Origin of the sequence: Streptomyces sp. NPDC093225 (assembly GCF_044753805.1) — a bacterium.
In the GTDB taxonomy this organism is placed as follows: domain Bacteria; phylum Actinomycetota; class Actinomycetes; order Streptomycetales; family Streptomycetaceae; genus Streptomyces.
Window position 1 is genome coordinate 1 of record NZ_JBIVNX010000034.1, and the last position, 85,397, is coordinate 85,397.

Annotated in this window: 77 protein-coding genes, 1 tRNA gene and 1 pseudogene; 26 read left to right on the plus strand and 53 right to left on the minus strand. The window is 71.7% G+C overall.

Annotated features, from left to right (window positions below; translation table 11 throughout):
• Window positions 1-190: 190 nt before the first annotated feature.
• Together ACIQCH_RS26625 and ACIQCH_RS26630 are read right to left on the minus strand one after the other, a co-directional pair.
• On the minus strand, window positions 191-1,762 hold the full coding sequence (locus tag ACIQCH_RS26625; RefSeq protein ID WP_402584853.1) for an ABC transporter permease: 1,572 nt from the start codon (window positions 1,760-1,762) through the stop codon (window positions 191-193).
• On the minus strand, window positions 1,759-2,700 hold the full coding sequence (locus ACIQCH_RS26630) for an ATP-binding cassette domain-containing protein (protein ID WP_402584855.1): 942 nt from the start codon (window positions 2,698-2,700) through the stop codon (window positions 1,759-1,761). Before ACIQCH_RS26630 ends, ACIQCH_RS26625 begins: the two co-directional genes overlap by 4 nt.
• Before the next feature lie 68 nt (window positions 2,701-2,768).
• Here ACIQCH_RS26630 and ACIQCH_RS26635 point away from each other — a divergent pair, with 68 nt between their 5' ends.
• A complete protein-coding gene (locus ACIQCH_RS26635; RefSeq protein ID WP_402584981.1) occupies window positions 2,769-3,251 on the plus strand; it encodes a GbsR/MarR family transcriptional regulator in 483 nt (160 codons plus the stop codon).
• 43 nt (window positions 3,252-3,294) lie between these two features.
• Here the strand turns inward: ACIQCH_RS26635 and ACIQCH_RS26640 are convergent, their stop codons facing one another.
• A complete protein-coding gene (locus ACIQCH_RS26640) occupies window positions 3,295-4,152 on the minus strand; it encodes a diacylglycerol kinase family protein (RefSeq protein ID WP_402584857.1) in 858 nt (285 codons plus the stop codon).
• A 163-nt stretch (window positions 4,153-4,315) separates the two neighbouring features.
• Between ACIQCH_RS26640 and ACIQCH_RS26645 the strand changes: the two genes are divergently transcribed.
• The gene (locus ACIQCH_RS26645) at window positions 4,316-5,599 is read left to right on the plus strand and encodes an adenylosuccinate synthase (RefSeq protein WP_030199372.1); all 1,284 of its coding nucleotides are present in this window, start codon (window positions 4,316-4,318) and stop codon (window positions 5,597-5,599) included.
• 87 nt (window positions 5,600-5,686) lie between these two features.
• On the opposite strand, the gene ddaH is transcribed toward ACIQCH_RS26645, so the two are convergent.
• From ddaH to ACIQCH_RS26710, 13 genes are all read right to left on the minus strand, one after another.
• Window positions 5,687-6,499, minus strand: coding sequence for a dimethylargininase (ddaH, locus tag ACIQCH_RS26650; protein ID WP_402584859.1), 813 nt, complete (start codon window positions 6,497-6,499; stop codon window positions 5,687-5,689).
• Window positions 6,500-6,660: 161 nt separating this feature from the next.
• Window positions 6,661-7,257: a Uma2 family endonuclease gene (locus ACIQCH_RS26655; protein ID WP_402584861.1), complete on the minus strand. Its 597-nt coding sequence runs from the start codon at window positions 7,255-7,257 to the stop codon at window positions 6,661-6,663.
• A gap of 160 nt (window positions 7,258-7,417) precedes the next feature.
• Window positions 7,418-8,299 carry an alpha/beta hydrolase gene (locus ACIQCH_RS26660; protein ID WP_402584863.1) on the minus strand — a complete coding sequence of 294 codons (882 nt, stop codon included), beginning with the start codon at window positions 8,297-8,299 and terminating at the stop codon, window positions 7,418-7,420.
• A gap of 244 nt (window positions 8,300-8,543) precedes the next feature.
• Window positions 8,544-9,770 (minus strand): kynureninase, encoded by a 1,227-nt coding sequence (gene kynU / locus ACIQCH_RS26665; protein ID WP_402584865.1) that lies wholly within the window; start codon window positions 9,768-9,770, stop codon window positions 8,544-8,546.
• The gene (locus ACIQCH_RS26670) at window positions 9,763-10,608 is read right to left on the minus strand and encodes a tryptophan 2,3-dioxygenase (RefSeq protein WP_402584867.1); all 846 of its coding nucleotides are present in this window, start codon (window positions 10,606-10,608) and stop codon (window positions 9,763-9,765) included. The genes kynU and ACIQCH_RS26670 overlap by 8 nt, the downstream gene beginning before the upstream one ends.
• Before the next feature lie 234 nt (window positions 10,609-10,842).
• Complete coding sequence (locus ACIQCH_RS26675) at window positions 10,843-11,256, minus strand: DUF3151 domain-containing protein (RefSeq protein ID WP_402584869.1); 414 nt, start codon at window positions 11,254-11,256, stop codon at window positions 10,843-10,845.
• Window positions 11,257-11,396: 140 nt separating this feature from the next.
• The gene (gene fbaA / locus ACIQCH_RS26680; RefSeq protein WP_402584871.1) at window positions 11,397-12,419 is read right to left on the minus strand and encodes a class II fructose-bisphosphate aldolase; all 1,023 of its coding nucleotides are present in this window, start codon (window positions 12,417-12,419) and stop codon (window positions 11,397-11,399) included.
• Between the two features lie 375 nt (window positions 12,420-12,794).
• Window positions 12,795-13,334, minus strand: a complete 540-nt coding sequence (pyrE, locus tag ACIQCH_RS26685; protein ID WP_030199337.1) for an orotate phosphoribosyltransferase — start codon at window positions 13,332-13,334, stop codon at window positions 12,795-12,797.
• A 62-nt stretch (window positions 13,335-13,396) separates the two neighbouring features.
• Entirely contained in the window at window positions 13,397-14,176 is a 780-nt protein-coding gene (locus ACIQCH_RS26690) for an aldose 1-epimerase (protein WP_402584873.1), read from the minus strand.
• Window positions 14,177-14,374: 198 nt separating this feature from the next.
• On the minus strand, window positions 14,375-15,196 hold the full coding sequence (locus ACIQCH_RS26695; protein ID WP_402584875.1) for a carbon monoxide dehydrogenase subunit G: 822 nt from the start codon (window positions 15,194-15,196) through the stop codon (window positions 14,375-14,377).
• A 31-nt stretch (window positions 15,197-15,227) separates the two neighbouring features.
• Entirely contained in the window at window positions 15,228-16,901 is a 1,674-nt protein-coding gene (locus tag ACIQCH_RS26700; RefSeq protein ID WP_402584876.1) for a polyamine aminopropyltransferase, read from the minus strand.
• Between the two features lie 94 nt (window positions 16,902-16,995).
• Window positions 16,996-17,523, minus strand: a complete 528-nt coding sequence (locus ACIQCH_RS26705) for a DUF2617 family protein (RefSeq protein WP_402584878.1) — start codon at window positions 17,521-17,523, stop codon at window positions 16,996-16,998.
• 447 nt (window positions 17,524-17,970) lie between these two features.
• A complete protein-coding gene (locus tag ACIQCH_RS26710; RefSeq protein ID WP_402584880.1) occupies window positions 17,971-18,216 on the minus strand; it encodes a hypothetical protein in 246 nt (81 codons plus the stop codon).
• Window positions 18,217-18,338: 122 nt separating this feature from the next.
• Here ACIQCH_RS26710 and ACIQCH_RS26715 point away from each other — a divergent pair, with 122 nt between their 5' ends.
• A complete protein-coding gene (locus tag ACIQCH_RS26715) occupies window positions 18,339-19,553 on the plus strand; it encodes a pyridoxal phosphate-dependent aminotransferase (protein ID WP_402584881.1) in 1,215 nt (404 codons plus the stop codon).
• A gap of 124 nt (window positions 19,554-19,677) precedes the next feature.
• Here the strand turns inward: ACIQCH_RS26715 and ACIQCH_RS26720 are convergent, their stop codons facing one another.
• Entirely contained in the window at window positions 19,678-20,163 is a 486-nt protein-coding gene (locus tag ACIQCH_RS26720) for a prevent-host-death family protein (protein WP_402584883.1), read from the minus strand.
• 314 nt (window positions 20,164-20,477) lie between these two features.
• On the opposite strand from ACIQCH_RS26720, the gene ACIQCH_RS26725 reads away from it, so the two are divergent.
• Complete coding sequence (locus ACIQCH_RS26725) at window positions 20,478-22,379, plus strand: NlpC/P60 family protein (protein ID WP_402584885.1); 1,902 nt, start codon at window positions 20,478-20,480, stop codon at window positions 22,377-22,379.
• 196 nt (window positions 22,380-22,575) lie between these two features.
• Here ACIQCH_RS26725 and ACIQCH_RS26730 read toward each other — a convergent pair whose 3' ends face one another.
• Together ACIQCH_RS26730 and clpB are read right to left on the minus strand one after the other, a co-directional pair.
• A complete protein-coding gene (locus ACIQCH_RS26730) occupies window positions 22,576-23,109 on the minus strand; it encodes a YbjN domain-containing protein (protein WP_030199320.1) in 534 nt (177 codons plus the stop codon).
• A 185-nt stretch (window positions 23,110-23,294) separates the two neighbouring features.
• Window positions 23,295-25,880 (minus strand): ATP-dependent chaperone ClpB, encoded by a 2,586-nt coding sequence (gene clpB / locus ACIQCH_RS26735; protein WP_402584887.1) that lies wholly within the window; start codon window positions 25,878-25,880, stop codon window positions 23,295-23,297.
• Window positions 25,881-26,099: 219 nt separating this feature from the next.
• On the opposite strand from clpB, the gene ACIQCH_RS26740 reads away from it, so the two are divergent.
• Window positions 26,100-26,504 (plus strand): pyridoxamine 5'-phosphate oxidase family protein, encoded by a 405-nt coding sequence (locus tag ACIQCH_RS26740; protein ID WP_402584889.1) that lies wholly within the window; start codon window positions 26,100-26,102, stop codon window positions 26,502-26,504.
• A gap of 152 nt (window positions 26,505-26,656) precedes the next feature.
• Here ACIQCH_RS26740 and ACIQCH_RS26745 read toward each other — a convergent pair whose 3' ends face one another.
• Window positions 26,657-26,971, minus strand: coding sequence for a hypothetical protein (locus ACIQCH_RS26745; protein ID WP_030199308.1), 315 nt, complete (start codon window positions 26,969-26,971; stop codon window positions 26,657-26,659).
• A gap of 323 nt (window positions 26,972-27,294) precedes the next feature.
• Between ACIQCH_RS26745 and ACIQCH_RS26750 the strand changes: the two genes are divergently transcribed.
• Window positions 27,295-28,332 carry a helix-turn-helix transcriptional regulator gene (locus tag ACIQCH_RS26750; RefSeq protein ID WP_402584982.1) on the plus strand — a complete coding sequence of 346 codons (1,038 nt, stop codon included), beginning with the start codon at window positions 27,295-27,297 and terminating at the stop codon, window positions 28,330-28,332.
• A gap of 57 nt (window positions 28,333-28,389) precedes the next feature.
• Here ACIQCH_RS26750 and ACIQCH_RS26755 read toward each other — a convergent pair whose 3' ends face one another.
• Genes ACIQCH_RS26755 through dnaK form a run of 4 tightly spaced genes read right to left on the minus strand, consistent with a single transcriptional unit; the run spans window position 28,390 to window position 32,548 of the window.
• The gene (locus tag ACIQCH_RS26755) at window positions 28,390-28,860 is read right to left on the minus strand and encodes a heat shock protein transcriptional repressor HspR (protein ID WP_402584891.1); all 471 of its coding nucleotides are present in this window, start codon (window positions 28,858-28,860) and stop codon (window positions 28,390-28,392) included.
• Window positions 28,861-28,864: 4 nt separating this feature from the next.
• Window positions 28,865-30,049 (minus strand): molecular chaperone DnaJ, encoded by a 1,185-nt coding sequence (gene dnaJ, locus ACIQCH_RS26760; RefSeq protein WP_402584893.1) that lies wholly within the window; start codon window positions 30,047-30,049, stop codon window positions 28,865-28,867.
• Between the two features lie 34 nt (window positions 30,050-30,083).
• Complete coding sequence (grpE, locus tag ACIQCH_RS26765; protein ID WP_402584895.1) at window positions 30,084-30,704, minus strand: nucleotide exchange factor GrpE; 621 nt, start codon at window positions 30,702-30,704, stop codon at window positions 30,084-30,086.
• Window positions 30,704-32,548 (minus strand): molecular chaperone DnaK, encoded by a 1,845-nt coding sequence (gene dnaK / locus ACIQCH_RS26770; protein ID WP_402584897.1) that lies wholly within the window; start codon window positions 32,546-32,548, stop codon window positions 30,704-30,706. The genes grpE and dnaK overlap by 1 nt, the downstream gene beginning before the upstream one ends.
• Before the next feature lie 233 nt (window positions 32,549-32,781).
• Between dnaK and ACIQCH_RS26775 the strand changes: the two genes are divergently transcribed.
• From ACIQCH_RS26775 to ACIQCH_RS26785, 3 genes are all read left to right on the plus strand, one after another.
• The gene (locus ACIQCH_RS26775) at window positions 32,782-33,486 is read left to right on the plus strand and encodes a sugar transferase (RefSeq protein WP_402584899.1); all 705 of its coding nucleotides are present in this window, start codon (window positions 32,782-32,784) and stop codon (window positions 33,484-33,486) included.
• A gap of 110 nt (window positions 33,487-33,596) precedes the next feature.
• The gene (locus ACIQCH_RS26780) at window positions 33,597-35,870 is read left to right on the plus strand and encodes a (Fe-S)-binding protein (RefSeq protein WP_402584900.1); all 2,274 of its coding nucleotides are present in this window, start codon (window positions 33,597-33,599) and stop codon (window positions 35,868-35,870) included.
• A 351-nt stretch (window positions 35,871-36,221) separates the two neighbouring features.
• Window positions 36,222-37,196: a Yip1 family protein gene (locus ACIQCH_RS26785; protein WP_402584901.1), complete on the plus strand. Its 975-nt coding sequence runs from the start codon at window positions 36,222-36,224 to the stop codon at window positions 37,194-37,196.
• Between the two features lie 99 nt (window positions 37,197-37,295).
• Here ACIQCH_RS26785 and ACIQCH_RS26790 read toward each other — a convergent pair whose 3' ends face one another.
• From ACIQCH_RS26790 to ACIQCH_RS26800, 3 genes are all read right to left on the minus strand, one after another.
• Window positions 37,296-37,793 (minus strand): phosphoribosyltransferase, encoded by a 498-nt coding sequence (locus ACIQCH_RS26790; protein ID WP_030207686.1) that lies wholly within the window; start codon window positions 37,791-37,793, stop codon window positions 37,296-37,298.
• Between the two features lie 8 nt (window positions 37,794-37,801).
• Complete coding sequence (gene dcd / locus ACIQCH_RS26795) at window positions 37,802-38,383, minus strand: dCTP deaminase (protein WP_030207690.1); 582 nt, start codon at window positions 38,381-38,383, stop codon at window positions 37,802-37,804.
• 76 nt (window positions 38,384-38,459) lie between these two features.
• Entirely contained in the window at window positions 38,460-38,624 is a 165-nt protein-coding gene (locus ACIQCH_RS26800; RefSeq protein WP_402584903.1) for a hypothetical protein, read from the minus strand.
• 222 nt (window positions 38,625-38,846) lie between these two features.
• On the opposite strand from ACIQCH_RS26800, the gene ACIQCH_RS26805 reads away from it, so the two are divergent.
• A tRNA-Gly gene (locus ACIQCH_RS26805) sits at window positions 38,847-38,920 on the plus strand.
• Window positions 38,921-39,012: 92 nt separating this feature from the next.
• Here ACIQCH_RS26805 and ACIQCH_RS26810 read toward each other — a convergent pair.
• The 4 genes from ACIQCH_RS26810 to ACIQCH_RS26825 form a co-directional block, all read right to left on the minus strand.
• Window positions 39,013-39,588, minus strand: a complete 576-nt coding sequence (locus tag ACIQCH_RS26810; protein WP_402584905.1) for a PIN domain-containing protein — start codon at window positions 39,586-39,588, stop codon at window positions 39,013-39,015.
• A 42-nt stretch (window positions 39,589-39,630) separates the two neighbouring features.
• Window positions 39,631-40,080: a helix-turn-helix domain-containing protein gene (locus tag ACIQCH_RS26815; protein ID WP_402584907.1), complete on the minus strand. Its 450-nt coding sequence runs from the start codon at window positions 40,078-40,080 to the stop codon at window positions 39,631-39,633.
• Window positions 40,081-41,150: 1,070 nt separating this feature from the next.
• Complete coding sequence (locus ACIQCH_RS26820; protein ID WP_402584909.1) at window positions 41,151-41,588, minus strand: NUDIX domain-containing protein; 438 nt, start codon at window positions 41,586-41,588, stop codon at window positions 41,151-41,153.
• A gap of 303 nt (window positions 41,589-41,891) precedes the next feature.
• Entirely contained in the window at window positions 41,892-43,445 is a 1,554-nt protein-coding gene (locus ACIQCH_RS26825) for an MFS transporter (RefSeq protein WP_402584911.1), read from the minus strand.
• Between the two features lie 134 nt (window positions 43,446-43,579).
• Here ACIQCH_RS26825 and ACIQCH_RS26830 point away from each other — a divergent pair, with 134 nt between their 5' ends.
• Entirely contained in the window at window positions 43,580-44,299 is a 720-nt protein-coding gene (locus ACIQCH_RS26830; protein WP_402584913.1) for a TetR/AcrR family transcriptional regulator, read from the plus strand.
• On the plus strand, window positions 44,292-44,627 hold the full coding sequence (locus ACIQCH_RS26835) for a DUF6204 family protein (RefSeq protein ID WP_402584915.1): 336 nt from the start codon (window positions 44,292-44,294) through the stop codon (window positions 44,625-44,627). The genes ACIQCH_RS26830 and ACIQCH_RS26835 overlap by 8 nt, the downstream gene beginning before the upstream one ends.
• Before the next feature lie 111 nt (window positions 44,628-44,738).
• On the opposite strand, the gene ACIQCH_RS26840 is transcribed toward ACIQCH_RS26835, so the two are convergent.
• Complete coding sequence (locus ACIQCH_RS26840) at window positions 44,739-45,380, minus strand: response regulator (protein ID WP_402584917.1); 642 nt, start codon at window positions 45,378-45,380, stop codon at window positions 44,739-44,741.
• Window positions 45,377-46,462: a sensor histidine kinase gene (locus tag ACIQCH_RS26845; RefSeq protein ID WP_402584919.1), complete on the minus strand. Its 1,086-nt coding sequence runs from the start codon at window positions 46,460-46,462 to the stop codon at window positions 45,377-45,379. The genes ACIQCH_RS26840 and ACIQCH_RS26845 overlap by 4 nt, the downstream gene beginning before the upstream one ends.
• 211 nt (window positions 46,463-46,673) lie before the next feature.
• Here ACIQCH_RS26845 and ACIQCH_RS26850 point away from each other — a divergent pair, with 211 nt between their 5' ends.
• On the plus strand, window positions 46,674-47,963 hold the full coding sequence (locus ACIQCH_RS26850; protein ID WP_402584921.1) for a tannase/feruloyl esterase family alpha/beta hydrolase: 1,290 nt from the start codon (window positions 46,674-46,676) through the stop codon (window positions 47,961-47,963).
• A gap of 27 nt (window positions 47,964-47,990) precedes the next feature.
• Here ACIQCH_RS26850 and ACIQCH_RS26855 read toward each other — a convergent pair whose 3' ends face one another.
• On the minus strand, window positions 47,991-48,758 hold the full coding sequence (locus ACIQCH_RS26855) for a 4'-phosphopantetheinyl transferase family protein (RefSeq protein WP_402584923.1): 768 nt from the start codon (window positions 48,756-48,758) through the stop codon (window positions 47,991-47,993).
• Between the two features lie 302 nt (window positions 48,759-49,060).
• Here ACIQCH_RS26855 and ACIQCH_RS26860 point away from each other — a divergent pair, with 302 nt between their 5' ends.
• The 3 genes from ACIQCH_RS26860 to ACIQCH_RS26870 are packed head-to-tail and all read left to right on the plus strand — an operon-like array spanning window position 49,061 to window position 51,921.
• A complete protein-coding gene (locus ACIQCH_RS26860; protein WP_402584925.1) occupies window positions 49,061-49,831 on the plus strand; it encodes a lysophospholipid acyltransferase family protein in 771 nt (256 codons plus the stop codon).
• 33 nt (window positions 49,832-49,864) lie between these two features.
• Window positions 49,865-50,515: a TetR/AcrR family transcriptional regulator gene (locus ACIQCH_RS26865; protein ID WP_402584927.1), complete on the plus strand. Its 651-nt coding sequence runs from the start codon at window positions 49,865-49,867 to the stop codon at window positions 50,513-50,515.
• The gene (locus ACIQCH_RS26870) at window positions 50,512-51,921 is read left to right on the plus strand and encodes an MFS transporter (protein ID WP_402584929.1); all 1,410 of its coding nucleotides are present in this window, start codon (window positions 50,512-50,514) and stop codon (window positions 51,919-51,921) included. The genes ACIQCH_RS26865 and ACIQCH_RS26870 overlap by 4 nt, the downstream gene beginning before the upstream one ends.
• Window positions 51,922-52,334: 413 nt before the next feature.
• Here ACIQCH_RS26870 and ACIQCH_RS26875 read toward each other — a convergent pair whose 3' ends face one another.
• The 11 genes from ACIQCH_RS26875 to ACIQCH_RS26925 form a co-directional block, all read right to left on the minus strand.
• Complete coding sequence (locus ACIQCH_RS26875) at window positions 52,335-52,982, minus strand: DedA family protein (protein WP_402584931.1); 648 nt, start codon at window positions 52,980-52,982, stop codon at window positions 52,335-52,337.
• A 376-nt stretch (window positions 52,983-53,358) separates the two neighbouring features.
• Window positions 53,359-54,192, minus strand: a complete 834-nt coding sequence (locus ACIQCH_RS26880) for an SDR family oxidoreductase (RefSeq protein WP_402584933.1) — start codon at window positions 54,190-54,192, stop codon at window positions 53,359-53,361.
• Window positions 54,189-55,373 (minus strand): acyl-CoA dehydrogenase family protein, encoded by a 1,185-nt coding sequence (locus ACIQCH_RS26885; RefSeq protein WP_402584935.1) that lies wholly within the window; start codon window positions 55,371-55,373, stop codon window positions 54,189-54,191. Before ACIQCH_RS26885 ends, ACIQCH_RS26880 begins: the two co-directional genes overlap by 4 nt.
• Window positions 55,370-58,318 (minus strand): 3-phosphoshikimate 1-carboxyvinyltransferase, encoded by a 2,949-nt coding sequence (aroA, locus tag ACIQCH_RS26890; RefSeq protein WP_402584936.1) that lies wholly within the window; start codon window positions 58,316-58,318, stop codon window positions 55,370-55,372. The genes ACIQCH_RS26885 and aroA overlap by 4 nt, the downstream gene beginning before the upstream one ends.
• Before the next feature lie 44 nt (window positions 58,319-58,362).
• Window positions 58,363-58,617, minus strand: coding sequence for an acyl carrier protein (locus ACIQCH_RS26895; protein ID WP_402584938.1), 255 nt, complete (start codon window positions 58,615-58,617; stop codon window positions 58,363-58,365).
• Window positions 58,614-59,696, minus strand: coding sequence for a beta-ketoacyl-ACP synthase III (locus ACIQCH_RS26900; RefSeq protein WP_402584940.1), 1,083 nt, complete (start codon window positions 59,694-59,696; stop codon window positions 58,614-58,616). The genes ACIQCH_RS26895 and ACIQCH_RS26900 overlap by 4 nt, the downstream gene beginning before the upstream one ends.
• Window positions 59,693-60,745: a 3-oxoacyl-ACP synthase III family protein gene (locus ACIQCH_RS26905; RefSeq protein ID WP_402584942.1), complete on the minus strand. Its 1,053-nt coding sequence runs from the start codon at window positions 60,743-60,745 to the stop codon at window positions 59,693-59,695. The genes ACIQCH_RS26900 and ACIQCH_RS26905 overlap by 4 nt, the downstream gene beginning before the upstream one ends.
• Window positions 60,746-60,807: 62 nt before the next feature.
• Window positions 60,808-61,995: a beta-ketoacyl synthase N-terminal-like domain-containing protein gene (locus tag ACIQCH_RS26910; RefSeq protein WP_402584944.1), complete on the minus strand. Its 1,188-nt coding sequence runs from the start codon at window positions 61,993-61,995 to the stop codon at window positions 60,808-60,810.
• Entirely contained in the window at window positions 61,992-63,182 is a 1,191-nt protein-coding gene (locus tag ACIQCH_RS26915; protein WP_402584946.1) for a beta-ketoacyl-[acyl-carrier-protein] synthase family protein, read from the minus strand. Before ACIQCH_RS26915 ends, ACIQCH_RS26910 begins: the two co-directional genes overlap by 4 nt.
• Before the next feature lie 66 nt (window positions 63,183-63,248).
• Complete coding sequence (locus ACIQCH_RS26920; RefSeq protein ID WP_402584948.1) at window positions 63,249-64,043, minus strand: SDR family oxidoreductase; 795 nt, start codon at window positions 64,041-64,043, stop codon at window positions 63,249-63,251.
• A gap of 71 nt (window positions 64,044-64,114) precedes the next feature.
• A complete protein-coding gene (locus ACIQCH_RS26925; RefSeq protein ID WP_402584950.1) occupies window positions 64,115-64,945 on the minus strand; it encodes an alpha/beta fold hydrolase in 831 nt (276 codons plus the stop codon).
• A gap of 817 nt (window positions 64,946-65,762) precedes the next feature.
• Here ACIQCH_RS26925 and ACIQCH_RS26930 point away from each other — a divergent pair.
• From ACIQCH_RS26930 to ACIQCH_RS26955, 6 genes are all read left to right on the plus strand, one after another.
• A complete protein-coding gene (locus ACIQCH_RS26930; RefSeq protein WP_402584951.1) occupies window positions 65,763-66,947 on the plus strand; it encodes an acyltransferase family protein in 1,185 nt (394 codons plus the stop codon).
• A complete protein-coding gene (locus ACIQCH_RS26935; protein WP_402584953.1) occupies window positions 66,944-68,185 on the plus strand; it encodes a flavin-containing monooxygenase in 1,242 nt (413 codons plus the stop codon). Before ACIQCH_RS26930 ends, ACIQCH_RS26935 begins: the two co-directional genes overlap by 4 nt.
• Complete coding sequence (locus tag ACIQCH_RS26940) at window positions 68,182-69,162, plus strand: 3-oxoacyl-ACP synthase III family protein (RefSeq protein ID WP_402584954.1); 981 nt, start codon at window positions 68,182-68,184, stop codon at window positions 69,160-69,162. The genes ACIQCH_RS26935 and ACIQCH_RS26940 overlap by 4 nt, the downstream gene beginning before the upstream one ends.
• 100 nt (window positions 69,163-69,262) lie before the next feature.
• The gene (locus ACIQCH_RS26945; RefSeq protein WP_402584956.1) at window positions 69,263-70,495 is read left to right on the plus strand and encodes a cytochrome P450; all 1,233 of its coding nucleotides are present in this window, start codon (window positions 69,263-69,265) and stop codon (window positions 70,493-70,495) included.
• A gap of 53 nt (window positions 70,496-70,548) precedes the next feature.
• Window positions 70,549-71,319, plus strand: coding sequence for an aldo/keto reductase (locus ACIQCH_RS26950; protein ID WP_402584984.1), 771 nt, complete (start codon window positions 70,549-70,551; stop codon window positions 71,317-71,319).
• A gap of 138 nt (window positions 71,320-71,457) precedes the next feature.
• Entirely contained in the window at window positions 71,458-72,129 is a 672-nt protein-coding gene (locus tag ACIQCH_RS26955) for a lysophospholipid acyltransferase family protein (RefSeq protein WP_402584958.1), read from the plus strand.
• A 51-nt stretch (window positions 72,130-72,180) separates the two neighbouring features.
• Here ACIQCH_RS26955 and fabG read toward each other — a convergent pair whose 3' ends face one another.
• From fabG to ACIQCH_RS26985, 6 genes are all read right to left on the minus strand, one after another.
• Entirely contained in the window at window positions 72,181-72,927 is a 747-nt protein-coding gene (fabG, locus tag ACIQCH_RS26960; protein WP_402584960.1) for a 3-oxoacyl-[acyl-carrier-protein] reductase, read from the minus strand.
• A gap of 3 nt (window positions 72,928-72,930) precedes the next feature.
• Complete coding sequence (locus ACIQCH_RS26965; RefSeq protein WP_402584962.1) at window positions 72,931-73,188, minus strand: acyl carrier protein; 258 nt, start codon at window positions 73,186-73,188, stop codon at window positions 72,931-72,933.
• Window positions 73,189-73,291: 103 nt separating this feature from the next.
• Window positions 73,292-74,275, minus strand: coding sequence for a beta-ketoacyl synthase N-terminal-like domain-containing protein (locus ACIQCH_RS26970; RefSeq protein ID WP_402584964.1), 984 nt, complete (start codon window positions 74,273-74,275; stop codon window positions 73,292-73,294).
• Window positions 74,272-75,444, minus strand: coding sequence for a beta-ketoacyl-[acyl-carrier-protein] synthase family protein (locus ACIQCH_RS26975; RefSeq protein ID WP_402584966.1), 1,173 nt, complete (start codon window positions 75,442-75,444; stop codon window positions 74,272-74,274). Before ACIQCH_RS26975 ends, ACIQCH_RS26970 begins: the two co-directional genes overlap by 4 nt.
• Window positions 75,445-75,449: 5 nt before the next feature.
• Window positions 75,450-76,127: a lysophospholipid acyltransferase family protein gene (locus tag ACIQCH_RS26980; RefSeq protein ID WP_402584967.1), complete on the minus strand. Its 678-nt coding sequence runs from the start codon at window positions 76,125-76,127 to the stop codon at window positions 75,450-75,452.
• A 73-nt stretch (window positions 76,128-76,200) separates the two neighbouring features.
• The gene (locus tag ACIQCH_RS26985) at window positions 76,201-77,052 is read right to left on the minus strand and encodes a sterol desaturase family protein (RefSeq protein WP_402584969.1); all 852 of its coding nucleotides are present in this window, start codon (window positions 77,050-77,052) and stop codon (window positions 76,201-76,203) included.
• A 447-nt stretch (window positions 77,053-77,499) separates the two neighbouring features.
• Here ACIQCH_RS26985 and ACIQCH_RS26990 point away from each other — a divergent pair, with 447 nt between their 5' ends.
• The 4 genes from ACIQCH_RS26990 to ACIQCH_RS27005 are packed head-to-tail and all read left to right on the plus strand — an operon-like array spanning window position 77,500 to window position 83,041.
• On the plus strand, window positions 77,500-78,486 hold the full coding sequence (locus ACIQCH_RS26990; protein WP_402584971.1) for an isocitrate lyase/phosphoenolpyruvate mutase family protein: 987 nt from the start codon (window positions 77,500-77,502) through the stop codon (window positions 78,484-78,486).
• The gene (gene aepY / locus ACIQCH_RS26995; RefSeq protein ID WP_402584973.1) at window positions 78,483-79,607 is read left to right on the plus strand and encodes a phosphonopyruvate decarboxylase; all 1,125 of its coding nucleotides are present in this window, start codon (window positions 78,483-78,485) and stop codon (window positions 79,605-79,607) included. The genes ACIQCH_RS26990 and aepY overlap by 4 nt, the downstream gene beginning before the upstream one ends.
• The gene (locus ACIQCH_RS27000) at window positions 79,604-80,764 is read left to right on the plus strand and encodes a pyridoxal-phosphate-dependent aminotransferase family protein (RefSeq protein ID WP_402584975.1); all 1,161 of its coding nucleotides are present in this window, start codon (window positions 79,604-79,606) and stop codon (window positions 80,762-80,764) included. Before aepY ends, ACIQCH_RS27000 begins: the two co-directional genes overlap by 4 nt.
• 51 nt (window positions 80,765-80,815) lie before the next feature.
• Window positions 80,816-83,041, plus strand: a complete 2,226-nt coding sequence (locus tag ACIQCH_RS27005) for an FAD/NAD(P)-binding protein (RefSeq protein ID WP_402584977.1) — start codon at window positions 80,816-80,818, stop codon at window positions 83,039-83,041.
• A 261-nt stretch (window positions 83,042-83,302) separates the two neighbouring features.
• Here ACIQCH_RS27005 and ACIQCH_RS27010 read toward each other — a convergent pair whose 3' ends face one another.
• Together ACIQCH_RS27010 and ACIQCH_RS27015 are read right to left on the minus strand one after the other, a co-directional pair.
• Window positions 83,303-85,051 carry a 3-hydroxyacyl-CoA dehydrogenase family protein gene (locus tag ACIQCH_RS27010; protein WP_402584979.1) on the minus strand — a complete coding sequence of 583 codons (1,749 nt, stop codon included), beginning with the start codon at window positions 85,049-85,051 and terminating at the stop codon, window positions 83,303-83,305.
• A gap of 41 nt (window positions 85,052-85,092) precedes the next feature.
• A pseudogene (locus ACIQCH_RS27015) lies at window positions 85,093-85,397 on the minus strand (crotonyl-CoA carboxylase/reductase); the annotation flags it as partial.

Consider the following 85,397-nt stretch of genomic DNA (forward strand, 5'->3'; position numbering starts at 1 on the left):
GGATGTCTTGGAGGACAAACCTCTTCTACAGCAGCTCCGCTGCCTCGTTCACGGGCCTTGACGAACAGCCCCCGCCCTTAACTGAACGGCGTTGGTTCTAGGGGGCGCGCGCCGGACCACGGCGCCGCGGTGCGGTGCGATGCGGTGCAGCGCCGTGCGGACCGGTGGCCGCGGGGCGGCGCCGCGCGGTTCAGGCGGCCAGGTCCCGGCGGCGGAAGGCGGCGAGGCCCGCCGCGACGAGGGCGGCCGCGAGGACGGTGAGGGCCAGCGGCGGGCCCCAGACGAGGTCCGCGCCCGGCAGCTTCGGCAGGTGCGCGAACGGCGACAGGTCCATGGCCGCCTGCGGGAGGTCCAGCGCCGGCCCCAGCCAGCCCAGCGCCAGCGAGATCCCGGCCACCGCCCAGGCCGCCGCGGCCGCCCGCGGGACCGCCCCGTACAGCAGCACGGCGAGCCCGCCCAGCACCCACACCGCCGGCAGCTGCGCCAGGCAGGCCCCGGCCACCGCCCCGAAGCGGTGCCCGTAGCCCAGGCCCAGCCCGACCCCGCCGAGCAGCAGGACCAGCGCGGCCCCGCCGAAGGCGATCACCAGGTGCCCGGCGGCCCACCGCAGCCGCCCCACCGCGAGGGAGAGCACGGGCTCGGCCCGCTGCCCGCTCTCCTCCGACGCCAGCCGCAGCACCGACGCCACCACGTACAGGGCGGCGACCATGCCGAGCAGGCCCGCCATCGCGGCGAGGAAGGCGTCGGTGAGCGCGGCCTGCCCGCCCATCCGCTCGAAGATCTCGCGGGTCCGCTGGTTGCCGCCGACCAGCTCGGTGATCCCGTCGGTCATGCTCCCGAAGACCGTCCCCACGGCCAGGAAACCCAGCCCCCAGCCCAGCACGCTGCCCCGCTGGAGGCGAAGGGCCAACGCCCCCGCCGAGCCCAGCCGCCCCTCCGCCGGTCCCGGCCGGGTCGGCAGGAAGCTCATCCCGAGGTCCCGCCGGCCGGCCAGCCCGTACGCCACCGCCGCCTGCAGCACCACGGCCGCGGCCAGGACGCCGAGCAGCCACCAGCGTTCGCCCGCGAAGGCCCGTACGTGCTCCAGCCAGCCCAGCGGCGAGGCCCAGGTCAGTGCCGACCCGCCGTCGAGGCTCCCCGCGTCGCCCGCCGCGCGCAGCACGAAGGCGGCGCCCAGCACGGCGGCGGTGATCCCCTTGGCGAGCCGCGCGCTCTCCGTCAGCTGCGCCGCGATGCCCGCGGTCGCCCCGAAGAGCAGCCCGGTCCCGGCGACGGCCAGCCCCAGCGCGAGCGCACCGGCCGCGCCGCGCCCGGCCAGCCCGGCGGCGATGAGCAGGCCGAGCAGCCCGTCGGCCACGGCCGCCGCCAGCAACGCGGCGGTCAGCGGGGCCCGGCGCCCCACCATGGCGGCGGACAGCAGCTCCTGGCGCCCCGTCTCCTCCTCCTCGCGGGTGTGCCGGACCACGATGACCAGGCTCATGACGGCGGCGAGGAGTCCCGCGTACACCCCGATGCGCCAGGCGGTCAGGGCGGCGACCGAGTCCCCGAACACGGGCCCGTACAGGGCGCGCAGGGAACCGTTGGCGTTCATCGTGCGGGAGATGGCGGCGCGCTCGGCCTCCGTCGGCCACACCCGCTCCAGCGCACCGGGCAGGCTGACGACCATCAGGGTGGTGGCCAGGATCCAGACCGGCATCATGACCCGGTCCCGACGCAGTGCCAGCCGCAGCAGCGCGCCGGTTCCGGCGAAGGCCCGGTTCACCGCGCCCCCGCTCCGTCGGCCCCTGCCCCGTCGGCCCCCGCCCCGTCGGCGTCCACCGCGTAGTGGCGCAGGAACAGCTCCTCCAGCGTCGGCGGGGTCGAGGTCAGCGACCGTACGCCCGACGCGGTCAGCGCGCGCAGTACGCCGTCCAGCCGGTCGGTGTCGACCTGGAGCCGGACCCGCGCGCCCCGCACCGTCAGGTCGTGCACCCCGGGCAGCCGGGCCAGGCCGTTCGGCGGTCCGGCCAGCTCGGCGCTCACGCTCGTCCGCGTCAGGTGCCGCAGCTCGGCGAGCGAACCGCTCTCCACGGTCCGCCCCGCCCGGATGATGCTCACGCGGTCACACAGCGCCTCGACCTCGCCGAGCACGTGCGAGCTGAGCAGCACCGTCCGGCCGGCCGCCCGCGCCTCGCCCACGCAGCCCCGGAAGACCTCGTCCATCAGCGGGTCCAGCCCGCTGGTGGGCTCGTCGAGGATCAGCAGCTCCGCGTCGGAGGCGAAGGCCGCGACCAGCGCCACCTTCTGGCGGTTGCCCTTGGAGTAGGTGCGGCCCTTCTTGGTCGGGTCGAGCTCGAAGCGCTCGACGAGCTCCGCCCGGCGGGCCCGGTCGAGGCCGGCTCCCCCGCGCAGGCGCCCGTACAGGTCGATGACCTCGCCGCCGGTGAGGTTGCGCCAGAGGGTGACGTCCCCGGGGACGTACGCGATCCGGCGGTGCAGCGCGACCGCGTCCTTCCACGGGTCGCCGCCGAGCAGGACCGCGGTGCCGGAGTCGGCGCGCAGCAGCCCGAGCAGGACCCGGATGGTGGTGGACTTCCCGGCGCCGTTGGGGCCGAGGAAGCCGTGCACCTCGCCGCTCTCGACGGCGAGGTCGAGGCCGTCCAGCGCGTGCGTGCGGCCGAAGGACTTGCGGAGACCGGCGACGCCGATTGCCTTCGTCATGATTTTGAACGTACGCTACTTTCACAAACTTGTGAAGTTAGGGAATCGCATAAAGTTCGGGGGTGGACATGACCAGGGACGAGGAAGCGGTCTCGCGCTTCGTGGAGCGGTTCGCCGCCCAGCTCACGGAGGCCGGCATGCAGCGCATGGCCGCCCGGGTCTTCGCGGCCCTGCTGGCCAGCGACGGCGGCGCGATGACCTCCGCCGAGCTGAGCGAGACGCTCAGGATCAGCCCGGCCGCGGTCTCCGGCGCCGTGACGTACCTGACCCAGGTCAACATGGTCAGCCGCGAGCGCGAGCCCGGCTCCCGCCGCGACCGGTACGTGCTCCACAACGAGCTCTGGTACGAGACCTTCACCCGCCGCGACCAGGTCCTGACCCTCTGGCTGCGCACCATGCACGACGGCGCCGCCGCCCTCGGCCCGGACACCCCGGCCGGCGGCCGCGTCGCCGAGACCGCCGCCTTCTTCGAGTTCCTGCACCAGGAGATGACCGGACTGATGGACCGCTGGCGCGTCCACCGCACGACGCTGGGCCTTCCGAAGACCTGACCCGGAGCCCTGCCCGCCCCCACCCCCCACGGGGGACCACCCGCTACCGCGGTACCGTCAGCCCCCACGCCTCCGGCTGCAGCGTCCACGTGCGGCGCCGCACCGGGCCCGCCACGCGGTGGTCCGCCCGGTAGCGGAAGTCCGCACCCGACACCGTGACCGTCCGGGCCCGGGCCGTCACCGGCTCGCGGCCGCCGCCGGAGGTCCGTACGACCACCTCGGCGAACCCGTCGCGCGAGGCCACCGAGACGTCCCGCACCAGCCGGTCCACGTCGCTGAGCAACTCCCCGTCCGCCTCCACCCGCAACCGGTGCTGCGCCGCGTACGCCGACCCCACCGGCGGCCGCACCAGCGTCCGCACCAGCGACCGGCACGCGCTCCACACCGACGGCGCGCCCGCCCAGGCCGCCGTCCCCGCCACCGGCACCCCCGCCGCGGCCGCCGGGATCCGCAGACCCCGCAGGACCACCCCGTCGCTGTCGTCCACCAGCAGGTCCAGCCGCCGCACCGCCCCGTCCAGCACCGCCCGCGCGGCCTGCACGGCCGACGCCGGCACCCCCAGCGAACGGGCCACCGCCAGCGTCCCGGGCGAACCCACCGGGATCAGCGACAGCTCCTCCTCGCGCAGCTCCCGCCCCCGGTGCAGCAGGGCCACCGCCCGCGCCAGCGCCCCGTCGTCCCCCACGATCACCGGCCGCCGATGGCCCCGGCGGGCCAGCGCCCGCGCGAACTCCTCCGGCCCCTCGGGGAGGCAGATCTTCGCCTCCGCACCCGCGCTCAGCACGTCCTTCGCGATCCGCACGGACTCGCCGTCGAGTCGGCGGGCGACCGGGTCGACGAGCACGAGCAGGCCGGCCTCCGCCGCGCCCGCGTGGCTCATGGTGGGCTCTGGAGCCGACACCTCGGTCCTTCCTCGGGTAGCATCTTTGTGCAAGAGCCCCTTGCGCTATTGCGCCAGGGGCTTCGTCTATTCCGGGGTACCGGTCCGACGGCCCAGCCCGCGGTGTACATCGTCGTACGCCCCCTGACCTTGGACATGCCCCATCCGGAAGAGGTGTACGCCTGTGCCCGCTCTTGTGCTGCTCGGAGCCCAGTGGGGTGACGAGGGCAAGGGAAAGGCCACCGACCTCCTCGGTGGCTCCGTCGACTACGTCGTCCGCTACCAGGGCGGCAACAACGCCGGCCACACGGTCGTCGTAGGCGACCAGAAGTACGCCCTTCACCTCCTCCCCTCCGGCATCCTCACCCCTGAGTGCACCCCGGTCATCGGCAACGGCGTCGTCGTCGACCCGGCCGTGCTGCTCTCGGAGCTCAAGGGCCTGAACGAGCGCGGCGTCGACACCTCCAAGCTCCTGATCAGCGGCAACGCCCACCTGATCACGCCGTACAACGTCACCCTCGACAAGGTCGGCGAGCGCTTCCTCGGCAAGCGCAAGATCGGCACCACCGGCCGCGGCATCGGCCCGACGTACGCGGACAAGATCAACCGCGTCGGCATCCGCGTCCAGGACCTCTACGACGAGTCGATCCTGACCCAGAAGGTCGAGGCGGCGCTGGAGGGCAAGAACCAGCTGCTCGCCAAGCTCTACAACCGCCGCGCGATCGAGCCCGGCGCGATCGTGGAGGAGATGCTCCAGTACGCGGAGCAGATCAAGCCCTTCGTCGCCGACACCACGCTGATCCTGAACAACGCGCTGGACGACGGCAAGGTCGTGCTCTTCGAGGGCGGCCAGGGCACCCTGCTCGACGTCGACCACGGCACCTACCCCTTCGTCACCTCCTCGAACCCGACCGCCGGCGGCGCCTGCACCGGCACCGGCGTGGGCCCGACGAAGATCAGCCGCGTCATCGGCATCCTCAAGGCCTACACGACCCGCGTCGGCGCCGGCCCGTTCCCGACCGAGCTGTTCGACGAGGACGGCGAGGCGCTGCGCCGCATCGGTGGCGAGCGCGGTGTCACCACCGGCCGTGACCGCCGCTGCGGCTGGTTCGACGCCCCGATCGCCCGCTACGCGACCCGCGTCAACGGCCTGACGGACTTCTTCCTCACCAAGCTCGACGTGCTGACCGGCTGGGAGGAGATCCCGGTCTGCGTCGCGTACGAGATCGACGGCAAGCGCGTCGAGGAGCTGCCCTACTCGCAGACGGACTTCCACCACGCGAAGCCCATCTACGAGACCCTGCCGGGCTGGTCCGAGGACATCACCAAGGCCAAGACCTTCGCGGACCTGCCGAAGAACGCGCAGAACTACGTGAAGGCGCTGGAGGAGATGTCGGGCGCCCCGATCTCCGCGATCGGCGTCGGCCCCGGCCGCACCGAGACGATCGAGATCAACTCCTTCATCTGATCCCACCGGATCCCCCGGGAAGGGCCCCCACCGCACGGTGGGGGCCCTTCCCCGTTCGCCCCCCCTTCCGGCCCGTACCGGGCGGGCTCAGCGGTCCCGCAGCTCCAGCGTGCAGCACTTCACGCTGCCGCCCGCCTTGAGCAGCTCCGACAGGTCCACCCCCACCGGGTGGAAGCCGCGCCCCGCCAGCTCCCTCGCGAGCCGGGTCGCGGCCTCGGGGAGCACCACGTTGTACCCGTCGGAGAAGGCGTTCAGACCGAACACCGCCGCGTCCTCGTCGGTCGCCAGCAGCGCCTCGGGGTAGAGGTCCGCCAGCAGCTCCCGGCTCTCGGGCGCGAAGGCGGCCGGGTAGTACATGACCTCCCCCTCGGCCAGCACGGCCAGTGCCGTGTCGAGGTGGTAGTACCGGGGGTCCACCAGCCGCAGCGGGGTCACCGGCACCCCGAGGTACTCGGCCGCCTCGGCGTGCGAGCGCGGGTCCGTGCGGAAGCCGGTGCCGGCCAGCAGCCGGTCCCCGGCGAGCAGGTAGTCGCCCTCGCCCTCGTTCACGTGGACCGGGTCGAGCACGTCGTCCCAGCCGTGCGCGCGGAACCAGTCCAGGTACGCCGGGCCCTCGGCGGCCCGCTCCGGGTGGCGGAAGCGGGCCCCGAGCACCCGCCCGCCGACGACGGTGGCGCCGTTGGCGGCGAACACCATGTCGGGCAGGCCCTCGACGGGCTCGATCTCCTCGACCTTGTGGCCGAGGTCGAGGTAGAGCTCGCGCAGCCGGACCCACTGGCGCACGGCGAGGTCGCCGTCCGCGCCGTCGGCCGGCTCCATCCACGGGTTGATGGAGTAGCGGACGTCGTAGTGGTGCGGTCGGCACATCAGCAGGTGGCGGACGGTCGCCTGGCGGGTCATGGCTCACTGCCCCTTGCGGTGGAGAGCGGAGATCCGGACGCGTACGGGGATCGGCCCGTACGCCGCCGATGCTGATCCGGTCCGGCGAACGGCCGGGACCACCGGTCTGAACGCCGCCCGAACCGGCGACGGCGCGGAACCCCGCGCCTCGGCCCGGCGGGCTACTCGGCGGGGGCGGCGAAGCCTGAGGTGTCGAGGGTGCAGTCGAAGGGCGCGGGGATGTGCACCTTCTCCCCGAACGGGCGCGCCTCGTGGGCCCCGTAACCCGCGGCGGAAGGCATCGAGAACACGATGACCTGCTCCTCCTGCATGTCGAGCAGCAGGTAGACGGGGACTCCCGCCCGACCGTACTGCTTGACCTTGTCGTGGAAGTCGTCGTCACGGGTCGACGGCGAGGTCAGCTCCACGACCAGGGACAGGGCCACACCGTCGAGGCGGTGGCTGGTGGTGCGCCGCGCGCGGGCGTCGGCGGCGTTGACGTCCGGGCCGTATCCGCGCTCCACACCGGGAAACACGTACAGGGCCGGCGACGACGAGAGCCGATGCCCGTCCGGCAGGTGGGGACGCAGCCTGTCGCAGACGAGATCCATCACGTCCAGGTAGTACGCCTTCGACCACGGCGACACGACGATGTTCCCCCTGATGATCTCGGCCCTGAAGCCGTCGGGCACGTGGAGCTCGTCGAGGACGTCCAGCATGTCCTCGAACCCGGGGGGTGCGGTGTCGCTCGTCGCGGTGCGCTCGTCCATCAACGTCATGATGGTGCTCCTTCTCCGCCCGGACCAGCCCGCACCCCGGAACAGGCGGCGGGCCCGCCTCATCCGTATTGCCATCGGCATATGCCGAAGCATGGTAGGAGCCCCACGAGGCAAGAGCCGGTTCGGGCGGCGTACACCCGATCGGATGACGGCGACCGCCCTACCAGGCCAGCTGTGCGATCTCCTCGCAGACCACCGCGGCCGCGTCGGCGGCCGGGTCGATGAGGGGGAAGTGGCCGACCCCGTCGAGCAGGGTCAGGCCCACGGTCTCGCCGGCCTTCGCGGCCGCCTCGACGTACGACTCGGCCACCCGGTGCGGTACGACGATGTCCTCGCGGCCGTGCACGACGGTGGTGGCGATCCCGGTGGGCAGCAGCGCGGCCGGGTCGGCGTAGCCGAGCCGCTCCGCGAACAGCTCGGGCCCGCCCAGCAGCTGGGCGGAGGCCCCGCCGCAGACGCCGAGCTCCTCCGCGACCGTGAAGTCGGCGATCGGGGCCAGGGCCACCACACCGCGCAGGGCGGGCGGCTCGGCCGTCCGCCAGGGGGCGTCCGGCGGCAGGACGTGCCGGGCCGCCGCCCACAGGGCCAGCTGACCGCCCGCGGAGTGGCCGGTCACCACCGTGCGCCGCAGGTCGGCCAGGGGCAGGGCGGCCGCGGCCAGTCGCGGCAGCGCGTCCATGGCGGCCGCCACGTCGTCGAAGGTCTCCGGCCAGCGCCCGGCCACCGGGCCGTCGGCGCCCTGATGGGGTACGGAACTGCCGCGCCGGTACTCGACGTTGGCCACCGCGAAGCCGCGCCGGGCGAGCAGGTCGGCGAGCGGGGTGATGTGCTGCCGGTCGTAGGGGGCGCGCCATGCGCCGCCGTGCAGGACGACGACCAGCGGCACCCGGTCCTGGCCGGCTGCGGACTCCCGCGGCGCGTAGAAGTCCACGACCTGGTCGGGGTGTGCGCCGTAGGCGGCGGTGGCGTCCGGGGCCACCGGCGGATGCGCGAAGGCCGACGCCGCCTCGGCGGCGTCCCGTTCGACTGCGGGGTCCGTCATGCGGTTCAACCTCTCGGGGGCGGGGGGCCGTTGCCGGCCCGGTGGCATCCGGGTGGCCCGTACGTCGGTTCCGTACGTCAGTCCGTACGTCCGACCGGGCAGCGGGACGCTATCAGGCCCGACCGGATCCGTTCGCTCCGTTCGAGGCCCGCGGCGGGGCCGCGGCGGCCGCCGAGTCGCCTCGGCCCGGGACGCAGCGCGCGCTGAAACGAAACTTCAGCCACCGCGACCCGGGCCGGAACGATCACCCGGAAACGTGACCCGAAATGCCACCGAGCGTGCGCGCGGCACGCTCCGCGTCGGCGAAGCCCACGTACAGCGGCGTGAACCCGAACCGCAGCACGTCGGGGTGGCGGAAGTCGCCGACCACACCCCGCGCGATGAGCTCCTTCATCAGCTCCGCCGCGCCCTCGGCGCGCAGCGCCACCTGGCTGCCGCGCTCCGCGTGCGCCGCCGGCGTCACGGACTCGACCCGCCCGGCCGGCACGTACGCCTCGACGCACTCCAGGAAGAAGTCCGTCAGGGCCAGCGACTTGGCGCGCACGGCCTCGACCGCGACCCCGTCCCACACGTCCAGCGCGGCCTCCAGGGCCAGCATGGACAGGATGTCCGGCGTCCCGACCCGGCCGCGCAGCGCACCGTCGGCGGGCACGTACCCGGGCGCCATCGCGAACGGCTCGGCGTGCGAGTTCCAGCCGGGCAGCGGGGAGTCGAAGGCCGCCTGGTGGCGTTCGGCGATGTACAGGTACGCGGGCGAACCGGGGCCGCCGTTGAGGTACTTGTACGTGCAGCCGACCGCGAGGTCGACCCGGTGGGCGTCCAGCCCGACCGGGAGGGCGCCCGCGCTGTGGCACAGGTCCCAGACGGTCAGGGCGCCGGCCGCGTGCGCGGCGGCGGTCAGGCCCGGCAGGTCGTGCAGCCGGCCCGAGCGGTAGTCGACGTGGTTCATCAGGACCACGGCGGTGCGCGGGCCCAGGGCCGCGGGGAGGGCGGCCGGCTCGACGGGGACCGCCTTCAGGCCCGTCATGCGGGCGGCGGAGGCGGCGATGTACCCGTCGGTGGGGAACGTGGTGGCGTCGACGAGGAGTTCGTCGCGCCCCGCGTCACCCCGGGCCGCCGCCAGGCGGGCCGCGCCGACCAGCGCCTTGAAGAGGTTCACGCTGGTGGAGTCGCCCACCACGATCCGGCCCGGGGCCGCCCCGACCAGCGGGGCGATCCTGTCGCCGATCCGCTGCGGGGCGGTCCACCAACCGCTCTCGTCCCAGGAGCGGATGAGCAGCTCGCCCCACTCGCGGCCGACGACGTCGGCGACCCGGCCGGGCACACCCGCGGAGAGCGCGCCGAGCGAGTTGCCGTCGAGGTAGACCACGCCCTCGGGGAGCAGGAAGCGCTCCCGCAGCTTGCCGAGGTCGTCGGCGGCGTCGAGTTCGGCCGCGCGTATCGAGAGGTCGTTCGGGGTGCGCTCAGACATGGCTGCGCGCCGTCCACAGCTCGGGGAAGACGTTCTTGGTGGCACGCTTCTCCAGCCACGCCACGCCCGCCGAACCGCCGGTGCCGGTCTTGGCGCCCATCGCGCGGCGGGTGGCCATCAGGTGGTCGTTGCGCCAGCGCCACACCAGCTCGCCCACGTCGGTCAGCGCCTCGCCCAGCCGGACGAGCTCGCCGTGCTGGTCGTCGCCGCCGTAGATGGCGGCCCAGACGGCCTCGATCTCGGGCGAGGACTCGTACCGCTGCGACAGGTCGCGGTCCAGGACGGCGGCCGGCACGGGCAGGCCGCGGCGGGCCAGCAGCCGCAGCACCTCGTCGTACAGGCTCGGCTCGTGCAGCGCCTTCTCCAGCTCGGCGTGCACGCGCGGCGCGCCGCGGTGCGGGACCAGCATGGACGCGGACTTCTCGCCGAGCAGGAACTCCAGCCGGCGGTACATCGCGGACTGGAAGCCGGAGCCCTCGCCGAGCGCGCTGCGGTAGGCGTTGAACTGCGCGGGGGTGAGGTTGATCAGGGGACGCCAGGAGGCGTTCAGGGCCTCCAGCTCGCGGCAGGACCGGGCGAGGGCGTCGAAGGCGACGGTCAGCTCGTCCTCGCGCAGGGCGCGGGCGGCGGTCTCCCACTCGTGGACGATGACCGTGAACCACAGCTCCATGACCTGGGTGGTGACCAGGAAGACCATCTCTCCCGGGTCGTCCGAGAGGGGGTGCTGGAGGTGGGTGAGGACGTCCGCCTGGACGTAGTCCTCGTAGGGGGTGGTGCCGGCGAAGTCGAGGTTCGGGGTGTCCGAACCGGCTCCGGAGGCATCAAGGGCGTGCGACATTTCTGTCTCCTCGACACAGGCTTCCGGGTAGCGGTCCGCTCCTTCCGTGTGAGGTCGTGGAGCCCCGGTCCCCTGCCGGCATCATAAGCCCGCTTCCGGCCGGAGTCCCGGGGTGATCTGGGCCACGATTTCCGTTACCCGGGCGTACGGCGGCCGGCCGCCCCGGGGTCCGGACGTGCGCCGACGGCCCGGTCCCCGCGCGGGGACCGGGCCGTCGGCACGCTGCGGGACGACCTAGCCGAGCGTCTCGGCGGCGGTCTCCGAGGAGTCGCGCAGGAAGGTCGAGCAGCGCTCGTACTCCTCCTGCTCGCCGATCGCCTGGGCGGCGCGGGCGAGGGCGTGCAGGGCGCGCAGGAAGCCGCGGTTGGGCTCGTGCTCCCACGGGATCGGGCCGTGGCCCTTCCAGCCGGCCCGGCGCAGGGAGTCGAGGCCGCGGTGGTAGCCGGTGCGGGCGTACGCGTACGACTCGACGGCCGAGCCGGCCTCGAAGGCGTCGTCGGCGAGGCGGGCCCACGCCAGGGAGGAGGCGGGGTACTTGGCGGCCACCTCGGTGGGGGCGGCGCCGGACGCGAGCAGCTCGCGGGGCTCCGGGTCGTCGGGCAGGTGCGTCGGGGCCGGGCCCCCGAGGAGGTTCTGGTGAGTAGCCATGCCCCCAGTGTGCCGCCCCGTGTGACGGAGGGCCCCTCCGGTGTCGCGCGGGGCGCGACGGAGGGGCCCTCCGGGACGCTCCGGCCCGCGAACGGGCCGGAGCGCGGTGCTCACTTCGGGAGCGCCCGCTCCCGCGGTGACTACTTCAGGCGGGTGCCGGTGGAGCGCAGGTTGGCGCAGGCCTCCAGGACGCGCTTGGCCATGCTCGCCTCGGCCAGCTTGCCCCAGGTCCGCGGGTCGTAGGTGGACTTGGTGCCGACCTCGCCGTCGACCTTCAGCACGCCGTCGTAGTTCCTCAGCATGTGGTCCGCGACGGGGCGGGTGAAGGCGTACTGGGTGTCGGTGTCGAGGTTCATCTTCACGACGCCGTTCTCCAGCGCGGTGGCGATCTCCTGCTCGGTGGAGCCGGAGCCGCCGTGGAAGACGAAGTCGAACGGGCTGGTCTTGCCGTACTTCTCGCCGACGCCCTGCTGCAGGTCCTTCAGCAGCTCCGGGCGCAGGACGACGTTGCCCGGCTTGTAGACGCCGTGCACGTTGCCGAAGGAGGCGGCGAGCAGGTAGCGGCCCTTCTCGCCCAGGCCCAGGGCCTCGGCGGTGCGGATCGCGTCCTCGACGGTGGTGTACAGCTCGTCGTTGATCTCGTGGGTGACGCCGTCCTCCTCGCCACCGGTCGGGGTGATCTCGACCTCGAGGATGATCTTGGCGGCGGCGGCGCGGGGCAGCAGCTCCTGCGCGATGGCCAGGTTGTCGGCCAGGGTCTCGGCCGAACCGTCCCACATGTGCGACTGGAAGAGCGGGTTGCGGCCGGCCTTCACGCGCTCCTCGGAGACGGCGATCAGCGGGCGGACGTAGCCGTCCAGCTTGTCCTTGGGGCAGTGGTCGGTGTGCAGCGCGATGTTGACGTCGTACTTCGCGGCGACGATGTGCGCGAACTCGGCCAGGGCGACCGCGCCGGTGACCATGTCCTTGCTGTGCTGACCGCCCAGGAACTCGGCACCGCCGGTGGAGATCTGGACGATGCCGTCGCTCTCGGCCTCCGCGAAGCCGCGCAGGGCCGCGTGCAGGGTCTGCGACGAGGTCACGTTGATGGCCGGGTAGGCGAACTTGCCTGCCTTCGCCCGGTCGAGCATCTCGTTGTAGACCTCAGGGGTTGCGATGGGCATCTGTCCGCTCCTTGGGATGTGCGGTGGTGAGCTTCTTGACCCTGACCTGGGGGAGTGACGTCGTCGTCGCGCCTTATCTTTCCAGACTCTCCGATGCCGTCCACCCGACCCTTCCGGCCCACACGCACACAAGGCGGAGCGTTTCACGTGAAACACTCCGCCTTGTTTGCAGAACCCCAGCTCAGAGCCGGTTTCGGCAGGTCCGGGGCAGCTGCCCGGGACCCGCCGGGGCCCAGGTCACGACTTCGGATCCGCCCCGGGGCGCGGTGTTGACCACCCTCGGAGCGGATGTCGCCCGACCCGATGCCCCCTGACCCGATGCATTCGGGCCGATCAGCTCGGGCCGATCACCTCGGGCCCATCAGCTCGGGCCGATCAGCTCAGGCCCAGCTCGTCGAGGTTGTAGCCGGTGAGGTACGGCAGGCCCGCCTCGGCGATGGCACCGGCGGCCCCGCGGTCGACGATGGTGGCCACGGCCACGACCTCGCCGCCCGCCTCGCGGACGGCCTCGACGGCGGTCAGCGGCGAACCGCCGGTGGTGGAGGTGTCCTCGACGACCAGGCAGCGGCGGCCCTTGACGTCGGTGCCCTCGATGCGGCGCTGCATGCCGTGCGCCTTCTGCGCCTTGCGGACCACGAAGGCGTCCAGCCGCTGCCCGCGCGCGGCGGAGGCGTGCAGCATCGAGGTGGCCACCGGGTCGGCGCCCAGGGTCAGGCCGCCGACGCAGTCGAAGTCCAGCTCGGCGGTCAGGTCGAGCATGACCTGACCGACCAGCGGGGCCGCCACGCCGTCGAGGGTGATGCGGCGCAGGTCGATGTACCAGTCCGCCTCGCGCCCGGAGGAGAGGATCACCTTGCCGTGCACGACGGCCTTGTCCTTGATCTGCTGCAGCAGCTCACCACGTACGTCACTCATGGCCCCCAGCTTAGAGGCGCCGCCGGGGCCGGGCGCCCGGCGGCGGCACCGTACGGCGCGGGTCAGAGCCGCCGCCAGCTCCACACCGTCGTGATCTCCAGCGGATCGACGGGCGTGACGAGCCGGGGCAGGGTGTTGAGGCCGTTGGGCGGGCCCGACTGGGGCTCGACGCACACGGCCTCGGGCTGCTCGTCGTAGACGACCACCCACTCGGCGGGGCTGGTGACCCTGAGCTCCAGCTGTCCCGGCCAGGTCAGGGTCACGTCCACGCCGTCGGGCATGCCGAAGCAGTCGTCCCAAGGGCCGGGCAGCGGGTCGATGCGGCGGCCGGTGGGCAGGTGGTCGGAGCCCCGCTCCTCCTGCCAGGCGGGCGCGAAGCCGAGCTCCGCGTCGCCGCCGCCGAGGTTGCGCCGGAACCACGGGTGCCAGCCGGCCTGCGCGGGGAAGGAGTCCTCGTACGTCTCCACGCCCATGGTCAGCGTCAGCGAGTCCTCGGTGAGCTCCACCACCTGGGTCACCCGGCCGGAGTACGGCCAGGGGTCGCGCAGGTCGTAGACGAACGCGGCCTCGCGCCCGGTGTGCCGCACCGGCTTCCAGGCGGCCTCGCGGCCGTAGCCGTGGATCGCGTGCGGGGGCGCGTTGAGCGGCAGCTGGTGCTCGACGGCGCCGTTGCGGAAGCGGCCGCCCCCGGTCCGCCCGCAGAAGGGGACCATCGGGAAGGCGCCGTACCGCTCGCCCTGGCGCAGCAGTTCGGTGCCGTCCACCCGCAGGCTGCCGATGCGGCAGCCGTTCTCCTGATCGACGGCCACATCCACGCCGCCCGCACTCAGTTGCGTAGTCATGGCACCGACCCTACGGGGCGCGCGGGCCGGTCAGCCGTACGTGCACACCGAACGGCCCGTGCCTACGGGCACCCTGCCGGTACGTCAGGTGCCAGTCCCTCAGGTGCACGCGGTGCGTCCGCGCGCGCACGCCCACGCCGCTGCCTCCGCGCCCGCACCGCGCGCGCCCGGTACGTCCGCCGTGCGACCCGGTCGGCGTCAGCGGCGCCGGCGCAGTGCGCGGGCCACCACGACCGCCGAGGCCACCGCGAGGGCGGCGGCCGGCGCCATCCAGCGCAGGGTGGCGGCCGGGGTGACGGTGGCCGGCGCCGGCACGGGCGCGTAGCGGCCGCGCGGCGGAGCGTGGTCCACCTCCTCGGCACTGCGGCCGATCATGGTGCGCCGGGCGTGCGCGGCCTCGGCCGGGACCCGGGGCGGGAGCCCTTCGTCCAGGAAGGGGTCGAGCGCCGGGTCGAGCGAGGACGGCGGCACGTCGATGTCGAAGAGCGGGGTGTGCACGGCGTCGGCCTCCTCGTCCGCCGCCCCGTCCGCGTCCACCGCGTCGTCCGGGCCGCGGTCCTGGTCGGCGAGCGCCGCGCCCACCCGGTCCAGCAGCCGGCGCGCCGCGGCCCGGGCCGCGTCCGCCGGGAACTCGGCGGCGCGCCCGGCCACCTCGGTCTCGCCCGAGAAGTCGAGCCACGTGCCGTCCTCGGCGCCGCGCACCCCGACCCGCAGGGTGAGCGTCACGGTGCCGGAGCCCCGCACCTCGGTGCCCTCCCCCGAGACGAGGAAGCCGGCCGGTCCGGCCTCCGTCACGGCGAGGGTGCCGCGGTAGGTGACGGTGCTGCCCGCGACCCGCACCCTGAGCCGGCCGGCCACCGCCCCGGAGCCGCCGCCCGCGCCGTCGGGGCCGTCGCCCTCGCCCGCCTCCAGGACGGCCTCCGGCTGGAGTCCCGGCACGCAGTGCGCCAGCCGCGCGGGGTCCCGCAGCAGCGCCCGGAGACTGTCCTCGGCCATCGGTACGAACACCTGGTGCTCCATGACAACCGAGCCTACCCACGCGGCCCTCCGGCTACGAGTACCGCGGATGCGGCAGCGTCGACGGCGGCAGCCCGCGGATCCGCACCCGCTCCGCGTCGCGCGAGGCCGCGTACAGCGCCGCCGTCGACAGCGAGCGCAGCCAGGTGGTGGTGCCGGCCTGCACGCCGAGGGCCGGCGGCCGCCCGCGGGCGGCGAGGACGAAGCCCCAGTCCCCCGGCGAGCCGCCGCGCCCGGTGGAGCGGTCCGGTCCGGCCGGGAAGCCGGACAGCCGGCCGCCGGCGGTGTACGGACGGGTGGCCAGCCCGGCCGCCCGCAGGGTGGCCTCCACCGTCCAGAAGGTCCGCGGCCGGGTCGACAGCGGCCCGGCGTGCACCCCGATCCGGCCGCCCGGCCGCAGCCTGCGCGCGACCAGCCCGTAGAACTCCTCCGAGTACAGCTTGGTGCTGGGCGTGATGCCCGGGTCCGGGAGGTCCGAGACGACCACGTCGTACCCGAAGCCCTCCGCGCCCGACCGCAGCCAGCCGAAGGCGTCCGCGGTGACCACCCGCACCCGCGGGTCGTCGAAGACGTGGTCGTTGAGCCGCGACAGCATGGGGTCGGTACGGGCCAGCCGCACCACCCCCTCGTCCAGCTCCACCACGGTCACCGAGCGCACGTCGGGGTAGCGCAGCACCTCGCGGGCGGCCAGGCCGTCGCCCCCGCCGAGCACCAGCACGCGGGCGTGCGGGCCGTTCATCGCGGGATGGACGAGGGCCTCGTGGTAGCGGTGCTCGTCGTAGCCGCTGACCCGCAGCCGCCCGTCGAGGTACAGGTCGAGGGTGCGCGGGGACCCCTTCGACGGCCCGGTGACGACGAGCTCCTGCACGCCGGTCTGCACGGCGACCCGCACCTCGCTGCCGTACACCGCCCGGCGCGCCACCCGTTCGAAGTCGTCGGCCAGGGCGGTGGCCCCGGCCAGCACCGCCAGCACGCCCAGGTTCGCGGCCAGCAGCAGCCAGCGGGCCCGGCGGCTCAGGTCCCCCCGGAACAGCCAGAGCACCAGCGCGCCGCCGGCGGCCGCGTTGACCGCGCCGGTGAGCATCGCGCCGGTGAGCTGTCCGAGCACGGGCAGCAGGAGGAACGGGAAGGCGAGCCCGCCGACCAGCGCCCCCACGTAGTCGGCGGCGAACAGGTCGGCCACGGCCCCGCCCGCGTCCTGCCGCCGGACCCGCTGGATCAGGGTCATGAGCAGCGGGATCTCGGCGCCGATGAGGACGCCGATGGCCAGCGAGAAGGCCACCAGGGCCGGTCTGGACTCGCCGAGCCAGGCGAAGCAGGCGTACAGCGCTATCGCGGACAGGCCGCCGACGAGGGCGAGGACGGCCTCGACGGCGCCGAACCCGGCGGCGGGCCGGGCCCGCAACCGCTTCGCGAGCAGCGAGCCGACCCCCATCGCGAAGACCATCACGGACAGCACGACGGAGGCCTGGGTGACGGAGTCGCCGATCAGGTAGGAGGCCAGCGCGAGGAGTTCGAGCTCGTACACGAGTCCGCACGCCGCACAGACGAACACGGTGGCGAGGACCAGCATGCGGCCGGTCCGGGGCCGTACGGGAAGGGCCACCGGCGGGGACGCTGCTTCCCGCGGCTCCGGCGCCGGGGGCCCGCCGGGGGCGGCGGGTGCGCTCGGTGCCTCCCCACCGCAGGGAGGGGAACGGTCGATCATGGACGGAACCGTACGTCACTCCTTGCCCGCGCCCGGTCACCCACATGGGTGCAACTGGCGCACTCCGTAAGCCACTTGGCGGAGCGCCGCGCGCTCAGCCGGGCAGGGCCGCCGCCGGCATGCGCACCCCGACCCGGGTCCGGGTGGCCACCAGCTGCCCCTCCTGCGGGTAGGCGTGCCAGGTGCGCCAGCGCACCTGGCCCTCGTACCGATGGGCGAGCAGCGCGGTGAAGGCGTGCGGGCTACCGGGAAAGGTGCCGGCGAGCCCGTTCGGGTGATCCGCGACCAGCGCGAGCAGCTCCTGCGCGCGCCCCGCGAACGAGCCCTGCGACAGCGTCTCGACCCGGGCGGCGAACTCGTACTCCCAGTCGCCCACCCGCTTGGCCACGCCCAGCGGCAGCGGCGTGCTGCTGCCGGGCATGCAGGCCACGGTCTCCGAGCAGGCGACGTCACCCTCCTCGAGCAGCACCTGATGGGAGGCGCCGAGCAGGCGCAACTCCACTTTGGCGCCGGCGAGTTCCAGATTCAGTACGGCGAGGGCGGGCAGCGGGGCGCGGCCCAGGGCCCAGGCGAGGTCGGCGGCACGCGTGTCGGTGTACGTGGTCTTGAGGGTCGTGAGCATGAGTCGGCTCCGCAAACGCGCGAGGGAGGTCGGCCGGCTGCGGCACCCAGCGGGCCACGGCTGGAAATCAGCGGTCGTGGGGTGTCGCCGGCTCGGGGCCACAGGAAGTCCCAGGAGGCCCGAGGACTGGTCTACTCAACCGAGGGAATCATGAAAGGCCCGGCGCACACAGCGTTTTTACCCAACTTGACGTGGTTTACATCCCCGCGGGGGCTATCCAGTTCACGTGTTCAACACGAGCGCACCCGGCGGCAGTTGCCCCGGCCGCGCGCGGCCGGAAGCCGACGCTCCCGTCGCGCGCGGGCGGGGCGCCGCCGGGCGCCGCCCGGACGGCGTACACCGCGACGGGCGGCGTACGCGGGGGGCGGCACAGTCGGGGCGGGCAGCGCACGCCGTCGGCGTGCGCGGGGCGGGCGGCGTACCCGGCGCCGAGCCGGTCGGCTCCGGTCAGCTGGAGCCGCCGCAGCCCCCACCACCGCCACCGCACGACGAGCCGCCGCCGCACGACGAGCTGGAGCACGAGGAGCTGGAGCAGGACGAGCCGCCCCCGCAGGAGCTCCCCGAGTCACCCCACCAGCCGCCGGAGGACCGGCGGCGCCCCTTGTGCTGGTACTGGCCCTTGGTGGCCATCTTCACGAACATCACGAGCACCAGCACACCGACGACGAACAGGACCACGAGCACAGCCCCCACCGCCTCTTCCTCTCCCACTCGGTCCCCCGAGAGCGGGAACGACGCGTCCCGCGTGCACGGGGAATGCCCCCGCCCTCCACGGCCCAAAGCACACTTGAGCAAGTCCAGAGGTTCCCCGCAGGATGGCGCTCATGACCGCATCCCACGACAGCTCCGGCGCCGCTCCCGGCCCCCGCCCCTTCCTGAACCGCGGCCTGGCCGGCTTCGGTACGACGATCTTCGCGGAGATGTCCGCGCTGGCCGCCCGGACCGGCTCCATCAACCTCGGCCAGGGCTTCCCCGACGCCGACGGACCCGCCGAGGTCGCCGAGGCTGCGGTCCGCGCCATCCGCGACGGCCGGGGCAACCAGTACCCGCCCGGCCCCGGCGTCCCCGAGCTGCGGACCGCGATCGCCGCCCACCAGCAGCGCTTCTACGGCCTCACGTACGATCCGGACACCGAGGTGCTCGTCACCGCGGGCGCCACCGAGGCCATCGCCGCCTCGCTGCTGGCGCTGCTCGAGCCCGGCGACGAGGTCATCGCGCTCGAGCCGTACTACGACTCGTACGCCGCCTGCATCGCCATGGCCGGCGCCACCCGGGTCCCGGTCACCCTGCGTCCGCACGAGGGCGCCTTCCACCTCGACCTGGACGAGCTGCGCGCCGCCGTCACCCCGCGCACCCGCCTGCTGCTCCTCAACACCCCGCACAACCCGACCGGCACCGTGCTGGCCCCCGCCGAGCTGGCCGCGATCGCGGAACTCGCCGTCGAGCGGGACCTGCTGGTGATCACCGACGAGGTGTACGAGCACCTGGTCTTCGAGGGCGCCCACACCCCGCTCGCCGGCCTGCCGGGCATGCGCGAGCGGACCGTCACCATCTCCTCCTCCGGCAAGACCTTCTCCTTCACCGGCTGGAAGGTCGGGTGGATCACCGCCCCGCCGTCCCTGGTCACCGCCGTGCGCACCGCGAAGCAGTTCCTGACCTACGTCTCCTCCGGCCCGTTCCAGTACGCGATCGCCGAGGCCCTCGCGCTCCCGGACGCGTACTACACGGGGTTCCGCGAGGAGCTGCGGGCCAAGCGGGACATCCTGTCCGACGGGCTGCGCGCGGCCGGCTTCGAGGTGTTCCGCCCGCGGGGCACGTACTTCATCACCACCGACATCACCCCGCTCGGCGAGAAGGACGGCCTGGACTTCTGCCGCTCCCTGCCGGAGCGCTGCGGCGTGGTCGCCATCCCGAACGCGGTCTTCTACGACGACCGCGCCGCCGGCCGCTCCCTGGTCCGCTTCGCCTTCTGCAAGCAGACGGCGGTACTGGAGGAGGCGGCGGACCGCCTCGGCCGACTGGCTCGCTGAGCAGCGAGCCATATGGACGTGCGGGCATGGGCCCGGCCTTTCGGCCGGGGCCCGTGCCGCACGGGAACTACGAGTTACTCGGTGTCCTTGGGGTGGACGCCGACACGATCGCCCTTCTTCGGACTCACCCGCTCACCTCGACCGGCCCCAGGTCATCCCCGTCGAGTGGACGCAGCGCTTCCTTGGGCTGATCCGGATCAGAGTTGATGCGAGCCGTCGCCCGCCAGGAAACAAGCGCGCGGTGCACAGCTTCCCTGGCACCCAGTTCTGCCGCGTCGGACAGCGCTTCCAGGAGCTCCACGGTGAACGCGTGCATCTCTTCGTCATCCAGATGCCGCACCCAGGGGAAGACCTCCGGCAGCGCCAGCAAGAGCGACCGGACTCCGGCATCGTGCTTCATCAGCGCGAGGAAGAGCCGGGAGGCCGTCGTGAGGTTCTCCTCGGTGCGCTCCGCATACCGGGCGGTCGTCAGCACCATGTCGGGCGCGTCCCGATGCGTGACGCGCAGAGCACCGAGGGCAGCGGCACTTGCGGCTACGGCCTTCGGGTTTCTCGACAGATCGGTGAACGAAACCGACTCGGGCTCGGCTCCCAGGTAAGCAGGGCTCATACTCAGACTGTACTCAGATTACGTTTTGAGTGCCCGCCCTGTCTGGCCTTCGGTGTTCGTGCCTCGCCCGTCTGCACGCGGCCGGACGTACGTGTGGGCACAGGGTCCGGCCTTCAGCCGGACCCCGTCCTCTGCGGCGTCGGAAAGCGCTTCCAGAAGCTCCACCGTGAACGCATGCATCGCGTCGCGGTCCAGCTGCCGCACCCACGGGAAACGTCCGGGAGCGCGAGCAGGAGCGACCGCGCTCCGGGCTGACGCGGGGGCGCGGATAGAGTCCCCGGAAATTGACGATCATGATCCGGGGGGCTCCTGCCGTGCCATCGCGTTCTTCCGACTCCGCGCCCGTCTCCTCGTCCGCCGCCGCCACCGGCGCCGCCGCGGCCGCGTCCGCCTCGACCACCGCCGTCCCGGCCTCGGCCTTCAGCCGCCGGTCCGCCCTGGCGGCGCTGGTCGGGGCGGCCGCCGCCACTCCGCTGGTGGCCGCCCCGGCGGCGGTGGCCGCCCCGGCCGTGGCCGCGACCTCCCCGGTCGGCGCCCCCGTCGGCGGCGACGCGGGGGTGCCCCCGGCGCTCCGGCGCGCCCCGCTGACCGTCGACGCGGGCGGAACCTGGCCGTTCGCCCCGCACCCGGCCGGCGCCCTGACCGCCCGCACCGTGCCCGGCCCCCCGGAGCTGACGGAGGTGCTCGACGCGGAGGGGGTGCTCGCCACGCTCACCAAGGGCGCGAAGACCGTGACCGTCCGCGGCCCCCGCCGCTGGTTCACCGAGCAGAAGAAGCCCTTCACCGACGCCTTCCACCGCACCCTCGCGGCCGACGCGGGCTGGGGCTCCTCCCCGGGCGGCGGCAGGTGGGACCTGGTGAACGGCCCGGCCGCCGACTACTTCGTGGACGACGGGCGCGGCGTCTTCCGGCTCTCCGCCGACAACTCCTCCCGCTTCGCCCTGCTCGTCGACGACGGCATCGGCGACCTCGACGCCACCGCCCGGTTCTCCTTCGAGCGGGTGCCCACCGGCGCGCCCTGCTCGCTCGCGCTCGTCTTCGCCGCCCGCGGCGTGAACGACCACTACCGGGCCCGGCTGATCGTCACCACGGCCGGACAGGTGCAGTTCGTGCTCGAGAAGGAGATCGCCGACAAGACCTCCGCGCTCGGCCCCGCCGTCACGCTCGGCACCGGCTACAAGGCCTACGAGCACTGGTACGTCCGCGTCCAGAAGGCCGGCCCGGTGCTGCGCGCCCGCGCCTGGCGCAAGGACACCGCCGAACCCACCACCTGGCACCACAGCCTGCGCGACCCCGAGACCGACCCGGCCCGGGTCTTCGACGAGGGCATGATCGGCGTCCGGGCGCTCGCCTCCGACGGCAGCACCGGCCTGCCCCTGAAGGCCTACGTGTACGACGTGGCCGTGCCCGAGGCGTACTGGGCCGACCCGCCGGTCGTCGCCCACGACACCTGGGTGCGGCTGCTCCCCGCGCCCTTCGACGGCCGCTGGACCCCCGAGCTGGAGCAGTGCGTCCGCGCCTGGGCCGCCGACACCTCCCCCGACGCCCTCGCGTACGCCTCGGCCCTGCGCCCCTTCGGCACGCCCGTGCACGACCCGGCCCTGGGCGGTGCCCAGGTGCTGGGCGAGTCCGGCTACAGCCCGCAGTTCGCCGACGGGACGCGCGAGGTCGGCGCCGACTTCCACGACTACATGGGGCTGAGCTGGGACTTCCCGGCCAGCGGCGAGCACGCCGACCCGGACCCCGCGCCACCCGGCTCCCCCGCCGGGACGGACTGGCGGGGCAACCTCGACTGCTCGGGGTACGTCCGGATGGTCTACGGCCACCACATGGGCGTCCCGATGGTCCTGTACCGGAACTACCGGGACGGCAACCTGCCCCGCACCTCGAAGGCCCAGAGCGCCAGCGGCCCCGGGGTGGTGGTGGCCCAGGGCACGACGGCCCCGCCCGCCCTGACCGCCCTGCGGGTCGGCGACGTGGTCTTCTTCGACGCCGTGGGCCCGGACCCGAAGAACCCCGAGACCAAGGACGGCACGGTCGACCACACCGGGATCTACCTGGGCCGCGACCAGCACGGCGACCTGCGGTTCGCCTCCAGCCGACGCACCCCGAACGGCCCGACCATGGCGGACCTGGGCGCGCGCTCGGTGCTCAACGGCACCTCCGGCGCGTACGAGCTGTACCCCGACTCGCTGCGGACGGTCCGCCGCTTCTGAGCCGCCCGGGCGCGGGACGGCCGGGCGCGGGCCGCCCCGACCGCGGACGGCCGGCCGCCGCCGGCCGCCGCGACGGCGACAGCCCGGCCGAGGGCCGCGGTCGCGGTGACCGCCGCCCTCGCCGGGCCGTCGTACGCCTACGGGACGTGCCTCGTGCTCATCGCACGGGTCCCGCTGCGGGAGGGGGGTGCGGGCCTCAGGCCTCGTCGCCCTCGCCCTCGGTGTCGTCCGAGTCCAGCTCCTGCTCCAGGCCGAGCTGCTCCGCGAGCCACTTGTCGAACTCGATCGAAGCGCGGACCCAGCTGACGGTGGAGGAGACGAAGTGCTCCAGGCTGACGCCGGTGCCGATCAGCATCTGCGCCTCGCCGATCAGGCGGACGGAGCCGTCGTCGTGGGTGTGGGTGTAGACCTTCGGCCACAGCGTGCGGCGGTTCCAGTCGTCGATGGACTCGAGCAGCTGGGGCTTGTCCTCGATGGCGTGCGGACGGTCGTAGAACGTCCGCACCGAGAAGACCTGCTGCTCGTCCTCGCCGCGGAACATGAAGTAGGTGCGGAACTCCTCCCACGGCGCCGCGAGGTCACCCTCGTCGTCGACGACGTACTTGAGCTCCATCTGCTCCAGCAGCTGCTTGACCAGGTCCTGGTCGGGCACGACGGGACCCGCCGGTCCAGTGGCCTGCGGGTCGGGCTGGCCCCCGAAATTAGGAATCGAGGCCGGATCGATGCTCACCGTGTTTTCCCTTCGTGCGGATACCGCCATCCTCCCCCATCACGGGAGGGGCATGGCAACCCCCGCCACGACCGATCCGCTCCCAGCGGACACGGCGCGGCGGGCGGGCGCGGGCGCGACCCGCTCCTGCCCCCGTCGGGGCCGGTGACACGGGGCCGGCCGGGTCCGGCCGGCCCCGTGTCCGCTCACAGCGCCCGGCCGACCAGGAGGTCGTCGCCGACCAGGGAGACGCGGACGGTGTCGCCGTCCTTGACCTCGCCCGCGATGATCTCCTTGGCGAGGCGGTCCCCGATGGCGGTCTGGATCAGGCGGCGCAGCGGGCGGGCGCCGTAGACCGGGTCGTTGCCCTCGTCCGCCAGCCAGGCCAGGGCCTCGGGCGTGACGTCCAGGGTGAGCCGGCGTTCGGCCAGGCGCTTGGCCAGGCGGCCGATCTGGAGCTCCGCGATGTGCGCCAGCTCGTCCCTCGAGAGGGCCGAGAAGACGACGATGTCGTCGAGGCGGTTGAGGAACTCCGGCTTGAACGACGCGCGGACGACCTCCAGGACCTGCTCGCGCTTCTCCGCGTCGCTCGTCGTGGGCTCGACCAGGTACTGGCTGCCCAGGTTCGAGGTCAGGATCAGGATGGCGTTGCGGAAGTCCACCGTGCGGCCCTGGCCGTCGGTGAGCCGGCCGTCGTCGAGGACCTGCAGGAGGACGTCGAAGACCTCCGGGTGGGCCTTCTCGACCTCGTCCAGCAGGACGACGCTGTACGGGCGGCGCCGGACGGCCTCGGTGAGCTGGCCGCCCTCCTCGTAGCCCACGTAGCCGGGCGGGGCGCCGACCAGCCGCGCCACGCTGTGCTTCTCGCCGTACTCCGACATGTCGATGCGGACCATGGCCCGCTCGTCGTCGAAGAGGAAGTCGGCCAGGGCCTTGGCCAGCTCGGTCTTGCCGACGCCGGTCGGGCCGAGGAAGAGGAACGAGCCGGTGGGCCGGTCGGGGTCGGCGATGCCGGCCCGGGTGCGGCGCACGGCGTCGGAGACCGCGCGGACCGCCTCGGTCTGGCCGATCAGGCGCCGGCCCAGCTCGTCCTCCATCCGCAGGAGCTTCTGGGTCTCGCCCTCCAGCAGGCGGCCGGCCGGGATGCCGGTCCAGGAGCCGACGACCTCGGCGATGTCGTCCGGGCCGACCTCCTCCTTGACCATGGTCTCCTTGGCGGCCTCCGCCTCTGCCTCGGTGGCCTCCGCCAGCTCGCGCTCCAGGGCCGGGATCTCCCCGTAGAGCAGCTTGGAGGCGCTGTCGAAGTCGCCCTCGCGCTGGGCCCGCTCGGCCTGGCCGCGCAGGCTGTCCAGGCGCTCCTTGAGCTCGCCGACGCGGTTGAGGGACTGCTTCTCCTTCTCCCAGCGCGCGGTCAGGCCGCGCAGCTCCTCCTCCTTGTCGGCGAGGTCCTTGCGCAGCCGCTCCAGACGCTCGCGGGAGGCCGGGTCGGACTCGTTCTTCAGGGCCAGCTCCTCCATCCGGAGGCGGTCCACGGAGCGCTGCAGCTCGTCGATCTCCAGCGGCGAGGAGTCGATCTCCATGCGCAGCCGGGAGGCGGCCTCGTCGACGAGGTCGATGGCCTTGTCGGGCAGGAAGCGGGAGGTGATGTACCGGTCGGACAGGGTGGCGGCGGCGACCAGCGCGCTGTCGTTGATCTGCACCTTGTGGTGGGCCTCGTAGCGGCCCTTGAGGCCGCGCAGGATCGCGATGGTGTCCTCGACGGTCGGCTCGGCCACCAGCACCTGCTGGAAGCGCCGCTCCAGCGCCGGGTCCTTCTCGATGCGCTCGCGGTACTCGTCGAGGGTCGTGGCGCCGACCATGCGCAGCTCGCCGCGGGCCAGCATCGGCTTGAGCATGTTGCCGGCGTCCATGGCGGAGTCGCCGCCCGCGCCCGCGCCGACGACCGTGTGCAGCTCGTCGATGAAGGTGATGATCTGGCCGTCGCTGTTCTTGATCTCGGCCAGGACGGTCTTCAGGCGCTCCTCGAACTCGCCGCGGTACTTGGCGCCCGCGACCATGGCGCCGAGGTCGAGGGAGACCAGGCGCTTGTTCTTGAGGGACTCGGGGACGTCGCCCTTCACGATGCGCTGGGCCAGGCCCTCCACGACGGCGGTCTTGCCGACGCCGGGCTCGCCGATGAGCACCGGGTTGTTCTTGGTGCGCCGGGACAGCACCTGGACCACGCGGCGGATCTCGTGGTCGCGGCCGATGACCGGGTCGAGCTTGCCCTCGCGGGCGGCGGCGGTGAAGTCCGTGCCGAACTTCTCCAGGGCCTTGTACTGGCCCTCGGGGTCGGGCGTGGTCACCCGGCGTCCTCCTCGTACGGACTGGAAGGCGGCCAGCAGCTTGTCGGCGGTGGCGCCCTGCTGGACGAGCACGCCGCCGGCCGCCCCGCCCTTGGCGGCGGTGGCGATCAGCAGGTGCTCGGTGGAGAGGTACTCGTCGCCCAGCTGCTTGGCCTGCTTGTCCGCCTCGGCGAGGACGGCGAGCAGGTCGCGGCTGGCCTGCGGGGGCGAGACGGTGGAGCCGGTGACGCTGGGGAGCCCGGCCAGCACGCGCTCGGTGCCGGAGCGGACACCCGCCTGGTCGGCCTCGACGGCGGCGAGCAGGTCGGTGATGTTCTCGTTCTCGGAGCCCTCGAGGAGCGCCAGCAGCAGGTGCGCCGGGGTCAGGTCGGGGTGGCCGTCCTTGACGGCGCGGGTGGTGGCGGCGTTGAGGGCTTCCCGGCTCTTGTTGGTCAGCTCGGCGTCCACGTACGGCTTCTCCTCTCCAGGGCGGTGCTCGGCGGGCGGCTCGTCAGCCTGACTCTGACAACGTGCACAAAGTTGAGTCTATTCCACTCAAGGCAGTCGCCTCAACGCCCTCGGGCACGAACAGGACCGCGGGAGGGGCGTGCGTGCGCGGCGCGACCGCCCCCGGGCGCCCCCCGTGCGCGGGACGCCCCGCCGCCGCGCCTGACTAGGCTGCGGGGCATGTCCCTGGATCCACTGAACCCGACGCCCGAGTTCCTCGCCTTCTGGCAGGAGCGGCACCTGTGCACGCTGACGACGCAGCGCCCCGACGGGACGCCGCACGTGGTCCCGGTCGGAGTGACGTACGACCCCGAGGCCGGCCTGGCGCGGGTGATCACCAACAAGAACAGCCGGAAGGTCCGCAACATCCTGGCGGCGCAGCCGGGAACCGCCCGGGTGGCGGTGTGCCAGCTCGCCGGGAAGAACTGGGCGACGCTGGAGGGCAGCGCGGTGGTCCGTACGGACGACGAGGCCGTCGCGGACGCGGTCGCGCGCTACGCGGTGCGGTACGGGCGCACGCCGTCGCCGAACCCGGACCGGGTGCTCATCGAGATCCGCCTCGACCGGGCCATGGGCCGGGCCTGAGGCAGCCGGAACCGGAACCGGATCCGACCGGATTTTGGCTGATCCCCGCTATGGACGCGGGCAGCACAACGGCGCCATCGTGTTCAGGTCCACGATGGCGCCGTTGTGTGGGGGAAGCACCTGGGGCGATCTGCAACGACGGGGGAATCGCCTCAGGCACTGCGGGGGGTGGCGGTGGTGATGTCGGGCTCGAACAACTGGTGGTCACGGGCATCGAGGTTGACGAAGACCATTCCGTACCGGACTTCGCAGCGCACCGGCTGCGGCGCTCCCCGCGGCCGACGCAGGCAGCGGTACGCGCGGACGTCCTCGTCCTCCTCGCGCACGACGACGATGGGCTGGCCGAAAAGGGTGACCATCAACGAGTCACCGGGGTGCGGGATCGCCGTGACGAGGTCGATGAACTGCCATCCGGACCGGTAGGCGGAGGCCATCTCCCGGCGGAAGGAGCGGTCGTCGGGGGTCATGCGTCCACCACCCCCGCGGACGTGCCCGTCGTCCTGCCGCCGTCGCCCCAACCACTGTCATCCAGCGGTGCACTGCCCCAGCCACTGTCGGCCGGCGCACTGCCCCAGCCACTGTCAGGGATACCGGCGGTCCCCGCGAGGCCGCCCGCCACCCCGTACGCCACGACTGTGGAGAGAGCAACGGCAACCACCGAGCGAAGCAATCTCTTGTACATGGTCGACTTCGTCCTCACTGGATGGATTCCTCTCCCCCGCATGACAGACGATGACCGATCGAGCCATGTCGATGCCACTGTGGCGATGCATCATGTTCCTGAAGATGCATAACCCTGGGGGTGGGAGATTTGACAACAACCAGCGCAAAGCAGACACATCCCCACTCGGTGACGGATCTGTGCGGTCCGGGCGCGGAGCTCTACGCCACTGCGCTCAGCTCCGGTCGCATCGCCCGCGTAGAAGTTGAATCCGCACCCTGCCTGCTGGAATTCGCGCTGCTCCATCCCGATCCCGACGACGCCAACTGGCTCCGCCCAGTACCTCCGACGGTCGCACTGACCCAAAGGTTGCAACCCATCGAGCGGGAGATCCTGCAACGACGCCGCGCAACCATTGAGCTCGCCGAAGCTTTCGAGCCATTCATGGCCATCAGTGCGCTCACCCCGGCACCCACCCACGCGATCACCGTGCTGGAAGGATTCAACCGCATCAACGCGGCACTCAACGTCGCCACCGCCGAGTGCCAGACCGAGATGCTGACCATCCAGCCCGGCGGCGGCCGCGCCGAACACATCCTGAACCAGGCCATCGAGCGCGACCAGCCGCTCATCCGACGCGGCGTCAGCATGCGCACGCTCTACCAGCACACCGCCCGGCACAGCCCGGGCACGATGGCGTACGTCGAGCGGATGGCGTCCGGGAAGGTGCAGATCCGCACGCTGGAGGAGCTCGTGGAGCGCCTCATCATCTGCGACGAGACCGTCGCCTTCATCCCCGCGCGCGACGACCAGAAGGTGGCCCTGGAGCTGCGCCACCCGGCGCTCGTGCGCTACCTCGTCAAGGTCTTCGAACAGCTGTGGCGGCGGGCCACCCCGCTGACCGAGCAGATCCCGTACGACCCCACGCCGTCCGGCATCTCGGGCGTCCAGCGGTCCATCGCCCAACTCCTCGTCGAGGGCCACGTGGACGAGGCGATCGCGCGCCGGCTGGGCATGAACGTACGGACCTGCCGGGCCCACATCGCGAAGCTGGCCAGCCACCTCGGCAGCGGCAGCCGGGCCCAGCTCGGCTACCTCGTCGCCCGCTCGGGGATCCTGGACACCCCGCTCGACGCCTCCGACGCGCCGGAGGGCACGGAGGGCTGACGGACACGCGAAAGGCCCCCACCCGCGGGGGCAGGGGCCTTGGAGGGCGCGCGGAGCTCAGTCGGTCGGCCGCTTGGGCCGCCAGACCACCAGCGCGCTGGTCTGCTGCACGTCCTGGTACGGCACCAGGTCGCGCCGGTACGACGCGTGCACCTGCGCCTCGCGCTGCTGCATCGCCGCCGCCGCGCCCTCCAGCGCCGCCGCCATCTCGGCGACCCGCTGCTGGAGCGCCGCGACCTGGTTCTCCAGTTCGATGATGCGCTTGATGCCGGCCAGGTTGATGCCCTCGTCCTGCGACAGCTGCTGCACCGTGCGCAGCAGCTCGATGTCGCGGGCCGAGTAGCGCCGGCCGCGCCCGGCCGTGCGGTCCGGGGAGACCAGGCCGAGGCGGTCGTACTGGCGCAGGGTCTGGGGATGCAGGCCGGAGAGCTGGGCGGCCACCGAGATGACGTAGACGGGGGTCTCGTCGGTCAGTTCGTACGCGCCCGCGCCGAAGCGGGACTGCCGTCGTCGGCCGTCGGCACTCATGGGGTCACGCTCCCTTCGCTGCCTGGAACAGCTCTTCCCTGGGGTCCTCGTCCGCCGTGGCGTCCCGGAAGGCCACCAGGGCGTCCCGGGCGTCGTCCGTCAGGTGCTGCGGCACGGAGATCTCGACCGTCACCAGCAGGTCGCCCCGGGTGCCGTCCTTGCGGACCGCGCCCTTGCCGCGGGCGCGCATCGTACGCCCGTTGGGGGTGCCGGGCGGAAGCTTCAGCGTGACCGGCGGGCCGCCCAGGGTCGGCACCTTGACCTCGCCGCCGAGCACCGCCTCCGGGAGGGTGACGGGCACGGTGACGGTCAGGTTGTCGCCCTTGCGGCCGAACACCGGGTGGCTGCCCACGTGGACCACGACGAACAGGTCGCCCGCCGGGCCGCCGCGCTCGCCCGGGCCGCCCTTGCCGCGCAGCCGGATCCGCTGCCCGTCGGAGACGCCCGCCGGGATGCGGACCTGCATGGTGCGCGAGGAGCGGGCCCGCCCGCTGCCCTTGCAGACCTCGCAGGGGTTCTCCGCGATGAGACCGCGGCCCTTGCAGTCCGGGCAGGGGTCGGTCAGCGAGAAGCCGCCGCCCGACCCGCGGGCCACCTGGCCGGTGCCGACGCAGGTCGGGCACACGCGGGGCGTGCCGTTCTGGTCGCCGGTGCCGGAGCAGGCCTTGCAGGGGGCCTGCGAGGTCATCCGCAGCGGGACGGTGGCGCCCTCCACGGCCTCGGCGAAGCTCAGCGTGACCTCGGACTCGACGTCCTGGCCGCGCCGGGGCTGCTGGCGTGCGCCCGCGGCCCCGCCCCGGCCGCCGAAGAGGCCGCCGAAGACGTCACCGAGACCGCCCCCGAAGCCCCCGGCACCGGCGCCGCCGCCCCCGCCCTGGGCGCCTCCGAAGAGGTCGCCCAGGTCGAAGTTGAACGAGCCGCCGGCTCCGGGGCCGGGGCGGAAGCCGCCGTTGCCGAAGAGCGCGCGGGCGTCGTCGTACTCCTTGCGCTTCTTGGGGTCGGCGAGGACGTCGTTGGCCTCGGAGATCTCCTTGAAGCGCTCCTCGGCCTCCGTGTTGCCCTTGTTGGCGTCCGGGTGGAACTCGCGGGCGAGCTTCCGGTAGGCCTTCTTGATCTCGGCCTCGGTGGCGTCCTTGGGGACGCCGAGAACCTTGTAGTAGTCCTTCTCCACGAAGTCCTTCGTGCTCATCGACGTCCCTCCTCCCGCGTACGGGTCCTACTGGTTACTTGGTGTCCTTCTCGGAGTCGTCCGACTCCTCGGACTTCGCCGGGGCCCCGGGCTGGGGCTCGGCGACCGCGACGCGCGCGGGCCGGACGGTGCGCTCGCCGATCCGGTAGCCCGGCTGCAGGATCGCCACGCAGGTCGTCTCGGTGACGTCCGGCGCGTACGAGTGCATCAGGGCCTCGTGGATCGTCGGGTCGAAGGGCTCGCCCTCCTTGCCGAACTGCTGCAGGCCCATCTTGGCGACGACGGTCTCCAGCGCCTCGGCGACGGACTTGAAGCCGCCGACCAGCTCGCCGTGCTCCCGCGCGCGACCGATGTCGTCGAGCGTCGGCAGCAGCTCGGTCAGGAGGTTCGCGACGGCGATCTCCTTGACCGTGACCCGGTCGCGCTCCACGCGGCGGCGGTAGTTCTGGTACTCCGCCTGGAGCCGCTGGAGGTCCGCGGTGCGCTCGCCGAGCGCGGTCCGGACCTGGTCCAGCTGCGCCGTGAGCGCCACGTCAGTTGCGTCCCCGGCCGGGGCCGCCGCCTCCTTGGAGTCGGCGGCCGTCGGCTCGTCGGGCGTCGTGCCGTCGGTGGGGACGTCGGGCTTCTCGTCGAAGCCCGGGGTCTCCTCCGACATCAGACCTGGCCGCCCTTCGGCTTGTCCTCGTCGATGATCTCGGCGTCGACGACGTCGTCGTCGGCGGCCTGGGCGCCGGCGGCGTCACCGGCGGCGGCACCCTGCGCGCCCTGCGCGTCGGCGTACATGGCCTGGCCGAGCTTCTGGCTGACCGCGGCGACCTTCTCGGTCGCGGTGCGGATCTCGGCCGCGTCCTCGCCCTTGAGCTTCTCCTTCAGCTCGGCGACGGCGCCCTCGACCTCGGTCTTGACCTCGCCCGGGACCTTGTCCTCGTTGTCCTTGAGGAACTTCTCCGTCTGGTAGACGAGCTGCTCGCCCTGGTTGCGCGTCTCGGCGGCCTCGCGGCGGCGGGTGTCCTCCTCCGCGTACTGCTCGGCCTCCTGGCGCATGCGGTCGACCTCGTCCTTCGGCAGCGAGGAGCCGCCGGTGACGGTCATCTTCTGCTCCTTGCCCGTGCCCAGGTCCTTCGCGGTCACGTGCATGATGCCGTTGGCGTCGATGTCGAAGGCGACCTCGATCTGCGGCACGCCGCGCGGGGCCGGCGGCAGACCGGTCAGCTCGAACATGCCGAGCTTCTTGTTGTACGCCGCGATCTCGCGCTCGCCCTGGTAGACCTGGATCTGCACGGACGGCTGGTTGTCCTCGGCCGTCGTGAAGATCTCGGACCGCTTGGTCGGGATCGTGGTGTTGCGCTCGATGAGCTTGGTCATGATGCCGCCCTTGGTCTCGATGCCGAGGGACAGCGGGGTCACGTCGAGGAGCAGGACGTCCTTGACCTCGCCCTTGAGGACACCGGCCTGGAGGGTGGCGCCGATGGCGACGACCTCGTCCGGGTTCACACCCTTGTTGGCCTCCTTGCCGCCGGTCAGCTCCTTGACGAGCTCGGCGACGGCGGGCATGCGGGTGGAACCGCCGACCAGGACCACGTGGTCGATCTCGGACAGCGCGATGCCGGCGTCCTTGATGACGTTGTGGAACGGGGTCTTGCAGCGCTCGAGCAGGTCCAGGGTCAGCTGCTGGAACTGGGCGCGGGTGAGCTTCTCGTCGAGGTGCAGCGGGCCCTCGGCCGAGGCCGTGATGTAGGGCAGGTTGATCGTGGTCTCCGTCGAGGAGGAGAGCTCGATCTTCGCCTTCTCGGCGGCCTCGCGCAGGCGCTGCAGCGCCATCTTGTCCTTGGACAGGTCCACGCCGTGGCCGTTGGCGAACTGCTTCACCAGGTAGTCGACGACGCGCTGGTCCCAGTCGTCACCACCGAGGTGGTTGTCACCGTTGGTGGCCTTGACCTCGACGACGCCGTCGCCGATCTCCAGCAGCGACACGTCGAAGGTGCCGCCACCGAGGTCGAAGACGAGGATGGTCTGGTCGTCCTTGTCGAGGCCGTACGCCAGGGCGGCGGCGGTGGGCTCGTTGACGATGCGCAGGACGTTCAGGCCCGCGATCTCGCCGGCCTCCTTGGTGGCCTGGCGCTCGGAGTCGTTGAAGTACGCCGGGACGGTGATGACCGCGTCGGTGACCTTCTCGCCCAGGTAGGCCTCGGCGTCCCGCTTCAGCTTCTGCAGGATGAACGCCGACATCTGCTGCGGGTTGAAGTCCTTGCCGTCGATCCCGACCTTCCAGTCGGTGCCCATGTGGCGCTTGACCGAGCGGATGGTCCGGTCGACGTTGGTGACGGCCTGCCGCTTGGCGACCTCACCGACGAGGACCTCGCCGTTCTTGGCGAAGGCGACGACGGACGGCGTGGTCCTGGCACCCTCGGCGTTGGTGATGACGGTGGGCTCGCCGCCTTCGAGAACGCTGACGACGGAGTTAGTGGTGCCCAGGTCGATGCCGACCGCACGTGCCATTTTTGATTCCTCCATGACTTGAGTGGAACAGGCTCAAGGATGCCGTAAGGCCGCGAACCCGTCAACAGAACTGAGTCGTGGCGACTCAACTCTTACGCGGCCCTTACGCTCAGGGCGGCCCGGACCCCCCTGGAGCGGCGGGCTCGCGGAAGGCCCCGACGGGCAGCGCCCGAGCGGGGGACACCGCCGCGCGGCGGCGCGGGGCGGGGGCCGTTCGGGGGGAACGTGGGGGGATGCCCACGTTCGCACGGCCGACGCTGCCCGCAGCCCTCACCCGCCCCCGGCCGGGCGCGGCGAAGCGGGGCTTCGACCTGGTCTCGAGCGCCGCGCTGCTCGCCCTGGGCGCGGTGCCGCTGCTGCTGCTCGCGGCCGCCGTCGCGGTGACCGAGCGGGCCGGACCGCTGGTGCGGGAGGAGGCCGCGGGGCTCGGCGGCCGCCCGTACGGCCGGTGGCTCTTCCGCAGCGGCCGCGCCACCTGGCTGCGCCGGGCCGGCCTGGAGGCGCTGCCGCAGCTGTGGAACGTGCTGCGCGGGGAGATGTCGCTGGTGGGCCCGCGGCCGTTGCCGCCCGGCACGGACGCCCCGCGCGGGCGGTCCGGCGTACGCCCCGGCATGACCGGGCTCTGGCAGGTGGGCGCCCGCTCCGACCTGCCGTGGGAGGAGATGGCCCTGCTGGACCTGCACTACGTCGAGCACCACTGGCTCGGCATGGACCTCGCGATCCTCGCCGGCACCCCGCGGGCCGTGGCCCGGGTGCGCAGGCCCGCCCCGACCGGGTTCCGCGCCGCCGCACCGGCCACCGAGCCCGTTTCGGTACCCGACGGCTCTGTACCGAACGCCCCCGGACCTGGAAACATGGCCCCTGCACCGACAGCTGGGGCCGCCACGGAGGCGCCGCCTCCGCAGGGGTGTGCGGAGCGCCAGGCAAGGCCCGCCTGAGCGACACAGATCACCGCTCGCACGGCTACAGTGCGGCGCGTGGAGTGGGTAACCTCAGCTTGACTGAATAAGTTACCGCTTAGTAATGGTGCCCGCCCGAGGAGCCCCCAATGCAACTCGCCGCGATCATTGTGTCGCTGGTCCTGACCGTGATCGGCGTCGCGCTCTTCGCGCGCGCGATCGCCGCGATCTACCGGTTCGTGAAGATCGGCCAGCCGGTCCCGGCGGGCTCCCGCACGGACCGCCCGAAGCAGCGGACGATCACCCTGGCCAGGGAGTTCCTCGTCCACACCCGGATGAACCGCTGGGGCATCGTCGGCTTCGCGCACTGGTTCGTGGCCGTCGGCTTCCTCACGCTGCCGCCCACCCTGGTCCAGGCGTACGGGCAGCTCTTCCAGGCGGACTGGGTGCTCCCGATCGTCGGCGACTTCCTGCCGTTCGAGCTCTACACCGAGTTCATCGGCCTGATGACGGTCGTGGGCATCGCCGTCCTCATGGTCATCCGACTGCTGTCGCTTCCCTCGAAGGCCGGCCGCAAGTCGCGCTTCGCGGGCTCCAAGTCCTGGCAGGCGTACTTCGTCGAGTACGTCATCCTCACCATCGGCCTGGCGATCCTGACCCTGCGCGGGCTCGAGGGCGCCATCCACCACGTGGACGGCTACGAGGCCTCGTACTTCGTGTCGTACCCGCTGGTCGCGGCCTTCGACGGACTCTCGCTCGGCACCCTGCAGAACCTCATCTACTTCACCGCCATGGTGAAGATCAGCGTCTCGCTGATCTGGATGATCACGGTCTCGCTCAACACCAACATGGGTGTGGCCTGGCACCGCTTCCTCGGCTTCCCGAACATCTGGTTCAAGCGCAACGCGGACGGCGCGACCGCGCTGGGCGCCCTGCAGCCGATGACCTCCGGCGGCAAGGAGATCGACTTCGAGGACCCGGGCGAGGACGACGTCTTCGGCGTCTCCCAGGTCGAGCAGTTCTCCTGGAAGGGCATCCTCGACTTCTCCACCTGCACCGAGTGCGGCCGCTGCCAGTCGCAGTGCCCCGCCTGGAACACCGGCAAGCCGCTCTCGCCGAAGCTCATGATCATGTCGCTGCGCGACCACGCGCACGCCAAGGCCCCGTACCTGCTGGCCGGCGGCGGCAAGACCATGGAGGGCGAGGAGAAGGCCTCCGAGGAGCAGCTCAAGGACGTCCCGGCCGCCGCGCTGGCCGAGGCCGAGCGCCCGCTGATCGGCACCGCCGAGGAGAACGGCGTCATCGACCCGGACGTGCTGTGGTCCTGCACCACCTGCGGCGCGTGCGTGGAGCAGTGCCCGGTCGACATCGAGCACATCGACCACATCGTCGACATGCGCCGCTACCAGGTGATGATCGAGTCCGCCTTCCCGAGCGAGGCCGGCACGATGCTCAAGAACCTGGAGAAGAAGGGCAACCCCTGGGGCCTGGCCAAGAAGCAGCGCGTCGAGTGGACCAAGGAGGTCGACTTCGAGGTCCCGATCGTCGGCAAGGACGTCGAGGACCTGTCCGAGGTCGACTACCTCTACTGGGTCGGCTGCGCCGGCGCCCTGGAGGACCGCGCCAAGAAGACCACCAAGGCCTTCGCGGAGCTGCTGCACATGGCGGGCGTCAAGTTCGCGATCATGGGCGGCGAGGAGAAGTGCACCGGTGACTCGCCGCGCCGCCTCGGCAACGAGCCGCTGTTCCAGCAGCTGGGCCAGGAGAACGTGGCCATGCTGAACATGGCCTTCGGCGAGGACGACGAGGACGAGTCGACGAAGAAGCCGAAGTCGGCGAAGAAGATCGTCTCGACCTGCCCGCACTGCTTCAACACCATCGCCAACGAGTACCCGCAGCTGGGCGGCGACTACGAGGTCATCCACCACACGCAGCTGCTGCAGCACCTCATCGACGAGGGCAAGCTGATCCCGATCACGCCGGTCGACGGTCTGATCACCTACCACGACCCCTGCTACCTGGGCCGCCACAACAAGGTCTACACGCCGCCGCGCGAGATCATGTCGGCCGTCCCGGGCCTGCGCCAGCAGGAGATGCACCGCCACAAGGAGCGGGGCTTCTGCTGCGGCGCCGGTGGCGCGCGGATGTGGATGGAGGAGCGGATCGGCAAGCGCATCAACAACGAGCGCGTCGACGAGGCCCTGTCCCTCAACCCGGACATCGTCTCCACCGCCTGCCCGTTCTGCCTCGTCATGCTGACCGACTCGGTCAACGGCAAGAAGAACGACGGTCAGGCCAAGGAGTCCGTGCAGGTCGTCGACGTGGCCCAGCTGCTGCTGGAGTCCGTCAAGACGCCGCTGCCGCCGGCCGCCGAGGGCGACGGCGAGGACGCCGAGGCACCGGAGCCGGAGCCCGCGAAGTAGCCGCGGGATTCCCGTGAGGTGCGGGATCCCCTTGAGGTGACGGACGGCCGGTCCTGCCCCCCGTGGCAAGGACCGGCCGTCCGTCGTTCGTGACCCCCCTCCGCGACACGAACGACGCTACGGACCGAATGTCTGGGCAACCCGTAGGGAACGTAACAACGGGCCGCAGACTGCATCGCAGCCGCGTAAAGCGCCTCAAACCGACCCAAAAGACCTACACGCGGCGGGCCTGACGGCGCCCCTCGGACACCCCCGAAAGACCCCCTAGGGGATGTCACAGCTCAGCCGCAAAGCCCGCGTGTTCCGGGGGCCCGGCCACCGGCCCCCGCCCGACCAGGTACGTTCGACCCCGTGGCTGGATTCAGGATCGGACGCGGCCGGGACAACCGCACCCCCCAACAACCCCCGCGGCAGCAGCAGTCGTACGGGCAGCAGGCACCGCCCCCGTACGGCGGGGGGCAGCCCTACCCCGGGCAGGCCCCGCAGCAGCCGTACCCCGGGCCGGGCCAGGCCGGCCGGGCGTACCCGCAGGCCCCGCAGCAGCAATGGCCGCAGCAGGGCGGCGGCCACGGCGAGCCCGAGTACTTCGACCCGTACGCGCAGGACGGCGGCCACCACGACGGCGGCTACGACCCGCGCGGCGGCGCCCCGTACCCGCAGGGCCCCGCGGGCGGCGACCCGTACGACAACAACCCCGGCCACACGCAGGTGTTCGCGGTCGGCGAGGACCCGTACGGCGACGGCACCGCCTACCGCGCGGGCCACGCCCCCGCGGGGCCGGTCGGCCCGCGCCTGCCGTGGAAGCAGCTGCTGAGCGGCATCGTCCTGCGCCCCGGCTCGACCTTCCTGCAGATGCGGGACTACGCCGTGTGGGGCCCGGCGCTGATCGTGACCTTCGTGTACGGGCTGCTCGCGGTCTTCGGCCTCGACGACACCCGCGAGGACACGATCAAGGCGACCCTCGCGCAGGCGGTGCCGATCGTGCTGTCCGCCGGCGTGGCGTTCGTCGTCCTCGGGCTGATCCTGGGCGCGGTCACGCACACGCTGGCCCGCCAGCTGGGCGGCGACGGCTCGTGGCAGCCCACCGTGGGCCTGTCGATGCTCGTCATGTCGGTCACCGACGCCCCGCGGCTGCTCTTCGCGGTCTTCCTGGGCGGCGACAACGGCCTCGTCCAGGTCCTGGGCTGGGCGACCTGGGTGGCGGCCGGCGCGCTGTTCACCTCCCTGATCAGCAAGGCCCACGACCTGCCGTGGCCGAAGGCACTGGGCGCGTCGGCGATCCAGCTGGTCGCCCTGCTGTCGATCATCAAGCTCGGCACGCTGTAGGAGCGCGCACCGCACCCGGGCACCCGCCCGGGTACGCGAGAGGGGCCCGCCGGATCGGAATCCGGCGGGCCCCTCTCGTACATCGGGGTGACGGGGGCGTCACGCGTCGAGGATCTGGCCCTCACGCGCGACGACCGGCGGCTCGACGCTCCAGGGGAACTCGATCCAGTCGTCCGTACGCTTCCAGACGTACTCGCACTTCACGAGGGAGTGGGACTTCTCGTAGATGACCGCGGAGCGGACCTCGGCCACGTTGCCGACGCAGAAGTCGTGCACCAGCTTGAGCGTCTTGCCGGTGTCGGCGACGTCGTCGGCGATCAGCACCTTCTTGTCGGAGAAGTCGATCGCGTCGGGCACCGGGGCCAGCATGACCGGCATCTCCAGCGTCGTGCCCACGCCGGTGTAGAACTCGACGTTCACCAGGTGGATGTTCTTGCAGTCCAGCGCGTACGCCAGGCCACCGGCGACGAACACGCCGCCGCGGGCGATGCTCAGGATGATGTCCGGCTCGTAGCCGTCCTCGGCGATGGTGGTGGCGAGCTCGCGCACCGCCCGGCCGAAGCCGTCGTACGTCAGGGATTCGCGTACTGCGCTCATACCGGTCTTCACTTCCTGACTTCGGTCCGGTGGAAGTTCACGAAGGACCGCGAGGCCGTCGGACCGCGCTGGCCCTGGTACCGCGATCCGTACCGTTCGCTTCCGTACGGGAACTCGGCGGGCGAGCTGAGCCGGAACATGCACAGCTGCCCGATCTTCATCCCCGGCCAGAGCTTGATCGGGAGCGTGGCGAGGTTCGACAGCTCCAGCGTCACGTGCCCCGAGAAACCGGGGTCGATGAACCCGGCGGTGGAGTGCGTGACCAGCCCCAGCCTGCCCAGGCTGGACTTCCCCTCCAGTCTGGACGCGATGTCGTCGGGCAGCGAGATGACCTCGTACGTCGAGGCGAGCACGAACTCGCCCGGGTGCAGGATGAAGGCCTCGTCCCCCTCGGGCTCGACCAGCCGCGTGAGGTCGCTCTGCTCCTCGGCGGGGTCGATGTGGGGGTAGCGGTGGTTCTCGAACACCCTGAAGAAGCGGTCGAGACGTACGTCGATGCTGGAGGGCTGGATCATCGACTCGTCGAACGGGTCGATGCGCACCCGCCCGCTGTCGATCTCGGCCCGGATGTCCTTGTCTGAGAGAAGCACGTCCTGAGGATACGCAAGGCGCGCGGCACCGCCCCAATCAGGACAGCCCGCGCGCCCGTGCCGTACCCCCGCGGCCCTAGCGCTCGACGCGCACCGCGTGCCGCAGCCGCGCGCAGCGCGGGCAGCGGATGAGCCGGGCGGGGCCGATCCGGCCGGGCCCGAGCTGCTGCAGCGGGAACGAAACGGCCCTGAAGACGTGCCCTCCGGCACAACGCACGACGGTGTGCTCCATAGCGTCCATGGAGTCCCTTTCCCAACGATCCGGCTGCGACGAATCGCCACATTAAGGGATGTTCCCGACCCGCTCCAGGCGGCACTCCGCCACGCCACGGTACGCCTCAACTCCCGCCCCCCGCACACGTTTCGTGGCCGAAAACAACACGGGCCCCCCGGGGTTTCACCACGGAGGGCCGGACATGGGGTACAGTGTGCAACGCTGCAACATCACCAAGTGGTGTGCTTCGCGGGTGTAGTTTAATGGTAGAACATGAGCTTCCCAAGCTCAGAGCGCGGGTTCGATTCCCGTCACCCGCTCCACGACAGAGCCCCAGGTCACCGACCTGGGGCTTGTTTGTTGTCTAGACCCTTCAAAGCATCACGCACCACCTGCGCACCATCCGCGCTCGCAATCACCTCATGCGATGTCCGAGGTGATGGGTGAGGCGGTCCGCGAAGCGCGGCAAGCCGGCCTTCGCGAGTCGGGCGACGGCATCGGCAATCGTCACTGGCGGGTTGCGCTTCTCTCGGGCAAGCCTGACCACCGTCTCCACCACCTCCTGCGGCAACTCGTCGTACAGCCCGCACAGGTAGGAATCCGGGTCGGTCACCCGCACTCCACGCTCAGCCAAGTCACCAGCGGGGAAGTCGGCGAGATTCCACGTGATCAGCGCGTCCGCTCCTGCAGCCACCGCTGCCGCCGCATGGTGCCGATCATCGGGGTCATCGCCCGGCATCTCATCGACAAGGTGCTCGTAGACCGCCGCCGGGATCTCACAGTCGGCGAAGAAGCGTCGAACGGCCTGGGCAACTGCGGCAGCGGACTCCGCCGAACGCCTTCCTTCGCGGACGATGACCCGCTCCCACTCCGCGAGCAGCCGTTCGGACCACACGATCTCGTGGACGGAGTCCTCCGTGAGAGCCAGCATCACGTCCATCACCGAGAACGGAAACAAGACGTTGGTGTCGACAAAGACCCGCGGCGCCACGCTCCCCCTCTTCCTGCTTCGCTGCTACCGGTGACACCCACATCAATCGGACAGGTCGGTGTCCGCCAAGACTTCGGCGATCTGGCGCCGCCCCTCCTTGCGGCGCTCACGCCGCTGCTGGAACGCCAGCACGTCCGCAAGGCGGACCACTCGATGGCTGCTGCCGGGAAGATTCGTCGAGGGGATGTCACCGGCGTCGAGCAGGCGGGCGATGAACGGTCGAGACAGACCCAGAAGCTCAGCGGCCTCAGCGGGTGACAGCTGCACCTCGGACGCCAGGACCGTCACCGCATGCCCGCGGGACAGCTCACCGGCCGAGGCCAGAAGAAGGCGGACCAGTTCCCTCGGCAACGCCAGTTCGCCGCCATCCGGGGTGCGCACCAGGACCTCGACCGACTCCGGCGCCATCCGGGCAGTCGCGGCGAGCGCGCGCTGGTGAGAGGGATCCGGTTCGACCTTCTCAGCACGGGCGAGAACGCTGGAACGAGCCATGGCCGCCTCCAATCACTGACCCCGACAAGACCGCATCTGAAATAACTGTAACCATGGGGCCCCATGCGGGCAACTACGGAGGAGAGACATCTCGACCACGCCGGGCAATACCCTTGCAGGCGGCCGTCTCCCGCGACGCCGACCTGGAGGCCGTGCCACAACGTGCCAGTAGGGGCGGTGAACAGCGGTCAACAAGGGGATCGGACAAGCAGCCGCGAGGGGACCCCGGCCGGGCATTTGCACAGGTCAGAAGCCATGGGCGAACCCAAGTACCGGGTGATTCCCAAGCTCAGAGCGCGGGTTCGATTCCCGTCACCCGCTCCAGCACTTCCGGCCCAGGCCAGGGACATGATCCCGAACCTGGGCCTTCGTGTTGTTCAGACCAATTCAGGGGCTCCGCACCACCTCCGCACCACCGGCCCCTGATTTCGACTGCTCGGCGACCTTCTCCCGCCCCTGCCGGACCATCCGGTCAAGCCCGCGGCCACCTCGGTCTGCCGCCCGGTGTCGGCGTGCTGATAGATCAGCGCAGCCTTCTCGAAGGACTGGCCGGCGCGCACCATCGTGTGCTTCAGCGTGACTCCGGACCGCGTCGTGAGGGTTGGCCCGCGTGCCGCAGGTCATACGGCCGGAAGGTCGTCGGCAGACCGACCTTCGCCCGCGCCCTCCGCCACTTCCGGCCGAAGCTGGACCGCCGGCAACGGGGCCCACGACTGGCCGGACCCAGAGGGGTCCGGGGAGTCTCCCTGCACTCGCTCGTCTACCGCTGCCGCGAGCTGGGACTGATCTCCGACGCCACGGCCGGCAGGACCTAGCAGCGCCTACGCGCTCTCGACGGTCAGCCCGGGTTCACCGCGGAATCGGTCTCGAACTTCCCAGAACTGGCCTGGACAAGCAAGAGGGTGCGGGACCTGCTGGGCGTTCAGGAACAAAGGCCGGTGCTCCGGCTGGTTCAGTAGCGGCCGCCGCTCGGCCTCAGAAGCCGCGGGCAAGGCCAGCAGCGATGGGCATGCCACCAGGGCCGGCTCATCTCAGTGCCGGCCCTGGCGATGTGTTGACGCGTCGAAGGCTCAGCGCGTTGCCTCGCCTCCGAGGCTTCCGGCGCTGATGGCGCCCCGCAGGACGTGGGCGATCTCCTCGGGCTTGAGGTCGATGCCGTCGAGCCCCTCCACGGTCAGCGAGATCTCCTCCAGCGCGTATGCGCCCCGGCCCTCGGCGCTGAACTCCGGACCGGTGCGGTCCTCGAAGGACCAGGTCGCGATGCGGGCGAGGTAGAAGAGCTGGCGCTCGTCGTCGGTCTCCATCGTGTGGAGGAGGCTGATGATGTCGGCCTTCCCCGCGATCTCCTCGTGGATCTCCCTGTGGAGGGCCGCCTCCCGGGACTCGTCGCTGGGCTCGACGCCGCCGCCGGGGAGAACCCAGTACTCGGGGAAGTCGGGCTTCGTACGGCGGATGACCAGCATCGTGTCGTCAGCGGTGACGAGGACGGCGCGGACTCTTTCCTTCATTTCGGTCTGTCTCCTTGCTTGTTGGCGTCTCAGTGCAACAGCCAGCCGCCGTCGACGTGGACGGATTGCCCAGTGATGAACGACGCGGAGGGACCCACGAGGAACGCCACAGGGCCGCGACCTCCTCGGGCCGTCCACGGCGGGGGACGCGCACGGTGCTGGGCGGGGATGGTGTTCTCCGCCTCGACCTGGATGGCGCCGGGCGCCGAAGGCGGTGTCGGGTGATTCCCAAGCTCAGAGTGCGGGTTCGATTCCCGTCACCCGCTCCTGAACGAAGGCCCAGGTCAGTGACCTGGGCCTTCGTCATTTTCTAGACCTCCCAGTCCTTGCCGCGCCCTCCGCGTGCCCCAACTCCCGTGAATGCCCTGACCGGAGACCTCGGCAGTCGTCGGCGGGCGACAGGGTGACGCCTCGTGACCGGCGGAGGAGTAGCGCGACGAGGAGCGCTGCGGCGGCCAAGGCGGCGCTGCCGCAGCGCAGCGCCAGGTGCAGGGCATCGATGAAGGCAGCATGGACGGCGTCGCGGACGGGGGCGGGAAGGGCCGTGGTGCTGTCCGGGCCGGCGCCGGAGAGGTGGCGGCCGAGTTCGGACGGTCCGCCGAGCCGGTCGAGCGACTCGGTCAGGCTGGCCGTGAGCCGGCTGCCGAGGACGGCCCCCAGGACGGCGACGCCGATGACGCCACCGATCTCGCGCAGGGTGTTGAGGGTCGCGGAGGCCATGCCGGCCCGGGCCGGGTCGACGCGCTGCATGACCGTGATGGACACGGGGGTGAACGTCATCCCCATGCCGAGGCCCATGGCGAGCAGCACCCAGACGTACTGCGCGTAGTGGGCGTGTGCGCCGTGGAGCGAGAGGGCGCCGAGCCCTGCGGCGCACAGGGCCAGGCCGGTGACCAGCGGGAGGCGGGGGCCGTGGCGTGAGGTGAGCGCGCTCGACAGCGGCGCGGCGACGACGATCATCGCGGTCATCGGCAGGCCCGCCAGGCCGGCGTCAGAGGGGGACCAGCCCATCACGTCCTGCATGAGCAGGGGCAGGAAGAACGCGGCTCCGAACATGCCGAAGCTGGTCATGAAGCCGCTCACCGCGGCACCGGTGAGCACCCGGTCCCGGAAGAAGCGCAGGTCGAGCATGGGGTCGGCGCTGCGGGCCTCGACCAGGACGAAGGCGGGCAGGGCCAGCATCGCCACGGCGGCGAGGGCGAGCACCCGGGTGTCGGTCCAGCCCTGGGCGGGCCCCTCGATGAGCGCGTACACGAGCGCGCCGAACCCCAGCGCGGAGAGCGCCTGGCCCGGGAGGTCCAGCCGCCTGGTGCGGGCGGCGAACTCGGGGAGGACCCGGGCCGCGAGGAGCAGTCCCGCCGCCCCGATGGGGACGTTGATCCAGAAGACGGCGGCCCAGCCGAAGGCGTCCACGACCGGCCCGCCCAGGACCGGGCCGACGGCCAGCCCCAGTGCGGAGACGCCCGACCACAGGCCGACGGCCCTGGCCCGCTCCTTCTCGTCCGTGAAGACGTGGCGCAGGATGGCCAGGCTGCCAGGCGTGAGCAGGGCCGCTCCGAGGCCCTGAACCATGCGGGCTGCGATCAGCGTGCCGGTCGAGCCGGACAGCGCCGCGGCCGCCGAGCCCGCCGTGAAGACGGCCAGGCCGGTGAGGAAGATGCGCCTGCGGCCGTACCGGTCGCCGAGGGTGCCGCCGGTGAGCAGCAGGGCCGCGTAGACCAGGCTGTAGCCCTCCACCACCCACTGGAGTCCGCTGACGCCGGAATGCAGCTGCTGCCCGATGCGGGGCAGCGCGTTGTTGACGATGACGTTGTCGAGCATCGCCATGAACATCGTGGCGCACAGTGTGGCGAGCACGAGCCCCTTGTGTCGGGCCGGCGGCTTCCTCATCACAATCCCTAACAGTGTTAGTCGCTTGTGCGGCTAGACTGCCTCTAACAGTGTTAGTTGGCAAGCGGGATTCCCGGCGGGACCCGCGAAGGAGGTGGCCGATGGCCGTGGAAGGCAAGGGCGATGGCAGCCCGCAGCACCCGGGGCTCACCCGCCAGGCGCTCGTCCGGGCCGCCCTGCGCATGCTGGAGCGAGAAGGCGTCAACGGCCTGTCGATGCGCAAGGTCGCCGCCGAGCTGGGGGTGAAGGCGGCCTCGCTGTACTGGCACGTGCGCAACAAGGAGGAGCTGCTCGACCTGCTCACCGACGAGCTCATGGCCGACGCGGAGGCGCCGCCCCGGGAGGGCGACTGGCGTGAACAGTTGCGCGAGTACTGCGTGCGCTACCGCCGGCACCTGCTCGGCAAGCGCGACGCCGCCAAGGTCGTCGCGGGCCGGCTCGCCCCGGGCCCGCACCTGCTGCGCCTGATGGAGGACCAGCTCGGCCGACTGCGGGAGGCCGGCTTCTCCGACGCCGACGCCGCCATGATCAACTACCTGCTCGGCGCATTCGTCCAGGGCTTCGTGCTCCAGGAGCAGGGGCCCCTCTCGGCGTCCGAGGCCATGGGCGCCGACCGCCGAGAGGTCGCCGCAGCCGCGGGGGAGCAACTGCGGCAGCTGCCGCAGGAGACCTTCCCCCACCTGGTCGCGCTCGCCGGCGACCTGACCGACCCGTCCATGGAGGCCCGCTTCTCGTTCGCCCTCGAACGCCTCCTGGACGGACTGTCCGCCCTGCTGGAGCAGAGCTCCGGCGTACGAGACGAAGGAACGTCCCATGAGTGAGCGCACCTACCGGGTCATCGTCCGCGGCGTGTTCGCCGACCTCGACGACACCCAGCGCACCCAGCTCCTCGCCACCGCCGACGAACACGACATCCTCAGCGCCGCGTTCACCGACGACGGCACTCTCGTCTACGACCGGGAGCTGCGCGCCTTCTCCTTCCGCTGCGTGGTCCGGCAGGCCGCCGACCTGGAGGACGAGGCGGCGGGTGGTGCGGCCTGCGACCGGGCGGCCGCCGCCCTCGCCGAACGAGGCATCGGACACGGCGCACTGCGCACCAAGGTCACCAGCGTGGACGACATGAGGATCCGTCGCCCCCGCCGAGGCTGAGCGCCGAAGCTGCCGGCGTGCTCGGCGGCGCCGGCACGTCGAAGGGCCGACACGGAAAGCTACCCGAACGGGCAGTGGAGGCCCGCGACGCTCTGCACCCAGGGCCAGCGCTCAGATCAGCCCGTTGTCCCGTGCGTAGAGCGCCGCCTGGGTCCGGTCGCGCAGGCCCAGCCGGCTCAGTACGCGCGAGATGTGGTTCTTGACGGTGCCCTCGCTCAGGTACAGCCGGGCGGCGATCTCCCGGTTCGTGGCGCCCGCGGAGATGAGCCGGAGCACCTCCGTCTCCCGGGGCGTCAGCAGGTCCGGAGCGGGGGTGCCGGCGGCCAGCGCGACGACGACCGCCTGATCGAACTGGGCGACACCCGCGTGCGCCAGGCGGACCGCCTGGGCGAGTTCCGCCGCGGGCAGGTTCTTCAGCAGGTAGCCGACCGCGCCCGCCCTCAGCGCCCGGCCGACGTACTCGTCGTCGTTGAAGGTCGTCAGCATCACGATCCGGCAGCCGGGCAGCTGCCGGCGCAGCAGCGCCGTGGCGGCCACCCCGTCCATGCCGGGCATCCGGACGTCCATCAGCACCACGTCGGGGCGACACCGCCCGGCCACCTCCACGGCCTGGGCGCCGTCCCGCGCACTGCCCACCACCTCGATGCCGGGCTGGATGCCGAGCAGCGCGGCGATGCCCTCGCGCACGAGGTCCTGGTCGTCGACCACGAGGACGCGTACGGCCGCCCCCTCCCGCGTCACGGGCTCGTTCACCACGGCACCCCCACCGTGAGCGCGGTACCCCGGTCCGAACTGGACAGCTCCACCGTCCCGTCGGCCAGGCGGACGCGTTCCCGCAGCCCGGCCAGGCCGAAGCCCTCCTCGGCCCCGCCCAGACCGCTGCCGTTGTCCGTGACGCACAAGCTCGCGCCGTGGTCGTCGTAGCGGACCCGCACGCCGATCTCGGTGGCTCCGGAATGCCGGCAGGCGTTGGTGAGGCCCTCCTGCGCCGCCCGGTACAGCACCAACAGCGGCCGCCGCTCGACGCCCGACACGTCCAGGGAGATGCGGCGGGCGCCGCCGTCCAGGTGGTGGACGAGGTCGGCCAGCGTCCGGGCGAGGCCCACCGGCTCCGACTCCGCCCCGGGTCCCAGGGTGCGCACGGAGGCCCGCACCTCGTCCAGGGCCCGGTTCGCGGACCAGCGGGCATGGGACACGGCCTGCGCGGAGGCCGCCGGGTCGAGGGAGGCGAACGCCTCGGCCTTCTCCAACTGGATGCCGATCGCGGTCAGGTGGTGTCCGAGACTGTCGTGGATCTCGCGGGCCAGCCGGTTGCGCTCCCGGTCCGCCGACAGCTGCGCCACCTGCGCGAGGGTGTCCTCCAGCCGGCCGCGGGCCCGCTGCTCCCGTACGGCGACCGCCGCCGTGGCCAGGGCCAGTACGACGCCCAGGGCGAACATCAGCAGGTCGGAGATGTACTCGGCGCGCACCACCCAGTCCGGCACCCACAGGGTGAACGCGCCCGCCAGCAGGAGCACACAGCCCGCGCCGAGCCACACGGCGGCGGCCGGCCCGAACGCGAAGAACCCCAGGAACGGCACCAGCACGAACAGCACCCGCGAGAGCCCCGAGGTGTCGAGAGCGGCCACCGCGCAGAGCAGCACGGCCCTGAGGGCGAACACGGCGCCCTCGGAGATCCGCCACACCCTCCCGTCGAGGACCGCCAGCGCACACAGCAGCGCCGCGAACCCGCCGGTGCGGGCGTCGAAACCCGGGCCGATCGCGGCGTAGTAAAGGCCCCCGGCAAGCACCGCCCCGTACAGAACGGCGGGTATCCAGGGCACAGGACGCGGCATAGGACCTCCTCGGAAATCCCGTGCACACGCACGGTCCCCGCAGCGTACGCAGACCCGCGGGCCCGTCCGCACCACACGCACGACGGAGTGCGGGATGGGGCCGAAGGTCATGTGCCCTCCGGCCCCGCCCACCCCTGCCGCTCCGTACTTACCCCTCATGACCTGCGGTTCCTAGATTCCTCAGCGTCACCACCGCACGAGATGAGGACTCATGCACCTGCGTTCCCTCGCCATCGCACCGCTGCTGATGGCAACCGTCCTGACAGCCCCGGCGGCCGCCCGGACCGAACCCGCCGACATCAAGGTCCCCGGCGCCGAGTACACCGTCTCCGCCCGCCTCACCGATCTGACCACCACGGGCACCCGGCTCACCGGCCACACGGAACCGGACGACTGGGCGGGCCTGGAGGCTCCCGGGACCACTACCCCGTCAGGCGTCCCCGGCGTCCAGATCGACGGCTACTTCCCCGACACCTCCACCACCAACACCAACGTCAACTACGGCTGGAAGCACGACAGCCAGTTCGTCATCCGGCTGCCCGACCACTGGAACGGCGGACTCGTCGTCGCCGGACCGCCGGGACTGCGCAAGCAGTACGCCAACGACCGGATCATCAGCGACCAGGTCCTGGCCAAGGGATACGCCTACGCCGCCACCGACAAGGGCAACACCGGCCCCGAGATCTACAAGGATGGGGACCGCCCCGGCGACGCCATCCTGGAATGGCACCGCAGGGTCACCGAACTCACCATCGCCGCCAAGCAGGTGGCCGGCCGGCACTACGGCCGCAGCCCGCGCTTCACCTACGCCGCCGGCCTCTCCGCGGGCGGCTACCTCGTCCGCTGGCAACTCGAACACCGCCCCGACCTCTACACCGGCGGCCTGGACTGGAACGCCCTCACCTTCACTCCCGCCGGCGGCCTCCTCGCCACCCTCCCGCCCGCCCTGCGCGCCTACCCCCGCTACGACAAGGGCGACCGGAGCGCCCAGGTCGCCATCCTCGCCGCCGGCTACCCCAAGGGCTCCGAACCCCAGTGGGGCTGGCACTACGAGAAGCAGTGGAACCTCCTCCAGCGCGTGATCCGCGAGGAGCTCGACCCCGACTACGACGGACCCGGAGCACCCCGGCCGGGCACCCCGCCCTGCCCCGCGGGCACCGGGCCCGGCTGCGACACCGACTACGACTTCGCCTCCCGCCCCCGGGCAGTGCACGAGGCCATGGAGCGGGTCTCGCTCACCGGCACCATCCGCCGCCCCCTCATCAGCATCCAGGGCGGCCTCGACGCCCTCACCCCGCCGGCCGCCTTCGGCGACGCCTACCACCGCATGGTCACCGACGCCGGACGGGCCGACCTGCACCGCTACGTCACGGTGCCGGGCGGCGCGCACACCGACGGCCTCGTCCCGCTCGACACGGACCACCTGCGCCCGATGCTCGGCTCCTTCACCAAGGCCCTGAGCGACCTCGAGTGCTGGACGCGCCCCACCTCCGCCCCCTAACGATCGAACCCTCCAACCATTCGTGGACTACGGAGCCGGAGAGAACGACTCGCGACGGGCCGGTACCACCTCACCCGCCGTGAACAGTCGCTGGGGCACGGGGACCGGCACGCTCGAGTCTCCGTGCCGGCGCACCGCAACGGCCAGCCGATGTCCCGTTCCCGTCGTGGACAGCGCGAACTGCCAGCGACCGGCTTCGTGCCCGGGCAGCCGGGGATCGTCCAGTACCACCTCTCCCGTGGAGTCGGGCCCCAGCTGAAAGGCGTCGAACCCGTACTGGAGCCCGGCCCCGAGGGCCTTCGTGTAGGCCTCCTTGAGTACCCAGACGTCAAGGAACTCCCGAGCCCGTCGGGCAGGGTCGGCGGCTTCCAGCCTGGCCCGCTCGGCAGGTGTGAACCGCTCCACCACGTACCCCACCACATTCGGGTCCACGTCCATGCGCTCGACGTCCACGCCGCACGGCAGCCCGTCGGACACCACGCAGGCGATGAGTCCCTTGGTGTGGCTGAGGTTGAAGCGCAGCCCGCTCGGGTTCGGGAACAGTTCGGGGCGCCCGAAGTCCCCTCGCGTGAAGGTGAGTCGATGCGGAGGCGTGTTGCTGTAGGCACCCAGGACGGAGCGGCACAGCAATCGGGCACCCAGGTGCCGACGCCGTGCCGCTTCCGTTCGCAGTCTGGTCCAGCGCGCGTGCTCGTCCGCGGACAGCACGGAGCGGGCCTGCTCGGTCAGCCCGTCGACCTCGGCTTCCGGGAGCAGCCAGACCTCGGCGCCCGTGAGCGTGCCGAGCGGGTTCACACCGACCAACTGCCCCGTGCCCGGAGCCCGACGGGCTGGTGGGGGAAGAGAAGCGGTTCCGAATGGCGTGTGCGCGGTGTGTCCATCTGTACGGCGACGTCCCTGAGGTTGACGACGGTGTTGCCGTCGACGAAGTGTACTGCCGCCGGTTCGCGCAGCATTTCGTGGCGGACGCCGCGAAAACGGGGTCGGCCGGGCATTCGGGCAGCTGCCTGCGCATCGGCTAAACCGGCTGAGGGCGTGCCGCTAAAGCCCGACCTATTTCAGGCGGGCCGACAGTGGTCCTCGTGTAGAACGAGTCCATGCGGAGAAAAGGCCAGTCGTCGACTCCGGCCGAAGGCGGGCCCGGTCGCACCTATGCGTCGGGCGCCGTGCTCGTGCGTGCACTCTTGCGGATTGTCGCGCGGAGGGAATGGCGGGGTGCCCGCCATCTCCCCCGTCAGGGCGCCCATATCGTAGTGATCAACCACATCTCACATGTGGACCCGTTCGCCTACGGACACTTCCAGTACAAGAACGGCTTGCCGCCCAGATTCCTGGTCAAGTCCTCGCTCTTCAGCGTGCCGGTGGTCGGAGCCTTCCTGCGGGCCACCGGTCAGATCCCCGTGGAGCGCAACAGCCACCGGGCGGCGGACGCGCTGCACGCTGCGGCCGCAGCGCTCGAACGCGGGCGATGCGTGGCCATCTATCCGGAAGGGACCCTCACCAAGGACCCCGATCTGTGGCCGGGGCGGCCCAAGACCGGCGCGGCCAGGCTGGCGTTGACCACCGGAGTGCCGGTCATACCGGTGGCGCAGTGGGGTTCGCACCAGATACTTCCCCCCTACGGCAACGGCAAGCGGCGTCTACTGCCGCGCCCCACGCTGGTCGTCGCGGCGGGCCCTCCCGTCGACCTTTCCGACTTCCACGGAGCCGACCTCACGGTGCCGGTGTTGCGCGAGGCCAGCGAACGGATCATGGCGGCCGTGACGGAGCTGCTGGAGGAGATCCGAGAGGAGAAGCGGCCGACTCGGGGGACCGGTTCCGCTTCGGCGTCGCGGCTCCATGACGAGGACGGCTCGCCCCATCAGTAGACACTGTCTACGAAGATCATGTAGAAACGGTCCATGGAACATGAGAAATCCCTCCGGGACCGGCTGATCGATGTCGGAGTGGACCTTGTGATGACCGAGGGAACGGCTTCGCTAGGGCTTAGGGAGATCGCTCGTCGGGCCGGGGTGTCGCATGGAGCGCCGCGCCGGTACTTCCCGACTCACCACGCCCTGCTTTCCGCCATCGCCCACCGAGGTCTCGCGGACCTCAAGGACCGGTTCACCGCCGTGACGAGAGGCATTCCGTCAGCACGCGGTCAGTTGGAAGCGCTCGGCAAGGCGTACATCGAGTACGCGCTGGAATACCGTGGAATGTTCGAACTCCTGCTCCGGCACGACCTGCTCGACAGCCAGCGGCACGCATCGGACCGGCCTCGGCTGCGGGAACTGACCCTTCCGCTCTTCGGGATCATCGTGGAACTCGTCGTCCGGCACCGCGAGGAGGAGAGCGGGGCGCTCCGCCTCGACACGACGAGGGACATGCCCGCGCCGGCCGTCTCGGCCGGGCTGCTCTGGTCCAACCTGCACGGCATCGCCCAGCTGTGGGCCTGGGGCAGCCTGCCCCTGGCTCTCGACACCGCCGGGACGGGCGGTGTCGAGAGCGGCGCGCTCGACGCGCTCGTCGCTGCGGCCATGGACACCCACCTCGGACCGGTGAAGCCTTGACCTCGACCGTACGGCAGCGCCTCGCACTCGTGGCCAGTGTCGCCGGCGCAATGATCGTCGCACTCGACGGAACCGTGCTGACCGTGGCGCAGCCCGAGCTGCAACGCGACTTCGGTGCCAGCGTCGAGCAGATCCAGTGGACCAGCACCGGCTACATGCTCGCGGTGGCCGCCCTCCTCGTCATCGCCGGACGCCTGGGCGACCGGTACGGGCACCAGCGGCTGCTGCTCTTCGGCGTACTGGGCTTCGGGGCCACTTCCGGCGGCATCATGCTCGCGCCCGACGTCGGCTGGGTGATCGGACTCCGCGCCCTGCAGGGCGTGTTCGGCGCACTCCTGCAGCCGGCGACGCTCGCCCTGCTGAGACTCGCCTACCCGGCGGACCGGCTCAACATGCCGGTCGCCATCCGCACCAGCTCGATCGGCGTGGCCGCGGCCACCGGTCCGGTCCTCGGAGGCTTCCTCGTCACCCACCTCGGCTGGCGTGCGGTGTTCATGGTGAACGTGCCGATCGCGGTGGTGATCGCGCTCGTCGTCCTCTTCGTCCGGGTCCCGGCGCCGAGCGGCAGCGAACGTCAGCGGCTCAACCTGGTGGGCTCGGCCCTGCTGGCGGCCACGCTCACGGTCATGATCCACACCTTCGGCGCCATTCCCCGGGGCGGGTGGAGCTCGGCGCCGACGCTCCTGGGGTTCCTCGCCACCGCGGGACTCGCCGTCGCGCTCGTCGTGCACGAACGCCGCACCGCGAACCCGATCGTGCCCCCTGCCGTGCTGCGGTCCGTACCCGTGACGGCGTCCATGGTGATCCTGCTCCTCACCACCAGCGGCATGTTCGGTGCCCTGTTCGTGGGTACGTTCTCCCTCCAGGACGTTCTCGGGCTGGACCCGTTCGCCGCCGGACTGCGGGTCCTTCCGATGACCGTGCTGATGGTCTTCGGTGCCCCCGCCGCCGCGGGGGCGTTGCGCCGGTACGGCGCACGCCGCTGCGCGATCGCAGGTACGCTCCTCGTCGCTTCCGGCATCGTCGGACTGATCCGGATCGAATCGGCGGGCACGTGGTGGACCACCGGTCTCGCCTTCGCCGTGCTCGGCGCGGGGTTCGCCACCGTGATGGTCACCGCCACCGGCACCGTCGTCGGCGATGCACCTGCCGGCTACGCTGGGGTCATCAGCGGGCTCAAGCAGACGGCGATGAACATCGGCCCGACCCTCGGTATCACCGTCGCCGCGACCATGATGGTGGTGACGCCCTCTCACGGCGGGGTACCCGACGCGGCCGCGAGCCCGGCCGTGTCCCTCGGGCTGGGGCACACCCTGCTCGTCCTGGCCGCGATCGCCACCCTGGCGGCGCTGCCGGGGTGGCTGCTCCCCTCGAGGGCGTCCCGCGATCCGGAAGTGGCGCACTGATCCGGGTCGTTCGCACAGCGGAGATCGCCCGGCCCGGGACATGCGGGCCGGGCGACCGCGGGCGGCCGGGACCTTCAGCGGCACTTCACCGTTCCTGCTGGTCAGAGGCGGTCTTTCGTGCGGGTCGTCGGGTCGTTCGAGGCGGCGGCGGGCCAGCACCCACCCACTCGAGCGTGCGCGGGTCGGGGGCGAGGACGATGTCGACGGGCGGCTTCGCCCCGGCGCGCGGCCCTCGGCACCGTCCCGGGCGGACATCTGCTGCCGGACAGCAGCGGGGGCGCCATCGACGAGCTGGTCGATGACGCCCCGAACGGCGGCTTGGATCTGCCGGGACAGCGCGAGCACGTGCACGGCCCTGGGCCTGCTCGAGCAGGTGGGATCACCGTGCAGGCGGTGCCGGTGAAGAGGACGCGTCAGCGCGCGGCCCGGCGGGAACGGACCACCTCGATGAGCACCGGTGAGAACGAGACGACCATGATCAGGGCGATCACCGGGAGCATGTAGGAGTCGATGCTGTCCTTGAGCGAGTCGCCGAGTCGGTAGCCGAGCAGGACGATCCCCACCGTCCACACGACTCCCCCGATCGCGTTCCACATGAAGAAGGTGCTCCCCCGCACGCCGAGCAGTCCGGCAACGGGGTTGAGGAAGGTGCGCACGACCGGTACGAAGCGGGCGAGCACGATGGCCTTCCACGCACCGTACCGGGTGAAGTACGCCTCAGCCTGCGCGACGTGCGCCTGCTTGAACATCCGCGAGTTGGGTCGTGCGAACAGCTTCGGTCCGAGCCGCGCGCCCAGCAGGTGGCCGAGTTGTGCGCCGCAGACCGCGGCCACGGGCGTCCCGATCAGCAGCGCCGGCAGCGAGAGGTGGAAGTCGGGGCGGCCGAAGACCTCCCCCGCCGCACCTGAGGCACCGACCCCGGCGAGGAAGAGCAGCGAGTCGCCGGGCAGGAAGAAGCCGACCAGCAGTCCGGTCTCGACGAAGATGATGGCCAGGATGCCTATGAGTCCGAAGGCCGTGATCACCGACTGGGCGTCCAGCACGTTTACAGCAAGGTCCATCTGGACCCCCCCAATGAAGTTGGTGTGGGTGTCGGTGCCGCCCCTGTTCGGCGGCACCGGGTGGAGACGGGTGGTGTGCGGTCGCCCCGGTCGACCGGGGCCGCGGCGGCCGGCAGCGGGAGAGGCGCTGCGGAGCGGCTCCCGAAGTCGCCGCCCCGGACCGCCCCGCCGGCCGGCGCGTGCGCAGCCCGCGTCCCCTCCCCCACCGCCCGCACCGCGTCGGGGCCGTGGGCGTCGGATGCGCCGCCCGCCGATCGGTGCGTGACGCCCGCCGTGGTCAGCACCGGACGGAGCGCGTCCACCGGGTGCCGCGGCCCATGCGGTCGGCGCGCTGCGGCCGGCACCACGGGCCCGGGCGGAAATCGCGCTCCGGTACCTAGCGCTCCCCTGTGGGGCGCTCGCCCAGGCTGAGCGGCGCCGAGGTGTCGGCGAAGAACGGCGGGGCGACCACGCTCAGCCCGCCGTCCACCGACAAGGTCTGGCCCGTGATGTACTCGGCGCCCGGCGAGAGGAGGAAGGCGATGGTGTCGGCCACCTCCTGGACCGAGCCCGGCCGACCCTTCGGGATGCGTTCGAGCACCGTGGTCATGTCCGCCATCCCCGGCACCCCGTAGAAGAACTCCAGGGAGTCGGAGTCGATCAGACCGCCGTTGACGGCGTTCACGTTGATGCCGTACGGGGCGAACTCCAGGGCCATGTACCGGACCCAGGACTCGATGGCGGCCTTCATCGAGCCGAGGGCGGCGTACGTCGGGTAGGCGCGGATGCTGCCGTAGCTCGACATGGCCACGATCCGCCCCCCTTCGTCCATCAGCCGGACCGCCTGCTGCGCGCCGAGCACGAACGGCCGCAGGTTCATGGCGTAGGTGCGGTCCAGATGGTGCGGCTGCAGGTCGAGGATGTTCTTGAAGGCGCCGGCTGCGGCATTGGAGATGAAGTGGTCGAGCCGCCCGAACTCGGCCTTCACCGTGGCGAAGAGGCTCTCCACGCCCTCGACCGTCTCGACGTCGGCCTGTACCGCCAGGCCGCGGCCGCCCGCCTCCTCCACTTCGGCCACGGTCTTCTCGGCGAGGTCGGCGTTCTTCTTGTAGTTCACCACCACCGTGGCGCCGTCCCGGCCGAGGGTGAGCGCGAGCGCCCGCCCGATGCCGCGGGAGGCGCCGGTGATCAGCGCCACGCGGTCCCGGGACTGCTTCTTCCGCTCGGTCATCGGGCTGCCTCTGTGCGCTTCAGGAGCTCGCGGAAGACGACGGCCTTCTGGATCTCGTTGGTGCCCTCCTCGAAGCGCTGGGCTCGGGCGTCCCGGTAGACCCGCTCGATCGCGCTGGACTTCCAGTAGCCGGACCCGCCGTGCACCTGCAGGGCCTTGTCGGTGACCCGCCCGAGCATGTCGACCGCCGTCAGCTTGGCCATCGACGAGAGCATCGCGGCGTCGTCCGCCCCGGCCTCCCAGCAGCGTGCCGCGTGCAGGGTGAGCTGCTTCGCCGCCTCGATGTCCGCCTCGTTCTCGGCCAGCATGAACTGGAGCGCCTGCCGCGAGGTCAGCGGCCGGCCGAAGGTCACCCGGTTCCGGGCGTACTCCAGCGCCAGCTCCTGGGCGCGGCGGGCCAGCCCCACGCAGCTCATCGCCACCGAGATGCGTGAAGGCGTCAGGAATCCGCCCAACGCGACCGCGAGGCCGTCCCCTTCGGCACCGAGCCTGTTCGCCACCGGGACCGGCGTCCGGTCGAAGGTCAGGCGGGCGTGGTCCGTGCCGGTGACCCCCATGGTCTGTGAGGTGTCCTCGACGGTCACCCCCGCCGCGTCCCGCGGCACCATGAGGGCGACGGTGCCCTCGTGTCCGGTACTGCCGGCCAGCCGCGCGGCCAGCAGCCAGTAGTCGCACCGCACGCCGAAGGTGATGAGGTGCTTGGTACCGGTCAGGTAGTACGTGTCGCCCTCACGGACGACGCTGGAACGGATGTCGGCGCCGGAGCCGGCGTCCGGCTCGGTCAGCGTGAAGGCGACCTTGAGCCGGCCGGCGACGGCGGGCAGCACGAACCGCTCGCGCTGTTCACGGGTGGCGAACTGGTCCATCGCCCTCCAGGTCCCGTTGACCACGTGCACCACCATGCGCAGGGATCCGTGGCAGCGGGAGAACAGCTCCATCACGTCCATCCACTGCGGGAACGAGAGGCCGCGCCCGCCGTACTCGCGGGGAGCGGCCAGCGACAGGTAGCCGCGCTCGCGCAGCTCGGTCCAGAGGTCCTCGGGGACCGTACCCGTGCTCTCGATCCGGTGGGCCCACTCCTCAGCGGGTCCTGCGACGTACGCGGCGACCTCGGCGCGCAGTTGCTCGAACTCGGCCGGTGTGATGCCCGGCGCCGCAGGTGCGACCTGGGTGATGCTCATGCCTTCTGCTCCTCGAGTGGTGGCGGGCAGAGGGCCTCGGCCCGCTGCCTGAGAACGAACTTCTGGACCTTGCCGGCCGGGTTGCGAGGCAGCCGGTCGACCAGCTCGAGCCGCTCCGGCCAGTAGTGCTTGGAGACCTGGTGGTGGTCCAGGTGCTTGCGCATCGCCTCCAGGTCGAGGTCGGCGCCGTCGACGAGCGCCGCGAAGGCGCAGGCGCGTTCGCCGAGCCGCTCGTCGGGTGTGCCGACGACCGCGACCTCGTCCACCGACGGGTGCTGGTGCAGCAGTTCCTCGATCTCGGCTACGGGGACCTTCTCCCCACCCCGGTTGATCACGTCCTTGACCCGGCCGGTGATGCGGACGTAGCCGTCGGGATCGATGACGGCGAGGTCACCGGTGCGGTACCAGCCGTCGCCCGTCCAGGCTTCGGCCGTCAGGTCGGGACGGTCCAGGTAGCCCACGAAACAGGTGGGGGACCGGACCTCGAAGTTGCCCTCGCGCCCGATCGGCAGCGTCCGTCCCGCGTCGTCGGTCACCCTGAGCCCGACCCCGGGCATGGCCCGGCCGTCGGTGCCCCACACCTTCTCGGGCGCGTCGTTCGGCGCGGAGAGCGACCCCAAGCAGGTCTCCGTGGTGCCGAACGCACCACAGATGGTGGTGCCGAGGACCGCTGTGGCCCGCTCGGCCAGGCTCCGCGGCAGCGCGGCTCCGGCCACGACCATGGTCCGCAGCGTCTCCGGCGCCGGGCCCCCCGCCTCGACCTCCTTGAGCAGGTCGGCCAGGAACGGCGTCGCCGCCTGGACGAAGGTGGCGCCGTGCTTGACGACCGCCTGCAGGGCGGTGCGCGGGTTCCAGTGCGCCTGGACCAGTTGGGGCACCCCGAGGGTGACGGCCAACCACATCCCGTAGAGGAAACCCGTCTGGTGTGCCAGCGGGGACGGGATGAAGACCACGTCGCGGTCGTCCAGTCCGAGCCGTTCGGCCTGCAGCCGGACGGCGTGGCCGAGGGTGTCCTGCCGGTGCAGGACGCCCTTCGGCTCACCGGTGGTCCCAGAGGTGAAGAGCAACTGCGCCAGGGCGTCGGGGGCCGGCTGCCGAGCGGCGAGCGCCACGGTGTCGACGCGCGCGGCGGCGGTCGCGGCGCCCCAGTCGGACCAGGTGACTCCGTCGCCGTCGGCGGGGAGTTCCACCGCTCCCCCGTCCGCCGAGACCACGGCCACATGACGGACCCGGGCCCGGCCCGCCGGGTCCTCGGCGAACCAGGACGCGGTTTCCCCGCGGTGGTCCCGGTTCCTGAACCTGTCCGCGATCAGCAGCACCCGCGCGCCGGAGCGGCGCAGCGCGAAGGCCATCTCCCGCTGCCGGAGGATGGGCATGAGCGGGCAGCAGACGGCGCCGATGCGCAGTGCGGCGAGCGAGACCTCCACGAACTCGGCCCAGTTGGGGAGTTGGTACGCCACCGTTTCACCGGGCTGTACGCCGAGGGCCAGCAGGGTGGCGGCCGCGCGGTCGACCCGCTGGTCGAGCTCTCGCCAGGTCGTCTCGGTGTCGTGCCCGTCCCGCACGTCCACCAGGGCGGTGCCGTCCGGGCGGTGCTTCGCCCAGTGGCGCAGCTGCTCGGGAAGCGAGGCGGGCGGAGGGGCGGCGGATCCCGGCTCGACGGACAGCCGGAGCCCCAGGCCGGTCAGGTCCGCCAGGAATCCCGGGTAGGAGATCTCGTAGGCCTTCGGATAGGTGAGGGTGGTGACGCCGTGTGCCTTCGTGCCGGCCAGGGCGAGCGACATCAGGATCCGGTGGTCGTTGTACGAGGAGACGCGCGCGCCCGTGAAGGACGTCACCCCACGCACGCGCAGCCGGTCGCCCTCCACCGTCAGGTCGGCGCCCATGGCGTTCAGCTGGAGCATCGCGGCGACCCGGTCGGACTCCTTCAACCGGACGTGCCCGATGTGCTCGAAGACCGTCTCCCCGTCGGCCAGGCCGGCCAGGGTGCAGAGGACCGGCAGCATGTCCGGGACCTCCCGGCAGTCCACGGTCGTGCCGCGCAGCCGGATGCCGTCGTGGCGGATGCGGACTCCGTCGGCCCCCTCGACCGTCATCGGCACACCCATGCGCCGGACGACGTCGAGGAAGCCGATCTCGGGGTGGTCGGCCGGGTCGCCGTCGAGCCGTGTGATCCCGCGCAGCAGTACGTCGGAGGGGTGGATGGCGGCGGCCGCGATCCCGAACGCGGCGGAGCCGAGGTCCGGTGGCAGGGTCAGGTCGGTCGGCCGGGCGCTCTGCCCGGGAGCGATGTCGAACCGCCGCCAGTCGTCGGACACGGTCACCCGGAGCCCGAAGCGGCGCATCATGGCCACCGTCAGCTCCACGTACGGTCGCTCGTTCAGCTCGCCGGACACCTCCACGACGGTGGGGCCGGAGGCGAACGGTGCGAGCAGGAGCAGCCCCGAGATCCACTGCGACAGCGTGCCGGGTATCACCACCCGGCCTCCGGTGGGCCGGCCCGGGGTCAGACGGACGGGCGGGCAGCCGTCGGCGGAGTCCAGTTCGACCCCCAGCTGGCGCAGCGCGTCGAGCAGCGGTCCGACCGGCCTGCGGCGGAAGTACTTCTGTCCGGTCACGGTGATCGGGGACTCGGCCAGTGAGGCGAGGCCGAGCATGAGGTACAGCGTGGTGCCGGAGCTGCCGGCCGAGACGGTCTGCCGACGCGGCCGATAGCGACCGCCCCGCACCACGTACGTGTCGCCCTCGACGCTGATCCGGGTGCCGAGGTCGCGCAGCAGGCGGACGGTGTACTGCACGTGTCGGGCGTCCGAGACGCCCTTGATCCGGCTGGTGCCGTCGGCGAGCGAGGCGAGGATCAGTGCGCGGTGCACGTGGTACTTGGAGGTGGGGACCAGCAGATCGCCGCGCAGCGGCTTTCTGGTCGGCCTGACCATGAGATGCATGAACTGCCTTTCCGGCTCGTTGAGTCGGGATGGAGGGCGGCCGGTCAGGCCGGAAGCTCACCGTGTTCGAGATAGGCGACGACCTCGCCGACGGTGGTGAGCCGGTCGAAGGCGGCGTTCGACACCTCGGTGCCGAAGCGGCGCTGGACCAGGACGAACAGGGACACCACGGTCAGCGAGTCCAGGCCCAGGTCGTCGGTGAGCGAGCTCTCCAGCGAGACGTCCTCGGCCGGGACGTCGGCGACCTCGTCGAGGATTTCCTTGAGGCCCTGCAGGGTGTCGCTCTGGACAGCGGTCATGATCGGTTCTCCTTGGTCGGATGGGCCGGCGCGGTGGTAGCCGGTACGGGCGGTCCGGCGGGCGCCGGTGGCAGTCGGACGACCTGTCCGGCCCAGACGAGGCCGGTGCCGAAGGACAGCAGCAGGGCGAGACCGCCGGGCCTGGCCTCGCCCGAGGCGAGCAGCTCCTGGAGGGCGAGCGGGATCGACACCGCGGAGGTGTTGCCGTGGATCTCGACGCTGCGGGCCACCGCCACGTGGTCGGGGATCCCGAGCTCCTTGACCAGTTCATCGGTGATCCGCATGTTGGCCTGGTGCGGCACGAAGGAATCGAGGTCCCGGACGGTCACACCGGCCTGCTCCAGCGCCTCCTCGGCGATGGGGGCGAGCTGGTACGCGGCCCACCGGAACACCTCCCGGCCGTCCATGGTGATCACCGGCCAGTCGGGGTCGGGCGCGTCGCGCAGCGCCGCCCAGGAGTGACTCTGCCGGATGGTCTCCTTGTGCGAGCCGTCGGAACCCCAGACCACCGGGCCCACGCCCGGCTGGTCGCAGGGGCCGACCACGGCGGCGCCGGCTCCGTCACCGAAGAGGAAGGCGGTGCCGCTGTCCTCCTGGTCGAGCAGTTCGGAGAGCCGTTCCACGGCGATCACCAGCACGTACCGGGCGCTCCCGGCGGCGACCATGTCGGACGCCAGCGACAGCCCGTAGCAGAAGCCGGCGCACCCGGCCGAAATGTCGAACGCGCCCGGTGACGCGGCACCGATCCGGTGCGCGACGCCGGCCGCAAGTGAGGGGAACTGGTGCAGGTGGGAGACGGTGGACACGATCACGCAGCCGACCTCGGAGGCGGCGATCCCGGCGTGTTCCAAGGCCCGCTCGGCGGCCGTGGCGGCCATGAACTCCACCGTCTCCGTCGGCTCGGCCCAGTAGCGCAACCGGATCCCGGAGCGGCTGCGGATCCATTCGTCCGACCTCTCGATCCGCTCGCAGATCATCTCGTTCGTGACCTGCCGCGACGGCAGGTACGTGCCGATGCCGAGCAGGCCCGTCAGGGCGCCCCGGAAGGCCGAACCGTTTTCCGACAGCGAGGTGTTCACGCGGTCGCCACCGCCTCGAAGTCCGCGGGCCCGCACCAGCGGACCAACGCCACGCCGATGCTCAGGCCCGAACCGAACGCGGCGAGCACCACCTGGTCACCCGGGGAGAGCCGGCCGAGGTCGTCCGCCTCCCGCAGTACCAGCGGAACGCTGGCTCCCGAGGTGTTGCCGTACTTCTGGATGTTGGTGACCGTGCGATCGTCCGGCACCCCCAGGGCGGCCATGATGCCGCGGACGATGTAGAGGTTGGCCTGGTGCAGGGCGAACAGGTCGACGTCCGACGGGTCCTGTCCCGCTCGCGCGAGCAGTTCCTCGATGAGCTCGGGCACTTCACCGACGGCGAAGTCGTGCACGGCCTTGCCCGAGAGCGTGGCGAAGTTGTCGCCGAAGCCGCTGGTCAGCCGACGGCCGTCGCGCAGGGTCCGCTCCTCGCGCGCCACCCAGACCGCCTCGTAACGGGACGGGTCGCTGCGCAGCAGCGTGAGGCCCACCCCCCGGTCGGGACGGCAGCGCTCCAGCAGGTAGCAGGCCGCGCCGTCGCCGAAGATCACGGCCGGTCCGGGGTCCTTCCAGTCCATGGTCCGGGTGTTGACGTCGGCGAGCACCACGGCGACCCGGCGGTACTCCCCGGAGGCGAGGTACTTGGCGCCGACGTCCAGGGCGAACACGCCGCCCGGGCAGGCCCCGCTGTTGATGTCGAATCCGGTGGCTCCGTGCGCGCCGGCCTTCGCGATCACCCGCATCGCCGTGGGCGGTGCCATGTTGTCCGGCGTGTAGGTTCCGCAGACGACGAGATCCACCTCGGACGGGCTGACGCCCGCCCGGGCGCACGCGTCCTCGAGCGCGGCGGCCCCCAGGTCCGAGGTCCACTCGTCCTCGGCGGCCATGCGGCGGGTCTCCACGCCGATGTTTTCCCTGATCCAGTCGTCCCGGGTGAGGAGGACCTCCTCCAGGTCGGTGTTGCTGACCACCTTCTCGGGGAGATATCCGCCGACCGCCCGAATTCCCACGCCCCAGGACCGCTCCAGCGGCGTTCCGGATATGTCCATTCCAGGTTTCCTGTTCGATTCCATGAGCCGGTTCAGATGATTCGGCGTGCTCGGACGCCCGTTCACGCCCCGCCCCCGGCCGCCGGGGGACGGAGCACCAGGGCCGCCGCCTGACCTCCGGCATCGGTGGTGAGCACCAGTGCGGGGGCGGGACGCAGCTGCTGGGCCCGAGCGGCGACGCCGATCCTCGGCAGGCACGGGTCCCACCGGGCGAGCCCGCAGGTCGGCGGTGCCAGACCGGCATCCAGAGCGCGCGCCGTCAACGCGAGTTGCACCAGGCCGCTGGCGCCCGCACAGTCGCCGAGCGCCCCGAAGGGGCTGAAGACGGGAACCGATGGACCCAGCACCTCGTGCAGGGCGTGCGCTTCCGGACCGTCGACCCCGCTGCCGCCCGTGGCCGAGGAACAGACGAGGCCGATGTCGGCGGCGTCGAGCCCGGCCCCGCGAAGCGCCGCGCGCGCGGCACGCACCGCCGTGTCCTGCCCGGCGTCGCCTCTCACCGTGCTCCAGCCCGACACCTCGGCGAGCACGCGCGCACCGCGGTCGCGCGCCCCGTCGAGGCTTTCGACCACCAGCACCACGACGGCCTCTCCGGGCACGGCCCCTCCGCGCTCCGCGGAGAACGGCCCCGTCCCCGGCCGGTCCACCCGGGCGGCCGTGGGGTCCAGGGTCTCGACCGTGGCGACGAGAACGGCCTCCGCCGCGCCCGTCAGCACCTGATCGGCGCCCACGGCCAACGCGTGGCTGCCCGAGCAGCGTCCGGCGGTGACCGTCACGATGCTGCCCTCCGCCCGTGCGGAGACCGAGAGTTCGGAGGCCACGGCGTTGAGACTCGCCTGGGGGCCGGAGGACGGACTCACGAGTGTCGGGCCGTGCGTCACGCCGTCGTGCAGCACCCGCAGGTAGTCGTCGAGGCCGGCGGTGGTGGTCCCGAGGACGACGCCCACGTCGGCGGGTGTCGGCGCACCGCCGGCGTCGAGGCCGGCATCCCGCCAGGCGAGCGCGCCCACCCGGGAGACGAGCAGGGATTCCCGGCTCAGCGCACGGAGCCGCTTCCTCCCGAACGCCGGTACCTCCGGCAGGTCGGAGGAGAGAACCGCCGCGAATCCGACGCCCCGGTACGGGTCTTCGCCGTAGGACGTGGCGGCGACGGCGGTGCCGCCGCCGAGCAGCGCCTCCCACGTCGCGTCCAGGCCGGCACCCAGCGAGGTGGCGACGGCCATTCCCGTGATGGCCGCGGACCGGGTCATCGAGCACTCCTGGAGCCGAGCCGGGTGAAGACGGTGCACCCCGTGTTGCCGCCGAATCCGAAGGCGTTGTTGACGGCCACGTCGACGCGCGCCGCACGGGCCTCGCCGGAGACGAGGTCGAGCGCGCACTCCGGGTCCGGGTCGGCCAGGTTGGCCGTCGGCGGGATCACCCCGTCACGTATGGCCAGGACGCAGCCGACCGCCTCGATGGCGCTCGCTGCGCCCTGGGCGTGTCCGAGCGCCCCTTTCAGCGACGAGACCGCCGGGGTACGGGCACCGAAGACGTCCCGGACCGCACGGGCTTCGACCCGGTCGTTCGACGGGGTGCCCGTGCCGTGCGCGCTGATGTAGTCGACCTGGTCGGCCGGGACGCCGGCCTGCGCCAGAGCCCGCTCCATCGAGCGCCGCGCACCGAGCCCCTCGGGGTGCGGGGCGGTCATGTGGTGGGCGTCGGAGGCGCTGGACCAGCCGGCGAGTCGGGCGTAGATGTGTGCACCGCGGCGGCGGGCGTGCTCGTACGACTCCAGCACCAACGCGGCCGAGCCCTCGGAGACGAGCAGTCCCGCACGGTTGCGGTCGAACGGCCGGGCCACGTCCGGAGCGATCGACCGCAGGCTGGTGAAGAGCATGAGGAGCGCGGACGACATCTCGTCCACCCCACCGGCGATCATGACGTCAGCACGGTTGGCCCTGATGGTGTCGGCGGCGTACGCCAGCGCGCTGTTCCCGGAGGCACAGGCGCTGCTGACCACCAGGCTCGTCCCCATGAAGCCGAGTTCTCGGGACACGGCGTCGGCGAGGTCCACCAACGGGGGGGCCGGGTCGAGGCCGTCCCCGTCGACCGGCGGCCCACCGCGGTGGAACCGCATGACGCCCGCCTCGACCGCGGCGCGATTGCCGAGCAGGGTGCCCATGCAGACGCCGGCGCGGGTCGGGTCCGCGGTCCACGGCCGCACACCCGCATCGGCGGCCGCCGCGAGGCTCGCGGCCACGGCCAGCTGTGTGCTGCGCGGAAGACCCGATCGCGGGTCGCCGAACCCCTTGACCTCACCGCCCATGCGGTGGGGAAGGCCGGTGACGTCGCACAGCGTGATGGGCGCCGTGCCGACGGACCCCTTCACCGCCGCGTCCCAGAACTCCCCGACCGTGGTGCCGATCGGCGTGAGCACGCCGACCCCTGTCACCACGACCGCTGCGGACTGCCCGTGTGCAACCAATTTCTCTGGTTCCCCTCGTGTGGTGGCCTCGTCCTCCTAGACCAGCCCTTCGCCGCCGTCCACGCTGATGACGTTTCCGGTGAGCCACGACGAGTCGCTCGCCGACAGCAGCGCGACGGCTTCGGCGATGTCCTCCGGGACGGTCGCCCGGCCGTGCGGATTGGCCTGCCTGGCCCGCTGGATCAGGTCGTCGCTACCGGGGATGCGCTCCAGCGCGGGTGTCTGGGTGACGCCCGCCCGCAGCGCGTTGACCGCGATGCCGGAGGGGGCGAGTTCGACCGCCAGTTGCCGCACGTGCGAGACGAGCGCGGACTTGGCCGCCGACACGGCTCCGTAGTGCGGGATGACCCGGTTGTCACCGTGGCTGGTCAGGGTGAAGACCTTGGCGCCCCGCGCCAGCAGCCCCGCGGTGTGGAGGTCCCTGACCCAGTAGACGAGGCTGTGCGCCATCACGTCGATGGTCATGTCCATCTGGCGGGGGGTGATGACGCTCGGCTCGCCGGTGCTCGGGATGAACGGCAGCAGGCTGCCGAAGGCGAGGGAGTGGAGCACGACCCGCACACCGGCGCCGCCGGTGACCTCCTTCAGCTGCTCCACCAGCTCCGCCCGCGTCTTCTTGCTCGCGGCGTTGGCGTTGTGGAAGGAGACCTCCGCCCCCAACTCACGCAACTCGTCAGTGAGTTCGTCGACGGCTTCCAGCCGGGCCGCGGAGTCGAAGTGCACGCCGAAGATGTTGGCGCCCTCCTTCGCCATCGCCAGCGCGGTCGCCCGGCCCATTCCGCTCGACGCGCCGAGGATCAGACACCAAGTTCCCTTGGTCGAAGTCAACATGTGTACCTCTCACTGTGTGCCGGGCGGATGCCCTTGGGTCGGCCGCCTTCCGCGGCGCCTTGCCGGTCGTCTCACCCTGCGGAAGGGAACGCCTCGCGGATCAGGTCGTCCACGGCCTCGGCGAACCGCTGCGGCTGCTCCGCCATCGGCAGGTGGCCGCAGTCCTGGAAGACGCGCAACCGTGCGTCGGGCAGTGCCGCGGCGAGCCCGCGGGCGTCGCCCAGCGGCGCGAACGGGTCCCCGTCCCCGGCCACCACGAGCACCGGCAGGTCGAGGGCCGCCGTGTCCAGGAAGGGACTGCGCAGATAGGTGTCGAAGAAGCGCAGGAAGCCGTACGGCCCCACACGGTCACGGACACGCAGCGCCATGTCACGACGTACGTCGTCGTCGAGGGGGCGCCGGGAGCCGATGCGCAGGCATTCGTCGAGGAAGCCGTGGTACGACTTCAGGTAGTGGGTCGCGGTGTGCCAGGCGAAGTCCCCCGGACTGCGTCGGTGGAACGGGGCGACGACCACGGCCGCTCCGGGACGCACCGCGGGGTCCATGGCGGCCAGGACCTCCAGGGCGAGCCCGGTGGAGAAGGAGTGTGCGACCAGCACGTCCACCCCGCCGGGTACCGCGTCCAGCGCCTGCGCGATCCACGCGGCCGGATCGCCCTGGTGGCTCCAGGTCTCCTTGCCGGCGTATCCCCAGGGCATGAGAGCCGCCCAGAACTCGACTTCGGGCGCCGCGAGCCGTGCGCAGTCGTGCCACACCGTGTCGGTCCCGGCCAACCCGTGCAGCGCCAGAACGCGAACGGGCCCTCCTGCCGACGCCTGCCGTGTCCTGCGGACGAGAACCTCGTCCGCGTACGGACCGGCACTGCGGCGGACCCAGGAACCCTCGGTGTGCTGCGTGTCCATCAGGCCTCCACTGCCGGGCGCCGGGGCGCGCAGGTCCAGCTCATGCGGCGCTCCGGAGCTCACCGGGGACGCCCCTCGCCGCACCGTCGAAGGACGGGCCGGCGATCGCGCCGCGCTGGGGACGATTTATCGGAAGCGCGGGGAACGAATACGTCCGCGGTCCCCTCCGCTGATTTCCGTCGCTTGTCCCCGGAGCCTCATGCCGTGCAGACACCGTCGTCCTGCCCCTCCATTTTTTCTGGTTCGCAGATCATTGGGCTACCGACTCGCGGCGGCTCCAGATGACCCCGCAGGCACTTCTTCCCCAATGCGTTGACCGAAAATTAGCACGCCGCACTAAAAGCTCTGATAAGCCTTCCTATGGCTCACGCTTTTGCGACTGGCCGTACGGCATCTTGAGTACCTTCCGCGGCCGATGCAAGCGGCCTACCAGGCGCGGCGTCGTCCACCACGACCTGCCACGACCTGCGGCGGAGCCTTGCCGCCAGCAGCCTTTGGAGCCTGGACGGTCACAGGGCAGGAAGTCCCGGAAAGACCGAACTAATGGCAGACTGCGCCTCTCGCTAAAGCCGACCAAGGAGGTCGATAAAGCCAAGCCCGGCCGCCTTGAAACGGTCTCGAATCATTGGCCATAGTGATCGCCCGGCGTGGGAGCGTGTCGTCACGACTCATCAGCCACGTGCTGTACCGGGCGCGCGATCGCCGGCGCACGAAGACAACCGATCGAGATACGTGGGTGAATATGCTGACCTCTGCAGAGGCGAAGACCGAAGCTCGTCCTGCCCGGCAACCGCACGCACCGCCGCTGCTCGACTCATTGACAGGACTGCGTGGGCTGGCCGCGATCCTGGTGTTCTGCTTTCACTTCACGACGTTCCAGTTCGTCTTCGGCCCGACGGGCGGCCTGGAGTTCGCCCCGCTGACGCGCCCCCGCTTCCTCACCATGAGCGGCAACTTCGCCGTCGGCAGCTTCTTCATCCTCAGCGGCTTCGTCCTGGCGCTCACCACGCGCGAGGGAACGAGCCTCGCCAACTTCTGCGCCAAGCGGGCCGGGAAGCTCTATCCGGTCTACTTCGTCACGACCGCGCTGGCCATCGGTGCCATCGTGGTGCTCGGGATGCCGATCACCACGGAGAACATCGTCCTGCACCTGACACTGCTGCAGTCGTGGGTCCCCTTCCAGGAGATCTACACCGGCGTCAACCCGGTCACCTGGTCGCTGAGCACCGAGGCCTTCTTCTATCTCCTGTTCCCGCTCTCGCTGTTCGTCGTACAGCGTCTGACCTCGCGGGCCCTGTACTGGCTCCTCGGTGCCGCCGTCTTCCTCGAGTTCGCGCTGCCGCTGTACGTGATGCACTACTTCACGGTGAAGACGTCGGGCGGTCACCTGGAGTACTTCAGCACCGGGGCCCACGGCGGCGACCTGGTCTACTGGCTCACCCTGCCCTTCCCGCCCTACCGCTTCCTCGAGTTCCTCGTCGGGATGGTGTGCTGCATCCTCCTCAACCGGGGCGCGCTTCCGACGATCCGGCAGCGGTGGGCGTGGGCCTGGTGCGCCGTCGCCTATGTGGTCGGTACGTACATGGACGGTCCGCTCCAGCGGACGGCGGTGGGCCTCGTCGCGCTGCCCTTCCTGGTGATCGCCCTGGCACAGGCCGATCTCGCGGGCCGCTGGTCGCTGCTGCGCGGCAAGGTCTTCGTGGGCCTGGGGAAGCTGTCCTACGGCATGTACGCGATCCAGCTCCTGGTGGTCCTGCCGTCCGAGCCCTTCGTCATGCGCTGGCTGTCGTCCCTGTTCGGGGTCCCGACCTCCACGCTCGGCGAGCCGGTGTGGAAGGTGCTGATCATGGCCGCCTACTTCGGCCTCGTGATCCTCCTGTCCGTGCCGATCTACCGGTACATCGAGGTTCCGGCCTATGACTTCGCCAAGCGGTTGTACCGGTCCCGGAAGGGTTCGCCGCTGTTCGCCGCGCCGCAGTCCGCAGGAGAGTCGAGCCTGTGAAGGTCTGCGTGATCGGCTCCGGGATCTTCGGCATCGCCGCCGTCCGGGAGATCTCACGGCACCTGCCGGACTGGTCCGTGCACTGGGTGTCGGAGGACCCCGAGGCCGGCGGCCTGTGGAACACCACCTCGAAGCGGAGCCGTGTGTACGACACGCTGTTCCTCAACACCTCACGGCAGCGCAGCGCCTTCACCGGCACGGAGATCCGGTCCGAGCCGTCGGTGCACTTCGTCCACCACTCGCTCTACGGGGCCTACCTCGCCCAGGTGGCCGCCGAGTGTCACGGCCCGCAGCGCCACTGGGAGTGCCGGGTGGACTCGGTGTCCGCCCGGGAGGGCGGTGGCTGGGTCGTACGGTGGCACGACCGCGCCGGAGCCGAGACGGAGGAGGAGTTCGACGCCGTCGTCGACGCCACCGGCCACAACGTCGAGGCCGTGTGGCCGGACGTGCCGCGTGCCACCGCACCCGCGTACGCGCTCAGCCACTCCGCCGAGTACAGGAACGCCGAGCCGTACCGCGGGAAGAGGGTCCTCGTCATCGGCAACGGCGCCTCGGCCGTGGACATCGCGTGCGAGCTCGTCACCGCCGCATCGCGGGTGGAGATCAGCATCAGGACCCCGAAGTGGTACCTGCCCAAGGTGCTGCTGGGCAAGCCGATCGACCACTCGGGCGGCGGGTTGAGCCACGCCCCGCTGGTGGGCCGCGTGATCGCCAGCGTGGGGGAGTCGGTCGTCCGCCGCGTGGTGGGCACCTACGACTCCTTCGGACTGGAGGCCCCGAAGAGCCGGCTCGCCGTTTCGACACCGGTGTTGAGCGACCACTTCCTCCCCCATCTCAGCCACGGCCGTCTCCACGCGCGCACCCGGGTCGTCGCCCTGGAACAGGAGTCCGTCCGCTTCGCCGACGGAACCGAGGGCACGTTCGACGCGGTCATCGCGGCGACGGGGTTCCGGGACGCCTCCCCGCACCTGCCCGCCGACGTGCGCGACGTGCTGGGTCGGCACGAGCTCGGCTTGTCCCTGGAGGCACCGGGGTCGCCGGGGCTGTATCTGCTGAACCGCTTCCGTTGCGGTGACTCGGCGGTCAAGTGCGCCGAGGTCCAGGCCGCAGCCGTCGTGCGCTGCCTGCCGGGTTCACGCTCCCGTTCCGGCGCACCGCCGAACCCCGCGGGTCCGGTGGCCGCCGGAGGCCGGATAACCGCACGCACTCTACGGAAGGTCTACGAGGCATACCGATGAAGACAAGGCCGGGGAAGCTGGGTGCCGTCGGGCTGGGTTGGTATGTGCCCGATCGGCGCATCGACAACGAAACGATCTCACGGTGGTGCGGCGTGACCCCGGAGTGGATCACAGCGCGCACCGGGGTGGAGGAACGCCGGTACGCCGGCGACGGAGAACCCACCTCCTCGATGGCGGCCCGGGCTCTCTCCATGGCCCTGAAGGACGCCGGACTGCACGGCAACGACCTCGCCGCGGTCATCGTCTGCACCTCCACCCCGGACCAGCCGCAGCCGCCCACGGCCGCGTTCGTCCTCGCCGAACTCGAGCTGACGGGCATACCGGCCTTCGACGTCAACGGGGTGTGCGCCGGGTTCCTCTACGGCCTGGGCGCTGCCGACGGATGGCGCAGGCGCGGACCGGTGGCCCTCATCGGCGCCGACAAGTACTCGGCCATCCTCAACCCGCAGGACCGCAGGACCGTGAGCCTCTTCGGCGACGGGGCGGGCGCGGTCGTCCTCGACGCCCTGCCCGCCGGCTCCGAGGGGGCCGGCGTGGTGGCGAGGTGCCAGGCCGAGCACGTGAACCTGGTGCGCGTACGCGGCGGCGGCAGCAGCCTGCCGCTCCGGCACACGCACGACCCCCTGGCGGACCGGTTCGAGATGGACGGGCGGGGGGTCGTCGCCTGGGCGGAGTCCGCGCTCCCACCGGTGGCCGCCCAGGCGTGCGCCGAGGCCGGCGTGGCGCTGGAGGACATAGACCGGTTCGTTTTCCACCAGGGCAGCGGCCGGATGGTGGAGTTCTGCGCCAAGTGGCTCGACGTGCCCATGGACAAGGTGGCGGTGTCGGCGGACCGGTTCGGCAACACGGGCGCCGCCTCGATCCCCTTGACGCTCGCCATCGAGGCCGGAGCGGGACGCATCACGAGGGGCGATCGCGTGATGATCGCCGGACTCGGCGGGGGGACTGCGGCCTGCGCCACGGTGATCACGTGGTGAACCGGCAGGCAACTACGGAAAGCACGGCTGCCGCAGCCGCCGGCCCGCGTCACCGCGTGTGCCGTCCGCTCGGCGGCGGCCAGAACTCAAGGTGAGGCTAATGACGAACGACATGAGCACCGGCCCGACCGACCTCCCGCGACTGCCGCAGGGAGCGCCCGCAGGGTGTCCCTTCGCCCCGCCGGAGTCGGTGGCCTCGCTTCGGGACTCCGCTCCGCTGACGCGGGTGGTGCTCCCCGACGGTGAGCCGACCTGGCTCGCCACGAGCTTCGAACTCGTACGGGAGGTCCTCACCCACCCGGGGTTCAGCGCCAACCCAAAAGCTGAGGGCTTTCCGCGGTGGAACCTGCCGGGGGGCACCGACCTGCCGCTGAGCATGACGCACGCGGATCCGCCGGTGCACACCCAACTGCGCGGCCTGATATCGGGCGAGTTCACCCCCCGGCGCATCCGGCGGCTCCGCCCCGACATCGAGCGCATCACCCGGGAGCGTTGTGCCGCCATCGAGGCGCTGCCCCAGCCCGTCGACCTGGTCACCGAGTTCGCCACCCCCATTCCGGCTCTCGCGATCAGCCTGCTGCTCGGCGTGCCCGCCGACGACCTGGCCGGCTTCGAGCGGAACATCCGCCTCGTCCTCGCCCACGACGACCTGGAGTCGAGCGAGCGCGAGAAGGCCAAGCTCGGGCTGCTGACCGATGTGACCGAGCTGATCGCGGACAAGCGCGCCCAGCCGGACGACAACCTGCTGAGCAAGCTGATCACCGAGAACCCGGACATGAGCGACATGGAGTTGGTGTCCTACGTGGCACTGCTGCTGTTCGCCGGGTTCTCCACCACCGCGCACATGATCGAGCTCAGCGCTCTGACGCTGATCCAGCGGCCGGATCTCGCGGAACGGGCGCGCAACGACCTGTCCGTCATCCCGGCCCTGGTGGACGAATTGCTGCGGTACCACTCGATCGCCCGGGACTCGCCGCGGCGGGCGGCGGTCGAGGACGTCGAACTGGGCGGGGTCACGATCCGGGCGGGCGAGGGCGTCATCGCCTCGGTCCAGGCGGCCAACTGGGACGCGTCCGCGTTCACCGAGCCGGACGCGATCGACCTCGACAGGCCCCGCACGCCGCGGCACCTCGCCTTCGGCCACGGCATCCACGTGTGCCTGGGGGCGACGCTCGCCAAGCTCGAGCTCGAGGTGGTCCTGGAGGAACTCGTCACGCGCTACCCGAACATGAGGCTGGCGATCCCGGACGAGGACGTCCGGTTCCGGACCACGACCCACCTCCACGGGTGCTACGCGCTGCCCGTCGACCTCGGACTGGAGGCCGGTGCGTGAAACCCACCGTGACCCTCAACCAGGGTCTGGACGTCCCCCGACTCGGTCTGGGCATGTGGCAGATCCCGGACGGTGAGGCCGAATCCCTCGTGGGCACCGCGCTGGAGGCCGGATACCGCGGCATCGACACCGCCACCAGCTACCGCAACGAACGCGGCGTCGGCGCCGCCGTGGCCGCGTCCGGCATTCCGCGCGACGAGATCGTCGTCACGACCAAGCTGTGGAACAGCGACCACGGCACCGACGAAGCGCTGCGGGCCTTCGACGCCAGCCTCGAACGGCTCGGCATGGACCGGGTCGACGTCTACCTCATCCACTGGCCGCTCCCGCTGCGGGACCGGTACCTGGAGACCTGGTGCGTGCTCGAGAAGCTCCACGCCGAGGGTCGGATCCGCGCGATCGGCGTCTCCAACTTCACCGCCGGCCAGCTCCGCCGGCTCATGGACCGCTGCGACATCGTCCCCGCCGTGAACCAGGTCGAGCTCCACCCCGGCTTCCAGCAGGCGGAGCTGCGTGAGTTCCACGCCGCGCACGGCATCGCCACACAGGCGTGGAGCCCGCTCGGTTCGGGGCAGGGCCTCCTCGACCTGCCGGCACTGGCCGAGATCGCCCGGGCACACGGCCGCTCGCCGGCACAGGTGGTGATCCGCTGGCATCTGCAACTGGGCAACCTCGTGATCCCCAGGTCGTCCGCAGCCGCGAGGATCAAGGAGAACTCCGACGTCTTCGACTTCTCCCTGGACGATCAGGAGATGGCCAGGATCGCGTCACTGGACACCGGGCAACGCCGAGGACCCGATCCCGACACCTTCGACTACGGGTAGGGGCCGCCGCTCGGCGGTCAACGAAGGGTAAGAGCGCTGTCACGGCGCGCATGCGGCGGCTCACGGCGGCGGTACCGGCTGTGGGCCGCCGCGGAGCGCGGGCCGCGCAGATCACACGAGTCACAGAGGAACATGGCGATGATGTACGAGCACGTGAAGCGGCTGTCCGGACCGGTGCTGCGTACCGCGGTACGACTCGAAGCCGTCGGCCTGGAGAACGTGCCGCGGTCGAACGGCGTCATACTCGCGTCCAACCACCTGTCCATCGTGGACTCGACGTTCCTGCCGCTGGTGCTGGACCGACAGGTGACCTTCATGGCGAAGTCGGAGTACTTTTCCGGAGGCCCCTGGCCGATGCGGATCATCTCGTCCTTCATGCAGGGCAGCGGACAGGTTCCGGTCGACCGCGAGAACCAACGGGCGGCCGTGGCCTCGCTCGACGCGTGTCTTCGGGTGGTGAAGGACGGCGGCGTCTTCTGCATCTACCCCGAGGGCACGCGCTCCCCCGACGGCCGGCTCTACCGGGCCAAGACGGGTGTGGCGTGGCTGGCCCTCACGTCCGGCGCGCCCGTGGTGCCGGTGGCCATGAGCGGCACCGACCGCGTCCTGCCGCCCAAGCGCGCACTGCCCCGTCCGGCCAAGGTCAAAGTCACCTTCGGCAAGCCCGTCGACCTCTCCGGGTACGAGGGCTCCGCCGGTGACGCCCGTGCCCGCAGGGCCGTCTCCGACCTGATCATCCAGCGCATCGCAGAGATCTCCGGCCAGGAGTACGTGCCCGTCTACGCCGCGAAGGCGAAGGAGCAGGGCTGACCCACGTGACAAGGGCCCGCGTGCCGTGAGGCCGCGGGCCCTTTCCGTGCGTCAGTCGGGGATTCCGCCGTCGACGTGCAGTACGTGACCGGTGATGTACGAGGAGCGCGGCGACGCGAGGAACGCCACGGCGTCCGCCACCTCCTGCGCGGTCCCCAGCCTCCCGACCGGAATCTTCTTCACCGTGCTGTCGCGGACCGCCTCGCTCACCGAGTCGGTCATGTCCGTCGCGATGAACCCGGGCGCCACGACGTTGGCGCGCACGCCGAACCGGCCCACTTCCTTCGCCAGCGACTTGGTGAACCCGATGATCCCGGCCTTCGACGCCGCGTAGTTCGTCTGGGCCGCGTTGCCGTACACGCCCGTCACCGAGGAGATGGTGACGATGCTGCCGGCACCCCGCTTCATGAACTCGAAGATCGCCGCGCGGCACACGTTGTAGGTGCCCGTCAGGTTCGTCTGGATGACGGTGTGCCAGTCGTCCGCACTCATCCTCAGCAGCGGCGTGTCACGGATGACCCCGGCGTTGGACACCAGGACGTCGATGGGTCCCAGGGTGTCCTCGGTCTGCCTCAGGTAGGCGCGCACCGCCGCCTCGTCGGTCACGTCGACCCGGGCGGCCAGCACCCGGACGCCGTGCACCTCGGCAAGGCCCTCGATCTCCGCGGACGCGGTCGACGCCGTCTGGAAGCAGTAGCTGACGTGGTAGCCGTCGGCCAGTAGCCGTTCCACCACGGCCCGTCCGATGCCTCGGGACCCGCCGGTCACGACGGCGACACGGGTGGTGTTCTCAGCCATGGTTCACGCGCTTTCGAGCTTGTTCGCGAGCAGGCTGTGGGTGCTCCGCAGCGAGCGGACCTCCTTCATGTGCTCCTCCCCGATCTTGACGTGGTACTTGCGCTCCAGGGAGACCAGGATCTCCAGCGCCAGGAGGGAGTCCATGTCCAGGTCTTCGACGAAGTCGGCGTCGTCGGTCACCTCGGCGGTGTCGATGTCGAGGATGTTCGCGATCGTCTCGCGGAGGTCGTCGATGTCCAGTGCGAGGGACTGCTGCACCATGTCGGCTCTCTTTCTCATGTCGTGTGCTGCGTGATGGGGTGCCGCGGGACGGGATGTTCGACCGGTCCGCCCCGCGGCGCGAAGGGCGGTGCGCCCTCGGGCTTCAGCCGGCCTGCGGTGGCTGGTCGGGCAGCGGCTTCGTGGTCGTCATGGCGAGGGAGACGTTGCCTTCCCTGGCCGCGGTGACCACCAGCCGGGCGCGCCCGCGACCGGACCGGACGCCGTCGGCGAGCAGTGCCACGGCCTCCAGTGACCCGGCGCGCGGTACGTCCGTCCCCGGGGGCACGTCGGGTCCCCACCGGCTGCGGACCGCGTCCGAGACGGCCCGTGCGACCGGCGATCCGTCCGCCACCAGCCGGACGTCGATTCCGTCGGCCCCGTCGTGCCCGGCCGTGACGGCGTCGAGGGCGGAGGCCACGATCCGCTCCGCTCGCTCACGGCCTGCGGTCGTCGTCAGCGCCCGCGGCGGCAGGAACAGCAGGCACGACCTCAACAGCGTCGTCCCGGGCGCGGCCGATGCGCGGGGGCGCAGCACGAGGAGGGCGGCGCCGGTTTCGGGCAGCGCGTCCGCCGCGTAGGGATCCGGCGCCTCGGTCGCGCCGGCGAGTACGGCCTCCGCCCGCCCGCCCGCCACTTCGTGGGCGGCCAGGTGCAGCGCCTCCACACCGGCCACCCGTGGTGAGGTGACCGTCAGGTTGAAGCCCTTGAGCAGGTGCTCGGTGGAGAGCCGGGCGCCGACCAGGTTCACCGAGAAGAAGGGCGCCGTCATGGGGCTGACGAAGTCAGCCCCCTCGGTCCGGGTCGTCCGGTCGATGACGGAGTGCAACTCCGCCACGGCGCTGTTCGTACCGACCACGGCGCCGCGCCGCTCCTCGGGACACCGCTCCAGCAGACCGTCGCTGCCCGCAACCGCCGCCCGCGCCGCCGCCAGCAGGTACTGGCAGGCCTCGGGCAGGTACTTGTAGCCGCGCGGACCCAGCTCGGACCTGTGGTCGAACCAGGCCGCACCGGGTGCGACGCCGGCGGGCGGCACGGTGACCCCGACGCCGCTCACCGCCGCCTCGGCGACCTGGGGGCGAACGGTCATGGGACTCCTCCGTCGAGCACGAGCGACACGTTGCTGCCGCCGAAGGCATAGGAATTGATCAGCACACCCGGTCGTGGCAGCGGCGTCGGGCCGCCCTGCGGGAGCCACACGTCGCACGCCGGGTCCTGCTGTGCCAGGGCGATGTTCGGCGGCACCTGCCCGTGCCGCAGGACGAGGGCCGCGCAGACCGCGCTGAAGGCGGCCGCGGCACCGGCCGTGTGCCCGATGAAGGCCTTGAGGCTGAACAGCGGCGTGGCACCGCACCGCTGCCCCAGCACTTCGCGCAGGGTCTCCGACTCCAGCAGGTCGTTCTGCTGGGTCCCGGTGCCGTGCGGGATCACGCAGCCGATCGCCTCGGGCCCGCACCCCGCGTCCCGCAGCGCCTCCTGCGCCGCACGCACCAACTGGCGGCGGCCCGGGTCGGGCGCGGTGGTGTGGTAGGCGTCGCAACTCCATGCGGTGCCGGACAGCCTGCCGTACGTACGGCGGCGCGCCGCCGCCCGAGCGGACTGCACGACCAGCATGGCCGCGCCCTCGCCGAAGACGGTCCCCTTGCGGTCGGCTTCGAAGGGGCGGCAGCCGTCCGGATCGATCGCCCCCAGCCGATTGAAGGCGGCGATCGGTACACCGGCGCTTCCCTCGGCCCCGCCGACGAGCACGGTCTCCGCTTCACCGCGCCGGATGAGGTCCATCGCGACGCTCAGGGCGTAGCCACTGGCGGCGCAGGCGTTGCTCACGCTGATGTTCGCCCCGAAGGAGCCCAGCGCATTGCCGACGGCCGGGGCGACGGAGAAGGTGGGCGTCCATACCGCGTCATCGGGCACACCCGCGCGGAAGGCGTCCTCCCGTTCCTCGCACACCCCTATGGCGGTGGCGATCACCACGGCCATGCCGGCGACCTCTTCGTCGGTCAGTCCCGCGTCCACGACCGCCTGGCGGGCGGCGTGCAGGGCGAACCGCGAGGCCCGTCCCCGGGTGGCGTCGTCCTCGGCGTGCGCCGATGCGTCCGTGGCGGGCGGGACCTGGTAGGCGAGGGGAGCGCGGACGTGTCCGGTCAGCGACTCCACGGGTGTGGGACCGCTCCGGCCGGTCCGCAGGCCCTTCCAGAAGGCCTCGGGGCCGTCGCCGAGGCAGCTGATGGCACCGAGGCCGGTGACGAAGACCTCCATGTCCGTCAGCCGCCCGTGGTCGCTTCGGCGGCGGGCGTGCTCCGGGGGGCGTACCGGTGCACGTACTCGAGACCGGCGAGCGTGTGCACCTGTTCCATGACGGCGTCGGTGACCAGCCGGCGGACCTTGTAGTCGCCCTCGCGCCCGGCGAACTCGGGGAAGGTCATGGGCGAGCCGAAGTGCATGTCGAACCGGGTGACCCGCCACATCAGCCTGCCCAGCGGCTGTACGCGGTCGGTTCCGGCCAGGCCGCAGGGGATGACCGGGGCGCCGGTGGCGAGCGCCAGCCAGCCCACCCCGGCACGGCCGCGGTAGACGCGCCCGTCGGGGGAGCGGGTGCCCTCGGGGTGGATGCCGAAGATGCGCCCTTCACGCAGCACCTCTTCGGCGCGGTTGAGGGCGTCCACGCCGCCCGCTCCGCCGTCGCGCTTCACCGGGACGAAGCCGAGGGTGTAGAGGAGCTTGGCGCGCAGCCGGTCCCGCAGCCCCGTGCCGTCGAGCCGCTCGGCCTTCCCGATGAACCAGACGGGTCGCTTGGCCATGAGGGAGATCAGGACGTGGTCGCAGAAGGAGAGGTGGTTGGCCGCGATGATGCAGGGACCGGAGGCCGGGATGTTCCCCAGGCCGCTGATGCGTGGTCGGAACACCAGGCGCAGGAGCAGGGCGATTACGGCCCTCAACATCGAACGGAACATCGGTCCCCTCTGGGTCTTGTGCTGCGTCGTGCCGTGAGGAATGCGGTGGGGCCCGGCGGGGTCAGTCGGCCGCCGTCGCGGTACCGGAGGCGGACCTGGCGACCGCCTTCGGGCGCGTCTCGCTGGGGCGCCACCCCGGGGGGCCGAAGACGTAGCCGAGGCGGTGGCCCCAGGTGCGCGCCTGCCGGACGTCCCGGATCATGTTGGCGAACTCGTGCACCTGGATCTTCCAGATGTTGTACGTCTCGATCTGCTTGGTCAGCCCATAGGTGGGACGCCCCACTTCAGGCTGGAAAGTGCCGAAGATCCGGTCCCAGATGATCAGGATGCTGGCGAAGTTCTTGTCGATGTACTCCGGCTCGATGCCGTGGTGGACGCGGTGGTGCGACGGCGTCACCAGGAGGAACTCGATCGGCCTGGGGAGCTTGCGGATCTTCTCCGTGTGGGCGAAGAGCCCGTAGAGGAGGTGGACGGACTGCGTGGCGAACACGAGCGCCGGGTGCACCCCGAGCAGCGGCAGCGGCAGCCAGATCATCTTCTCGAACCACTGCGCCCACTTGCGGCGCAGGGCCGTGGAGAGGTTGAAGTACTGGCTGGAGTGGTGGACCTGGTGCCCCGCCCAGATCAGCCGGATCCCGTGGGACGCCCGGTGGTACCAGTAGAGGAGGAAGTCCACCCCGAAGAACAACACCACCCAGGTGCCCCAGAAGGACGGCGACAGGTGGAAGGGCGCTACGTACTCGTAGACCGGCACGTACAGCGCGAGTGCCACGACGCGCATGAGGGTGGACCACCCCAGCGCTCCCAGCCCGGTCATGATGCTGGCGGCATGGTCCTTCAGGGCGTAGCCCGTCAGTTCCTCGTCATTTCCGAACTTGATGGCCAGCAGTTCGATCGCAATCAGCAACGCCACTGCCGGTATGGAATACACGGCCGGGTCGTGCAATCGCTCCATTATTCGGTCGAACATCGCCATCCCTTCTATCACCGGGAACCGCTCGGATAAGCACTGCAAAGCGGCTCCTCAGCCATAATTTCACAACGGCCTTAAATCGCTCCTACTTGCCGTGCTGGGGTGCTGCTAAACCCTCACTTAAGACCTGATGACGTGGGGCCTTGTTGTGGTTTTCCGGTGGGATGACTGGCCGTAAGCTCAGCGGCAGGCATGGGCCCAGCTGCTCTCCCATCGACCGAACCCGAACGATCCCACGACCGGGCCGTGTGATGCGATCGAAAGGCTTCAGCCTCTGTAGCCCCTTTGCGGTCGGTCCCACATAACCGTCCGAGCATTGCTCGTCGCGCGTCGACGCCAATGCCGTTGCGGCCCCTCTTCGATAACTCGCGCAGCGGGAGAACCGTTATGAATGAAATAGCAGGAATCGAGCGGCAGAACGGCGCCGGGGCTGGCCACGGCGGCCTCGGAAGTGCCGCCCGCCTTCGCGCTCTGCTCGAAGGCCCGGGTGTGGTGCGGCTCGCCGGCGCCCACAATCCGCTGGGCGCACGCCTCGCCGAACGGGCCGGTTTCGACGGCGTCTGGTCGAGCGGTCTGGAGATCTCGGCATCGCAGGGCGTGCCGGACACCGACATCCTCACGATGAGCGAACTGCTCTCGGTGGCCGGGTCCATGGCGGCGAGCATCGACGCCCCCGTCATCGCCGACGCCGACGCCGGCTACGGCAACGCGCACAACGTGATGAACATGGTCCGCCGCTACGAGGCGGCCGGCATCGCCGGAATATCGATCGAGGACAAGCGCTTCCCCAAGGTCAACAGCTTCATCCCCGGCCGACAGGAGCTCGCCCCCGTCGGCGAGTTCTGCGGCAAGCTGGCCGCAGCCAAGGAAGCCCAGCGCGACCCGGACTTCGTGGTGATCGCGCGGATCGAGGCGCTCATCGCCGGGCAGGGCATGGACGAAGCGCTGCGGCGCGGTGAGGCGTACGTCCGGGCCGGCGCCGACGCGGTGCTGATCCACGCGAAGAGCGACTCGCCCGAGCCGGTGCTCGAGTTCCTCGACGCGTGGCAGCAGCCCACGCCCGTGGTGGTGGTACCGACCACCTACCACACCATCACGGCCGACGAACTCGGCGCCGCGGGCGCCAAGATGGTCATCTACGCCAACCACGGCCTGCGCGCCGGGATCACCGCGGTCACCCACACCTTCCGGACCATCCTCGAGGACGGCCGGACCACTGGGGTCGAGGAGCGGATCGCACCGCTCGCCACCGTGTTCGAACTGCAGGGCATGAGCGAGCAGAAGCGGAACGAGGCCCGCTTCATCGCCGCCTACGAGACCGGGCCCGAGGAGGACCTCACGCCGGTCGGCTCCGAGCGGGCGGCACAGCGATGAGCGCGACCACGGTTCTCGGCCTCGACGCGACGACCATGGTCGACCTGGTGCGCGAGCGTGGATTCGGCCCGTTCACCGGGGTGCCCTGCTCGTACCTGGGCCCGGTCATCAGCTGTCTGCAGGACCGGTACCCGCAGGAGTACCTCATCGCCGCGAACGAGGGCGAGGCGGTGGCCGTGGCCGCTGGTGCGCGGCTCGCCGGGCGCACGCCGGTGGTGATCCTGCAGAATTCCGGACTCGGCAACGCCGTCAACCCGCTGACCTCGCTGTGCCACACGCTTCGGCTTCCGGTCCTGCTCTTCGTCACGTGGCGGGGCCGGCCCGGCTCCCCCGACGAGCCGCAGCACGAGCTGATGGGCGAGATCACCCCTCAGATGCTGACGGCCATGCAGATCAGGAACGAGATCCTCCCCGACGAACCCGCCGTGCTGGCGGCCCGGCTCGACGAGGCCAAGGCCCACATGGAGGCCACCGGGCTGCCTTTCGCCTTCGTCGTTCCCAAGGGAGCCGTCGCCCCCTACGCCGCCGGCCCACCGCCCCACGAGCGCAGCGGCCTGATGCGGCGCGCCGAGGCGATCAGTCGTGTCGTGCAGAGCATGGACCCGGCCAGCTGCCTGGTCGCCACCACCGGCAAGACGGCCCGGGAGCTGGAGCGGGACTGGGATCGCGGGCGGAACCTGTACGTGGTCGGTTCGATGGGCTGCGCCTCCAGCGTCGCCCTCGGGGTGGCGCTGCACGCCAGGGACCGCAAGGTGGTGGTGCTCGACGGCGACGGCGCCGCGCTCATGCGGCTGGAGGCCATGGCCACCATCGGCCGTCTGGCGCCGCCCAACCTGTTGCACGTCCTGCTCGACAACGAGTCGTACGAGTCCACCGGTGGGCAGCCCACCGCCTCCGCCGCCGTCGACTTCGGCGCGATCGCGCGGGCGTGCGGCTATCGGGCGACCCACGACGTCACGAAGGCCGTCGAGCTCACCACCGCGGTGGCGGCCGCCCAGCGTGTCGGGGGCCCCCAGCTGGTCCGGGTGCGGATCGCCTCCGGGTCCGATCCGCGGCTCGGCCGTCCGGCCCTGTCCCCGCCGGCTTCGGCGGCCCGGTTCATGGAGGCGATCTCCGCATGACGTTCGGCATCGCGGAGGGCCTCCGCTCCGAGGAAGGCCCCGGCGTCGGCCCCGGCGGACAGCCGCGCAGGCCGGTCCTGATGAACCCCGGTCCGGTGATGACCGACGAGCGGGTCCGTGCCGCGCTCGCCGGACCCGACATGTGCCACAGGGAACCGGAGTTCTCCCGGCTGCTGACCCGGGTACGGCGCAAGACGACCGCGGTCTGCGGGGGAGGCGACGACCACACGGCCGTGATACTCACCGGCTCCGGAACCTGCGCGGTGGAGGCGGCGATCAGCTCCGCGGTCCCCGAGGCGGGCGGGCTGCTGGTGATCGACAACGGCCACTACGGCGAGCGGCTGCACCACATCGCGAGGGCGCACGCCGTCCGGACCCACCGCTGGGAACTCGGTTGGGGTACGCCGGTGGACCTCGAGGCGCTCGACCGGCTGCTGGCCGCGGATCCCGGGCTGACCCACGTGGGCGTGGTGCACCACGAGACGAGCACCGGCATGCTCAACGACGTGGCCGCGGTGACCGCGATCGCCCACGCGCACGGGCGCGAGGTCGTCGTGGACGCGGTCAGCAGCGTCGGAGCCGAGGCCCTCTCGCTGCGCGACGACGTCCCCGACTGGCTCGCCGGCTCGTCCAACAAGTGCCTCGAAGGAGCACCCGGGCTCAGCTTCGTCGCGGCCCGGAAGGACGCCTTCGCCGCACTGGGCACCAGGCTGCGCCGCACCTACTACCTGGACCTGCACAGGCACTACCGGGCACAGGAAGAGGCGGCCGCCCCCGCCTTCACACCCGGCATCCCAGCCTTCTACGCCTTCGACGCCGCGCTCGACCTCGCGCTGGCGGAAGGCCGTGGAGCCCGCCTGGACCGCTACACGCGGCTCGCGCAGCGGCTGCGCGACGGCCTCGAGGAGATGGGCCTGGAGATACTCCTGCCGCCGGAGCAGCGGGCCGCCGCCCTGACCGCCGTCCGGATCCCGCAGGGCCTCACCTACACCGAACTCCACGAAGGGCTGCGACGGGACGGCTTCGTCATCTACAGCGCCCAGGAGCACTTGGCCCAGGACTTCTTCCGGCTGTCGACCATGGGATGCATGACCGCCGGGGAGATCGACTCCTTCCTCTCCGCCCTTGACCGCCTGGTGAAAGCACGCCGTCGCTGACATTCGGTCGTTCCGTCGGCGGACGATCGCATCCACGAAGAGAGGTACCCGGTGACCGCCGCCCAAGCAGCCGCCTTCGAGCAGCCCGCGCCGCCCTTCAAACTCGCGCTGGTCGGAGGCGGGCCACGCGCCACCTACCTCCTGGAGAGGCTGTCGGCGACCATCGGCCGGCTGGACGCGGGACGGAGGCTGGAGGTGCACGTCTTCGACCGCTCCGGTGCGTTCGGCGCGGGGCAGGCCCACGACCCCGCTCAGGCGCGGACGAGCTACCTCAACCGCATCGCCTGCCAGGTCGGGTTCGCGGCGGACGAGAGCGTCGTCGGCGCCGGCCCGCTTCGTCCGGCGGCGGAGCGTCCCACGCTGTACGAGTGGTGCCGCCGCCAGTTCGCCCGCACCGGGGAGCCGGACTTCGCCGTCGGCCCCGGCGACTGGCCCAAGCGCTACGTCCACGGGTTGGCCCTGCGCGACATGTTCGACACCTTCGCCGCCGAGCTGCGTGCGCACCCGGCAGTGGAAGTGGAACTCCACACCGCCGAAGTGGTCGACGTGCGCCCGTCGGGCGACTGCCTTCGCGTGGTCACCGGCGAGGGGGCGGCGGTCCACCCCGCGGACGCGGTGGTGCTGTTGACCGGCCACAGCGGTCACGACCCGCGACGGGTGCCCGCTTCCAGGCAGCTGGCGGAGTTCGCCGAACGCACCGGCGTGCAGTACGTACCGCAGCCGTATCCCCTCGACGTCGCGCTCGACGTCGAGCACTGCGGTCCCGGTACGGTCGTCGGATGCGCGGGCATGGGTCTCACCGCCATCGACGCGATCCTCTGCCTCACCGAGGGCCGCGGCGGCACGTTCCACGACGATCCGGTGAACGGACTGGTCTACCGGCCCAGCGGCAACGAACCGGCCTCCATCGTCGCCTTCAGCGGTACGGGCCTGTTCACCTTCGCACGACCCGCCAACCACAAGGAGCGGGACGGCGGCCCCGGAGACCACACCGGGCGGTTCTTCACCACCGACGCGATCGATCGGCTGCGGACCCATGTGGGCCGGCCGGTCGCGCACGGTTCGGGCAAGCAGCTCCAGCTCGACTTCGACCAGGACGTCCTGCCCCTCGCCGTCCTGGAGATGGCACACCTCCACTACGCCGCACTGTTCGGCCCCGCTTCGGACTCCTTCCTGACGCGCGGGGCCGCGGTGTGCGCCGAGGCCTTCGTCACGGGCCCACGCGAGGCGAGCGAGGACCCCGAGCAACTGCTGGGACCGCTCGAGGAGGCGGTCGGCGAGGTGGCGGACCTCCTGGCGGAGGTGGTGCGGGGCACCGTGTCGGTACCGGCCGCGCAGGCGCGCGCCGACTGGCCGGTCCGCGAGGTGCTGCTCCACTGGGTGGAGTCGGTGTACGGCCCCTCCCTGGCGTCCGAGGTGGCACACCGGATCGACCACGGACTGCCGCCGGGCCCCGCGCTCGAAGGGAGCGGCTCTCCGTGGGGGCTCGAAACCGCCCCCGGGGGGAACCGGTTCAGTTGGTGGCGCACCGTCTCCCCGGTCGAACCGCAGGAGACCGCCGCCGACCAGCGGCGCGCGGTGCTGCGTTTCATGGAGCACGACGGACTCTGGGCGCAGCACGGGAACGTGCGCAACCCGCACAAGGCGGCGGCTGACGGCGTCTGGCGCGACCTCAGGTCCGTCATCTCCTATGCCGTCGACGACGCCGGACTCGTTCCACGGTCCCAGCGCAGATTCCTGGACCGCTACGTGCGCCACCACAACAGGCTGGCCAACGGTGCCGCCGCCGAGATCATGGAGAAGGTCGGCGCGCTCGTCCGGCACGGCATCGTCGACGTCTCCACGGGCCCCGGTGCTCGTCTCCGGCTGGACGAGGAACACGGGCGCCTGATGGTCGAGGGGCCCCGAACGGGGACCTCCCGGGAGCTCGACGTCCTCGTGGAGGCACGGATCCACCCGTTCGATCCGCGGCTCGACGCACTGCCCCTGTACCGCAACCTCCTGGAGCGCGGTGTGGTGCGTCTGTGGATCAACAGGTCCGAGGACGGTGAGACCTTCGTGCCGGGCGGGCTGGACCTGACCACACAAGGGCATCCGGTGCGAGCCGACGGCAGCGTCGATCCGCGTGTCACCGTGCTGGGCGTGCCGTCCGAGGGAGCGCGGTCGTTCCTGCTCTCGGCACTGCGGCCCAATGCGGACCACTACGTGATGCACGACATCATGGCCTGGCTGGACGGATTCTGGGAGATGGCCGCCCCTCGACCGGCGGCGGAATGACCTGGGTGGTGTCACCGGCTCGAAGGTGCCGTCGGAGACACCGATGACGGGCCCGGCCACGCCGCAGCCACCTCCGCGGCGGGGGGCCCCCCCCCCGCCGCCGGGGGGGGGGGCCCCGCGGGGGGGGGGGGGGGGGGGGGGGGGGGGGGGGGGGGGGGGCGCCCCCCCCCCCCGGCGGGGGCCCCCCCCCCCCCCCCCCCCCCCCGCCCCGCCCCCCCCCCCCGGCCCCCCGCCGCTCCGGACCCCGGGACTGAGCGGCGGTCAGGGGTTCCTTCGTGTGCGGAGGAACCCCTGACCGCTCTTGCGGCCCACATGGCCACGGGCCACCAGCTGCTCCAGCACGGTCGGCGGTGCGTAGCACGGCTCGGGGAACTCGTCGCTCAGCCGCCTCAGGATGGCCAGTGAGACGTCGAGACCGATGGTGTCCAGCAGTGCGAACGGACCCATCGGGTACCCGAAGCCGTTCTCCACCGCCGCGTCCAGCTCCCGTGCGTCCACGTCGGCACGGTCCAACAGCCGGATCGCGTCGGCGAGATAGGGGAAGAGCAGGTAGTTCACGATGAACCCGGCCCGGTCCTGGCACGGGACGGCCGTCTTGCCGAGCGCGGCGCAGAAGGCGTTCGCGGTGCTCAGCGCTTGATCGCTGGTGAGCGGCGCGCGCACGACCTCGACCAGCCTCATCACCGGGGCCGGATTGAAGAAGTGCAGTCCCAGCACGTCGTGGTCGCGCCCGGAGGCCTCGGCGCAGGCGGCGACGGAGAGACTGGAGGTGGTGGTCGCCAGCAGCGCCCCCGGCCGGCACACGCCCCCCAGGGTCGCGAACACCGCGCGCTTCACGTCGAGTTCCTCCGCCGTCGCCTCGATCACCAGGTCGCAGTCGGCGACGGCCGCGCAGTCGTCGGCCGCGGTGAGCAGGGCCCGTGCGGACGCCATCGCCTCCGGCGTCCGCCTGCCCCTGGCCACCGACTTCGCCAGCGAGGAATCGACTGCGGCCAGCGCGAGATCCGCCTTGGCCCGGTCCCTGGCGACCAGGACCGTCGGCAGGCCGGCGGAGGCGGTCACCTCGGCGATGCCCCGTGCCATCGTCCCCGAGCCGATCACGCCGACGGTGCGGACGGCGCAGCCCACCGGTGCGCTCATCACGGAGTGCCGGGTGCCCTCCGGCCGTCCGAGCGCGTCGTAGGCGTAGAACCCCCGGCCGCCCGCCCGCCCCTCCAGCCCGGCCTCGACCATCGCGGTGAGCAGCGGCGCCGGGCGGTACGCGGCGTCGCCGGTGCTCGCGTGCAGGGCGAGCAGCTTCGCGTGGACGGTGCCCGGGCCCACCTGGTCCACGGTCTCCAGCGGCCCGGCCGGAAGCCCGCAGCCCAGGCGCATGGCCGTGTCCACGGAGTCCTGGTCGGCGTGGCCGGCCTCGACCATGGCGACGGCGCGGTTGAGGTACGCGTAGACCAGCGCGGTGGCGTCGTCGCCGACGCGGGCGCCGAGCGGCTTCACGGCCAGACCGGTGTCGGCCACCAGCGCGTCGAGTGCCGCAACGGCGTCGTCACAGCTCATCGCCGTCCGGACCGGCTCGACGGCGGTCCCGGGAGCCGGTGGACGCCCGAACCGTAGCCCCAGCGTCCTGGCCGGGCGTCCCGAGGCGGCCGCGAGACGGGTGAGCGAGACCGACGACGCGGTACTGACGAACACGGTGCGATCCGGGCACACGCCGTCGAGGCGCCGCAGCACGTCGCTCTTGACCGACTGCTCGTCGGGTACCGCCTCGATGACCACCCCGGCCGTGCCCAGGCCGTCCACCTCGTGGGTCAGCGTCCAACTGCCCTGACCGTGCCCGCTCTCCGTACCGCTTTCGGCGTCCGCCGCCTTCATCCGCCGATCGACACGGGCCAGCACGTCGAGTTCGCTGTCCACCCCGATGACGTCGTACCCCGCGGACCGCACCATGGCCAGCAAGGCTTCCCCCACCGTGCCGAGGCCGACGATCCCCACCACCGATGACTTCTTCGCCATGTTTTCGTCACTCTCCTCAGGAACGTTCGGTACCGGCGTTCTCAGTTCGCGGGCGTGCGGAAGCGGTTGATCGCGTCGACGTGCTTCGCCCGCATCTCGTGGTCGCGTACGCCGAGGCCCTCCTCCGGCGCGAGGGCGAGCACGCCGACCTTGCCCTGGTGCAGGTTGCGGTGGACGTCGTAGGCGGCCTGGCCGGTGTCCTCCAGCCGGTAGGTCTTCGACAGGGTCGGGTGGATCTTGCCCTTGGCGACGAGGCGGTTGGCCTCCCAGGCTTCGCGGTAGTTGGCGAAGTGGGAGCCGATGATGCGCTTGAGGGACATCCACAGGTAGCGGTTGTCGTACTGGT

Coding starts and splice junctions, on each gene's coding strand:
- ACIQCH_RS26860 (WP_402584925.1), top strand. CDS start 49,061: ATGCGGAGAAAAGGCCAGTCGTCGACTCCGGCCGAAGGCGGGCCCGGT.
- grpE (WP_402584895.1), bottom strand. CDS start 30,704: ATGTCGGAGGAGACCCCGGGCTTCGACGAGAAGCCCGACGTCCCCACC.
- fabG (WP_402584960.1), bottom strand. CDS start 72,927: ATGGCTGAGAACACCACCCGTGTCGCCGTCGTGACCGGCGGGTCCCGA.
- ACIQCH_RS26655 (WP_402584861.1), bottom strand. CDS start 7,257: ATGACGTTGATGGACGAGCGCACCGCGACGAGCGACACCGCACCCCCC.
- ACIQCH_RS26950 (WP_402584984.1), top strand. CDS start 70,549: ATGTGGCAGATCCCGGACGGTGAGGCCGAATCCCTCGTGGGCACCGCG.
- kynU (WP_402584865.1), bottom strand. CDS start 9,770: ATGTCTGAGCGCACCCCGAACGACCTCTCGATACGCGCGGCCGAACTC.
- ACIQCH_RS26925 (WP_402584950.1), bottom strand. CDS start 64,945: ATGGACACGCAGCACACCGAGGGTTCCTGGGTCCGCCGCAGTGCCGGT.
- ACIQCH_RS26880 (WP_402584933.1), bottom strand. CDS start 54,192: ATGACCGAGCGGAAGAAGCAGTCCCGGGACCGCGTGGCGCTGATCACC.
- ACIQCH_RS26695 (WP_402584875.1), bottom strand. CDS start 15,196: ATGGAGCACCAGGTGTTCGTACCGATGGCCGAGGACAGTCTCCGGGCG.
- fbaA (WP_402584871.1), bottom strand. CDS start 12,419: ATGCCCATCGCAACCCCTGAGGTCTACAACGAGATGCTCGACCGGGCG.
- ACIQCH_RS26755 (WP_402584891.1), bottom strand. CDS start 28,860: ATGAGTGCCGACGGCCGACGACGGCAGTCCCGCTTCGGCGCGGGCGCG.
- ACIQCH_RS26920 (WP_402584948.1), bottom strand. CDS start 64,043: ATGTTGACTTCGACCAAGGGAACTTGGTGTCTGATCCTCGGCGCGTCG.
- ACIQCH_RS26820 (WP_402584909.1), bottom strand. CDS start 41,588: ATGAAGGAAAGAGTCCGCGCCGTCCTCGTCACCGCTGACGACACGATG.
- ACIQCH_RS26715 (WP_402584881.1), top strand. CDS start 18,339: ATGGCGCTCATGACCGCATCCCACGACAGCTCCGGCGCCGCTCCCGGC.
- ACIQCH_RS26975 (WP_402584966.1), bottom strand. CDS start 75,444: ATGGAGGTCTTCGTCACCGGCCTCGGTGCCATCAGCTGCCTCGGCGAC.
- dnaJ (WP_402584893.1), bottom strand. CDS start 30,049: ATGAGCACGAAGGACTTCGTGGAGAAGGACTACTACAAGGTTCTCGGC.
- dnaK (WP_402584897.1), bottom strand. CDS start 32,548: ATGGCACGTGCGGTCGGCATCGACCTGGGCACCACTAACTCCGTCGTC.
- ACIQCH_RS26815 (WP_402584907.1), bottom strand. CDS start 40,080: ATGGCTCGTTCCAGCGTTCTCGCCCGTGCTGAGAAGGTCGAACCGGAT.
- ACIQCH_RS26990 (WP_402584971.1), top strand. CDS start 77,500: ATGAATGAAATAGCAGGAATCGAGCGGCAGAACGGCGCCGGGGCTGGC.
- ACIQCH_RS27010 (WP_402584979.1), bottom strand. CDS start 85,051: ATGGCGAAGAAGTCATCGGTGGTGGGGATCGTCGGCCTCGGCACGGTG.
- pyrE (WP_030199337.1), bottom strand. CDS start 13,334: ATGAGTGACGTACGTGGTGAGCTGCTGCAGCAGATCAAGGACAAGGCC.
- ACIQCH_RS26980 (WP_402584967.1), bottom strand. CDS start 76,127: ATGTTGAGGGCCGTAATCGCCCTGCTCCTGCGCCTGGTGTTCCGACCA.
- ACIQCH_RS26875 (WP_402584931.1), bottom strand. CDS start 52,982: ATGGACCTTGCTGTAAACGTGCTGGACGCCCAGTCGGTGATCACGGCC.
- ACIQCH_RS26675 (WP_402584869.1), bottom strand. CDS start 11,256: ATGGCTACTCACCAGAACCTCCTCGGGGGCCCGGCCCCGACGCACCTG.
- ACIQCH_RS26660 (WP_402584863.1), bottom strand. CDS start 8,299: ATGACGGACCCCGCAGTCGAACGGGACGCCGCCGAGGCGGCGTCGGCC.
- ACIQCH_RS26845 (WP_402584919.1), bottom strand. CDS start 46,462: ATGCCGCGTCCTGTGCCCTGGATACCCGCCGTTCTGTACGGGGCGGTG.
- ACIQCH_RS26970 (WP_402584964.1), bottom strand. CDS start 74,275: ATGACCGTTCGCCCCCAGGTCGCCGAGGCGGCGGTGAGCGGCGTCGGG.
- ACIQCH_RS26700 (WP_402584876.1), bottom strand. CDS start 16,901: ATGATCGACCGTTCCCCTCCCTGCGGTGGGGAGGCACCGAGCGCACCC.
- ACIQCH_RS27000 (WP_402584975.1), top strand. CDS start 79,604: ATGACGTTCGGCATCGCGGAGGGCCTCCGCTCCGAGGAAGGCCCCGGC.
- ACIQCH_RS26865 (WP_402584927.1), top strand. CDS start 49,865: ATGGAACATGAGAAATCCCTCCGGGACCGGCTGATCGATGTCGGAGTG.
- ACIQCH_RS26910 (WP_402584944.1), bottom strand. CDS start 61,995: ATGACCCGGTCCGCGGCCATCACGGGAATGGCCGTCGCCACCTCGCTG.
- ACIQCH_RS26705 (WP_402584878.1), bottom strand. CDS start 17,523: ATGCTCACGACCCTCAAGACCACGTACACCGACACGCGTGCCGCCGAC.
- ACIQCH_RS26790 (WP_030207686.1), bottom strand. CDS start 37,793: ATGAGCGCAGTACGCGAATCCCTGACGTACGACGGCTTCGGCCGGGCG.
- ACIQCH_RS26800 (WP_402584903.1), bottom strand. CDS start 38,624: ATGGACGCTATGGAGCACACCGTCGTGCGTTGTGCCGGAGGGCACGTC.
- ACIQCH_RS26850 (WP_402584921.1), top strand. CDS start 46,674: ATGCACCTGCGTTCCCTCGCCATCGCACCGCTGCTGATGGCAACCGTC.
- ACIQCH_RS26940 (WP_402584954.1), top strand. CDS start 68,182: ATGAAGACAAGGCCGGGGAAGCTGGGTGCCGTCGGGCTGGGTTGGTAT.
- ACIQCH_RS26635 (WP_402584981.1), top strand. CDS start 2,769: ATGACCAGGGACGAGGAAGCGGTCTCGCGCTTCGTGGAGCGGTTCGCC.
- ACIQCH_RS26905 (WP_402584942.1), bottom strand. CDS start 60,745: ATGGACATATCCGGAACGCCGCTGGAGCGGTCCTGGGGCGTGGGAATT.
- ACIQCH_RS26885 (WP_402584935.1), bottom strand. CDS start 55,373: ATGAGCATCACCCAGGTCGCACCTGCGGCGCCGGGCATCACACCGGCC.
- ACIQCH_RS26740 (WP_402584889.1), top strand. CDS start 26,100: ATGTCCCTGGATCCACTGAACCCGACGCCCGAGTTCCTCGCCTTCTGG.
- ddaH (WP_402584859.1), bottom strand. CDS start 6,499: ATGACCCGCCAGGCGACCGTCCGCCACCTGCTGATGTGCCGACCGCAC.
- ACIQCH_RS26895 (WP_402584938.1), bottom strand. CDS start 58,617: ATGACCGCTGTCCAGAGCGACACCCTGCAGGGCCTCAAGGAAATCCTC.
- ACIQCH_RS26830 (WP_402584913.1), top strand. CDS start 43,580: ATGGCCGTGGAAGGCAAGGGCGATGGCAGCCCGCAGCACCCGGGGCTC.
- ACIQCH_RS26775 (WP_402584899.1), top strand. CDS start 32,782: ATGCCCACGTTCGCACGGCCGACGCTGCCCGCAGCCCTCACCCGCCCC.
- aepY (WP_402584973.1), top strand. CDS start 78,483: ATGAGCGCGACCACGGTTCTCGGCCTCGACGCGACGACCATGGTCGAC.
- ACIQCH_RS26945 (WP_402584956.1), top strand. CDS start 69,263: ATGACGAACGACATGAGCACCGGCCCGACCGACCTCCCGCGACTGCCG.
- ACIQCH_RS26670 (WP_402584867.1), bottom strand. CDS start 10,608: ATGTCGCACGCCCTTGATGCCTCCGGAGCCGGTTCGGACACCCCGAAC.
- ACIQCH_RS26745 (WP_030199308.1), bottom strand. CDS start 26,971: ATGACCCCCGACGACCGCTCCTTCCGCCGGGAGATGGCCTCCGCCTAC.
- ACIQCH_RS26630 (WP_402584855.1), bottom strand. CDS start 2,700: ATGACGAAGGCAATCGGCGTCGCCGGTCTCCGCAAGTCCTTCGGCCGC.
- ACIQCH_RS26955 (WP_402584958.1), top strand. CDS start 71,458: ATGATGTACGAGCACGTGAAGCGGCTGTCCGGACCGGTGCTGCGTACC.
- ACIQCH_RS26780 (WP_402584900.1), top strand. CDS start 33,597: ATGCAACTCGCCGCGATCATTGTGTCGCTGGTCCTGACCGTGATCGGC.
- aroA (WP_402584936.1), bottom strand. CDS start 58,318: ATGCATCTCATGGTCAGGCCGACCAGAAAGCCGCTGCGCGGCGATCTG.
- ACIQCH_RS26965 (WP_402584962.1), bottom strand. CDS start 73,188: ATGGTGCAGCAGTCCCTCGCACTGGACATCGACGACCTCCGCGAGACG.
- ACIQCH_RS26690 (WP_402584873.1), bottom strand. CDS start 14,176: ATGACTACGCAACTGAGTGCGGGCGGCGTGGATGTGGCCGTCGATCAG.
- ACIQCH_RS26835 (WP_402584915.1), top strand. CDS start 44,292: ATGAGTGAGCGCACCTACCGGGTCATCGTCCGCGGCGTGTTCGCCGAC.
- ACIQCH_RS26720 (WP_402584883.1), bottom strand. CDS start 20,163: ATGAGCCCTGCTTACCTGGGAGCCGAGCCCGAGTCGGTTTCGTTCACC.